At 37.6% G+C, this 108247-nt stretch carries 148 protein-coding genes and 2 pseudogenes (2 of these 150 running past the window's edge); 83 read left to right on the forward strand and 67 right to left on the reverse strand.

The annotated features are described in order from the left end of the window. Window positions 1-149: the end of a YdcF family protein gene (locus PRO_RS07235; RefSeq protein WP_225866384.1), read on the forward strand. Its footprint begins 457 nt before the window's first position; the window shows 149 of its 606 coding nt (coding positions 458-606); the start codon falls outside the window, past its left edge; its stop codon occupies window positions 147-149. A 109-nt stretch (window positions 150-258) separates the two neighbouring features. Here the strand turns inward: PRO_RS07235 and PRO_RS07240 are convergent, their stop codons facing one another. Continuing rightward, window positions 259-444, reverse strand: a complete 186-nt coding sequence (locus PRO_RS07240; RefSeq protein ID WP_011125623.1) for a hypothetical protein — start codon at window positions 442-444, stop codon at window positions 259-261. 430 nt (window positions 445-874) lie between these two features. Here PRO_RS07240 and PRO_RS07245 point away from each other — a divergent pair, with 430 nt between their 5' ends. The 4 genes from PRO_RS07245 to PRO_RS07250 all read left to right on the forward strand — a co-directional run bounded on the left by PRO_RS07245 (window position 875) and on the right by PRO_RS07250 (window position 2295). Continuing rightward, window positions 875-1180, forward strand: coding sequence for a hypothetical protein (locus PRO_RS07245; protein WP_011125624.1), 306 nt, complete (start codon window positions 875-877; stop codon window positions 1178-1180). Window positions 1181-1261: 81 nt separating this feature from the next. Then, entirely contained in the window at window positions 1262-1432 is a 171-nt protein-coding gene (locus tag PRO_RS09435) for a hypothetical protein (protein WP_011125625.1), read from the forward strand. Between the two features lie 56 nt (window positions 1433-1488). Then, the gene (locus PRO_RS09440) at window positions 1489-1659 is read left to right on the forward strand and encodes a hypothetical protein (protein ID WP_011125626.1); all 171 of its coding nucleotides are present in this window, start codon (window positions 1489-1491) and stop codon (window positions 1657-1659) included. Window positions 1660-1755: 96 nt separating this feature from the next. Further along, window positions 1756-2295 carry a hypothetical protein gene (locus PRO_RS07250; RefSeq protein ID WP_011125627.1) on the forward strand — a complete coding sequence of 180 codons (540 nt, stop codon included), beginning with the start codon at window positions 1756-1758 and terminating at the stop codon, window positions 2293-2295. Window positions 2296-2306: 11 nt separating this feature from the next. Here the strand turns inward: PRO_RS07250 and PRO_RS07255 are convergent, their stop codons facing one another. From PRO_RS07255 to PRO_RS07270, 4 genes are all read right to left on the reverse strand, one after another. Next, window positions 2307-3173 (reverse strand): solute carrier family 35 transporter, encoded by an 867-nt coding sequence (locus tag PRO_RS07255; RefSeq protein ID WP_021013186.1) that lies wholly within the window; start codon window positions 3171-3173, stop codon window positions 2307-2309. A gap of 82 nt (window positions 3174-3255) precedes the next feature. Next, window positions 3256-3597: a DUF1330 domain-containing protein gene (locus PRO_RS07260; RefSeq protein WP_011125629.1), complete on the reverse strand. Its 342-nt coding sequence runs from the start codon at window positions 3595-3597 to the stop codon at window positions 3256-3258. A gap of 154 nt (window positions 3598-3751) precedes the next feature. After that, window positions 3752-3952: a hypothetical protein gene (locus tag PRO_RS07265; protein ID WP_011125630.1), complete on the reverse strand. Its 201-nt coding sequence runs from the start codon at window positions 3950-3952 to the stop codon at window positions 3752-3754. Window positions 3953-4114: 162 nt separating this feature from the next. After that, entirely contained in the window at window positions 4115-4636 is a 522-nt protein-coding gene (locus PRO_RS07270; RefSeq protein WP_011125631.1) for an AbrB family transcriptional regulator, read from the reverse strand. A 218-nt stretch (window positions 4637-4854) separates the two neighbouring features. Between PRO_RS07270 and PRO_RS07275 the strand changes: the two genes are divergently transcribed. Continuing rightward, window positions 4855-5082, forward strand: a complete 228-nt coding sequence (locus PRO_RS07275) for a hypothetical protein (RefSeq protein WP_011125632.1) — start codon at window positions 4855-4857, stop codon at window positions 5080-5082. A 345-nt stretch (window positions 5083-5427) separates the two neighbouring features. On the opposite strand, the gene PRO_RS09445 is transcribed toward PRO_RS07275, so the two are convergent. From PRO_RS09445 to PRO_RS07285, 4 genes are all read right to left on the reverse strand, one after another. Beyond that, window positions 5428-5592, reverse strand: coding sequence for a hypothetical protein (locus PRO_RS09445; protein ID WP_011125633.1), 165 nt, complete (start codon window positions 5590-5592; stop codon window positions 5428-5430). A gap of 228 nt (window positions 5593-5820) precedes the next feature. After that, window positions 5821-6015: a hypothetical protein gene (locus PRO_RS07280; protein ID WP_011125634.1), complete on the reverse strand. Its 195-nt coding sequence runs from the start codon at window positions 6013-6015 to the stop codon at window positions 5821-5823. A 69-nt stretch (window positions 6016-6084) separates the two neighbouring features. After that, on the reverse strand, window positions 6085-6231 hold the full coding sequence (locus PRO_RS09450; protein WP_036892030.1) for a hypothetical protein: 147 nt from the start codon (window positions 6229-6231) through the stop codon (window positions 6085-6087). Between the two features lie 810 nt (window positions 6232-7041). Next, window positions 7042-7470 (reverse strand): secondary thiamine-phosphate synthase enzyme YjbQ, encoded by a 429-nt coding sequence (locus PRO_RS07285; protein ID WP_011125638.1) that lies wholly within the window; start codon window positions 7468-7470, stop codon window positions 7042-7044. Between the two features lie 381 nt (window positions 7471-7851). Here PRO_RS07285 and PRO_RS07290 point away from each other — a divergent pair, with 381 nt between their 5' ends. Both PRO_RS07290 and PRO_RS07295 read left to right on the forward strand, forming a co-directional pair. Further along, entirely contained in the window at window positions 7852-8349 is a 498-nt protein-coding gene (locus PRO_RS07290; RefSeq protein WP_011125639.1) for a DUF1543 domain-containing protein, read from the forward strand. Window positions 8350-8367: 18 nt separating this feature from the next. Beyond that, on the forward strand, window positions 8368-8811 hold the full coding sequence (locus PRO_RS07295) for a pyrimidine dimer DNA glycosylase/endonuclease V (protein ID WP_011125640.1): 444 nt from the start codon (window positions 8368-8370) through the stop codon (window positions 8809-8811). A gap of 550 nt (window positions 8812-9361) precedes the next feature. Here the strand turns inward: PRO_RS07295 and PRO_RS07300 are convergent. The 3 genes from PRO_RS07300 to PRO_RS07310 form a co-directional block, all read right to left on the reverse strand. Further along, window positions 9362-9643, reverse strand: coding sequence for a hypothetical protein (locus tag PRO_RS07300; protein ID WP_011125642.1), 282 nt, complete (start codon window positions 9641-9643; stop codon window positions 9362-9364). A 99-nt stretch (window positions 9644-9742) separates the two neighbouring features. Next, window positions 9743-9919, reverse strand: coding sequence for a hypothetical protein (locus PRO_RS07305; protein WP_011125643.1), 177 nt, complete (start codon window positions 9917-9919; stop codon window positions 9743-9745). A 333-nt stretch (window positions 9920-10252) separates the two neighbouring features. Next, window positions 10253-10417, reverse strand: a complete 165-nt coding sequence (locus PRO_RS07310; protein WP_164923243.1) for a hypothetical protein — start codon at window positions 10415-10417, stop codon at window positions 10253-10255. Between the two features lie 162 nt (window positions 10418-10579). Between PRO_RS07310 and PRO_RS07315 the strand changes: the two genes are divergently transcribed. Further along, a complete protein-coding gene (locus tag PRO_RS07315; protein WP_011125644.1) occupies window positions 10580-11188 on the forward strand; it encodes a hypothetical protein in 609 nt (202 codons plus the stop codon). Window positions 11189-11294: 106 nt separating this feature from the next. Here PRO_RS07315 and psbF read toward each other — a convergent pair whose 3' ends face one another. Continuing rightward, the gene (gene psbF, locus PRO_RS07320) at window positions 11295-11585 is read right to left on the reverse strand and encodes a cytochrome b559 subunit beta, long form (protein WP_011125645.1); all 291 of its coding nucleotides are present in this window, start codon (window positions 11583-11585) and stop codon (window positions 11295-11297) included. A 693-nt stretch (window positions 11586-12278) separates the two neighbouring features. On the opposite strand from psbF, the gene PRO_RS07325 reads away from it, so the two are divergent. The 3 genes and pseudogenes from PRO_RS07325 (at window position 12279) to PRO_RS07335 (ending at window position 13256) form a co-directional block, all read left to right on the forward strand. Next, complete coding sequence (locus tag PRO_RS07325) at window positions 12279-12518, forward strand: DUF3721 domain-containing protein (protein ID WP_011125646.1); 240 nt, start codon at window positions 12279-12281, stop codon at window positions 12516-12518. Window positions 12519-12522: 4 nt separating this feature from the next. Next, window positions 12523-12969, forward strand: a pseudogene (locus PRO_RS07330) (hypothetical protein). A 32-nt stretch (window positions 12970-13001) separates the two neighbouring features. Next, entirely contained in the window at window positions 13002-13256 is a 255-nt protein-coding gene (locus PRO_RS07335) for a hypothetical protein (protein WP_011125649.1), read from the forward strand. 135 nt (window positions 13257-13391) lie between these two features. Here the strand turns inward: PRO_RS07335 and PRO_RS07340 are convergent, their stop codons facing one another. From PRO_RS07340 to PRO_RS07350, 3 genes are all read right to left on the reverse strand, one after another. Beyond that, window positions 13392-13655 carry a hypothetical protein gene (locus PRO_RS07340; protein WP_011125650.1) on the reverse strand — a complete coding sequence of 88 codons (264 nt, stop codon included), beginning with the start codon at window positions 13653-13655 and terminating at the stop codon, window positions 13392-13394. 467 nt (window positions 13656-14122) lie between these two features. Next, window positions 14123-14269: a hypothetical protein gene (locus tag PRO_RS07345; RefSeq protein ID WP_036892051.1), complete on the reverse strand. Its 147-nt coding sequence runs from the start codon at window positions 14267-14269 to the stop codon at window positions 14123-14125. A gap of 835 nt (window positions 14270-15104) precedes the next feature. Beyond that, window positions 15105-15896: a metal ABC transporter permease gene (locus tag PRO_RS07350; protein ID WP_011125652.1), complete on the reverse strand. Its 792-nt coding sequence runs from the start codon at window positions 15894-15896 to the stop codon at window positions 15105-15107. A 38-nt stretch (window positions 15897-15934) separates the two neighbouring features. On the opposite strand from PRO_RS07350, the gene PRO_RS07355 reads away from it, so the two are divergent. Next, window positions 15935-16351: a Fur family transcriptional regulator gene (locus tag PRO_RS07355; protein WP_225866385.1), complete on the forward strand. Its 417-nt coding sequence runs from the start codon at window positions 15935-15937 to the stop codon at window positions 16349-16351. Between the two features lie 16 nt (window positions 16352-16367). Here the strand turns inward: PRO_RS07355 and PRO_RS07360 are convergent, their stop codons facing one another. Next, window positions 16368-17069 carry an ABC transporter ATP-binding protein gene (locus PRO_RS07360; protein WP_011125654.1) on the reverse strand — a complete coding sequence of 234 codons (702 nt, stop codon included), beginning with the start codon at window positions 17067-17069 and terminating at the stop codon, window positions 16368-16370. A gap of 83 nt (window positions 17070-17152) precedes the next feature. Here PRO_RS07360 and PRO_RS07365 point away from each other — a divergent pair, with 83 nt between their 5' ends. The 6 genes from PRO_RS07365 to PRO_RS09460 all read left to right on the forward strand — a co-directional run bounded on the left by PRO_RS07365 (window position 17153) and on the right by PRO_RS09460 (window position 23240). Further along, a complete protein-coding gene (locus PRO_RS07365; protein WP_011125655.1) occupies window positions 17153-18655 on the forward strand; it encodes a metal ABC transporter substrate-binding protein in 1503 nt (500 codons plus the stop codon). Window positions 18656-18698: 43 nt separating this feature from the next. Continuing rightward, window positions 18699-19037: a hypothetical protein gene (locus PRO_RS07370; protein ID WP_011125656.1), complete on the forward strand. Its 339-nt coding sequence runs from the start codon at window positions 18699-18701 to the stop codon at window positions 19035-19037. After that, window positions 19034-20416, forward strand: coding sequence for a CobW family GTP-binding protein (locus tag PRO_RS07375; protein WP_011125657.1), 1383 nt, complete (start codon window positions 19034-19036; stop codon window positions 20414-20416). The genes PRO_RS07370 and PRO_RS07375 overlap by 4 nt, the downstream gene beginning before the upstream one ends. Then, window positions 20404-21477, forward strand: a complete 1074-nt coding sequence (locus tag PRO_RS07380) for a WD40 repeat domain-containing protein (protein ID WP_011125658.1) — start codon at window positions 20404-20406, stop codon at window positions 21475-21477. The genes PRO_RS07375 and PRO_RS07380 overlap by 13 nt, the downstream gene beginning before the upstream one ends. 33 nt (window positions 21478-21510) lie before the next feature. Continuing rightward, complete coding sequence (locus PRO_RS07385; protein WP_167514388.1) at window positions 21511-22620, forward strand: CobW family GTP-binding protein; 1110 nt, start codon at window positions 21511-21513, stop codon at window positions 22618-22620. A gap of 455 nt (window positions 22621-23075) precedes the next feature. Next, complete coding sequence (locus tag PRO_RS09460; RefSeq protein ID WP_011125660.1) at window positions 23076-23240, forward strand: hypothetical protein; 165 nt, start codon at window positions 23076-23078, stop codon at window positions 23238-23240. A gap of 580 nt (window positions 23241-23820) precedes the next feature. Here the strand turns inward: PRO_RS09460 and PRO_RS07390 are convergent. Next, window positions 23821-24303, reverse strand: a complete 483-nt coding sequence (locus PRO_RS07390) for a hypothetical protein (protein WP_011125662.1) — start codon at window positions 24301-24303, stop codon at window positions 23821-23823. A gap of 339 nt (window positions 24304-24642) precedes the next feature. Here PRO_RS07390 and PRO_RS07395 point away from each other — a divergent pair, with 339 nt between their 5' ends. The 8 genes and pseudogenes from PRO_RS07395 (at window position 24643) to PRO_RS07415 (ending at window position 26806) form a co-directional block, all read left to right on the forward strand. Continuing rightward, window positions 24643-24762 carry a high light inducible protein gene (locus PRO_RS07395; RefSeq protein ID WP_011125663.1) on the forward strand — a complete coding sequence of 40 codons (120 nt, stop codon included), beginning with the start codon at window positions 24643-24645 and terminating at the stop codon, window positions 24760-24762. Then, window positions 24762-24905 (forward strand): high light inducible protein, encoded by a 144-nt coding sequence (locus PRO_RS07400; protein WP_011125664.1) that lies wholly within the window; start codon window positions 24762-24764, stop codon window positions 24903-24905. The genes PRO_RS07395 and PRO_RS07400 overlap by 1 nt, the downstream gene beginning before the upstream one ends. Window positions 24906-24938: 33 nt before the next feature. Beyond that, window positions 24939-25046 carry a high light inducible protein gene (locus tag PRO_RS07405; protein WP_011125327.1) on the forward strand — a complete coding sequence of 36 codons (108 nt, stop codon included), beginning with the start codon at window positions 24939-24941 and terminating at the stop codon, window positions 25044-25046. 92 nt (window positions 25047-25138) lie between these two features. Continuing rightward, window positions 25139-25312: a hypothetical protein gene (locus tag PRO_RS09465; protein WP_011125665.1), complete on the forward strand. Its 174-nt coding sequence runs from the start codon at window positions 25139-25141 to the stop codon at window positions 25310-25312. A gap of 96 nt (window positions 25313-25408) precedes the next feature. Continuing rightward, window positions 25409-25522 (forward strand): annotated as a pseudogene (locus PRO_RS07410) (high light inducible protein); the annotation flags it as partial. 461 nt (window positions 25523-25983) lie between these two features. Further along, window positions 25984-26160: a hypothetical protein gene (locus PRO_RS09470; protein WP_011125667.1), complete on the forward strand. Its 177-nt coding sequence runs from the start codon at window positions 25984-25986 to the stop codon at window positions 26158-26160. Between the two features lie 117 nt (window positions 26161-26277). Next, entirely contained in the window at window positions 26278-26406 is a 129-nt protein-coding gene (locus PRO_RS09625; protein ID WP_011125668.1) for a hypothetical protein, read from the forward strand. A 244-nt stretch (window positions 26407-26650) separates the two neighbouring features. After that, complete coding sequence (locus PRO_RS07415; protein WP_164923244.1) at window positions 26651-26806, forward strand: hypothetical protein; 156 nt, start codon at window positions 26651-26653, stop codon at window positions 26804-26806. A gap of 75 nt (window positions 26807-26881) precedes the next feature. On the opposite strand, the gene PRO_RS07420 is transcribed toward PRO_RS07415, so the two are convergent. After that, complete coding sequence (locus PRO_RS07420; protein ID WP_036896479.1) at window positions 26882-27139, reverse strand: hypothetical protein; 258 nt, start codon at window positions 27137-27139, stop codon at window positions 26882-26884. 85 nt (window positions 27140-27224) lie between these two features. Here PRO_RS07420 and PRO_RS07425 point away from each other — a divergent pair, with 85 nt between their 5' ends. From PRO_RS07425 to PRO_RS09475, 7 genes are all read left to right on the forward strand, one after another. Next, the gene (locus tag PRO_RS07425; protein ID WP_164923245.1) at window positions 27225-27398 is read left to right on the forward strand and encodes a hypothetical protein; all 174 of its coding nucleotides are present in this window, start codon (window positions 27225-27227) and stop codon (window positions 27396-27398) included. 198 nt (window positions 27399-27596) lie between these two features. Next, the gene (locus PRO_RS07430; protein ID WP_011125671.1) at window positions 27597-29297 is read left to right on the forward strand and encodes a protein adenylyltransferase SelO; all 1701 of its coding nucleotides are present in this window, start codon (window positions 27597-27599) and stop codon (window positions 29295-29297) included. A gap of 49 nt (window positions 29298-29346) precedes the next feature. Continuing rightward, window positions 29347-31128 (forward strand): gamma-glutamyltransferase family protein, encoded by a 1782-nt coding sequence (locus PRO_RS07435; RefSeq protein ID WP_011125672.1) that lies wholly within the window; start codon window positions 29347-29349, stop codon window positions 31126-31128. Window positions 31129-31452: 324 nt separating this feature from the next. Then, window positions 31453-31719 (forward strand): hypothetical protein, encoded by a 267-nt coding sequence (locus PRO_RS07440; RefSeq protein WP_036892474.1) that lies wholly within the window; start codon window positions 31453-31455, stop codon window positions 31717-31719. 180 nt (window positions 31720-31899) lie between these two features. Next, the gene (locus tag PRO_RS07445) at window positions 31900-32457 is read left to right on the forward strand and encodes a hypothetical protein (protein WP_036892590.1); all 558 of its coding nucleotides are present in this window, start codon (window positions 31900-31902) and stop codon (window positions 32455-32457) included. Window positions 32458-32690: 233 nt separating this feature from the next. Beyond that, window positions 32691-33365 (forward strand): hypothetical protein, encoded by a 675-nt coding sequence (locus PRO_RS07450; RefSeq protein ID WP_011125675.1) that lies wholly within the window; start codon window positions 32691-32693, stop codon window positions 33363-33365. Between the two features lie 83 nt (window positions 33366-33448). Beyond that, the gene (locus PRO_RS09475) at window positions 33449-33625 is read left to right on the forward strand and encodes a hypothetical protein (RefSeq protein WP_011125676.1); all 177 of its coding nucleotides are present in this window, start codon (window positions 33449-33451) and stop codon (window positions 33623-33625) included. Between the two features lie 60 nt (window positions 33626-33685). On the opposite strand, the gene PRO_RS07455 is transcribed toward PRO_RS09475, so the two are convergent. Beyond that, window positions 33686-34453 (reverse strand): ion transporter, encoded by a 768-nt coding sequence (locus PRO_RS07455; RefSeq protein ID WP_011125677.1) that lies wholly within the window; start codon window positions 34451-34453, stop codon window positions 33686-33688. Between the two features lie 270 nt (window positions 34454-34723). On the opposite strand from PRO_RS07455, the gene PRO_RS07460 reads away from it, so the two are divergent. After that, on the forward strand, window positions 34724-34831 hold the full coding sequence (locus tag PRO_RS07460) for a high light inducible protein (protein WP_011125678.1): 108 nt from the start codon (window positions 34724-34726) through the stop codon (window positions 34829-34831). Window positions 34832-35118: 287 nt separating this feature from the next. Here PRO_RS07460 and PRO_RS07465 read toward each other — a convergent pair whose 3' ends face one another. Both PRO_RS07465 and PRO_RS07470 read right to left on the reverse strand, forming a co-directional pair. Then, complete coding sequence (locus PRO_RS07465; RefSeq protein WP_011125679.1) at window positions 35119-36009, reverse strand: DUF481 domain-containing protein; 891 nt, start codon at window positions 36007-36009, stop codon at window positions 35119-35121. Next, complete coding sequence (locus PRO_RS07470; RefSeq protein WP_164923188.1) at window positions 36006-36185, reverse strand: hypothetical protein; 180 nt, start codon at window positions 36183-36185, stop codon at window positions 36006-36008. The genes PRO_RS07465 and PRO_RS07470 overlap by 4 nt, the downstream gene beginning before the upstream one ends. A 37-nt stretch (window positions 36186-36222) precedes the next feature. Between PRO_RS07470 and PRO_RS07475 the strand changes: the two genes are divergently transcribed. After that, on the forward strand, window positions 36223-36546 hold the full coding sequence (locus PRO_RS07475) for a membrane protein (protein ID WP_011125681.1): 324 nt from the start codon (window positions 36223-36225) through the stop codon (window positions 36544-36546). Window positions 36547-36614: 68 nt separating this feature from the next. On the opposite strand, the gene PRO_RS07480 is transcribed toward PRO_RS07475, so the two are convergent. After that, the gene (locus tag PRO_RS07480) at window positions 36615-36815 is read right to left on the reverse strand and encodes a hypothetical protein (protein ID WP_036892476.1); all 201 of its coding nucleotides are present in this window, start codon (window positions 36813-36815) and stop codon (window positions 36615-36617) included. A 303-nt stretch (window positions 36816-37118) separates the two neighbouring features. Between PRO_RS07480 and PRO_RS07485 the strand changes: the two genes are divergently transcribed. Then, window positions 37119-37430: a hypothetical protein gene (locus tag PRO_RS07485; RefSeq protein WP_011125682.1), complete on the forward strand. Its 312-nt coding sequence runs from the start codon at window positions 37119-37121 to the stop codon at window positions 37428-37430. Between the two features lie 107 nt (window positions 37431-37537). Next, complete coding sequence (pstS, locus tag PRO_RS07490) at window positions 37538-38530, forward strand: phosphate ABC transporter substrate-binding protein PstS (RefSeq protein WP_011125683.1); 993 nt, start codon at window positions 37538-37540, stop codon at window positions 38528-38530. A gap of 1 nt (window position 38531) precedes the next feature. Here the strand turns inward: pstS (PRO_RS07490) and PRO_RS07495 are convergent, their stop codons facing one another. The 4 genes from PRO_RS07495 to PRO_RS07505 all read right to left on the reverse strand — a co-directional run bounded on the left by PRO_RS07495 (window position 38532) and on the right by PRO_RS07505 (window position 42843). Next, window positions 38532-38747 carry a hypothetical protein gene (locus tag PRO_RS07495; RefSeq protein WP_011125684.1) on the reverse strand — a complete coding sequence of 72 codons (216 nt, stop codon included), beginning with the start codon at window positions 38745-38747 and terminating at the stop codon, window positions 38532-38534. Window positions 38748-38940: 193 nt separating this feature from the next. Continuing rightward, complete coding sequence (locus PRO_RS09630) at window positions 38941-39072, reverse strand: hypothetical protein (RefSeq protein WP_011125685.1); 132 nt, start codon at window positions 39070-39072, stop codon at window positions 38941-38943. A gap of 444 nt (window positions 39073-39516) precedes the next feature. Then, window positions 39517-41631: an acyltransferase family protein gene (locus tag PRO_RS07500; RefSeq protein ID WP_011125686.1), complete on the reverse strand. Its 2115-nt coding sequence runs from the start codon at window positions 41629-41631 to the stop codon at window positions 39517-39519. A 264-nt stretch (window positions 41632-41895) separates the two neighbouring features. Next, window positions 41896-42843, reverse strand: a complete 948-nt coding sequence (locus PRO_RS07505) for an oxidoreductase (protein WP_011125687.1) — start codon at window positions 42841-42843, stop codon at window positions 41896-41898. Between the two features lie 538 nt (window positions 42844-43381). Between PRO_RS07505 and PRO_RS07510 the strand changes: the two genes are divergently transcribed. Then, on the forward strand, window positions 43382-44716 hold the full coding sequence (locus PRO_RS07510) for an alanine/glycine:cation symporter family protein (RefSeq protein WP_036892595.1): 1335 nt from the start codon (window positions 43382-43384) through the stop codon (window positions 44714-44716). A 190-nt stretch (window positions 44717-44906) separates the two neighbouring features. Here the strand turns inward: PRO_RS07510 and murA are convergent, their stop codons facing one another. The 3 genes from murA to PRO_RS07525 are packed head-to-tail and all read right to left on the reverse strand — an operon-like array spanning window position 44907 to window position 46869. Then, on the reverse strand, window positions 44907-46226 hold the full coding sequence (gene murA, locus PRO_RS07515; RefSeq protein WP_036892479.1) for a UDP-N-acetylglucosamine 1-carboxyvinyltransferase: 1320 nt from the start codon (window positions 46224-46226) through the stop codon (window positions 44907-44909). Between the two features lie 38 nt (window positions 46227-46264). Beyond that, window positions 46265-46531 (reverse strand): hypothetical protein, encoded by a 267-nt coding sequence (locus PRO_RS07520; protein ID WP_011125690.1) that lies wholly within the window; start codon window positions 46529-46531, stop codon window positions 46265-46267. A 2-nt stretch (window positions 46532-46533) separates the two neighbouring features. Continuing rightward, complete coding sequence (locus tag PRO_RS07525) at window positions 46534-46869, reverse strand: hypothetical protein (protein ID WP_036892597.1); 336 nt, start codon at window positions 46867-46869, stop codon at window positions 46534-46536. Window positions 46870-47068: 199 nt separating this feature from the next. On the opposite strand from PRO_RS07525, the gene PRO_RS07530 reads away from it, so the two are divergent. Genes PRO_RS07530 through PRO_RS07545 form a run of 4 tightly spaced genes read left to right on the forward strand, consistent with a single transcriptional unit; the run spans window position 47069 to window position 50618 of the window. Further along, window positions 47069-47656 (forward strand): response regulator transcription factor, encoded by a 588-nt coding sequence (locus PRO_RS07530; protein ID WP_011125692.1) that lies wholly within the window; start codon window positions 47069-47071, stop codon window positions 47654-47656. Beyond that, window positions 47653-49158 (forward strand): sensor histidine kinase, encoded by a 1506-nt coding sequence (locus PRO_RS07535; protein ID WP_011125693.1) that lies wholly within the window; start codon window positions 47653-47655, stop codon window positions 49156-49158. The genes PRO_RS07530 and PRO_RS07535 overlap by 4 nt, the downstream gene beginning before the upstream one ends. Window positions 49159-49203: 45 nt before the next feature. Beyond that, window positions 49204-49473 (forward strand): hypothetical protein, encoded by a 270-nt coding sequence (locus PRO_RS07540; RefSeq protein ID WP_011125694.1) that lies wholly within the window; start codon window positions 49204-49206, stop codon window positions 49471-49473. Beyond that, window positions 49473-50618, forward strand: a complete 1146-nt coding sequence (locus tag PRO_RS07545; protein ID WP_011125695.1) for a Zn-dependent protease — start codon at window positions 49473-49475, stop codon at window positions 50616-50618. Before PRO_RS07540 ends, PRO_RS07545 begins: the two co-directional genes overlap by 1 nt. A 168-nt stretch (window positions 50619-50786) precedes the next feature. Here PRO_RS07545 and PRO_RS07550 read toward each other — a convergent pair whose 3' ends face one another. The 3 genes from PRO_RS07550 to PRO_RS07560 form a co-directional block, all read right to left on the reverse strand. Continuing rightward, complete coding sequence (locus PRO_RS07550; RefSeq protein ID WP_011125696.1) at window positions 50787-51059, reverse strand: small RNA NsiR4-regulated ssr1528 family protein; 273 nt, start codon at window positions 51057-51059, stop codon at window positions 50787-50789. Between the two features lie 784 nt (window positions 51060-51843). Then, window positions 51844-52047 carry a DUF2905 domain-containing protein gene (locus PRO_RS07555; RefSeq protein WP_036892602.1) on the reverse strand — a complete coding sequence of 68 codons (204 nt, stop codon included), beginning with the start codon at window positions 52045-52047 and terminating at the stop codon, window positions 51844-51846. 33 nt (window positions 52048-52080) lie between these two features. Then, the gene (locus PRO_RS07560) at window positions 52081-52701 is read right to left on the reverse strand and encodes a hypothetical protein (RefSeq protein ID WP_011125698.1); all 621 of its coding nucleotides are present in this window, start codon (window positions 52699-52701) and stop codon (window positions 52081-52083) included. 170 nt (window positions 52702-52871) lie between these two features. Here PRO_RS07560 and PRO_RS07565 point away from each other — a divergent pair, with 170 nt between their 5' ends. From PRO_RS07565 to PRO_RS09480, 4 genes are all read left to right on the forward strand, one after another. Next, window positions 52872-53021 carry a hypothetical protein gene (locus tag PRO_RS07565; RefSeq protein WP_164923247.1) on the forward strand — a complete coding sequence of 50 codons (150 nt, stop codon included), beginning with the start codon at window positions 52872-52874 and terminating at the stop codon, window positions 53019-53021. Window positions 53022-53313: 292 nt separating this feature from the next. Next, a complete protein-coding gene (locus tag PRO_RS09535) occupies window positions 53314-53541 on the forward strand; it encodes a hypothetical protein (protein WP_011125699.1) in 228 nt (75 codons plus the stop codon). Between the two features lie 111 nt (window positions 53542-53652). Then, complete coding sequence (locus PRO_RS07575; RefSeq protein ID WP_011125700.1) at window positions 53653-53859, forward strand: hypothetical protein; 207 nt, start codon at window positions 53653-53655, stop codon at window positions 53857-53859. Between the two features lie 115 nt (window positions 53860-53974). Then, window positions 53975-54139, forward strand: a complete 165-nt coding sequence (locus tag PRO_RS09480) for a hypothetical protein (protein WP_011125701.1) — start codon at window positions 53975-53977, stop codon at window positions 54137-54139. Between the two features lie 33 nt (window positions 54140-54172). On the opposite strand, the gene PRO_RS09655 is transcribed toward PRO_RS09480, so the two are convergent. Further along, complete coding sequence (locus tag PRO_RS09655; RefSeq protein WP_011125702.1) at window positions 54173-55084, reverse strand: OsmC family protein; 912 nt, start codon at window positions 55082-55084, stop codon at window positions 54173-54175. Window positions 55085-55486: 402 nt separating this feature from the next. Between PRO_RS09655 and PRO_RS07585 the strand changes: the two genes are divergently transcribed. Then, window positions 55487-55780, forward strand: coding sequence for a hypothetical protein (locus PRO_RS07585; RefSeq protein WP_011125704.1), 294 nt, complete (start codon window positions 55487-55489; stop codon window positions 55778-55780). Window positions 55781-56476: 696 nt separating this feature from the next. Here the strand turns inward: PRO_RS07585 and clpS are convergent. Both clpS and PRO_RS07595 read right to left on the reverse strand, forming a co-directional pair. Further along, window positions 56477-56773 (reverse strand): ATP-dependent Clp protease adapter ClpS, encoded by a 297-nt coding sequence (gene clpS / locus PRO_RS07590; protein ID WP_011125705.1) that lies wholly within the window; start codon window positions 56771-56773, stop codon window positions 56477-56479. A gap of 54 nt (window positions 56774-56827) precedes the next feature. Continuing rightward, on the reverse strand, window positions 56828-57022 hold the full coding sequence (locus PRO_RS07595) for a hypothetical protein (RefSeq protein WP_011125706.1): 195 nt from the start codon (window positions 57020-57022) through the stop codon (window positions 56828-56830). Between the two features lie 5 nt (window positions 57023-57027). Between PRO_RS07595 and PRO_RS07600 the strand changes: the two genes are divergently transcribed. The 7 genes from PRO_RS07600 to PRO_RS07625 all read left to right on the forward strand — a co-directional run bounded on the left by PRO_RS07600 (window position 57028) and on the right by PRO_RS07625 (window position 60054). Then, a complete protein-coding gene (locus tag PRO_RS07600) occupies window positions 57028-57213 on the forward strand; it encodes a hypothetical protein (RefSeq protein ID WP_072013148.1) in 186 nt (61 codons plus the stop codon). Next, window positions 57214-57378 carry a hypothetical protein gene (locus tag PRO_RS09485; RefSeq protein ID WP_011125707.1) on the forward strand — a complete coding sequence of 55 codons (165 nt, stop codon included), beginning with the start codon at window positions 57214-57216 and terminating at the stop codon, window positions 57376-57378. 61 nt (window positions 57379-57439) lie between these two features. Then, window positions 57440-57715 (forward strand): cupin domain-containing protein, encoded by a 276-nt coding sequence (locus PRO_RS07605; protein WP_011125708.1) that lies wholly within the window; start codon window positions 57440-57442, stop codon window positions 57713-57715. Between the two features lie 243 nt (window positions 57716-57958). Next, on the forward strand, window positions 57959-58099 hold the full coding sequence (locus PRO_RS07610; protein ID WP_164923248.1) for a hypothetical protein: 141 nt from the start codon (window positions 57959-57961) through the stop codon (window positions 58097-58099). A 65-nt stretch (window positions 58100-58164) separates the two neighbouring features. Continuing rightward, window positions 58165-58356 carry a hypothetical protein gene (locus PRO_RS07615; protein ID WP_011125709.1) on the forward strand — a complete coding sequence of 64 codons (192 nt, stop codon included), beginning with the start codon at window positions 58165-58167 and terminating at the stop codon, window positions 58354-58356. A gap of 189 nt (window positions 58357-58545) precedes the next feature. Continuing rightward, complete coding sequence (locus PRO_RS07620; RefSeq protein ID WP_011125710.1) at window positions 58546-58938, forward strand: hypothetical protein; 393 nt, start codon at window positions 58546-58548, stop codon at window positions 58936-58938. A 507-nt stretch (window positions 58939-59445) separates the two neighbouring features. Beyond that, window positions 59446-60054 carry a hypothetical protein gene (locus tag PRO_RS07625; RefSeq protein ID WP_036892484.1) on the forward strand — a complete coding sequence of 203 codons (609 nt, stop codon included), beginning with the start codon at window positions 59446-59448 and terminating at the stop codon, window positions 60052-60054. A gap of 303 nt (window positions 60055-60357) precedes the next feature. Here PRO_RS07625 and PRO_RS07630 read toward each other — a convergent pair whose 3' ends face one another. Both PRO_RS07630 and PRO_RS07635 read right to left on the reverse strand, forming a co-directional pair. Then, on the reverse strand, window positions 60358-60579 hold the full coding sequence (locus tag PRO_RS07630) for a hypothetical protein (RefSeq protein ID WP_036892486.1): 222 nt from the start codon (window positions 60577-60579) through the stop codon (window positions 60358-60360). A gap of 394 nt (window positions 60580-60973) precedes the next feature. After that, the gene (locus PRO_RS07635) at window positions 60974-61612 is read right to left on the reverse strand and encodes a hypothetical protein (RefSeq protein ID WP_011125712.1); all 639 of its coding nucleotides are present in this window, start codon (window positions 61610-61612) and stop codon (window positions 60974-60976) included. A gap of 614 nt (window positions 61613-62226) precedes the next feature. Here PRO_RS07635 and PRO_RS07640 point away from each other — a divergent pair. Next, complete coding sequence (locus tag PRO_RS07640; protein WP_011125713.1) at window positions 62227-62895, forward strand: outer membrane beta-barrel protein; 669 nt, start codon at window positions 62227-62229, stop codon at window positions 62893-62895. Between the two features lie 393 nt (window positions 62896-63288). Here the strand turns inward: PRO_RS07640 and PRO_RS09635 are convergent, their stop codons facing one another. Beyond that, entirely contained in the window at window positions 63289-63420 is a 132-nt protein-coding gene (locus PRO_RS09635; protein WP_011125714.1) for a hypothetical protein, read from the reverse strand. 318 nt (window positions 63421-63738) lie between these two features. Beyond that, on the reverse strand, window positions 63739-63831 hold the full coding sequence (locus PRO_RS09680; protein ID WP_011125716.1) for a chlorophyll a/b-binding protein: 93 nt from the start codon (window positions 63829-63831) through the stop codon (window positions 63739-63741). 423 nt (window positions 63832-64254) lie between these two features. On the opposite strand from PRO_RS09680, the gene PRO_RS07650 reads away from it, so the two are divergent. From PRO_RS07650 to PRO_RS07675, 6 genes are all read left to right on the forward strand, one after another. Continuing rightward, the gene (locus PRO_RS07650; protein WP_164923249.1) at window positions 64255-64425 is read left to right on the forward strand and encodes a hypothetical protein; all 171 of its coding nucleotides are present in this window, start codon (window positions 64255-64257) and stop codon (window positions 64423-64425) included. 86 nt (window positions 64426-64511) lie between these two features. Next, window positions 64512-65297: an ATPase gene (locus PRO_RS07655; protein WP_011125717.1), complete on the forward strand. Its 786-nt coding sequence runs from the start codon at window positions 64512-64514 to the stop codon at window positions 65295-65297. Window positions 65298-65302: 5 nt separating this feature from the next. Continuing rightward, window positions 65303-66118: a metallophosphoesterase family protein gene (locus PRO_RS07660; RefSeq protein ID WP_011125718.1), complete on the forward strand. Its 816-nt coding sequence runs from the start codon at window positions 65303-65305 to the stop codon at window positions 66116-66118. After that, window positions 66115-66828 carry a phosphoesterase gene (locus PRO_RS07665; RefSeq protein WP_011125719.1) on the forward strand — a complete coding sequence of 238 codons (714 nt, stop codon included), beginning with the start codon at window positions 66115-66117 and terminating at the stop codon, window positions 66826-66828. Before PRO_RS07660 ends, PRO_RS07665 begins: the two co-directional genes overlap by 4 nt. Before the next feature lie 243 nt (window positions 66829-67071). Next, the gene (locus PRO_RS07670; RefSeq protein ID WP_011125720.1) at window positions 67072-68259 is read left to right on the forward strand and encodes a serine hydrolase domain-containing protein; all 1188 of its coding nucleotides are present in this window, start codon (window positions 67072-67074) and stop codon (window positions 68257-68259) included. A gap of 225 nt (window positions 68260-68484) precedes the next feature. Further along, window positions 68485-68862 carry a hypothetical protein gene (locus tag PRO_RS07675; protein WP_011125721.1) on the forward strand — a complete coding sequence of 126 codons (378 nt, stop codon included), beginning with the start codon at window positions 68485-68487 and terminating at the stop codon, window positions 68860-68862. Window positions 68863-68988: 126 nt separating this feature from the next. Here PRO_RS07675 and PRO_RS07680 read toward each other — a convergent pair whose 3' ends face one another. Both PRO_RS07680 and PRO_RS07685 read right to left on the reverse strand, forming a co-directional pair. Continuing rightward, window positions 68989-69165 carry a hypothetical protein gene (locus tag PRO_RS07680; RefSeq protein WP_164923250.1) on the reverse strand — a complete coding sequence of 59 codons (177 nt, stop codon included), beginning with the start codon at window positions 69163-69165 and terminating at the stop codon, window positions 68989-68991. A gap of 36 nt (window positions 69166-69201) precedes the next feature. Next, window positions 69202-69396, reverse strand: coding sequence for a hypothetical protein (locus PRO_RS07685; protein WP_011125722.1), 195 nt, complete (start codon window positions 69394-69396; stop codon window positions 69202-69204). A gap of 232 nt (window positions 69397-69628) precedes the next feature. On the opposite strand from PRO_RS07685, the gene PRO_RS07690 reads away from it, so the two are divergent. Further along, entirely contained in the window at window positions 69629-69817 is a 189-nt protein-coding gene (locus PRO_RS07690; RefSeq protein ID WP_036892488.1) for a hypothetical protein, read from the forward strand. A gap of 148 nt (window positions 69818-69965) precedes the next feature. On the opposite strand, the gene PRO_RS07695 is transcribed toward PRO_RS07690, so the two are convergent. Next, window positions 69966-70589 (reverse strand): Crp/Fnr family transcriptional regulator, encoded by a 624-nt coding sequence (locus PRO_RS07695; protein ID WP_011125724.1) that lies wholly within the window; start codon window positions 70587-70589, stop codon window positions 69966-69968. Between the two features lie 354 nt (window positions 70590-70943). Between PRO_RS07695 and pstS (PRO_RS07700) the strand changes: the two genes are divergently transcribed. After that, window positions 70944-71933, forward strand: a complete 990-nt coding sequence (gene pstS, locus PRO_RS07700) for a phosphate ABC transporter substrate-binding protein PstS (protein WP_011125725.1) — start codon at window positions 70944-70946, stop codon at window positions 71931-71933. A gap of 73 nt (window positions 71934-72006) precedes the next feature. Here pstS (PRO_RS07700) and arsJ read toward each other — a convergent pair whose 3' ends face one another. After that, on the reverse strand, window positions 72007-73275 hold the full coding sequence (gene arsJ, locus PRO_RS07705; protein ID WP_011125726.1) for an organoarsenical effux MFS transporter ArsJ: 1269 nt from the start codon (window positions 73273-73275) through the stop codon (window positions 72007-72009). 10 nt (window positions 73276-73285) lie between these two features. Continuing rightward, complete coding sequence (locus PRO_RS07710) at window positions 73286-74311, reverse strand: ArsJ-associated glyceraldehyde-3-phosphate dehydrogenase (RefSeq protein ID WP_011125727.1); 1026 nt, start codon at window positions 74309-74311, stop codon at window positions 73286-73288. Between the two features lie 119 nt (window positions 74312-74430). Between PRO_RS07710 and PRO_RS07715 the strand changes: the two genes are divergently transcribed. Continuing rightward, window positions 74431-74742 carry an ArsR/SmtB family transcription factor gene (locus tag PRO_RS07715; RefSeq protein WP_011125728.1) on the forward strand — a complete coding sequence of 104 codons (312 nt, stop codon included), beginning with the start codon at window positions 74431-74433 and terminating at the stop codon, window positions 74740-74742. Between the two features lie 249 nt (window positions 74743-74991). On the opposite strand, the gene folE is transcribed toward PRO_RS07715, so the two are convergent. After that, the gene (gene folE / locus PRO_RS07720) at window positions 74992-75738 is read right to left on the reverse strand and encodes a GTP cyclohydrolase I (RefSeq protein WP_011125729.1); all 747 of its coding nucleotides are present in this window, start codon (window positions 75736-75738) and stop codon (window positions 74992-74994) included. A gap of 156 nt (window positions 75739-75894) precedes the next feature. Continuing rightward, window positions 75895-76116 (reverse strand): hypothetical protein, encoded by a 222-nt coding sequence (locus PRO_RS07725; protein ID WP_011125730.1) that lies wholly within the window; start codon window positions 76114-76116, stop codon window positions 75895-75897. 192 nt (window positions 76117-76308) lie between these two features. Here PRO_RS07725 and PRO_RS07730 point away from each other — a divergent pair, with 192 nt between their 5' ends. Next, the gene (locus PRO_RS07730) at window positions 76309-76782 is read left to right on the forward strand and encodes an EVE domain-containing protein (protein ID WP_011125731.1); all 474 of its coding nucleotides are present in this window, start codon (window positions 76309-76311) and stop codon (window positions 76780-76782) included. Between the two features lie 3 nt (window positions 76783-76785). On the opposite strand, the gene PRO_RS07735 is transcribed toward PRO_RS07730, so the two are convergent. The 3 genes from PRO_RS07735 to PRO_RS07745 all read right to left on the reverse strand — a co-directional run bounded on the left by PRO_RS07735 (window position 76786) and on the right by PRO_RS07745 (window position 77957). Further along, window positions 76786-77058, reverse strand: a complete 273-nt coding sequence (locus PRO_RS07735) for a DUF2811 domain-containing protein (RefSeq protein WP_011125732.1) — start codon at window positions 77056-77058, stop codon at window positions 76786-76788. Between the two features lie 300 nt (window positions 77059-77358). Then, window positions 77359-77733 (reverse strand): DUF1818 family protein, encoded by a 375-nt coding sequence (locus PRO_RS07740; protein ID WP_011125733.1) that lies wholly within the window; start codon window positions 77731-77733, stop codon window positions 77359-77361. Continuing rightward, window positions 77730-77957, reverse strand: coding sequence for a DNA-directed RNA polymerase subunit omega (locus tag PRO_RS07745; RefSeq protein WP_011125734.1), 228 nt, complete (start codon window positions 77955-77957; stop codon window positions 77730-77732). The genes PRO_RS07740 and PRO_RS07745 overlap by 4 nt, the downstream gene beginning before the upstream one ends. A gap of 96 nt (window positions 77958-78053) precedes the next feature. On the opposite strand from PRO_RS07745, the gene PRO_RS07750 reads away from it, so the two are divergent. Continuing rightward, window positions 78054-79637: an Hsp70 family protein gene (locus PRO_RS07750; protein WP_011125735.1), complete on the forward strand. Its 1584-nt coding sequence runs from the start codon at window positions 78054-78056 to the stop codon at window positions 79635-79637. 31 nt (window positions 79638-79668) lie between these two features. On the opposite strand, the gene pyrR is transcribed toward PRO_RS07750, so the two are convergent. Then, window positions 79669-80214 carry a bifunctional pyr operon transcriptional regulator/uracil phosphoribosyltransferase PyrR gene (gene pyrR / locus PRO_RS07755; protein ID WP_011125736.1) on the reverse strand — a complete coding sequence of 182 codons (546 nt, stop codon included), beginning with the start codon at window positions 80212-80214 and terminating at the stop codon, window positions 79669-79671. A gap of 151 nt (window positions 80215-80365) precedes the next feature. Here pyrR and gpmI point away from each other — a divergent pair, with 151 nt between their 5' ends. The 3 genes from gpmI to PRO_RS07770 all read left to right on the forward strand — a co-directional run bounded on the left by gpmI (window position 80366) and on the right by PRO_RS07770 (window position 82571). Further along, window positions 80366-81988, forward strand: coding sequence for a 2,3-bisphosphoglycerate-independent phosphoglycerate mutase (gene gpmI, locus PRO_RS07760; protein WP_011125737.1), 1623 nt, complete (start codon window positions 80366-80368; stop codon window positions 81986-81988). Between the two features lie 11 nt (window positions 81989-81999). After that, the gene (gene secG, locus PRO_RS07765) at window positions 82000-82230 is read left to right on the forward strand and encodes a preprotein translocase subunit SecG (RefSeq protein ID WP_011125738.1); all 231 of its coding nucleotides are present in this window, start codon (window positions 82000-82002) and stop codon (window positions 82228-82230) included. 74 nt (window positions 82231-82304) lie between these two features. Then, window positions 82305-82571 (forward strand): hypothetical protein, encoded by a 267-nt coding sequence (locus PRO_RS07770; RefSeq protein ID WP_036892494.1) that lies wholly within the window; start codon window positions 82305-82307, stop codon window positions 82569-82571. 222 nt (window positions 82572-82793) lie between these two features. Here the strand turns inward: PRO_RS07770 and groL are convergent, their stop codons facing one another. Both groL and groES read right to left on the reverse strand, forming a co-directional pair. Continuing rightward, the gene (gene groL / locus PRO_RS07775; RefSeq protein WP_011125739.1) at window positions 82794-84431 is read right to left on the reverse strand and encodes a chaperonin GroEL; all 1638 of its coding nucleotides are present in this window, start codon (window positions 84429-84431) and stop codon (window positions 82794-82796) included. A 64-nt stretch (window positions 84432-84495) separates the two neighbouring features. Continuing rightward, complete coding sequence (groES, locus tag PRO_RS07780) at window positions 84496-84807, reverse strand: co-chaperone GroES (protein WP_011125740.1); 312 nt, start codon at window positions 84805-84807, stop codon at window positions 84496-84498. A 223-nt stretch (window positions 84808-85030) separates the two neighbouring features. On the opposite strand from groES, the gene atpD reads away from it, so the two are divergent. Together atpD and atpC are read left to right on the forward strand one after the other, a co-directional pair. Next, window positions 85031-86497, forward strand: coding sequence for a F0F1 ATP synthase subunit beta (gene atpD / locus PRO_RS07785; RefSeq protein WP_011125741.1), 1467 nt, complete (start codon window positions 85031-85033; stop codon window positions 86495-86497). Window positions 86498-86569: 72 nt separating this feature from the next. Beyond that, window positions 86570-86980: an ATP synthase F1 subunit epsilon gene (gene atpC, locus PRO_RS07790; protein WP_011125742.1), complete on the forward strand. Its 411-nt coding sequence runs from the start codon at window positions 86570-86572 to the stop codon at window positions 86978-86980. 69 nt (window positions 86981-87049) lie between these two features. Here the strand turns inward: atpC and PRO_RS07795 are convergent, their stop codons facing one another. Continuing rightward, window positions 87050-87529, reverse strand: a complete 480-nt coding sequence (locus PRO_RS07795) for a 30S ribosomal protein PSRP-3 (protein ID WP_036892502.1) — start codon at window positions 87527-87529, stop codon at window positions 87050-87052. Window positions 87530-87590: 61 nt separating this feature from the next. On the opposite strand from PRO_RS07795, the gene PRO_RS07800 reads away from it, so the two are divergent. Next, a complete protein-coding gene (locus PRO_RS07800; protein WP_011125744.1) occupies window positions 87591-88376 on the forward strand; it encodes a TIGR01548 family HAD-type hydrolase in 786 nt (261 codons plus the stop codon). A gap of 13 nt (window positions 88377-88389) precedes the next feature. Here the strand turns inward: PRO_RS07800 and PRO_RS07805 are convergent, their stop codons facing one another. Further along, window positions 88390-89709 (reverse strand): aminopeptidase P N-terminal domain-containing protein, encoded by a 1320-nt coding sequence (locus PRO_RS07805; RefSeq protein WP_011125745.1) that lies wholly within the window; start codon window positions 89707-89709, stop codon window positions 88390-88392. A gap of 102 nt (window positions 89710-89811) precedes the next feature. Here PRO_RS07805 and PRO_RS07810 point away from each other — a divergent pair, with 102 nt between their 5' ends. The 5 genes from PRO_RS07810 to ald are packed head-to-tail and all read left to right on the forward strand — an operon-like array spanning window position 89812 to window position 95593. Next, window positions 89812-90798 (forward strand): CNNM domain-containing protein, encoded by a 987-nt coding sequence (locus PRO_RS07810; RefSeq protein ID WP_011125746.1) that lies wholly within the window; start codon window positions 89812-89814, stop codon window positions 90796-90798. Next, window positions 90795-92117, forward strand: a complete 1323-nt coding sequence (locus tag PRO_RS07815) for a GTP-binding protein (protein WP_011125747.1) — start codon at window positions 90795-90797, stop codon at window positions 92115-92117. The genes PRO_RS07810 and PRO_RS07815 overlap by 4 nt, the downstream gene beginning before the upstream one ends. After that, complete coding sequence (locus PRO_RS07820) at window positions 92114-92701, forward strand: nicotinate-nucleotide adenylyltransferase (RefSeq protein ID WP_011125748.1); 588 nt, start codon at window positions 92114-92116, stop codon at window positions 92699-92701. The genes PRO_RS07815 and PRO_RS07820 overlap by 4 nt, the downstream gene beginning before the upstream one ends. Further along, on the forward strand, window positions 92701-94395 hold the full coding sequence (locus tag PRO_RS07825; protein ID WP_011125749.1) for an NAD+ synthase: 1695 nt from the start codon (window positions 92701-92703) through the stop codon (window positions 94393-94395). Before PRO_RS07820 ends, PRO_RS07825 begins: the two co-directional genes overlap by 1 nt. Window positions 94396-94453: 58 nt before the next feature. After that, window positions 94454-95593: an alanine dehydrogenase gene (ald, locus tag PRO_RS07830; protein WP_011125750.1), complete on the forward strand. Its 1140-nt coding sequence runs from the start codon at window positions 94454-94456 to the stop codon at window positions 95591-95593. An 11-nt stretch (window positions 95594-95604) separates the two neighbouring features. On the opposite strand, the gene PRO_RS07835 is transcribed toward ald, so the two are convergent. The 10 genes from PRO_RS07835 to PRO_RS07880 all read right to left on the reverse strand — a co-directional run bounded on the left by PRO_RS07835 (window position 95605) and on the right by PRO_RS07880 (window position 102808). After that, a complete protein-coding gene (locus PRO_RS07835; RefSeq protein ID WP_011125751.1) occupies window positions 95605-96705 on the reverse strand; it encodes a DUF3326 domain-containing protein in 1101 nt (366 codons plus the stop codon). Window positions 96706-96709: 4 nt separating this feature from the next. After that, window positions 96710-96904, reverse strand: coding sequence for a hypothetical protein (locus tag PRO_RS07840; protein WP_011125752.1), 195 nt, complete (start codon window positions 96902-96904; stop codon window positions 96710-96712). Window positions 96905-96935: 31 nt separating this feature from the next. Beyond that, complete coding sequence (locus PRO_RS07845; RefSeq protein ID WP_011125753.1) at window positions 96936-97886, reverse strand: F0F1 ATP synthase subunit gamma; 951 nt, start codon at window positions 97884-97886, stop codon at window positions 96936-96938. A gap of 30 nt (window positions 97887-97916) precedes the next feature. Continuing rightward, complete coding sequence (gene atpA / locus PRO_RS07850) at window positions 97917-99434, reverse strand: F0F1 ATP synthase subunit alpha (protein ID WP_011125754.1); 1518 nt, start codon at window positions 99432-99434, stop codon at window positions 97917-97919. 67 nt (window positions 99435-99501) lie between these two features. Further along, window positions 99502-100050 carry an ATP synthase F1 subunit delta gene (atpH, locus tag PRO_RS07855; protein ID WP_036892505.1) on the reverse strand — a complete coding sequence of 183 codons (549 nt, stop codon included), beginning with the start codon at window positions 100048-100050 and terminating at the stop codon, window positions 99502-99504. Continuing rightward, the gene (locus tag PRO_RS07860) at window positions 100050-100565 is read right to left on the reverse strand and encodes a F0F1 ATP synthase subunit B (RefSeq protein WP_011125756.1); all 516 of its coding nucleotides are present in this window, start codon (window positions 100563-100565) and stop codon (window positions 100050-100052) included. The genes atpH and PRO_RS07860 overlap by 1 nt, the downstream gene beginning before the upstream one ends. Next, window positions 100562-101023, reverse strand: coding sequence for a F0F1 ATP synthase subunit B' (locus tag PRO_RS07865; RefSeq protein WP_011125757.1), 462 nt, complete (start codon window positions 101021-101023; stop codon window positions 100562-100564). The genes PRO_RS07860 and PRO_RS07865 overlap by 4 nt, the downstream gene beginning before the upstream one ends. 132 nt (window positions 101024-101155) lie before the next feature. Continuing rightward, window positions 101156-101404 carry an ATP synthase F0 subunit C gene (gene atpE, locus PRO_RS07870; protein WP_011125758.1) on the reverse strand — a complete coding sequence of 83 codons (249 nt, stop codon included), beginning with the start codon at window positions 101402-101404 and terminating at the stop codon, window positions 101156-101158. A 172-nt stretch (window positions 101405-101576) separates the two neighbouring features. Beyond that, the gene (atpB, locus tag PRO_RS07875; RefSeq protein WP_011125759.1) at window positions 101577-102302 is read right to left on the reverse strand and encodes a F0F1 ATP synthase subunit A; all 726 of its coding nucleotides are present in this window, start codon (window positions 102300-102302) and stop codon (window positions 101577-101579) included. Window positions 102303-102385: 83 nt separating this feature from the next. Further along, on the reverse strand, window positions 102386-102808 hold the full coding sequence (locus PRO_RS07880; protein ID WP_052039742.1) for an ATP synthase subunit I: 423 nt from the start codon (window positions 102806-102808) through the stop codon (window positions 102386-102388). 470 nt (window positions 102809-103278) lie between these two features. Between PRO_RS07880 and PRO_RS07885 the strand changes: the two genes are divergently transcribed. The 3 genes from PRO_RS07885 to PRO_RS07895 all read left to right on the forward strand — a co-directional run bounded on the left by PRO_RS07885 (window position 103279) and on the right by PRO_RS07895 (window position 106563). After that, window positions 103279-104517, forward strand: coding sequence for an FtsW/RodA/SpoVE family cell cycle protein (locus tag PRO_RS07885; RefSeq protein ID WP_011125761.1), 1239 nt, complete (start codon window positions 103279-103281; stop codon window positions 104515-104517). A 98-nt stretch (window positions 104518-104615) separates the two neighbouring features. After that, the gene (locus PRO_RS07890) at window positions 104616-105269 is read left to right on the forward strand and encodes a cytochrome c biogenesis CcdA family protein (protein ID WP_011125762.1); all 654 of its coding nucleotides are present in this window, start codon (window positions 104616-104618) and stop codon (window positions 105267-105269) included. 4 nt (window positions 105270-105273) lie between these two features. Further along, complete coding sequence (locus PRO_RS07895; protein ID WP_011125763.1) at window positions 105274-106563, forward strand: cytochrome c biogenesis protein ResB; 1290 nt, start codon at window positions 105274-105276, stop codon at window positions 106561-106563. Here the strand turns inward: PRO_RS07895 and queF are convergent. Then, window positions 106560-106967 (reverse strand): preQ(1) synthase, encoded by a 408-nt coding sequence (gene queF, locus PRO_RS07900; RefSeq protein WP_011125764.1) that lies wholly within the window; start codon window positions 106965-106967, stop codon window positions 106560-106562. The two genes, PRO_RS07895 and queF, sit on opposite strands and share 4 nt — an antisense overlap. A 193-nt stretch (window positions 106968-107160) precedes the next feature. On the opposite strand from queF, the gene PRO_RS07905 reads away from it, so the two are divergent. Then, a complete protein-coding gene (locus PRO_RS07905; protein WP_011125765.1) occupies window positions 107161-107388 on the forward strand; it encodes a hypothetical protein in 228 nt (75 codons plus the stop codon). A gap of 42 nt (window positions 107389-107430) precedes the next feature. Then, a complete protein-coding gene (locus PRO_RS07910) occupies window positions 107431-107769 on the forward strand; it encodes a P-II family nitrogen regulator (RefSeq protein ID WP_011125766.1) in 339 nt (112 codons plus the stop codon). Here PRO_RS07910 and PRO_RS07915 read toward each other — a convergent pair. After that, window positions 107758-108247, reverse strand: partial view of a TlyA family rRNA (cytidine-2'-O)-methyltransferase gene (locus PRO_RS07915; RefSeq protein WP_011125767.1) — the 3' portion only. 323 nt of this gene lie beyond the right edge of the window; the window shows 490 of its 813 coding nt (coding positions 324-813); the start codon falls outside the window, past its right edge; its stop codon occupies window positions 107758-107760. The two genes, PRO_RS07910 and PRO_RS07915, sit on opposite strands and share 12 nt — an antisense overlap.

Here is a 108247-nt window from a genome sequence, read left to right on the forward strand (position 1 = left end):
CTTTCCCAGTTGATTTCAAGACAGAGAGGAAATTCAGAAAAACATATTGGAAAAATCCATATAACTGGATACCAAATTCTGAAAGTCTTTTTATGAGTTCAAAAGCTTTAAGAGAACTTCTAGGACGAGCTGTTTACAGATCGTGGTAAAAAGTTTAGAGCACTTGAGGCAAGGCTTCTAAGATCAATGCTCGTTTCTAGAGTATAAGTAGTTATTAATATGATTTATTTTGAGAGTTATCAATTAGACCTTACTCATTTATTTTATGACATTAATTCTACAGCCTAGTTTAATTAGGCCTCTATCTAAAAGTCTGCCAAGTTTTAAAGCTGTTGCCTCTTCAATACGAGAAAAGTCACGCTGATGTGAAGCAATCCAATTCATTTCATCACTAGTGATTACACCAGATGAAACTGTTTGAAGAAAAAGCAATCCAAGATTCATAGCATTGGCTCCAATGAATTAGATAAAAGCAATCAGATTAAAGGCTGATTCTTAAATCTGGTTCAAAAAGGCCGACTGATCCCCATCACCCAGCCAATTTATGAAACACTAACAACTCCAAACCACTAATTCAACTTTCGTAACACCATATATAGAATTGGCTTAACCAAACTTCAAGTTAAGCCACTACTAGTAGTAGGTGAGACCTTTTCCCTGATAGCCTTTATCTAAGACAAGTATATGACGCAAGCTTTGCAAATTAAGGAGAGTCTATGTTTCTCATTTCTCTGAATACAACTAATTAAATTCCGTTTAAGAGGTGTATCAAATCCCAGCCCTAAAGGCAATACGTCCTGTTAAGCCAAAAAACTATCAGTCAAAATAGTAAATAAAATTAGGGAAGAGTAGTTTAAAGACATTTTCATTAAACTTGAATTATCAACTCTTACTTGAATATTATTCCTTAGGGACGGAATTAACTGACGAGGACCTAGAACTTCTTGATCTAGAACTATATACTCAAATCGAAAGTATAAAAACCTCCTATTATCATGGATGCCTTGAAGTTGCACCAGAGAAAATTTGCTTAGCTTCTGAAATTTGCAAAGGTAATCTTTGGATCACTTGCTTAGCTACTGTATTAGATAAGTTAAAACCTTCTTCTTTAGCGAGTCAAGACAGAGTTAGAAAAGTGTTTGATGAGTTGCTTAGAAATAATTACTTAGTCATTCATTAAGCCTGCTGAACTTTTAACGGTGCTATTTAAAACATTTTATCTTTTTGAGTCTTAAACTATTCTTATATATTCAATCAAATAATGGAAAAAAGAAATCTAAAAAGGATTATTCATGACCTTGAAAGACTTCTCAATGAATTGAAGAGCGAGGTCTATTCTGATAAAGAAGCATATGTGCATCCTTGGTACGAGCAAGCAGGAAATGCTCCTAAAAGAATTCACTCTGAAGATGATGATGGATATGCTGACTAATCAGTCCTCCAAAATTATTGCTTTAAGGGCTTTGAGGATTTTAAGCAAGTATACAAATGAGTAATTTTCACTTCACCGATCAGCAATTTATAGAAATTCGTGAAATCTGGAGAGACATCAACTCTCAATGCAAAATATTTCAAGAAAACACTGGTTGTCCAAATAGCGAAATAGTAAAGATGATTGACTCAGCCAAGAGTTACTGGGAAGAAAAAGGTAAAGGTTAAAAGGCAAAATTTAGCTTTATTTTATTTGCTCCTATTAATTTTTATTGAGTTATATCTTATAAATTATTCTATGAGAAATAAAGAAAAAGAAGTCTCATGTATCTAAAAAGCCTTGATGGCTGTCTCTTGGCAATTGGCTCATATCCAGCTTTTCAATATGACGCTAGAGGTGGAGGGGGATCAGCCGTAGTGATTAAAAGTGAAAAAAATAATATTAAGTACATAAAATTTGCTCCTGAAACATTTTCAATACCTGCACTTACTTCAAAAACAACAAAGTTTTTAGGACTTCCATTGCTAATAGGCTTAAAGATCCAAATGTATCTGGAAATCCTTGAAGGAACTATTAACCTAGATTCTGGAGAAGTTTTATTGAATTTTGAATCGAGATTTATTTTCAGCATTTTCACTAAATTTCATTTTCCAAGTTTATTTGTCAAAACATGTCTTAAAACAGGAACCGTAAAAAGTGATTTATATCAAGAAACTGGTAATGTGGTTCAACAAAATGGAGTTGCAAAGCTCGTAGGAGTTGCTTGCATTCCTAAGACTGGTAACAAAGCCTTGGATCTCTTCCTTGGTCTACCTAATGAGGCCTTGGCTATTCTTCAGTGTGAAATAAATATTGAGTCGTGAACAAACATTAATCAAATGAACACTATTGAGACTCCTAATATAGTTGTTCCAGTTAATACTATGCTTTTCCAATTCACTTTCTCACCTTCAGCCCTTGCAAAAAGTAATGAGATTGCAGGCGAAGTACTTAGTAATGTCCATCCCAATCCAATTGGCAAGGATTGGAAAACATTTTGCTGCAATAATATACCTAAATTAGTACCTAAGAATGTTGCATAGAACAGTCTTATTTTATTTGCAGGAGGAAGCTCTTTTATTGATCTAATTAAATTGAGGTTAACCGATAATAATAAAGCAAGAACACTACCAAGTAATCTAATTTCTGTCGTTTGAAATGGATTAAGGCTAGAATTTAAAAGGACAATTCTTGATAAAGCTGCTGCAACTACAGCACAAAAGACTGAAAGGAATGCAAAGAAAAAACCTTTTTGATTTATGCTATTAAATTTAAAATTATTATTCTCATCTACATTTTGTGACGCTATCCCTATCAAAGAAATAGTTACAATTAAAACACCAATCCATACTTTTAATTGAAGCACCTCATTTAACATGAATGAGCCTAAAAGGCTCGCTATAATTGGCGATGTAGCTTCTACAGTAAGGGTCTTCCTAGTCCCTATTTTTTTCAAGGCAGTTATATATAATGAGTCCCCTATAGCAATTCCAATAATTCCACTTAGCAAAAGAATGCAAACATATTTAAAATTAGATATAAAGTCAAAAGTAAATATTATTGGTAAAAATATAATGAATGCAATTATATTTTTTATTACATTTACGTGTATAGAAGAGAAGTATCGAGTCTGTTGCCTCCATAAAAAACAAGCATATGTCCAAGAGAAAGAAGCCCCCAAGGCTGAAATGATTCCAATCAAATCTGAGAGAGGGAAGTTATCCCTAATTGAGAATATTTATTCAAGTCAATCAATGGCGACAAAATTTCCAACCTACGAAAAATCATTTACCCATTGCTCTTCTGAGTTTTTCTGCTTCATCCATACCTTCCATAATCGTAAAGGTTGCATTTTTGGTTGCAGCGATACGAAGCTTCGATAACTCTTGATATTCCTCCGACTCATAAGCTTCAACAGCAGCACGCATAGAGGAGAACTCACAAATAACTGCCAAATTTGCCCCTTCTGTTCTTTCTTTCCCTTGTGGCTCTGTATCTTTTGCAAAAACTTCTCCACCAACACCTTTTAGCCAAGGACCTACTTTCCCGACATACTCAGCAAATAAAGCTTGATTGATAACTGTTGAGGTTGAAATCCAATAGCCTTTCGCACCTTTCTTGTCCATAAAAATAATTTAAAAGCCTAGAGAACTTTTTTAGTCCTCATTCAACATTACCAATCTGGGTAACTAAAGTCATCTCCAATAGGCTCTTCATAAAACCCTCCTTCTTTGATACCTCTCTTATAAATTTCAAGGAATCTAAGAAATAATTCAGGCATCATTTTTTGTTTTCAAGGCATACATAAGTATGGCGACCAGAAACTTCACTCCATTGTTCACCTAACTGCTCGCAATCAACTTTGTTAGCCATTTCTATCCTTTCTAAACCTGAACCTCTCTTGGAAAGGATTAAATAATATTCTTCGGCACTAGCAACTGGAATGGCAAGTGCACAGGAGATGAATAACAAAAAGCGCATTGACTACAATTACATGTCATTCTAATTATCTACAAAATTAACAGACATCGCAAAGGCCAAACTCATAAATCTAAGACTTCCTCAAATATCACTAATGCATATACCTTTGATTAGCTTGCTACATGAGCAGTCAAATCTCTAAGGCGTTTCAAAGGGTAACCATTATTTTGTTACATCAACACTTCCCATAGGAGCCAAGAAATTCACTATTGCCGGTATCAAGAAAAGAACTGTTATTAATCTGACCGCATGCAAAGCAGCAACAGCTGCACCAACACCAAACTCTGCTCCGACAAGACTCATTCCTATAGTTCCACCAGGTGCTGCCCCTAATAAGGCGACGATCTTTTCTACTCCAAAAAATCTACTAACCAGAAGACCAAGCAAAATGCCAGTTATCAAAAGAGTAAAAGTGATAATCAATGCAGGCTTCCAAAGCAATTGCAATTCACCCAATGTTTCTCTATTTATCCCTGTTCCAATAACTGTTCCTATACCTATGCCAAGTACTGTTTTTGTACCTAAAGGCCAATCTGCAACTTCAAGTTGGCCACTAACGCTTAATAATCCAGCGCCCAAGATAGCTCCTAAAAGTGGTCCTGCAGGGATTCCGGTTAGAAGCATTAGGGAACCCAAGGTGGCACCAGCAAGAATGTATATCAACAAGATTAATAAAGAATGCATTTCAATCAATTTGGCTATATCTCCAAGTTACTAGTGTTTAGGATTCATTTATCAACTAAACAAGAGAAAATTCTGACTATCGTTATGATAAATACAAGTAACCTCCCACAGTCGTCATAGATGTATAAACTACTTGTTAAAAGTCAACTTAAGAAAGTTGCAAAAGCAAGTTGATGAAATATTGTGTTTTCTAACTAAATTAATACCGTTAAATATTCATGACTGAAGCAAAAGACAAAAGAAAGTTTGATTGGACAAAAATTTTCATAGGAATATCTCTACTTTTATGTGCATGCAGCCTTGCATTTATTTCAGTGAGTTTACGGCCAGTGGCTAAATGGGCTAATTATCAAAGTGTCTGTGTTGAACAAGAAAGCATCAAAGCTCCTATTTCATGGGCTGTTAGGAAGTGCAATGGACGTTCAAAGGTGTATCAAGTGAAATAAAACAAGGTCTTTTAAAAAAGATAGCTTCTATCACTAAATTGTTATGCTTGCTAACGAAAGAACTAAGATCTAAAAGTCAGTCTTCATAAAGGCTAAGGGATCCTGATCCTTCCATAATCATCTTTACTTCGATAGATTCTCTAAACAAGAAGCACGATAAAATTTCTATAAAATATTTGAAAGGCTATTGCAAAAAACAGCGGCAAGTAAGTCATCACTAACAATGAATAACAAGACAATTATTCCTCTTTTTCAACTTGCGTAATGCGGAGCTGCAGACCAATATATATAAAAAACCATCCAATTAGAGGGGTCCAAAGAGACCAATTATTTACATGGGGCGTTTCAAGAAATCCCATTAGTGTGTTCTATCAAATTAATTGCTGTTATATCAGGCTTACATTCTTCTGGATAAGAGATGACATTATGAGCCGTTAAGCCCGTAGAGATTGCTAACACTCCAATGGCAAGCAACCATTTCGTTCTCTCACTGACCAAGATTTTCTCCATAAAGACATTTATAGGGCTTTTAGCAAGTTAATCAATCTTTTGAAACCTTCTGGAATATCCAGACTAGACGAGAACTAGATCCTAAAAAAATTTGGGTGAAAATGACTACAGAAGTGTTTGCTGCATCAACTATTTGAATACAAATCTTATTTTCAAGTTACTTTGATAAGTCTAATAAAAACTAGGATTGTTTAATAGTTCCATAAACGTAGGAATCATTAATCGCATTTAGTTATTTGCTTGCTTCCAAATAAACCCAATAAGTAAAGACATTAAAATTAAAGGGAAAATGAATTTTAGTATCCCTACAACAATCAATACTCCAATTCCTATAAGTGAGTAGATAGCCCATTTAGGAATAAATCGAACAGCATTAAACCCGGCTGAACTAGAAGAAGGAATAACTTCAGGATCTATAGCCATTGAGGCGAATAATCAAATTATCTACAACCAAAAATAACTTACTTATTGTGAAAGGGGTATGGGTCTTTACTAAAGAGAAGAGAATATTTTCATAATAATCCACATTACTAAAGCTCCTTCAAAAAAAGCCATCCAATACAATGTGTAATTAGATAAACCCATTTCCTTCTGTGCTCTCTCAAGCATTGACTTGTGCCAAGTGATTAATTTCTTCATCGAATATTCTCCATAGCATTTCAGCCTTCCCAACCAATAAAAACATATCCATAACTTAACTCATAATTTTTGACAATTTGAACAAGTTGAATTTCGCCGACAAATTTAAACCGCCCCATGAAGCCTCATGGACTTGACACTCTATAGTAACTATGTACTATAGAGCTAAGCCTATGAGCCTTAAGAAAATGATTTCTACAGTTTCTCCAATGCCTTTTAAAGTATCTCAAACAGGAAGCAGATCATACGTGAACATGTCCTGGGATTCTTCTTATGAAGCATGGGTTGCTTATTCGCGGCCTGGGCCTGTATTCGAACCCCAGCTGCCCCGCATTAGCAAACGTTGGAGATATTAGATGATGAGTTTTTTCTATATATGGCTTGGATTTATCGTTCTAATGGCTGCCATAAGAAATAAAACTTGCTGAATTGATCAGATTTTTTCTGCTTTGTTAGATTTTGAACTTAGTTGAATTATAGAAATAACAATCACCAATATGGATAGCACGTCAAGAGCGATAAAATGGAACATAGCTTGAGTCTCGTTGCTTAGTTCTAACAGCAAATTAAACGCAGTCAAACCAAGTGAAACAAATAAATCTCAAATGCATCGAATATATTTACATAACTATGTTAGTCAAATACTTAATATCCCTAAGAATCAAAAGTCAAAAAATATTAATCCAGTAAAGTGGCATCTTTGACCTAAAGGTTATTAAGCTCTATTCAAATCGCAATAATTACTTTTGTAACTAGAGCGATATATAGCAAATATATTGAAGTCAATAAAAATAAAAAAGTGTTTTTGAATTACTGAATACTAACAACGATACTTCTTTCCCTAGGGCCATCTAGTTCAACCATAATTATGTCTTGATATTTGCCTAGTTGAAGTTTCCCATCTTTAAAAGGAACACTTACATGATTACCTAAAAGCAATGCCCTTAGATGGGAATGAGCGTTCTTTGGCTCATCTTTCGGGATATTATCTCTAAGGTGTAAATCATCATGCTTATAGCCTTGTGCTATAGGTGCCATCTCTTCTAACCATTTGCCTAGATCTAATATCAGCCTTTCTTCCATCTCGTTAATAATCATCCCAACCGTTGAATGCTGACTAAATGCACACACAACCCCTTCTAACTGTTGAGATGTATCTAAAAAGCTTTCTATTTGCTCAGTAATTGAGTGACAGCTATAAGAAGAAGTTGATTTAACGCTAATGATATGAGTAAGCATTTTTAAAATTACAGCAAAAATTCACTATTGATTCTCCATATATATTGGCGCTTTTTGAGAAATATTTACATAATATCGAAAATGACTTAACCGCTGTAGACAAAATCCGATCTAGTGATGCCCAATTATTTTAGTTTTAGCCACCTTCAAATACTATGCATTAACTAAGCAATGGGATTCGCACTCTCCTTAATGCTGCATTGAGTCTTTTCTCCTGGCTAATTTGATTAAAGGTGACTGAGCAAACTAATTAATTTCTGTTGAGATAATCCCTACATTACAAATTTATTCCCAGTAATAATAAAAGCATCCAAAAAAGACATTGAATAGATTTTTCAATCATCATCACTAATGAGCTGACTCAATGAAGTACTGTCTTAAATGAATTTATACCTTGTAGTTTTGGGAGGAAAAATAAAAGGGGGACATATTGAGATGCACGATATTCGTTGGGTAATTGGCAAAAATATTGAATCAACTATCCCGAAATTAAAGTCCGAATGGATTGGCAATTCTTTAGGGCTACACATAGATAGCTATAAATTAATTCAATTTGTAGATGGTTATCGAATTAAACTTATCAATAGAGATAAGAGCAAAGAGAGCTACGCCAACAAGCTTTGGTTCATTAACCTTGGAGGATATAAAACTGATGAGATGCTGGAACAGCATCACATAGAAATTGTAGTCGCAACATCAGCCCAAGAGGCTAAGAAGAAGGCTCGTAGCAGATGGTCCCAACCTATAAAACAAATCCACAAAGATGACCATGCTTCTATAATCCATTTTCAAGAATATACAGTCTTCTTAGAAACTGATCCTCAAAGCCGGGATGATGGAATGACTCCCGACTGGAGCGGATACTGGCTTATCAATTAATCTTCAAAGAGTTTTTCAATGACAAGAATCAACTTAATAAATCCAAGTGAGCTATCTGATCAACATTTAATTGCAGAATATAGAGAAATTTTCATGATTGGCTCTGCTCTCCAGCGTTCAATAAAGTCGAAAACCTGGGAAAAAACCAAGAAAAACTTACCCAAAGAATTCACCTTAAATATTGGGCATGTCAAATTCTTCTATAACAAGGGAAAATACCTCCACAAAAGATATATAAAGCTGATCGATGAAATGAAATGCAGAGGCATGAATCCAAATCCAGAACGGCAATTCAAAAAAGAGCAGTGGCCTAATGACTTTTACAAAGACTGGGGACCTAGCGCTCAAGATATTAAACTTATAAGAAAGAGGATCAAAGAAAAAATCAATCAAAAGCCAAATTGGTATCGCTGGACAAAAAAAAAGGCAACGAAGCAAGCCCAGAACATTAAATTTTTATAGTTGCTAGTTAATAACTAATTTCTTTTTACTAAAAACCGTGAAACCCAAAAAGGCAATCTCAACGTTTAAATAGAGCGAGCATTATAGAAATAGTCCAAGGTAATTTATCCCAATAATTGAGAAGTATTTTCTTATTCAACTTTATTTTTAATTACTAACAATTTATTATTTACTTTCATCCTTTGGATAAAAGCTCCAAAGGATTATTCCAATTGAAATGGTAATTAAGGTTAGACCGAACCATCCCCACAATTTGTTTTCGGTAAACAAATTAGTTAACATTGATTTTTCTTGATACCGCGCCTCCATTTGGTTTTGATAAATATCTACTACCAATAGGAAGCTTTTCATATACCATTTCTAGAGGTTTTTTGGAAACCTACTATATATGGAGGAAAAGTTAAATATAACTAATGAGTTGAAACAATGCTAAAAGGTCCTTATTTCATCTTGCATATAAGCCTCTAATGCCTAATCACCTTAAATTATTTTTTCTCATAGAGTTAAACTAATTTTCAGTTAATTTGATAATAAATCTACAAAATGTCTACTATTTCATAGGTGCAACAAATTTCAAGAACTGTTCATCTATCTCAATTGGCTTAACCTTGCAAGGGCTAACGTTGTCTCCCCAAGGATCTTGTACTCTGAAATCGGCTGCGATCTCATTGAGTTTTCTTTTAGTAGAAAGAGCCTTCCATTCAAGCCACATGTCACTAAGCATTAGCGTCTGACTATTACTTTGTGGGCCCTCGTCAAGCAATTTAGTTTGATAAGGTTGGAGATTAGGATTTAAGGCCTTGTACTCTTCTTTCCAATTTTCGTCGTTCATAATAAAAAAACGGCCTGTGGATATAGGCCGTAAATTATGTTTCCTAAATACATTTAAACTCTTTTACCAATTACGTGCCCTCGTAACTAATACTCAAAATCAAGCAGCTTCGCTAACTTGGTTATTTTGTCTAAAGCTTGATAGATCTATAGGCTGACGAAAGTAACTCTTGTCTTCTGTTTTATATCTAATCAATTCTTGGTATAACTCAGGAGTTAGTTCTGCCATATTCTCGCTGTAACAACTCCCAATAGTCTGTGGATTCAAAAATGGCATTCAGGACTTTGCAGCTTATGTGTGTTATATCAACTGATCTAATAAAAACCATAGGTAAGAACTACACTTGACTTATACAAAGCCGAATTAAACAAAGAAATTTGCTAAAGATTTGCTAAAGATTTGCTAAAGAAGAACTCTTTTAAATTAAAGCCTATGAATCAATCAAACTATTCTGCATAAAAGAGTTAAACGCTGTTGAGAAGACAATATTTATCCTCGTCAATAAGCTATACAAATTACTAATTCATTCGAATTAGAGCAAATCATTGAAGGTTTTCAACGCTTAAGCCTATGAAAAATTTGTTTAAAGACACTAAAATAACAGCAAGTTTACAAAGTAACTTTTCGCGAAGTTAAAGATCCTTTCTGGGAGCGAAAAACAAAGACGAGAGGAAGGCCTACAACAAGTAAAGCTGAAATCGACAAAATTATATTTATTGTGGAGCTACTTACTCCTAGCTCAGAAGAAGCTAAACCAAATAAAGTTTGTAGCATTTGATTGATCCTATATATAGAACTTCTACAAGATATAAATCATATGCTGACTCAATAATGTTAATTTACAACTTAAGCTTGGAATGATTTATACATTTAAATGCACCATTTATCATTTGACTCCCAAACAGTAGCCATAAAATTATATTTTATGGTTAAAGCATGGAAAATCTAGACAACAATATTCCTAATTCTCAAGAAACAGCAGGAGAAGGGGATCCTATTTCAAGTCAAGCTAAATCATCATCAATTAAAGCAGCATATGAAGCAACCTCAATCGAATCAAATCATCCAGAAACTCAAAACGATTCTTTAACAGAAACTGAAAATTCAAGCAAAGCTGAAGCAAGTAAAGTTTTAGAGAAAAAACCTATAGTGTTAAAAGAAATTAACAACCAAGATATATTTACTTCTATAGAAAAGGGGTTCCCAAAGCAAGAGTCTAAAATTGAATATGCATTCCCTCATCCAAGATATTGGATTGGTCCACGCTTTATGGCCATTTGGGTCCTACCAATAATTGTTATAAAGAAAATCAACGATTTAGCAAATAGACTAAATCCAGTAAGGCCATATGAAAAATTAGATTTCTCGGTTACCAAAGCAGACACAATATACACATCAACCAAGCAATCACTAGAAGGCAATGGATCTATGAGATTCTTTGGGGCACGCTTCCTAGCAATATGGGTATTACCTTTAGCTATTACTGGGATATTTATGGAATATCTTTTTGTAGCTCCTTTAACAGGTTCAAATCCATTTGGTTAACTCATTAAATAAGTCAACAAATTCCCAGTCAAAACAATAGATAGCCATGAAAAGGCTGTAATCGAAACAATAAAGAATAGGACTTGATCGATGGCTTTCATAACAATTAAGCAATGAAAATACCTCTACGAACAAATTGCATTGCGAAAATAGCGCCTAAGAAAAATACTGTTGGTATTCCCAAAGCATTTACAGCAAGTGTTCTAACAGTAAATACTGGATAACCTCCCTTTGGTCTGTTTTCCGGAATAACCCCACTATCTTCCCAATCTTGATAATTTTCGAAACCTAGTTGATTGTCTTCCCACTTGAAGACACCCCAATATGAAAGCCAGAAAATTGTTGAGAATGCTGCAATTAAAATTGGAGCTATGACAATTAAAGTTTTTAAAACCATTAAGTTTAAAGCATTTAACTTATTGATTTAATCTTTAGCATTTATCTAATTGATTAGTTTTTAATTTTATGTATTTTGCTTGTGCTTTCTTTTACTAAACATAGTTATTCTCAATGTCTTTGTATAAAGAGAACAAATTAAAATATTTTTTTTAACAACTAAAAGTATTAAGAGTTAAATTTATTTATTCATGTAATGAACAAGTTCATGAGAAAGCTATTGATTCTCTAGAGAGTTACAAGTATTTCAGCCATAATACTTTTGTGAATTGCTATCCCAAAGGAGTGCTTCATCAAATAAAAGGAGCAGGTGATCTCTGACACTCTAGGAACCATAGAATAAACTCTTTTACATAGTTAATTGGCAATAATAAGCTCAAAAAGGTAGGTGTTCTAGTTTTTGCATATAGGAAGTAACGTCAACACAACTTAGAAGAATGAGTTGTCAAAGTTCTATTCTATTCGTGTGCAAGCTAATTCTTGCCGAAAAAATAAAGTCAAAAAAAGCACTGTCGTTATTACAGGCAAGCAAGAAGGAGATATTAATTAAATGCTAAAGGCAAATCAGTCGAGTTTTCCTCTGGAAAAAGTTGCATTCCAATCATGCAACCCAATCTTGTATATCAGGGTATATTAATACTACATAGCCATTCAATGCATTCAATCTCATTTAACTATATATAATAATAAATGTTTGGAAACCTCATTAAGATTGGTAATGGCAAGATTTCTGTTCATTCCCCTTTTATTTACTAGTACTCTTTTAATTAGTTGCTCCACTCATACCAACAAGAGCAAAACCCGTGCTCTTTTTGATACCAAGACAGAAGCAGCAGAAGCAGCCAAAGATTTCAATTGCACTGGTGCTCATAAAATGGGAGACAAGTGGATGCCTTGTGAAAAGCATCCCAATCATGGTCATCACAATCACTAAATAAATGGCAGTTATTAATAGTCCTAATCAAGATCAATCAAAAGGTCCTTCTCACTGTGGGAGCAAGCCCAAAAAGATTGCTATAGGCATAGCACCACTTGGGTTCATATCAATTGGCATAGTCCCAATGGGAATTGTTTCTATAGGCATAGTTCCAATGTGAGTAGTATCTCTTGGGCTGGTGGCAATGGGAGTAGTAAACGCCTCCATTGTTGGTATGGGAATATTCTCTGCAGGGATAACAACTATGGGGATAAAAGTATGGAGTCCAATCGAGGTGGGGTTCCCCCAATCAACTATTGAGAATACACACCATTCATCTCCGAAAAACATTTACGCCTATCCCTCTAAATCGAAAGCAGAGGAAGAAGCTAAAAAGTTAGGATGTTTAGGGGTTCACAAAATGGGTCAATTATGGATGCCTTGTGCAACCCATAGACCTAATCAATAATTATCTAAATCTCCATTAATTCACAAATAAATTTGCCTTCTGATTCTCAAATAACAAACTCATACCAAGGGAATCAACTTGGCGATAGCATGCCCAAATTAATTTCAATTGGGATAGCACCTCGTGGAATTATTGCCATTGGATTAGTTCCCATGGGAATTGTCTCTATAGGCGCTGTCTCAATGGGACTTTTTACGATCGGAGTTGTTGGCATGGGGTTAATAAATGCTTGTATAGTAGGTTGTGGGATGATTGTTTACGGGGTTAAAATAATGAGTCTTAACTGAAAAAAGCTGTTTCAGAGTCAATGATACAAAGTAAATAAGCAGATATTTTTTCAGTAACTATTCGAATTTGTCTTCGTCAACTACAAACTCTTCGTCAACTAAACCTCTTCGTCAACTACACAACCTCTTCGTCAACTAAACCTCTTCGTCAGACGTAATATCCACAGGTTGAATTGGCACCATTTGATTGTCTGATGAGAAATCATCGTTATCTCCAACAAAAGGGAAATCTCCTACCTCGTAATTGTTGTCAAAACCTTTGATCAATAACTTCAACACATATAGAAGAACAAATAGCAGCGCAATTGGAAATATGAAATTAAATAGGAATTGATAGAGGACAATTCCTCCTATAGCAATTACAACAATAGCTATAAGGGTATTTTTGTTGATGTTCATCTTTTACCTTTAAAGGCACATTAATTTAAGATGTTTCTTAATTTCTAAGCAAAGGCTTCTCATTTCTTATCAACAGATTGCTTTCGATCTAACAAAGTCAAAAAATTTTAAACCATTTCACCAGCTATCAAATGCACCTAGGCGTGAACTATCAGCCAATACAAGCTTGTTCAATTAAAACCCACAGGATAGTATCTTCCTCCTAATTCATTCATATGACAAAGATCTAATATCATCAACTAGCAAATAAATAGATAGGAAAAGGGACCAGCCTTGTCCATTTCAACGAGTTTCATGCTGAAAGTTTTTCTTATTGAAACTCAGGAAAAGAATCAAAAAAGAAAATCCCAACCAAACGGCTGTAAATACAATCAATAAAAATGCGATAAAATTATAATCAGCCTCAAAAAAAAGAGCTGATTCATTTATTTGTCTTAAGTATTGATCGTTTAGGTAATGCATGCTTTTTAGTCATGCGTGTGAGCAATGCCCAATTCATGCATTCGTGCATGCTCATCAATGCTGTCTATTAGCAACTTAGAACCTGCTCCAAAGGTACTGTACATTCCATATGCTACTGAACCAAGCAAGAAAAATAAAATCGCTCCCGTCATTAGATAAGGAGCTAGATGAAGAGAAGAGTTTCCCAAATCATGAATTTATATACATGCAACTATCTTTCTTGAATAATAAGGAATTATCAAGAAAATTTTTTACATTAATTTGAAGATATAATTCCTTTTTAATGTTATTTAGATCCATTCATTTGTTTCATTTTATTCAAAAGATATTTGTACTAAAATAATGTCAAAATATACATAATTTAGTGTTCTTTCTAATCACTTCTATGTTAAATAAGTTTTTGCAGGTTTTTAATCTTTTTAAAGCGGGCGATTAAGGGTCAGTGGAATTTAATTTAAAATCTCTTTCCGCGACTCCTTATTCTAAAGGTATAAGAGAAAGAGTATAAGTTATCTCTTTTGTGCAACTCGCCAGAAAAGGAAGTAACCAATCAATGCAATAACTCCCCATACTGGAGCAGATAAATTCAGAGGAGAAGACCATTCAGTATGAATAAAGTAGTTTCCCATAGTAGTAAAAGTGCCAATTCAACATATACCTAGTTCAATTGGCCTATTAAAGCTATTCAGATGTAAAGCATTTCATATACATTAGATCAATTCAAGGTCTCGTTGGTAACAAATTTTACTCAAAGCCACTCAGGATAAGCAATAAAATATGAAAAGGCACCTTCCTCATCTAGGCCCCCAGTAAAATATCCATCTGGAAATTCAAATCTTTAATTAAAGTTCAAGATGATGATGGAATATTAAAAATAATACTTACTGAAAGAATAACCACTCGAGAAATTAAAAGTAGAAAAAGCTGGTTTTTCTTACACATCATTCAATCACCTTGTTTCTCTATATCCTTTGAGGAATGAATTCATCAACTCTTATTTTTTCTAGGCAAAATTGCCAATCCAGCAACACATAGAACACTGATAAGAGGGCCTGGAGATAAGTTAAATTGAAATGCCAGAAAAAAGCCTAATATTGAAATGCATAACCCAAAGATTGCAGATCGGATCATCGCAACCCACAAGCTTGGCGCTTGAATTAATCCCCATAAAGTTGGTGTAGAAAGTAAAGCAACAACAAGAATTACTCCAACTGCAGACATTGAGCTGACAATGACAAGAGCAGTTGTAAAGCCAAGAGCTAAGTTTAAAGAATCCACTTTTATTCCACTAGCTCTAGCACCTTCTGGGTCTAATCCAACATAAACAAGTTTGTCGTAACCAAAAATCATCAGACAAGCAAACACAAAAAATGCCAAAAAAGTTCTGATAAGATCTCCAAAATTTGCTGTCAATAAATCACCAAATAGAACAGCTTCTAAATCAATTCTGATGCCAAGAAGAGGTATAAGGAGAACGCCAAGGCCAAGTGATCCAGCAAGAATAATATTCATAACAGCTTCATAATTTTGACTTCGTTTATTAGTCCAATGTTCTGCAAGAAGTGATCCCAACAAACCGCTGAAAACTCCTCCAATTGAAGGATGAACACCTAGCGCTAGGGCTAATGCCAAGCCTGGCAAAACACAATGGGAAATTAAATTGACTTGTAATAATCGCTTATGTGTAATTAGAATAGTTCCCATGGCTGGACAAAGGAGTCCTGAAAATAGTGTTATAACAAGGGGGATTATCCACCAATTTGTATTTACAAAAGACATCAAGCAAATGATTCAGTATTGTTAGAAAGAGGGGTCAAATGAAGATCTTGCCAATGGATAGAAGTACACCTGAAATTAGTGAACGGCAAAAGCAATTGCTTCAAGAACTCAAAAAATGTAATGATGAATTGAGTGGTCAAGAGTTGCATAGACAATTGCACCAAAGTGAGAATGCCATGGGGTTGGCAACTGTATATAGAAATTTGCAAGTACTTGTAAAACAAGGGTTGGTTCGTTCTAGGCATCTGCCAACAGGTGAAGTTCTCTATACACCAGTTGAGAGAGATATTCATCATTTAACTTGTGTTAATTGTGGAGAAACTACACGCTTGGAAGGATGCCCTGTAAACACAATGAATGTACCCAAGAAAACCTCTGAAAAATTCGAACTCTTGTTCCATACTCTGGAGTTCTTTGGTCTTTGCCAAAATTGCCTTCAGAAAAAAGAGTCTTGATGAAATTTGAAGACTATTAAGCACAGCAATTATTACTCATACAATTAATAGAATCTAGTTTTTCTTGTACTTCTTGAGGCCTACCCGAAGCTAAAACAGTCTTGTCCAGAGCGACAACCTTGTCATAAGCATCTAAAGACTTACCCCAATCATGACTACTAACAAAAAGTGTTAAACCAGCATCGGCTAATTGACGAATGATAATTAAAAACTGTTCTCTAGTAGGCGGATCTAATGAAGAGCATGGCTCATCAAGTAGAAATATTGAGGCAGGTCTCATCAAAGTTTTTGCAAGTAATGCTTTTTGTTGTTGACCACCTGATAAAGAATCAAGTCTCCTTTTTGATAGCTCAGATATTCCAACTCTTTGGAGTGCTGCTTCTAATTCACAACATGCTGATCTGCAATGATTTACTCGCCCTAAAGAAACCAATCCTTCAACAGTAATAGGAAAATTCCAATTTAAAAGTCCTCTTTGTGGCATTAAAGCAATTTGATCTAACTCTCCCATTAAGGGTTTACCATCAACATTGACCTGGCCTTTTCTTGGCTTAGCTTGTCCCTGCAGCAGACGTAATAACGTTGATTTGCCAGCACCATTTGGACCAACAAGTGCTGTCAAAGTTCCTGGAGCGAGCTGTATTGAGACATCATTCAAAACAGGTTTACTTTCAGCTGAATAGGAATATGTCAAATTTTCAGCAAGCAAACTAGCCATGAATTAAAGCATTCCCTAACAAAACGGTAAGATTGATAACGATTATCATTATAGTATATAAAATACAAGTAATTTGGAGCATAATGTTAAATCGCTTCACCAGTTCAGAGCAAAGCAAATCATCCATTAGCAAAACAATCATTAACACCTCTATTTTAGCTGGTGCTGTTTTTTTGTCTGGAATTTCAGAGGGAGTACAAGCTAATTCCAAGCCATTAGTTGCCGTAGAACCAATTGTCTGTGACTTGCTTACTGCAATCGCTCTGCCTTCAAATACAGTTACTTGCTTAATAGATAGAAAACAAGATGTTCATGACTTCCAAATTAATCCTAAGCAAGCTCAAATTCTTAGCAATGCAGGGCAAGTCTTTACTCTTGGGCAAGAGATGACTCCCGCAATGAAAAAATGGCTGGATAATCCCATAACGGTTGTTGTCGGTGTAAGTGCAATAGAAATTGACGATCACGATGACCATGCTGATCATTCATCTGCTAAACATGATGACCACGACGATCATGACGACCACGATGATCATTCATCTGCTAAACATGATGACCATGGAGACGAAGCCTTTGAATGGGCTGGTGTCTTTGAACTTCTACGAGGAACATACCAATGGTCTTTTGCAAAAGTCGATGGAGGCTATGCGGATCCTGCAATGAAAATGGTCATTCTGGAATCTGGGGATATTGAAGCATCAGAAGAGCTTGCTGAAGAATTATTAGAGTCCAAAAATTCAGAAGTTAAACGCAATAATGACAAACTTGTTGCACAAGAAAAAGCCTATGTTCTTAGATTTAATGAGAGAAAAGACAGCACAACATTCAATGTAGAAATCAAAAAAGCTGGTAAATATGCATTCTTTACTGAGCATATGCCTTTTGAGTTTGAAGCCGATGAACATTTCTTTAAAGATGTTTCAGGCGATGATATTGAACCGATAGCTCAAGTTCCAGATGAAGGCGGTGATCATCATCACCATGATCATGGGAAACTAGATCCACATGTTTGGCATGACCCTCATAACATCATCAAGATAGGGAATGTCATCTCTAAAAATCTCAACAAGAAAATTTCATTCTTTGATAAAGAAACTAAAAAAGTTTTAAAAGAAAGAACACAATCTGTTAATTCTATTTTAGAAGGTTTAGATCAATGGACTCAAAGACAAGTAGCCACAATCCCTTCTAATCAAAGGACGCTAGTTTCTAAGCATAAAGCTATGGAATACTACGGGGATGCATTTGGTTTGAAAACTATTAGCTTATTAGATTTTCTTGGTCATTCATCGAGTCTTAGGCCTCAAAACATTACAAAAGTAATCACAGAACTTAGAGGAGAGAATGTAAAAGTATTGTTCTCTGAGCAAAAACCACCTTCTAAGTTGATGAGAAACTTAAGCAGACAAACCTCTACCCCTATAGCAAAACAACAGATTTTTGTTGATGGTTTAATGCCAACAGGAAACACGATTTCTGTAGCTGTTCATAACACTTGTACTATCGTCAACTCTTTGGGTGGTTCCTGCAATAAGAAAGCAGGTAATCAACTCGTAAATAGATGGGATACCTTAACTAAACGTTAATTTTAAAGCCCCCTCTTCTTTAAAAGTTACAAATTCAACTCAAATGACATCATCTGAATTTAAAGGTATCAAAACTTATAAAAAATACTGGGAAGATCAAGCAAGTTTTATGGATCAATTGCCCTGGAACCAGAAAAAAATCTTAAAGTTAACTCTCTCAAATGATTTTGAGGAAAATATTGAAGAACTTAAATTTTCTAATCACTCTCTTGCAAGAGAAAATGGACAATTAACTTTACGCTTAAAAGTTCCATACAACTACTCTCAGATCGATGATTTTGAGTTAAAGGCTCTAGGACTCTTGGGTATAGATAGAAGTTGCTTAATCGATATGAGCTTGACCAATTCTAATTGTACTAAAGACTTAACAAAAACAAAATGACTATCGGACAAAAAGTACCTGTCACCATCCTTACGGGCTTCCTCGGCTCTGGGAAAACGACTCTCCTTAATCGAATTCTGAGTGAAGAACACGGTAAACGAATCGCTGTAATCGAAAACGAATATGGTGAAGTAGGTATTGATCAGGGTCTGGTCATTAATGCTGACGAAGAAGTCTTTGAAATGTCCAACGGTTGCATTTGTTGCACCGTTCGTGGAGACCTGATTCGCGTATTGGGCAATCTCATGAAGCGACGAGATAAATTCGACTATGTGTTGGTTGAGACAACAGGACTTGCTGATCCTGGCCCTGTTGCTCAGACATTTTTTATGGATGACGAAATCCGTAATGAATTTTCTCTTGATGGCATTGTTACTCTCGTTGATGCGGCTCATATTGATCAGCAACTCGGTCGCAGTGATGAAAGTTCTGAGCAGGTTGCCTTCGCAGATGTTCTTGTCCTAAATAAAACGGACTTAGTTTCTGATGAATCTCTTGATATTCTTGAATCACGGCTACGAGATATGAATCGTATGGCTCGTGTTGTGCGTAGTAAGCAAGCGGAGGTGTCTATTGATACTGTGCTAAACCTTAGTGCTTTTGATCTAGATCAGGTGTTAAAGCGTCGCCCCACTTTTCTTGAGCCAGAATATCCATTCGAGTGGACAGGTGTCTTTTCTCTTGAGAAAGGTCGTTATGAACTTAGCCTTGAAGAAGGTCCTGATCCCACTATGTCACTCGTAGTTCTGGGAGATCAGGGGATTGACGAAGCGGCTCTTAATGCTGGTGCGGAGTCTTGCGTAAGACTTTACGCTGACTCTGCGAAACTTCTTCATCCGGGAAGCACAGTCCCAATTGAAAAACATGTCAGTCTTCAGCTTCAGTCTAATGGGCGTAAGTCTTTCTTTTTAGAACTAGATAACCCTACTCATATTGGGCTGTTCACCCAGCACACAGCAGAGGAATTTGATATCAAAGTATCCCGAGTTGATACTTTAATTTCTACAATTGAAAGTAATGGCAAAATCGAGGCTTTGGTCCAACCTGAAACTGAGCGGACTTGGGTAGCAGAGCATGAACATGATGATGAAGTGGGCTCAATTGCTATCGAGCGACTAGGTGATGTCGATCCAGAAAAACTCAATAAGTGGTTGAGTCGACTCCTATCAGAAAAAGGTGTAGATATATTTAGGACAAAAGGATTTATAAGTTATGCGGGCGAATCCAGGCGAATGGTTTTTCAAGGGGTTCACATGCTCTTCACTGCTCAGCCAGATAAAGAGTGGGGAAGTGAACCTCGCCGCAATCAATTGGTGTTTATCGGCAGAAATCTTGATGAAGAAGAAATGTCTCGAGAGTTTGATAAATGCCTGGTGTAGAAGGATTTAGTCCCCAGGGGATGCTTCACGAGGGCTGGAGTGCTGAAGTTGAAGACTATGGAATAGTTTGTGGGTGGATCTTAGGAGGCAAAGCACTCTTAGTAGGTGATGTTGCAAGTGGACTTTATTTATTTGAGGGTAAATCTGGAACCCCCCTTTGGCAGAAAAAAGAGGTCCATAAAGGAGGCCTACTCGCATTGTCTATACACCCAGATGGAGATATTTTTGCAACTTCAGGACAGGATGGACGTGCTCTTATTTGGAATGGCGAAGAAGGTGAGTCAACTAACGTAATAGAGCTTGGAGACGGTTGGGTCGAACACCTTAGATGGTCACCAGATGGACGTTTCTTGGCTGTAGCCTTTTCTCGCAGAGTGCATGTATATGGGATTGATGGCCACGAGTATTGGAAATCAGGAGAACACCCAAGCACTATTAGCTCGATCGCTTGGTCAAAGTCAAATGAACTAGCAACTGCATGCTATGGCCGAGTAACTTTTTTTGACGTAGTTAGTGACAAGGTCAATCAAAAACTGGAATGGAAAGGTTCACTAGTGTCTATGGTACTTAGTCCTAATGGTGATGTTGTGGTTTGCGGTAGTCAGGATAATTCTGTACATTTCTGGCGACGCTCAACTGATCAAGACTCTGAAATGACTGGGTATCCGGGTAAGCCAAGCCAGTTAGCATTTGATCAGAGTGGCACAGTCCTCGCTACTGGGGGAAGTGATGTTATAACAGTTTGGAGCTTTGAAGGTAATGGCCCTGAAGGCACTGTCCCTGGACAATTATCTCTTCATGCTGAATCGATTTCTTGTCTTGCTTTTTCCAATCAAGGAATGCTTCTTGCCTCAGGAGCTAGAGATGGTTCAGTTCTTGTTTGGTTTCTCAAGAGTAATGGTGATGGTGACCCACTTGGTGGAGCATACGCAGGAGAGCTTGTCTCCGCAATTGCATGGCGGCCTGATGACTGTGCTTTGGCCGCAGTTAATTCAAAAGGAGGGGTTACTGTTTGGACTTTTAAAATTCGCACCAAAACATCTCCTAAAGGCTTCTCATGATCTATTTTCTACAGAAATTTGCCAAAGAATTCAATGTCACAATCAGATAATTCTATGAATGAAACGTCGAATATTCCAGTGACAATTATTACCGGATTTCTTGGATCAGGTAAAACAACACTTTTGAATCATATTTTAACTAATCAAGGTGAATTAAAAACCGCAATTCTAGTTAATGAATTTGGAGAAATAGGTATTGATAATGACTTAATTGTAAAAACAGATCAAGGTATTGTTGAACTAAACAATGGTTGTATATGTTGTACAATCAATGGAGAATTAATGAGCACTATAAATAAGATATTAGAAAGCAATAAAACTATAGAGTACTTGATAATTGAAACCACTGGACTAGCAGACCCTTTACCAGTAGCAATGACTATTAATAGTGCCACAGAAAGATTGAGATTAGATTCAATAATTACATTAATTGATGCTGAAAACTTTTGTGATGAAAATTTATCTAGCCAAATTGCAAGATCTCAAATAATATATGGTGATATATTGATAATCAATAAATGTGATCTTGTAAGCGAAGAGAAGATATCATTTATTAAGCGTAAAGTTTCAGAAATAAAAAACCAGCCAAGAATATTAAGAAGCATCAAAGGCAATGTACCTTTGGGCCTATTTTTAAGTGTTGGCCTATTCCAATCAGATTTGTTAGCAAAAGATAGTAGCGCCCATAACCATAACCATAACCATAACCATAACCATAACCATAACCATAACCATAACCATAACCATAACCATAACCATAACCATAACCATAACCATAACCATAACCATGAGCATGAGCATGAGCATGAGCATGAGCATGAGCATGATGAATCATCGATTGAGGGATTTACTTCATTGTCATTTCAATCTGAATTGCCTTTCTCATTGAGAAAATTCCAAAATTTCTTAGACAATCAATTACCATCTACTGTATATAGAGCGAAAGGTTTACTTTGCTTTGAAGAAAGTGAATTAACTCATATATTTCATTTATCAGGCAAAAGATTTACACTGGATGATACTAAAAGACATCGTAAAAGAGAAAATAAAATTGTGCTTATAGGGAAAAATCTTCAACACAATGAGCTATACAATCAACTGCAAGCATGTATTTCATATACGCATAAGAATAAAGTTCATTAAATTAGAATCTAGTCTTAATCAGAAGAACTGAGGAGAGATCCAATACCTAGCTAGCATGGATTAATACACGAAGAACTCGAGCTATTGCAAAAACTCGACTGCACTGATGAATGTATTTATTATTTTCGTGAAGTCATTAAGGGTTATCCGCTTACAGCTGCTTTGCTCGAATCAGACACCTTAAAGGCAAGAACATCTAAATCTCTAAGAAAAGAGAAGCCCGCCAAGATGGAACACCACCTGAAATAGTTAGAGTATGAGTCATACTTAGCTATTCTACGAGTTGATTTTGCTTCTTTGTAGGCATTTCTCTTTAATTAGAAGACATGAAAGATAGCCGACATGGATTACAATTACAATATGCCAACAAGTATTATCAAGATCATTGTCTTAGCCATGGTCTCTTTACTACTCGCTTCTACCTTTGGAGGCCTTTTATTCTCTTTCCTTAAAACATGAGTACTAACTGGAAAGATACCTCATGGCAAAAACACTTCTTAGAGATGAAGGCTCATAAGCCTACAGATATAAAGCTACTAATAGAAGGTCCTAAAGGGTTTTTAGATGTATTGAGACTTGGCGCGCTTCACGAGGAATACAATAGGATTAAAAATAATTGAGGCTTTCTTTCCGGATCTACTGGTTCTGAGCTTTAACTACACTCTTAGAAATGAGAGAATCTACACGGTGATTTTTAACCATTAGGCATAGAAAGGTTCATACTCTTGAGGAACTGGTAGAAGCAAGGACTTTTTTAGAAGAAGTTGGATATCTTCTCCTTATGAATCTTAAGCTCTTTATCAAGATGACTTGTATAAGATTCTATTAATTCATCACCGGTAGGTATTGATACCGTATCCACAAAATCTTGTACATAGTCAGAGGTAAAAAGTCTCCAGAATTTAGTCATATTCAGTTAAAGTTTATTCATGCTCAGGGTCACATTATATTTTTAAATAAACAATATTAAACTCTTCTAATTGTCTTACCTAGTAATAATTCAAGTGTTTATATAAAAGGTGATCATAAAAGCAATATAACTACAAGGTCCAAGATTGACCCAAACCTAAAAAAACCGCTCTTGTTCATAGACCCCCATGGCAAATAGACATTCAACTAATGGGTATCAACTGTTAAAAATTAAAGCCAGGTAGGAATTAGCCAAATTCTAAGCCCCAATTAAAGAATATTTACAGATTTTCAAAGGAACGAAGGATCTAGGCGTGATGGTCGATAAGAAATTATAAATGGTCTTTGCTCGCTCTTAACTGCAGTAACCACATCTTCCCCAGTATGCCAAATCCATTGCTGTTGAGGAGATCTGCCATCAATGTCAACGCTCGCCCCAACTGGAGGCCCAAAACGATGCCTTAACCCTGCCAAAACTTCAGTCATATTTTCATAATCCATTTCATAAGCTAGCTGTTTTAACCCATACTTCTCTGGAACACGAACAAGAAGACTATTGACAGGCAAGCCACTCATCTGAAAATCTTTAACTTCGAAAAGATCATTACTGACTCCCTCCCTTACTGGTGATAAAGACACACCAAGATGGCTTTCTACATTTGCAAGATCCATTCCCCATGACAAACCTTCCACGCATGCCATTGCAGACATAGGAGTAAATTGAATAATGGAAAGGAGAACAGCTAAGGCAACAAATCTCAAAGACTTTCCCATCTCAATGCTGTTAGATCTATGTGAAGACTAGATAGCTCCATAGAAAAATATATCTTTTATGAGCTATCAAACTTAAAGCATTTAAAGACTCTTGATAATAAGAGTATTCGCCATCTGATCTTTTAGGAAACTCATACCCCTCGTCTTTAAAGGTATCCCACCCACCCCGTCAAAGCTGAATAGTTTTATTAGATAAACAATTTCAAACGAACCATAGGAACAAAAGCAACCCAAAGAGCTCAAAGAAGTCTCATTCATTGCTCAATAGGCTGCTAAAAGATTAGCTTCACACTACTTAACATTATCTGTTATATTTTGTTACATCTATTCAATCTTTCCATGGATCAAGCTAACACCTCAGTCCTAGACATTGCTTTTGGGAGACCCGCAATGATTGGTTTCATCCTTCTTTTAGGCACATACCTTGTCACTGGTCAAATCATTCCTGGCACTTTTTAATGAAAACCTCTACAAGTTCAACCAAAGTCGAAACCAGCAAAGTTTTGGCAGAAAAAATTAATGGGAGAGCTGCTCTAATTGGCGTCATTGCTCTTTTAGGCGCTTATTCAGCAACAGGTCAAATCATTCCTGGTTATCTCTAAACAACTAAACCTCACTTACTAAAACTTTTTATCATGACTCCTGAAGCAGAAAAGTTCAATGGCTGGGCAGCCATGCTTGGATTTGTTGCAGCCTTTGGTGCTTATGCAACCACAGGTCAAATAATTCCTGGGATTTTTTAAATCATGGAATTTAATCCTTTCAAGCCTTTACAGCAATTTGTTTTGGCTATCTACAAAAAAGTCACTTTTAACTAATTCTGGGGAGCTTCCAAATGGGAATAGGCAAGTTATTTCTAACATCTATTTCATCTGGAATTATCACCCAAGATGAATTGCAATGGGTTGCACAAAAACAATTAACGTTTTCTAGATGTGAGCAAGTCACAGCCTTAAAACTAGGTCAACTCATCGATTCTGGTCAGATTCATCTTGGATGCAGGGTTTGACTGTTTTGAGAAAATACTAATTCTAATTAATTAGTCCAATCGCCTCCTTAAACTCTTGTTCCTAAACAATCAATTAATCCCAAACTTCTAATGAACAACAACTACTGGACAATCGCAGAAAGAACTAATGGTCGTCTAGCGATGATTGGCTTATTTGCACTAATAATAAATTACGGTTTTTTCGGCTGGATCATTCCTGGAATTTACTAATTAACTGACTGCTAATTTCAATAAAATATAATTGAAGTAGCCATATCAATTTTATAGCTACTTCTAACAATTTTTTATTCAGCAGAAGTGAAGTATTTTTTGTCTTGTCAATAAGGATAATGCGAGATTTTAATCAATTCCAACGCTCAAATCTCCCAGCTCTATAGGTTTCACATCTTTTTCAACAAACGTTCAATGGCTCAAAAACTTTCTATTGCTCTGAATTCACCATTTCGTGATTTGATTGAATTTTCTTTCTTCTGTCTCATTGGTTTTACTGCTGGATATATAGGAGGATTATGAATTTCTCTTCATTACTTCTTTTGAGCTCATGGGCTGGTTTGTTTTACATCGGCGCTGTTCTTTGGAGAGACCTTTCAAGAAACGGATCTACGAACTAATTCCAACTACGTTCAACATAAAGAAGAATTTACCATTAACCATTTTTTTGATTTACCACTATGTCTTTAGACGGGCTACAAACATCTATAGAAAACATCTCAGCATTGCAAGCCATTCTTTGGTGTTTATACCCAATGGCAGTACTGGTTGCACTTGAGTTTCTTGCTCGTTCAATTGATGACGATGATGATCAAGGTGGAGGCACGCTCATTCCAATCTTAGAAGGTGCTCAATAAAGTAATGCATTAATAAACAAGTAGATTTAAGGATTCTGCATGGTGCTACAAAATGATTGCGATCAGTCCTTTATATATCTTGTATGAACGCATCGATAATTAAAAAGCTTAAAAAGAATGGAACTTTTTGATCCTCTTAATGCAACCGTAATAAATGGGCAAAGCTTCGAAAACTCCAAACTGATTGATTTACTAATTGAAGCTTTGCATGTGGGTGCACTGAATGCTGCCATTCAAAGAAGTTAAAAAAGAAAGGATGGTTTGGCCTGAAAGAAATAAGTCGTACAAAACAAACAAATAAAAGAACTTGAAAGCCTAGTAAAAAAAGCAAAAGACAATCAGGTTTAAAGATTGAAAAAAATTAGTGAAGTCTTCCCTTCAATACATTTGAGCTGAAACAGTTCATTCTGAACGCCATATTCTAACTATTAGCTCATCATTAATAAAACAAAGAACTATGGCTTCTAAATCATCAAAGAATATTCTGTCAATGGCGCAATACAAAGCCGTTCTTGATGATTCTTCGAGTATTAATGAGCCTTATTTAGAACCAGGTCATTTGCATCCAGGGAAGGAATTACCCTCAAGCAAAAAATGGTTTAAAGGAGCCAGAGATAGAGGGTTCAGAGGAGATCTGGCAGCTTAAAACAATGAACGAAGTGCAAATTATTGAGCTCTCAGTATTAGTAGCACTACTGGGAGTTATCTGAGGCTTCTTTTCTTAAGATTCACTAATTGAGCTAAAACATTTTTCTTCAACCGATTTCAATCTTTGTTCAACTGACAAAATCCTTGATTCTATTCCCTTAGGGGAATCATTTTCTAGTTTATTAGAAATAGTCTCAGAAACAAATGCTGAGATTGTTTGACCAGAACTAATAGCAACTCTTTTCAACTGCTCCATTAATTCAGGTTCAATATTGATATTAAGCTGTGTTCTTGTTGTAGCCATTGCTTTAGATTGAAAAGTAATTTTCATTTTTGCTAATATAACCACTAAAAATATTGATAGTCAGATAGATCAGCATTATTGGACTAGACTATCTAGATAAGGCTAGTTGCATGTGATTGAAAACAATAAGCAAGTACCACAAGAGGAGGAAATGTCCTTTGAATTAACTGATGAAATCATTTTCAAACTAAGAACTTTTGCCAAGGAAGAGAATAAGAGTATCAATGAATTCATTAATGAGCTCCTTGAAGAAGCAATTAAAGAAGAAAATGAATCAGAAGATTAAGTAAAAAGCTCCAAGGCCACTTAAAACAGTTGCTCCTGCGATCAGGCTGCCATTGATGGTTTTCTTAAAAATCTTTGTCTTGAAAAAAATGAGTCCAATTTCACTAATTGTCAACGAAAAGCAATAGCACAGTAGTAATGTCAAGAGCCCTCAATGAATTACTAAAGTTCTATTCCAGCAAAATCCAGCAAGTTTTAAATGCATATGAAAGACCTGTACGAACCATCAACAACAAGAACATTTACTGAGTTTTCACAACATGCTGACTATTCACTGATGGAATCACTCCAAGCGGATCCTCAAGCGACAAGCGATGGTAATGATCATAAACCTCGTCAAGTGTTCTCCGGTCATTACGTACCGGTGAGCCCTACTGCTATTCCAGCACCGGAATATATTGCGCACAGCAAAATCTTATTTAACGAACTTGGGCTAAGTAATGAGCTTGTCCTAGACGAACAATTCCGCAGATTATTTTCAGGCGACATCTCAGTTGCGCAAGATCCAATGCGTCCTGTTGGTTGGGCGACCGGTTATGCACTGTCGATCTACGGCACTGAATACATACATCAGTGTCCGTTTGGAACCGGCAACGGGTATGGCGATGGCCGGGCAATTTCCGTATTCGAAGGCCTCTTCAACGGCAGGCGCTGGGAGATGCAACTAAAAGGTGCAGGACCGACACCGTATTGTCGAGGCGCCGATGGACGTGCCGTACTCCGTTCCAGCGTACGCGAGTTTCTAGCGCAGGAGTACATGCATGCTCTGGGAGTTCCAACCTCACGATCTCTAACACTGTATGTATCCAGATCCGAAACAGTTGACAGACCCTGGTATACCAACGATTCTAGGGCCACAGATCCCGACATCTTGGTAAATAGTCCTGCGGCGATCACAACACGCGCCGCCCCATCCTTTATACGTGTCGGGCAGCTTGAGCTGTTTGCCCGTCGCGTACGCAACAATGCGCAGAATAGTTCGCTAAATGAACTGCAAATGATCGTGAAGCACTTGATCAAGCGGAACTACAAGAGGGTGATTGACCCGAATCTTCCCTTCGCTAATCAAGTAGTCGAACTGGCACATTTGTTTCGCGGACGACTCATATCACTAGTGACAAACTGGATGCGGATTGGCTACTGCCAGGGTAATTTCAACAGTGACAATTGTGCCGCGGGCGGTTTCACTCTCGACTATGGTCCCTTTGGGTTCTGCGAACTGTTCGATCCCAGTTTTCAGCCCTGGACAGGAGGCGGTGAGCATTTCTCATTCTTCAATCAACCGGTTGCTGCAAAAGCCAATTTTCAAATGTTTTGTGCATCCATACGACCTTTGATCACAGGTAACAAGGAAGTAATTGCGAGGCTGGATAAAATTCAAGACGAATTCAGTGAAGCTATGGATCAAGAGATCGAAGCTATGTGGGCAAAGAAATTGGGAATTAATCACTATGACGCGACTCTAGTGAATGAACTTCTTCAGCTAATGATTCTCTCCAAAGTGGACTACACGATCTTTTTCCGAAAACTGTCTGATATTCCAGATCAACTCACAACATTGAAACCAAGCTTCTATCAGTCAACCTCACAACATGTTGATGCGCGATGGAACAGCTGGCTGCAACGGTGGCAAAATCGCATCAAGAGCTGCGGCGACCTCGCAATGACATCGGCAGCGATGAAACGCATCAATCCCAAATACACTTGGCGCGAGTGGCTGATAGCACCAGCTTACAAACAAGCTGAACAAGGTGATTACAGCCTCATCAAGGAGCTACAGGATGTGTTCAGGAATCCCTACGATGAGCAATCATCGGAAGTATCGATTAAGTACGACCGCCTAAAGCCCAAGGAATTCTTTAACGCCGGTGGTGTATCCCACTACAGCTGTTCGTCTTGACAAGACAAAATTCTAGTCAAACTCTGTTCAAACTTTTTTCAAACTTGCATTGAAAACGTACAAACCATTCGGGCTAATTCTTCTTTTCACACTTCCTTTACCACTAATTGCACAAGTTAACTGGAAGTCACCAGAGAGTATTGATACAAAAAAACTAAGTGTCTCAACTGCTAGCGGGCAGGCTGTAGTTGTAACTGCCAATCCTTTAGCAAGTGATGCAGCTCTTAGAGCCTTGGAGGAAGGTGGTACCGCAATGGATGCGGTTATCTCAGCACAGACAGTGCTTACTGTTGTTGAACCACAAAGTTCAGGATTAGGAGGCGGGTCTTTTCTTTTGTATTGGGACCAGGCAAAAAAAACTTTGTACGCACTTGATGGCAGAGAGACTGCTTCAGCTCAAGCCGAAGAGGATATGTGGATGACATCTGATGGGGGAGTGGTCCCATGGCTACAAGCAACTAGAAGTCCCTCTGCAATAGGTGTACCAGGTACAACAGCATTACTTTGGGAAGGACATCGAGAATTTGGACGTTTACCTTGGAAGACTAATTTCAGGAGGAGTATTCAACTTGCCAAGGAGGGATTCATCCCGAGTCCTCGCTTTCTTCGATCAATCTCTTTAGCAAAGACATTAGGAATTAACCATAGTCGAACTTTTAAATCTCTCTATCTCCCAAATGGTTCTCTCCCAAAACAAAACATTCCATTTCACAATAAGAAATTAGCAGCAACCTTAATCCGCCTTGCCAAGGGAGGCATCAATGAATTTTACCGTGGAAAAGTAGCCAATGAACTTATAACTGAGCTGCAACTCCAGCAGAAAAATAATAAAGAAATTAGAACAATCACTCACGAGGATTTAGAGAATTATAAAGTCCAAAAACGCAACCCTATCTGTCGCAAATACAAATCATGGAAAATATGTTCTTTCCCTCCTCCAAGTGGTGGTGGAGTTGCTGTATTACAAGCTCTTGGAACATATGAGTTTCTATCAAAGGCAAATTGGTCAGATAACACAATCACCCGTTGGCATCTTCTAGCAGAATCTCTAAGGTTTGCAGATGCTGATCGTTCTCACTGGATAGGAGATCCTATTGATTGGCCAGTTCCTCTCAAGGGTTTATTAGAAGAGGACTATATTAGGGAAAGGGCAAACGCTATCAAAATCAGTACTACAACATTTCGCCCTTTACCAGGGAAGCCAAAAGGTAGCGAATTATTGGATTTGGCAAGTCAACCGCGTACAGCCGGTGGAGGAACGACTCACCTAGTAGTAGTTGATTTAGATGGTAACGTCGCCTCATACACAAGTTCTGTTGAAACGGTCTTCGGGAGTAGGCATTTATCTGGAGGCATGGTTTTAAACAACCAACTAACTGACTTTTCATTTTTATCAAACGTCTCAGGGAAGCCAATTGCCAATCGAATTAAACCCAATAAGCGTCCTATGAGCTCTATGTCTCCAGTCATAGTATTTCGTGATGAACGTCCAATTTTGGCAGTAGGTTCACCAGGTGGATGGCTTATCCCCCATTACGTAACAAATGCATTAATTGGGGCACTAGATTTAAAGCTTTCTCCAAAAGAAGTAGTTAGCCAAAATCTTCTCTCGGTCCAGCCTGCTTATACGGTGCTTGAACAAAGTAATAACTGGTCGAAATCTCAGGCCAATATCCAAAAAGGACTAAGAAGTCTTGGACACCAAATTAAATACAGTTCTTTTAGCAGTGGAATAGCTTTAATCAAATGGCATAAGGGAAGTTGGCACGGGGCTGCTGACCCAAGAAGAGAAGGGAAAGCAGTGAGCTTACAGGTAGAAAAAAAACACTAAGATCTCATGTTATCGCGAGAACAAAGCTACTGAGGAAAAAACTTCTAATTAAAATTGACTAATGAAAAGCAATCTAAGCAATTCAACATTTTTATTCAAACTTAAGAATTAATTTAAAAATCCTCCTTTTCGTTTAATTCACGCGTAACACATTGTTTAAATTGCCATAAGGCTTTTACGCAAGTATTTAGGCTTTTCGGTTATTACTAACTAAAGTATAATTAACCGAATTAGGTGATATTTACCGAATCAATTTCTTCGGTTTACAACATTAGTAATTCTAAAAGACTAACGCAAAGTAGTGGTGTTAATTCACAGAACATCATGTACACATCTTTATTTGACCAAGTCTTCACCGACTCATTCTTTTCTCCAATGCGGACTGTTTATGTAGTCTCTGATAGCCAACTAGAGGAGATCAAGCGCAAACAGCGACAAGAAGAACTCGACAATCTTGAAGCTTCTCGTAAAAGGCTAGAGGAAACCTACCAATCACGTATTCAAATTATCGATGAACGTGAACATGAACTGAAAGAAGCACTCAAGGCGCTATTGCCAGCAGATAAAAAAAACAAACTCACTACTGAATAGACTGAAAGTACTTTGTTAAGGATTAATCCTTTTGACTAATTGATTGATCGAGATCAGTAAGGGAGTTTTGTGAGGGGCCTTATTTGGCCCCTCACTTTTTATATTTTCAACCAAAAAGTTTCTTACAAGAGCAGGCATAACTTCTTTAATTACCTATCATTGAAAAAAGCGACTCCTCAAATGGCAAAAAGAAGGTCCCAACTGAATATAAATATTGATCCAGAATTATTATTATGGCTAAAGACTGAATCAACTAAGTCAGGAAAAACTTTAACAGCCTTTGTCACTGAAAAACTAATGGGGACATCACCACCCTCTACTGATCATTTAGATTTACTGGAGAATAGACTCTTAAAGATAGAAGAACTGCTTCAGCTAAAAAACATATACTCTCATCAAGAAAATCAGATGGGAACTATTTTTACTGATGAGGGAGCAAAGAAATATGGTGAAGTTGCTAAGAGACTTTTTGAATCACATCGTAAACATAAAAACTTGTCTCTTGACGCTGCCTTGAAAGGCCTTGCTGATCATCTCAAAAATTACCCAAATAGTAATCCTGAACTGGTGTTCCAGATCCTATTAGGCAATCATGTCTTAACAGGTCCAGAAATGACAAATGCCTATAGAAGGGGATCTTGTGCCATGAGAAGCGCTCTATGCGATTGGAGCAATGACTCTTTAGAAGAATTAAACGAGGTTTTTCTAAATGCAGTGATTACTAAAAAGCTGGCTTAAATATCTTGATGCAATTGATCTTCTTCAAACAACTTGCAATGAAGTAAAAAAATACCAGATCGAATTTTTACTCAAACTCACAATTGTCGCTGAGTTGTAAAACTATTACTAAACCAATCTAAAAGCTAATGAAGAGTACGCCAATGACTATCCCAAGTAATCTCTACTACTGAGCTAAACCAATTCGAAGTTTTTCCGAACTTTTCACTTCTCTTCCTAGTCAATAACAAACAATGACCGATAAATCCTCACCATGGATCACGTCCCTGCGAGAAGAAATTCGCAAATCATGTGGAGATGGCTGGATGGTTCGTGGAATAGGAAGTGGCCATGTTCAAAAGGTTCAGCTAACTGTTCGTTTCGAGAATGGCAAGCGAAGCAGTATTATTCTCGGACCCAAAGCTAAGAGTGATCCAGACTTTGTTCCATGGGGAGTGACAAGCGCAGGATGGATACTGAATGTTTGTAAAGCTATCTCATTAAAAATGGAATCTGAAAATAAGAACTTAGATAAAGCGTATGGACTAGTAAAACAAAATCAGCAGTCTGGTTTAGATGGAACACTCGACTGGGAGAAGTTGTCTACAAAATTTAAAATACATAAAACAAGTACTGGGAAAAAAGGATCTCGCATTTGGAATAGAAACTACCGCACTACAATTGACCGCACATTACTTATTCTTGCTAGTGAACCTCCCATAGCAAGCGGCTACTCAGTCTTAAAAACGCTTGTTGAGCGCCATGGAGGAGCGCCTGGATCAGCAAGCAGACGACTCAGGGTCCAATATGCAGCTGAGTTCCTACGCTTTGCCTTTAGGAATGGAGCCAAGAAAAGCTGTTTACCTCCAGAAGATCTCAACGAACTCATCGGGGAAAAGGTAGCCATTAATAAAAAAAAGGAGGATTAAATCAAACTAAACTCTTCCTCATCAAAAAGATTAGAACTTCAATCAATAAATCCATTAAGAGAATAAAATCTTATGATTAATAAATGAAGAAATTAATTGACTGGCATAAATCTCTTATTGAACGTGCTCAAGAACAATTTGGATTATCTGGATATCAAATGTACTTGTCTGGATTGCTAGAGGGTGCTCTAATTCTTTGGGTCATAATGAAAGTTGCCTCTGTATTGAAAGCAAGTTCTGAGTTCCCTTTTCAATTATGAAACACTGAATTATTCCCTTCCTAACTGCTTATGAAAGTATCTTCTTTCTGAAAGCAAATATTAATCGCCTTCTCCAAGGCTTTTACTTTGTAACCCGATTGATTCGCTAAATCCTGCAGCAAGAATCCCTGTAGGAATTGCTATAGCACCAATTCCCAAAAGCGAAGTCACCGATGCGATTATTTTCCCAATTGCTGTCACTGGAATTGAATCTCCATAACCAACAGCACTAACAGTAGTGACAGACCACCAAAGACAACGGGGTATAGATCCTAAAAGTTCAGGTTGTATCGATGATTCAGCGAGATACATCAATGTGCTGCTTATCAATAATAGCAAAACTGTGTAAACCGTTGATATCTGTAGTTCTTGACTCTTCGATCTAAGTGCATAATTAAAGTGAAATATGCTTTTCTTAAATTTTTCACTCCTTCCTATCTTTAAAATTCTGAGCAATCGGATAACTCTTAAAATCTTCAATTCTGCTCGAACACCAATAAACGAAGGAATAATTGCAATAACATCGATAATTGCCATTGGAGACAAAACATATCTAAAGATTCCTTTCAAACCTTTGCCATATTTTTCTTGAAGAGGAGCGACCCATAAACGACAAAGATACTCAATACAAAACAATCCTCCAATGACCCAGTCTAAAAAGTCTATTTGATCTCCAAATTGGTAATCAATCTGATTCTCAGTCACTAAGACTGCGAAAAAAATTGAAATAAAGATAGTCACCCCACTTATTTTGTTAAAAAGAGAAGTCTGCGTTCCAAGATTGTTATTAGTTACCTGATCAAGAAGTTTTGTTCTGAATTCATTCATCTCCAAATAGAACCTAAACATCTATTCTTCCAAGTTAGACATTTCTTCATAGCAATTCTTAAATTGAACCATCGTTCGCGTTTCATTAAATCTACGGAAGAGGTAAATGCACATATTTTCATTCAATTAAAGCCCTTTACGTCGCCAGGCATGCATAAGCCAGGCTGATCTGTCAAACAAGTCTTCATTGTGAAATATGTAGGTATTTATACGCATGAATCTGTCTGTTTTCCTCTATGGTTTTCATTCAACCTCACTCCTCAAAACACAATGACACCTCAGGCTGAAAAATTCAATGGCTGGGCTGCAATGATCGGCTTCGTTTGTGCTGTAGGCAGTTATGCAACTACTGGTCAAATTATTCCTGGCATTTTCTAAATGGAATTCAATCCATTTAAACCATTGACTCAGTTATTTGAAAAGCTCTTTAAGTAACTTAAACCACTCCTATCGATTTAGATAGGAGTGGTCACTTTAATAAAGGAGTTCAATAAGTCTTCTCTCAGGAATAATGACAATGCTTCTGAACTATGTAAGCAGGATGGAGAAAGTTTTATGAGCTTAAAAAAATCTTGCCAAGCTTGAGCTACATTCCAATTAATCCATTCAGATGAAACTTAATATAAATTATCCATCCTAATGAAATCCATACTAGGTAACTACGATTAGAACGATACTCCCATCAGAAATTTATATGCTCTATCCGTATTTGGTTCTATTTCACTATCATAATTGATCTCATATTTTATTGATGTATGAAATGAAGAGTCTTGAAACGGATAAAATTTAAAAGTTGTTGAGAAATAATTTCCAACTTTAGTCTTTGATGAAAAAGCAGTAGAGACGATATCCTCTATTTCAAAAGATATTTTCTTACTAATATTCCATTGATATTCACTAGAAAAGAAAGTTGCTGGAATAAAACTCTCACAATCTGGATCAGTAGAGCACAATTCACCTCCGCCATACCAATTAATTCCAGGGCCTAAAGAAAGAGACAATTTCTGTTTATCTGTATTTATTAATTTTTTAGAAACTCCTATGGATGTAATATTCTCATTAATTCCTATAGTATTTAATTCATTGTACTTATATCTTGAATATGCAAATAAACTAAATTTTTCATTCCTAATCTTATCATAACGAATATCAACTTTTCGTTTATTTGATGTAGCCTGATTGTTATTTTGCTGCCTCTCTAATGAAGCATTTATCTTAAACCTATTATCTCCCGAAAAATAGATGGTGTTTCCATCTAATGAATAATCAAATGAATCATTCCCACCTGTTTTTATTCCATTAAAACCAAAGTCAATAGATGTTTGCCATGGTTTTACCTTGGGTTCAATATAAATTGAAGACACCCTTATCTTTAATTTTCCAAGATAAGGGTGTTGAATTACTTTTACTTCTTCAGAACTTAATTCTTCTAAAAGCTCTCCAGTAATAATGTCTCCATTTCTTAATTTGTAACTAGTTTCACCTGCTCTGACAGTAGGAACTGGAATAGCACTGGAAAAGCCAAGCAATAGAGATAATAGGCAAAGAGCTTTCATGAATAATAGCGATCAGATATTTCTTGAAGCATCTTTCTGATGTGCCCGTCTTTAGCATTGGTTTCTTCCTTTAGTTTCTCGCACGCACCTTTAACTTGCATCCACACTGCTTCCATTACTTCTCTTTCATCTTTTGAAGGCTTCCACTTAGGTGTTTCCATGTAAGAAAAAATCATGCTCACTGATAGCTCATCAGCTTTCTATAATCATCGTATGACTTATGTGGTTTTATACATTGCTGGCATAATTTGTATATGGTGGACTTATCGTGTTGGCTGGAGGGAAGCTTTCAAGAAGATTCTCAGCATCTTAATTCCATCAGCATTAATCATTCTGTTCAATGTGAAAGCTGGTCGATTACTTTTTAGAAGTCCTATAGTTGGAATTATAAGTATTCTACCAACCGCCATTTTGATATACCGAGGATCTCTACCTTTGGTAAATGGATTCAATAACTGGATTGACAGGAAGGCTAATAACTTTACTGAATCTCAAGATGTAGTTGATGCAGAAGTTATATCTAAAGAGGATGCATGAATAAACTTGGAGAGAGATAAAAACCTAGCTCTACTAATAAGAGATTAACAATGACTTAAACGACTTTCTCAAGAGTATTCATCTAAGTCTTCAAAGTCTTCCCGGGCACAAAAATGATGAGCTCGCTGATCATCAACATCTGCCATCAAATCAACATCATCATTTTTTTTAAGATTGTCAAACAAATGCGATATTTTATTTAATTGTGAATCAGTATTCATTAATAAAGAGAGATATCTTCTACTAAGTGCATAGCTAAAGATTGACATCTTGCAATTGGAGCAAATACTCTTTATGTGTAGATGGCTATTTATGAGGAACCTTTTATAGATTTAAAAGGACATCAGGAAATAACTCTTTTCTTGATTTAAGAAATAATAGAAGCCAGAAAAAAACTCCTAGAGAAGGTTATTTTCATGCTTTTTCAACCCCTTCTAAGACCAATATCAGAGCAAGAACCCTGCTGGATGCTAATGAAGAGTGATACTGCAGTCACTCCATGGAGTCTCAGCGATTTTTGAAATCCTGTTCTTGCAAACCTATTTATTTACTTCTGGTCTTTTAGAATAATTATGTTTGACAGCCAGGTTCAGATCACAAGGCAAATGATCTCAGCAATCACACTCTTATTTGGTTTAAGTATTGGTTGGCTTTTATCTTGCCGACGTCAAGCTAAAATAGAGAGGCAAAGAGAAAAAAAGAAATTTAGTGAAGAGATCGAACTAAGAGCTACACCTGATTCATACCTTTCAGAGTTTGACCTTATAAGAAAACGTTATTACGAAGCTAAGTTTAAAAAAATAACCGAGCCTATGATTAATAGAAAGGGAATCTCAATGACTGAAGAGGAAATTAATCTAAGGAAAGGATCAAAAAATGCATAGTAAGAATTGTTGACCTGGCTCAATTTACTCACTGCGATGTCCGCAGATCTCTTTACATAATTGATGAAAGAATATAATTAAAAAAAGTTCATTCTGTTCTAATTGTCATGTCCTTCTCTAAGAAGGCGTCATTATTTGTATCCATTGCCGCTCTTGCAGCTGGCATTGTTGCTTGTGGGTCAAATAATTCCGCAACAAACATTAGGCTTAGCGGAGCAGGTGCTTCCTTCCCTTCCAAAATCTACACCCGGTGGTTTGCTGACCTTAACAATGAAGGTGGTCCTAGGGTTAACTACCAAGCTGTTGGCTCTGGCTCTGGGCGAAAAGCTTTCATTGATGAAACCGTTGATTTTGGAGCATCGGATGACCCAATGAAAGCCCAAGATATCGCAAAAGTTAAACGAGGATTAGTTCAGATCCCAATGGTGGGAGGGACAGTCGCTTTTGGATATAACAATCCTGATTGCGAACTCAAGCTTACTCAGAGACAAGCAGTTCGTATTGCAATAGGCAAAATCAATAATTGGAGCGAGCTTGGGTGCCCTGCTCAAAAGATTACTTGGATTCACCGTTCTGATGGCTCTGGCACAACCAAGGCTTTTACCAATTCAATGGAAGCTTTCTCTAAAGAGTGGACATTAGGAACTGGTAAATCCGTAGCATGGCCTGTAGGTATTGGAGGGAAAGGCAATGCAGGGGTTGCTGGAGTTATTAAAAACACCCCCGGTGCTATTGGTTATGTAAACCAGTCTTATATCAAAGGAAATGTCAGAGCCGCTGCTTTACAAAATTTGTCTGGTGAGTTTCTAAAACCAAACATAAATTCTGGTGCTAAAGCCCTTAATGGAATCACTTTAGATCCAAATCTGGCTGGTAGCAACCCAAACCCAACAGCAAAAGGTGCCTATCCAATTGCTACTTTAACTTGGGTCCTTGCTTATGAAACTGGCAATGGCTCTAAAACAGAGGCAATTATAGCTTCCTTAGGATACCTTCTTAGCGACAAGGCTCAAGCCAAGGCTCCTAGCCTAGGATTTGTTCCTCTAACAGGAGATATCCTTATGAAAGCTCGTAAAGCTGTGACCAGAATTGGGAAGTAATTTAAGCAAAAACTATTAATTGCTTCCCATCAACAACCATCCTAGATAATCCATCCACAATTGATCTTCCTGTATCGTTGAAATAATCATAGGCACTTCGATATAAGAGATAATAGAAGCAAGAAGAAGCATTACGAATGGATGTCTTTCTAGTGTTGATAGCTCCTCTATGGATTACATCGTCTACATTCTGATCATTTATAACAAAAGTTTTCATGCATGGATGAGAAGGATCTCGGATATATAGTGCGACAATATAGACCTACTAAGTCATTGCAATCCCTGGCATATCCAGCTTCAAATACTGGAATGACAAATAAATTGGTCTAATAGGATAGCTAACCTAAAAACTTTACATAAACTTCGATTTATTCAAAAAGAGAGATTTTCTATAGGATCAGAAAAATCAATTAACGCTTTAAAGGTATTGGCATCATCTTGCCACCACCCTGATCATCATCATCTTCAAACGAGAAGAAGATTACCACTATTCCAAAACTCGCAATAAAGACTGAATAAGAAATAACTGCGAATTCACTCATGTGACTTGAGGTTTTATCAAAATTATCAAACTGTGGAGAGCAAAGATGTACTTATTAATACGAAATAGCAATTATAAAGAGAAAATATCATCTAAGTTAAAAATGTCTAAAAAAAAGACAGCCTTGTGAGGAGGGCTGTCTGATAAAAACTTTGTCGATAAAGTTATAAAATCAATCATACAGATGAAAGCAAATAAAGAAAGATGTATTTGATACCAAAAACAAAACATAAAAATATTTAGATCATAGCGTATTAAGTAAAGCCTTAATAAATTATCGCTTAGAAAGAACTTTTTGTATGATTAGCATACACCTTCTATATAATTAGTGGGTGCCTTCTGAGAAGTTATGAATAGAAATCAATTTCGAGATAATATGATCAATATCTAAAATTCCATTTAATTTAAAAAGAATGAAGACATTTTTTGCAAAGCGCAGGAAGGATTATTTTATTAAATTATTCTCTTTTAAAAAGTTTAGAAGGTCATTGCTATAGTGTTTTGCAGTAGCATATGAAATATGATTAGTATCTGAATATATGTATTCATTATTCTCTTTATTAAGACAAATCTTATTAGGGCAAATTTTATCAAATAAATCATATATATACACATTACTTTGATTTAAACTAATCTCTTTTAAAGCAGAGGTTATTGGTTTGATTCTAGTAATTAAAAAGTTCTTTTCTTCCTTATATACCTTGCAATCTTCATTTATATATGGTCGAAACCACTCTTCCAGGCATGAGTATTGAGGTGGTGGATTATCAATACCTTCAAATACAGGTAAAGGGGATACAATAACAATATGAATACCTAGTTTCTTTACTCTTTCTGCTAAAGATCTGACTTTTTCAGTCCATTCTATTAATGATTCATCTGCTTCAATTTCTTTCAGACTATCTGAGTAATGCTTAACAGGAAAATCACCTTTTGTAATTATCGGTTCAATAAAATATTTATCTAGTCTTGATGATAAGACAATAATATCGTTTTCTTTAAGCAGTGGAAGTCTATTTTCGAATGCTTCATTTGTATTTCTAAATCTTTCTTTAGAAACATCAAGTGTATTACCTGCTTTGTCTGTAAAATGTGTTGTGGGGTAAGGACCTGGAGAGGATACATACACACCTACTCCTGATAAATTATGTAAAGCTCCAATCAGTGGTATTAAGTGTCCCGCATGGCTATCTCCAATCAATAGAATTGTTGGCAAATCAGCTTCTTTTGATGCTGTATAACAGCTTTTGACTAAATCAGATTGATGGCAAGAACCATATGTAGCTGATATATATTCAGAAGAGTAACCTCCATCAATATCTATATTATGTTTACCAATGAACAATTTTTTGTTTATTGGTTGCAAAGAATTCAGGATAGATAGTCTTGGAGTCCTAATGAAGCAAATTACTAAAAATATACTTGTCGTGATCACACAAAGTATAGAAAAATATATACTTTTTAGCTTGCTAATATTATATTTGCTTTTTCGTATAGGCAACTCTATATAATCATAGGAAAAAGTAGATATAAAATACATAAAATATAGCTGAAATGGAAGAGTCCACCAATGTATTCCTACCGTCCACTTGCTAATAGAAATTACGCCCCAGTGCCAAAGATATAATGAATATGAAATTAAGCCTAAATTCATGCATAACTTTGTTGTTAATATTTTATAAACTTTATCGTTCATTTTAATTCTAATGATCAAAAGACATGTAAATAAAATAATTGCAAGTGTTGAAGAGAATATATACTTACCAGGACTAAACATGATTAAAATTAAAGCTATAAATATCAAAGATGTTTTGAGATATTTAAACTTATTAATTACTGATAATAATTTTTCTTTATATATAAATAGCAGGCTTCCAGCTGCTATTTCCCAAAACCTAAAAGGCATAAGGTAATAGGCTGCATTTATATTTATTTGAAGAAAATGGTAAAACCCAATTAATGAAATAAAAGCAAAGAATATAAGTATAATTCCAAGATATTTATATCCATTCTTGCTGCCATTCCCAAATCCTGAGAACCATGTGAGGAAAGGAAATATCAAGTAAAATTGTTCTTCTACTGCTAAAGACCATGTCTGGGTGAATGGATTTAACAATGTTGTCTCTGCAAAATAATTATTTGAAATTACAAAAAGGTGTATATTCGAGAAACCAAATGTTGAGAATAAGCCTGTCAGATAAGAAGAGACTGGTTGCGGATCAAATAAACTTATTACAAAGAACATTATAAGAACATAAAACAATAACGCAGGTAAAATCCTCTTTAACCTCCTTTCGTAAAAACCCAATATGAATTCTGATATCCTTGATTCTTGACGAGTTGCCAGTGAAGATGTAATTACATAACCTGAAATTACAAAGAAAATATCTACACCTAAGAACCCACTGGGAAGTAAATCATTATTTATATGGTTAATTATAACTGCAATTACTGCTATCGCTCTTAACCCATTTATTTCTGGTCTAAAGCCTTTAGTGCTTAAATTCTCTTTCTCATAATAATCTTTGTGAAATAGATCATATTGCGATTTGCTTTTCATTCTTATTCAGCAGATTTCTCTTGACAAATGAGGAATTACGCTGACTGCTGAAGCATTAAAACATATTTTTCTAGATTATCTAGGTACGCTAGATCAGGCTGTTACTTTTGAAATGATAAAAAGCCTAAAATTAACCTATAACTACCTTTGGCTGATTTCTCTTCTTTTACAAATTCAGCTATTTATGTATAAATCCTATAAGCGCTTTACATTCCATTTCTAGCTTTTCCTGAAAGACTCTTCGTTTTGGACAAAAATAAAGAGCTATTTCTTTGTACTCAAAAGCTCTTTCCCTTTACTTATGTCAACTGCATCTCCAATGAGTTTTTCACTCAATTGCCATAGTTGTTCTCTTTCATCGCTATTTAAAGCTGATGGTGCTATACGGCAAATCTTCGGATAACCTCTGAAATTAAACCTAGGTCCATATTGCTCCCCAGTTTTTGCCGTTGGATCTGTTGCAGCGAGAAGCTGAGGGAGGGCCCCCATACGAGAACTCTGAAACATTGGATCCATTAATTTATAGGCTATAGCCTCTTGCCAAGATCCATTAAGTTTTACTGATGTAGATTGCAAGTTCGTTCGAGCCAAGCCCGGATGGGCAGAAAGCGAAGCAATATCTAAATTTGATTGCTGTAATCTTTTACTCAGCTCCAAAGCGAACATAACATTCGCAAGTTTGCTTTGAGAATAAGAAGACCACCGATCATATCCCTCCCCCCCTTGAAGATCATCCAAATTAATTTTGCCCATATATTGAGCTCCAGAAGAAACAGTTACAACACGACTCCCGGGTTGTTTAGCAATTAATGGCAACAGCTTAAGGGTCAAAGCCATATGGCTAAGATGATTAACTGCGAATTGGAGTTCAAACCCTTGTTTGCTAAATGTTTGAGGAGGAGCCATTACACCAGCATTATTAATCAAGAGATCTAATTTTTTATATTTGACAGCAATTTTATCTAGCGCTTCATTTACTTTTTCTAAATCAGCAAGATCTATCTCTAGTACATCAATTTTTCCACAATCAGTTTCATCAAGAAGTTTCTGTCGTGATCTCTCAGCTTTTTCTAATGTGCGACAGCCAAGAATTACAGTTGCACCCTTCTCAAGTAAAGCTTGTGCTGTGTCGAAGCCCAAGCCACTATTTGCACCCGTTACAAAAACTGTTCGGCCTTCTTGGCTAGGAATTGAATTGATAGACCAAGTCATTTAATTGAAGAGCTTCCATATAAGAGATAATAGAAGTCACACAGCACTGAGATCTAAAGTTTTCTCAAACTTTACTCAAATCCAGTCAGAACGAGGAGATCAAAAACTATGCCTACACCTAAACTGGCTAATGAAAAGCGAACAAAAATAGACAAGGATGCTAGATGAAGCGTTTAATCAACTTTATACCCTGCTCAGATAATTTCTTGTCATCAGGTCTCTATCTACAATCTTACTAGTTGAAATTTCTTGGACGGAGAACCTGCTCTTTAAACGTGAAATCTTTTTTCTCAAACGAGCAATGATGACCATAAAGAATTTTCAACTTGTATCTGTTATATCAACAGTACAAACACATGCAATACTCTCCTGAGAGGATGTTCTTTAACTGAACAAAGAGTGATAAATATTTTGTATTGATTGATTGCGAGCCAAGCGAGCATATGGCAGCATCAAGAACAGTTTATAAAAGTATCAAGTGTTTTATCTGACTGAAAATAATTTCTCAGTAAATATTTTTGCCCAAACTCAAGGAGCTATTGAGAAAACTGTAGAACTAATTAATAACCCTATCAACAGTTTTGCATGGGGTTGGCCAACAGTTACCCTCATTGCTCTCACTGGAATCGTCTTGATGGCGGGGCTCAATTTCATGCCTCTGCTTCGGCTCCCTTATGGGTTTAAAACATTACTTAATAGCTCAGAAAAATTAAAAGGAGAGGGACAGATAAGTCCGTTCCAAGCCTTAATGACATCACTGTCAGCAACGATTGGGACTGGCAATATTGCTGGTGTTGCTGCAGCAATAGCAGTGGGGGGGCCTGGCGCCATTTTTTGGATGTGGTTAATAGCAATTTTTGGAATTGCTACCAAATATGCCGAAGGAGTTTTAGCTGTTCACTTTCGTGAAGTTGATTCGCTAGGAAACCACGTTGGTGGTCCTATGTACTACATAAAAAATGGCCTAGGTAGCAGATGGGCTTGGTTAGGAGGATTATTTGCTCTTTTTGGAATGCTGGCAGGGTTTGGCATTGGTAATGGCGTCCAGTGCTTCGAAGTTTCAAGTGCTCTTGCATTAGCGGGAGTACCGAAGCTCCTTACAGGAATTGTTTTAGGGATCCTCGTTTTTTCTGTCATTGTTGGCGGTGTCCAACGTATTGCAAAAGCAGCCTCTGCAATAGTGCCCTCCATGGCACTTTTGTATGTGTTTGCTTGTTTGATAATTATCCTTAGTAATTTCTCGGATGTCCCATCAGCCTTTGCAACAATATTTTCAAATGCTTTTACGGGCAAAGCCGCTGCTAGTGGGACATTGACTCAAGTAATACTAATGGGCTTTAAAAGAGGCATATTTTCAAATGAAGCAGGTTTAGGAAGTGCTCCAATAGCTCATGCATCTGCAAAAACTAATGATCCTGTCCAACAAGGGACCATTGCAATGCTTGGAACATTTATTGACACCATTGTTATTTGCACAATGACTGCTTTAGTAATCATTACTACAGGTGCATATCAAACAGGAGAGTCTGGATCTGATCTTTCAATCACTGCTTTTAATAGTGGAATTGCTGGAAGTGGATGGATTGTTCTTGTTGGTCTAGTTTTATTTGCATTCACTACTGTCCTTGGATGGAGCTTATATGGAGAACGATGCACAGAGTATCTATTTGGAACTAAGGCAATCATGCCTTTCCGATTAGTCTGGGTCTCTGTTGTAGTTATTGGTTCTGTGGCTGGAGATAGAGGGATTGTTTGGGCTGTTGCAGATACTTTAAATGGATTGATGGCTATCCCTAACTTGATAGCTCTTTTACTTCTCTCAAAAACAGTTTTCAAACTTACACGCAATTATCGTTTCAATGATTCAGTTTAGGATTAATTATTTCTCTTCCTAGCCACGCTCATTTTTCCCATTTAAGACACACATGACGAGCATCAAATTTCTTGCTGGACTATGACAAAAATTAACCACTTTCTAATAAAAAGTGACCCTTCCGTTATACCAATGAGTTAAGGGAAAAGAAGAGATCCTGTACAAACCTTGTTTGAACTTTTCACCACACTCATTCTTGGCTAGATAGAGGAACAGAATGAGTTCTTGAAATATTTGCTCCAACTGCATTGAGCTTTTCTGCGAAATCTTCATAACCTCTATCGAGGTGCTCCAAACCTTGAATAACGCTTGTTCCATTTGCAGCAAGGCTTGCTAACACCATTGCAGCACAGGATCTTAAGTCCCCTCCTGTAACAGACGTTGCCTTTAAATTGTTGCCACCAATAACAACAGCAGTATTGCCTTCTAGCACAATCGTTGCTCCCATTCTCTGTAATTCACCAACATGCTGCATTCTGTTTTCAAAAACAGTTTCTTGAATTTTCGAGATCCCCTTGACCGTAGTCATCAGTGCCATAAAAGGAGCTTGTAAATCAGTCGGGAATCCTGGGAATGGCCTTGTGGTGATATCTACTGCTTGAAGATTTTTTCTTGGAATTACGCTTAGAGTGTTACCTGAGTATTCGATTAAACAGCCACATTCTTGCAGCTTTAAAATCACAGCTTCTAAGTGTTCTGGAACAACAGGAGAGATAGTTAAAGGAGAACGTGTAATAGCTGCTGCGACAAGAAATGTCCCGGCCTCAATACGATCTGGCATGACAGTATAGCTACATCCCTTTAGACGATCAACTCCTTCAATAGTGATCTGAGAAGTTCCTGCACCTTGAATCTTGGCACCCATCTCGTTCAACATCGTTGCTAGATCTTGAATCTCAGGTTCTTCTGCTGTGTTCTCAAGAATTGTCGTCCCTTGAGACAAAGTCGCTGCCATCAAGATGGTTTCAGTGGCTCCAACGCTTTTGCAATTAAATCTGATTCGTGCACCGATTAATCGTTTTTGAGGACTAATCGCTTTTGCGACAACATAATCATTCTGAATTTCAACTCTTGCTCCTAAGGCTTTCAAAGCTTGAATATGCTCATCAATAGGTCTTGCTCCTATTCTGCAACCACCAGGCAATGGAATCTTAGCTTCCCCAAACCTCGCAAGGAGAGGGCCTATACAAAAGAAGCTTGCTCTAAGCGAATGAAAAGCTTCACAAGACAAATCCTTTGAAAAAAGGCTCAGTCCACTGGTCATTATCTCTAATTGATTCTTATTTCGTCTTAGCTCTACACCCATAGAGACTAATAACTTAGACATAACCTCAACATCTGTAAGAAGAGGAACATTAGAAAGAAAAACAGACCTATCAGCAAGTAAAGCTGCAGCCATAAGGACCAAAGAAGAATTCTTTGCACCACTAACTCTTATATGACCAGATAATTTTTGACTTTCTAGAACTTGCAAGTACTTCCTAGAAAGAAAATCTTGATTGAGAGTCAATTGATTCTAAGTATTAGTCATAGGCATACAAAGAAATGCTAAAAAGAATTTTCTTGATCCATTGCAGTGCAGTATCTTTTTTGAGAAGGCAGATCACCTTGTCCCCAACATTCGGCAACTAAAGATGTTGTGTTTCCATCACAAGCCTCTTGTCCCATAGTTTTTCTATAGCCAGAAGTTTCATTTAGATAAAGACCAATCCGATATGGAACATCACAATTATTTGGTAGCTCTGTTAAAGGTTGTTCAAAAAATGACAAAGGCGCAAAAATAGTGACCATTGCAATAAATAATTTGTGATGCATCTCTAAACCTGATCAGGTGTGAATAGATCAGACAACTTTTTAGGTGGAATCACCTCGCGTAATTGACTATGAACTTTTTCACAACGAGTATCTCTTCTTAAGCAAGGTTCATCACTTCTAACTTCAACTGAACATTCTCTTTTACTTTTGTCACTCCAGGAAATTAATACGTTTACCTTGGATTGGTAATTATCCCCGACGTTCTTGCACTCTGCAAAGATTTGAGCAGGGCTACTAAAGTCATTTGAAATATGCAATCCAGCATTCTCAAGCACAGAAGTGAAACTGCTAAACAAGCAATCACCCTCAACTTCACTTAGATATTGAAAGAAAGCCATAACTAATGCTAAGAACTCGCAAAAGATAGTGACCCCCATCACCGGTCTTCGCCAACGGCATAAGCAAGTAACGCCTAGCCGCCTACCCCTCAATGAGTAGACTCTCTACCCATAGCCTATCACGTCAAGATAATACAAAGGAAGGTGTTTAATATTCTCTTAAGGCTTTTGCGAATTATTGTTTATTTAGTCTTCCGCAGTGCTGTTGGACGTACTAGTTGTCGAAGATGATTTCATCCTCTTGGATTTCTTATACCAAGAGCTATCTAATCAGATTAATTCTCTAGGAGGAATCGTCAGAAAGGCTTCTTCTCTTGATGATGCACGTAAATTAATTTCCCAGAAAAGTCCTGATTGGATTCTTGTGGACCTACTTCTTCCCGATGGATCAGGTATTGAATTGGCGGAAGAGTTCATTCTAAATAAACCCAACTCAAAAGTTTTAATACTGACTGCACAAGCCGATCAATATGTACTGCCTGCAACTCTTCTAAAAAACGTACATGCATTGATTAATAAGGCTGATGGTTTAGCACCTCTAAGGGAAGCAGTTTGGGAGATATTGAAAGAAGTTGATAGCACTTTCCCAGAATTAAATAGCCTTACTCCAAGACAAATGGAATTTCTTCACCTTATTGGGAAAGGACTAGATACTGCGCAAATCGCCAAGAAGTTAGATGTTAGTTTTTCCACCGCTCAGACACATAGGCGACAAATTACTCGTAAATTAAAAATTAAGGGTTCGGCATTAGTAACCTTTGCAAAGACTCTTCCTAAATCCTTGTGAGAAACTCTATTCTTCATAAAGAACGAAAGAAAGCAATATCTTTTGTTGTTCTGAATATTTGTGCAATAGCATCCTATTTTCTTCTCGCAATTATTTCCAAAAAAGCATTTGCTTGGGAGTCACCAGCTATAACACTTTGGCCAGCATCAGGATTAGCTAATGCATTAGCAGTTTCTTATGGATGGAATGTATTTCCTGGACTAGTAATTGGTAATTTACTTGGCACCTCTTTTGATCCACAGACAGGTTTTTCTTTTCAAGCATTTATGCTCCCAGTAGCCTTTGCCGCTGGGGCTCAAGCAGCTTTGATCCGTTGGATATTAATACGCCACAACATTTTAGATGATAGTCTGACTCGTTTTTCGAAACTGCTCACTTTCCTTTTATGGATTGGTCCGTTAGGGAATTGGCCTGCCGCTACGACCTTCCTTTTATACAATTTGACTCATGCAGATAATTCAGTCCTTTTAAGTCAAGTATTTACAAGTTCATTCTTCTGGTGGAGTGGAGACTCCCTTGGCTCACTGATCATTTTCCCTTTACTTATATTGCTTTTGCCATTAAATCGTCCAATTTGGGAGGACCGAAAAATATATCTTCTAAGCCCACTCCTTGTTTTGATAGCTGTACTTGTTTCCGCAGCATTGATAGAACGAGCACTGCTAGAAAGAATTCAAATCACTCCTGCACTATTAGCACCTCTTCAAGATTTAAGACTTTTGTCAAATTCTGCTTGGACTCTCCTGGCTCTTGGAATGCTTGGCTTAATTTTGCAAATATCAGGCAAATCTCTTGAACAGGAAGGACTTATAACTCGTTCCCGTTTAGCTGCAGATGCAGCAGGTGCTGTTATTCATGAAATTGGACAGCCATTAATTCGTTTACGATTACGGCTTGAAAGAATTGTTGCTTCCTTGGAGGAAAATACAGATGAACCACTTGGGAATTCATCTTCTTGTTCAGAGCTGAAGAGTCAAGCGGAACAAAGCCTAAATGAATTAAATTCTGTAGTTTTAAATACTAGATCCATTCAAGATTTAACCTTGGCAGGGATCCGGGATTCAAGTTCAGCAGATCTAAAAGATGCAATAGCGACATCAGCTACACAACTTCGACAAGAGTTAGATCGTTTAGATCAAGACTTGAATATCTCAATAAGCAATCAATTACCTAATGTGAGCGCTGGACAAATTCAATTGCAAGCTGCTATTAGGAATCTCCTCTCTAATGCAAGTAAAGCTGCTGGCGAGAACGGTGTCATTCGTGTATCTGTTAGTTATTCCTCTAACTATGTTTACTGTGAAATTGAAGATTCAGGCATTGGGTTTAATCCTCTTAATATGCCTGATGGCAAGAAAAGGTTTAAGTCTCATTCAAATGGAATGGGGCTTGGCTTAATGATCGTTCAAAGAGTTGTAGACGATAATGGCGGAAGGATTCACTTTACGAATTCAGAAGAACTTAGGGGCGCAAAAGTAAAGATTTGGCTAAAACCAAGTTAAGATTAGTTCTGAAAAAAAGTTTGACAACTTAAGTCCTTATCTTCGATGGATTCGTTTGGTTCTAATCATCCAGCAGTTGCAGGGAAAGGATGGGTTTGTTCAAAGAAGCCACTTTGGGAAAAAGGACTCTCAACTTTAGGGAGTGCTAGTGTTCCCTCTACTACTAGCGAAAAATGTCCTCAGGTTGAACCTGAAGTTGGGAAAAACAATTCTTGTTTAAACGGACTTACTGCAGAAGAGATCTCTAAACATCCACTAGTCAATAGTCAAAGGCCAAACAGAGCCCCAGTGGATTGGGGCTCGAAGTTTAAATAATGAAACGCCTGCTGCTACTCCTATCTTTGATGATTTGCTTGGATGCCTTAGATGCTGAAGAGCTAAACCAAGTAGCGCATAGAAAATGCAAATTAAGGAGTGGTAATGATTACGAAAACTGCTACCGTTATTTTTCTCGGATTTATCCAACAAAAAATACCGATCCTATTTCTTCTAATAATAAACATCAACCTTTGATAGTTAATCTCAAGAATTTTGGTGATCCAAGTAGTGATATTGCCGACAAAGACTTTTTGAAACTTCATTTCAAATTGATGTATGCATACTGGCTTGAGCATGCGAGAAAGCGAGGTGCGAATTTACCTCTCCCGACACTACGCTTAGACAATGGTTATCTTATGGGATGTGGTAAAAGACTAGTTTCTAAATCCCCCAACATTTATTGTCCTGATTCTAGTGAAATCACTCTTGATGTAAGGCCATTAATTAGAGGTTTTAGCGATAGACAAAGCCTTAACTTGAGTTATCTAAGTTTGGCAATTTTGTCTCATGAATTTGGGCATCATGTTAATCAACATATTGGTAGAGAAAAGTATCGTAGCAATGAAGAAAATGAAGCTGATTGGAGAGCTGGTAAGTACTTAGCATATGTAATCTCTAACAAGTTAATGCCTTTAGAAGGATTAACTAATGGTGCAAATCTCTTTTTTAGTGTTGGAGATTTTCATTTACATTCAGAGCATGGTAACCCAAAAGGTAGATTTAAGGCTTTCATGAATGGCTTCAATGATGAATCTATGGGTATAGGTAGTTTTGCTGGAGAATGGCTACAAGATACTAATGAGACCTTCTCCAAAAGAATTCATAAAAGCTACAGCATTAATACTGACATATTGTATTTTGATGTTTATAGATTTGAAATCGACAGGAGTAGGCAAATTGCTGGAAATATTTTTGCAGGTGTCATTGGCGTGCTGAACTGTTCACAAGGCAATAAGGAAGACTGTGCTCATTCACTACTTTATCAAGGGAAAGCCAAGCCTGAAGGTTGGTTCAGAAAGCAGAGAATGATCATTAACTGTCAAAGCAACACCTTTGATATTGAGGGCGACGAATTTAAGAGTCAATCAATAAATTCAGATGGAAAAGGGCAGGCTCAATACTTATCTCAAAGAGATTGCTAGAGATCTCCTTAGCTTATTTTCGCGCAATAGCTGAAAAAGATATTGACTACTGGCTAATGAGCAGTTAGAAGCTTTTGATAGCAATAGATCTTAGCGATCCCTGTAAATCTGTTTTAGCAAAATTGTAGCAAACCCTTTCTGCAGACTTAGTCAATAAAGTAGAACAAATCATCCAAAGAAGAATTCAATCTCCTTTTGTTTTAACCCTTCCCAACCAGCTTCCACAAGCCGCTTATGCAGTGTGTCTTGATCGAAGTGTTTTGCTCCTGATCGAACAATTCGATTTCGCATTGATTTTTTAACTCCACTCCTTTTTCTGGCCCCTTCTTTATCCATAACTTCTCGGTAAAGATTGAGCATCTCTAAAGGAATTTTACTGCCATCGAGATCTAGGCCAACTTCAATAGCTTTATCAATTGCATCAGGTCCAGAAAAATCCATTCTCTAAAGAAATCTATGATTAGATACTAAAGATACATCAGCAGCTGAGCCCAAGGCTGTATCCAATGGGGCCATCAGAGCATCAAATCCTTTAGTAGTATAAGTTTCTTCTTGAATATCAGCTTGGCCGAAGTCTGCACGAACAAGGTCAAAACTCGGGCTGTCAAGAAATGCATTTCAATTCTCCACACAAGTCCATACAACGTCAAAATGTCTAACTGGCTTAATAACTTCGTTGAATATTTTTCTCCATCAGCTTCGCATTTAGTTAATGAATCAAAAGGGGCGGAGCTTATATGAGTAGATCTGAGTGCTTCGCCTTTTATAGGGGTTTAACCAGTGAAAGTTCCTCAATAGAGATAATAAGTTTCAGCGCTAGCAGCTGTTGGTATCGCTATAGCTGCGATTAAGGATAGTAAGAATCGTTTCCTATTTCCTTTCGAGCAATTTTTGAAATCCTCTTCATTTCAAGGAAGAATAGAGAACCAAACTCGGGTAATTTTTAGATTTCATCGCCTCAAAAAAGCCTCATACCAGCAAAAATAGACACTTGAATCCCTTGCTATGAATGATATCTTCTACTGGCTAATAAAAGTAGACCTTTGAGTAAATCTCGGCAAATCGTCGAGTTCACTCAAACATTCCCTCACTTATTTCTCTTTACTTTTAGTCAGTCATTGCTTCTTCCTTCTGACGAAGATGAAATAAGCAACGACTCCTATTAGAAGAACAAAATCAAGTGCGATATGCCAAGGCGGATATAGCTGATGAAATAATTCGAGCATTAGGAGGATCGGAACAAATTAAGCAGGATCGAAACAATCAAACTGATAGCAATACAACTAATAACTGGAAAATAAAAGGTTGAATTCTCACCTTTCAAAGCTATGTCACCAGGCAATTGACCTATACCTACCTCCTTTAAGTAAGGATAGAGAACACCTATGGCTGCAATTCCAAGTCCGAGTGTAATAAGTAGTTTTTGCATTTCTTTTTCCTTCTCTTTATTTTTTCGAATCAATCACAAAGCATATAATTGTTCTAAAAGCTTCTCACCTTCGTCACAGATAGTTTGCTGTGATGGAAAGTACTCATTAGCACAACTGCATTTGCCCTTCGGTTGATTATTGATCCAATTGATCAATCCCGTTCTGATCGGGCAAGGGCATATTTTGCCTTTAGTTAATGAGTTCATTTCATCGCAAGTTAAGTCATCTCCACCCTTGATAAACAGAGCCTCTTTCAACCTAAGGGTAATGATGTCATTCCACTGATCGAAACATTCGATGTGACCAATTAAATCATTCCATGCATCAATACTTGAATTATATTGCTGCCTTTTGGTCTCTTCTAGAAAGACACCTTTGATAAATGCATTACAATTTTCTGCTTCGCTAATTGTAAATGGAGTGATTTTTTGACCCGAAGAGACCTGAGAACAACACTTTTCAAGAGAACTTATTTTTTGTTCAACTGCAAAAAGCCTAGCCTCTAGAGTTCGTTCAGAAATAGTGTTATTTAATTGATTAGTTATAGCATCAGAAACAAGCTCTGTTAAGGTTCTGCGTTGCTTACTCGCTTCAGATTTCAGCTTTAACAATAAGTCAGGATTAATATTAATGTTTAACTGAGTTCTAAGCATGACTTTAAAATTAATCTCTGCAAAATGAACCTATTGCATCAATATAGAAAAACTAATCGGATTTAGGAACAAAATTTAGCTTTTTTGAGATCTTGCCAACGTCTAGATAGGTCTAGACACGTCTAGAGGCTCTAGCTAGTATCTAAATGTCCTAAAAACAGCTAAGCAACATGTCTGAGGATTTAACTAATAATTCTGTAGGCCCTCAAATAACTATGGAGTTAAATAACGAGGTCATGGCTAAGCTGAACTATATAGCAAAAGAGAGGAAGATGACTATCAATGAACTGATTAATCGCCTTCTAGCAGAATCAATTTAGGAGCAAGAGCTACTTGCTAAAGAAAACATAACCATAAGTGATCCCATGACTTGTAAGCTATCTCTATAAATCTATTCTAGAAAAATTCCAGCAATCTCTTCATCTAAGATTCCATTGAACAAAAGAACAAATAACCGAAGAAATCACAGCTGAATATGCCAAAAAAGCTCAAAAAGATGCTGAATGGGCATACAACAATGCAATAGAAAAGTTCTACTACTCAATGTTGGAAGTTATTTTCTTAAGGATCAAAAGTCATCTCAGCCCCGAAGGGTTAAAAAAAGTTTTCGAGATGGACGATAAAAGGAAGAACAATGAAACCTTGGGAGTTGAATTTAGCCAGAAAACTTGGGCTGTTTTAGCGGAATCTTGGACAGCAGCAGAAGGTCTAGCTATGAGAAAAATCGCTGATCTCTACGAACTAGAGATAGCTGATTTTGATATATCTAAGATTGAGAGACTTAATAAGAAAACTGATACGCCAAGATATGAGCCAACTAATAGATCAGAAAGAATATAATGAATAGTAACTAGTAGCATCTCATTCAAGTAAAATTCGTACAAGCCTAAAAGCGTCTAAAAGGTCCCGCACTTCTCCCTCGCATTGGCTGATATAAATAGAAGCTAACGAATGAACTCATTTGTTGATTACATAAATACTTCTAAAGGTCTTAACACCGCAATTCTTGTAATCATTGTCATCGGTGCTATCAATACGATTCTGCTTAACTTCTTTGTAAGGAAAAGGTTTAGCAAAGCAGTAGCAGAGAGCAAGAAGAGAGAACTTCAACAGGAAAAGATCGATAGATTATCTCCTAAAAAGCCAGAGGGTAAGTGAAAAGATCTTCCTCCTTGGATGGAAAGACTATCTCAGAACAGTGGAACTATATGGACCTATGGAATTATCACAATTACTGTATTTATCAATCATGAAATACTGAAGTAATAGTTAGATGACTCTTAGTCCTCATAAACAGCACAAAATTTATATCGCAGCAACGATGGTATATGGGCTTGGTTCAGAAGATCCTGAAGAAGTTAGCTATTGCACGCAAATCAAAGAAGAGATGAAGAAAGATAGAAAAAACGGGAATCTAGGAATATCGAGATCTAACTAAAACTTTTCTTGATTTAAGAGATAATAGAAGCAATTAAGCCGTGATCTGTTTCTTGCCACTTGAAATACCACTAACTTTTAATCTTCTGATTTTTCCATCTTCCCAAATCCAAAAAACAGGATCGGCTGTTTTTGCTTTCTGCAAGTCAGCTTGATGTCTCAAACTAACAGGCTTAAATTCCTTAGTTGGATCGAAATCGCTATCTCTAACTGCCTGATTCAATACAATACTGCCTTCCGGCCCTGAGACAGATCGGTGATAAGTACCAATAGGTATCTGGAGAGCACCCATTTTTTGATTGAGATAAATCACATGATGAGGCTCTTCCCATTCGGGATTGAGTAAGGTAAAAGTACGCCTCCCCGCTAGGACCAAATTGTGGTCAACCTGGTGATGATGCATATAATACTGCTCAATTTCATCGTCATTTGGAGGAGAAATTGCACTCCCATGATGAATGACTACATCAGATCCATTAGAGCCCTTGACTCCTGCATCAAAGAAAGTGACTTGAGGTGTTTCCCTAAACACATTCGTGGGAACAAAGTTTAGAGAAGTCTTTTTTTTACTTTTCGATTGATTCCACTGAACGTTAATTCGTATTGAGTCATCTAGATTTCTCAAAACAGGGCAGTCCTTCGTGGCCTTTCGAAGAACCTTTAATTGATCAGACTCTAAATCACTTGGCATCTCAATTTGTAGTAATAAAGATTCAATCTTGCGTGGACCATGAGTTGTCATCTTCTTTTCAATTTCAACTGTTATCTCACCTAATCCCCAACCTTTTTCTTTTGCTGTAATTCCCATCACTGTAAGGAAACAAGTCCCTACTGCTGTTGCTAATAAATCAGTAGGAGCAAAATTTTCTCCTTTTCCTGCATGATCAACAGGTGCATCAGTTCTAAGTGTTTGCCCAGAATGCACATGCTGAGCTTCTGTATGCAAATTCCCTAAATAACGACAAAGAATTCTGTCTACACTGCGTAGAGCTTACAAGTAGATTTAGTAGGATAAAGCTTGCATTCCTTTTCCCAAAATAAATCTTGCTTTTGTTGTGGTAGTTCATAAGAGAAATCATGAATATAATCAAGATCTCTCAGTGGATTTGCAAAGACTGTAAAAGGAGTTCTCAGCTTCATAATCCTCCTATTCGGTTAATTCATTTTTAACACATTCTTGTAAATTGGATATAGTGCGTTCACGAAAGTATTTAGACTGTACGGTTCTTACTAACAAAAGTGCTATTAACCGTCTTAAGTGATATTTACCGTATATATTTCTTCGGTTTACATCATTAGTGATTTCTAAACCTAGAGGCAAAATAATACTATTCTCGCAAGGAACATCATGTACACATCCTTATTTGACACAGTTCTCTTCGACTCATTCTTTTCTCCAATGAGGACTGTTTATGTTGTCTCTGATAGTCAACTAGAGGAGATACATCGTAAGCAAAGACAAGAGGAACTCGACAATCTTGAAGCTTCACGCAGAAGACTTAAGGAGAACTATCAGTCACGCATCAAAATCATTGATGAACGTGAGCATGAGCTTCAAAAAGAACTCAAAGCGCTAACAGCAGCAGAAAAAAAAACTAAGTTTGGTGCTGAAGAAACTGAAAAGTGCGCTGTTAAGGTTTAAGCCTTTTAACTAGCCGAGTGATGGGGATCACTAAATACAACTAAATGGGCCTTGTCTGGCCCATTTAGTTGTATATGTTGCAGATGAATATCCTTAATGGCAACCAAAAAGGGAACTACGTAAAGATATTTTTAGACATGAAGAAGGGGGACGTATTTCGATGTCCCCCTTTGAGTCCAGCTCTTTATTTTCTTAACCAACGAGCTCGGACCCCTGTTTCATTTCTAGCCAACTAATAACAATATCAAAAGAGTATAAACACCTCCTTTTGATCTTTGCTGGCTAATGAAAAATGAGCTTAAAGCTATAACAAGAAAATAACATTACTTCCCGATTTTATTCAGCTTTTAAAACGCCATCAATTGTGCATGATGCAGACGCTTAGCCTTCTCTTTTCTTGCAGCACTATTAGCATTTAATACTCACTGATCATGGTATTTGCTTCCATATGAAGTCGATAGCAACTGTGCTTCGTGAAGTCGTTTAGCTCTTTTAAGTTGCGAGCGGATTAAGGGGAGAGTGTTCTTAACATTACTCCAAAGTGACAGCCCCGTTCCCTGCTGCCAATACATGCATCCCGATGGGACGAACGTAGTAAAATTGTAGCAACAGATACCAAATATTGACCTTAAGGAGAAATACTTAATCTAAAAAGAGTTGGCAGCCATCTGCGCTAAGAAATGAGGGTGAGAAATTTTATGTTTGTTCAATTGGTGCCATTGTTAATCCTTTGCTGATCAGTTGCTGATGATATAGCTCTGCCTGCTCAAGTGGTCCTCTCCATATTTCCGCTAAACCTTCCCTATCTACTTCGACGGCAAGTACCCATGATCTTTTTTCACTCATTCCTGGGATGATTGTCGCGAGACAATTTGCCACATGTTCAAACGTATTAAAATTATCATCTAGAACTATTATCCTTGCTTCTGGATATTTCTTTTTTGTTGTCTTTGGATCTAAAACTGTAGTAGTTGAATTGGCTGAAAATTTCATTGGTGTTGTTGCTACAAAATCTTTTGTATGTCTAGTCATTATTTTTATTATCCATCACGAGTAATGACGGTCAGCCATTTCTTTGAGCATTTTTCGAATGTGTTCATCTTGCGCATTAGTTTCTTCCTTTAGTTTCTCGCATGCACATTTAACTTGCATCCAAACAGCTTCCATTACTTCTCTTTCTTCTTCTGAAGGTTTCCACTTAGATGTTTCCATATAAGAGATAATAGAAGTAATCAGTGGCATTGAAAATGAATCCCTTCCTAACGCTGATCCTTCCTCTATTAATTCTTGGATTCATCTACATCCTGATCATCGACAACAAAGGGCTTCCTCCATGGATGGAAAGACTATCGGATAACAGTGGGACTATCTGGACATACGGAGTCATTACGATCACTGTTTTATCAATCTTGAAATACTGGAGCAATAGTTAGATGACTCTTAGTCCTCATCGACAACACAAAATTTATATCGCAGCAACTATGAGATATGGTCTTGGTTCAAAAGATCCAGAAGAAGTTGCCTATTACAAGCAGATCAAAGAAAAGATGAAGAAAGACAGAGAAAACGGGAATCTAGGAGTTTCGAGATCGGACTAAAACTTTTCTTGATTTAAGCGATAATAGAACCAAGAAAACCCCGAAATCAAAGGTTGGTTCAATGAGCATTTCCGTTACATCTCCATGCTCTAAAAGCACAATTGAAGATCTAGGCATAAAAAACTGGCCAATATGGACTTGTGATCCAAGCACTTTCCCTTGGACATATCGCGAGAAAGAAACCTGTTTAATACTTGAAGGAGAAATCACAGTGACTCCTAATGGTGGGGAGCCAGTCAAATTTGGAGTCGGTGATTTAATTGTTTTTCCTGAGGGGATGTCTTGTACCTGGGAAGTGCATAAAGCAGTCAAAAAACACTATCGTTTTGGCAACTAACCAATCAAGAAAACCCTGAGATTAAAGACTATGACTGAAGCAAAGTACTGGCTAATGAAATAATCGTTTTTAGTCCTCATAATGGATTTGGAGGAATCATAGAAAGCTATTCACACTTTATTCATACTTTACTTTCCATCTAAGCCCTTTTGAAAATTGCTGATCTCTACGAACTGAAGACAGCTGATTTGGATGTATCTAAAATTGAGAGACTGAATAAAAAAACTTACCTACAAAACTTCAATGCTTTCCACTTCAACTCGTATTCGTGTTCAGGGAATCATTAATCGACTTGAAAAAATGGAAGAAGCAAAGCAGGTATTTTGTGAGCTCGAACGCCCTAAAAAAAGCCCCTACAAATTAACTGATGTTCCGCCAAATTAGTCTTAATGCTTTATCTGTTACTTAAATGCGCTAAACATAGATTAAACAATCTTTTTCATCATTAAATGGCATCTTTTCGCGACAGGGTGAATGCTCATCTGCCAATCGTTCTTCAATTCCTCAGCACCGCTTCATTAGTAGTTATTGCATTGAGTGCTATTTGCGGTTCAAAGTCATTGAAACAACTAGCTGGTAGCCATGAGATGCAAGGTCCTAGTGAAATGCATAACGGACACATGATGCACAAAAACCAATAAGAAGTGAAAACCCTATTAATAGAAAAGAAAATGCACCCATTGCTCTGGTTCGAACGCCAGAAAAACTCAGATTAATAGCAAATGTTGGGGAGTTTGATGCAGGCTAAAAAGAAACTAAGAGCTAATTCAGCATAAATCGCGCAACTAAATTCATTATTTGGGCGGCTTCAACTGTTGTAATCGCTTGCGGTGCAGTTTTTTTTAGTTAATCAAAGCACTCCAAAACAAGTTCTAATTCAATCAATTATTGCCAAGCCGAAAAACTCCTGCCCCAAAGGACACGCATATCTTGGAAATGGCTTATGCGGTCATGTCTCCTGTGATACGGGTGGAATAAGAGCACTCTTCAGCGGACATGGTCCACGGCTAGGAGGAAAAGGTTGTACATGCAAAGCTCGTTGGGATACTGGTGGAGGTTCGCTGAGGTTTTCAGCAACTCCAACAATGCCTCTTAGTTTGAATAAGGAATATCCAGTCCAAGAACCAGAAGTTGGGAGGAATAACTCTTGCCAAAATGGCCTTACAGAGAAAGTCATCAAAGCTTCTGAACCGCCAATCGGAATGGGTTTAGGGAAGCTATAAGGACAAACTTCTCATTCACACATTATTCACACACTGAAACTCCCAGAGATCCTTTGGCATGGCAGGGCCTAACTACTGGCTAATGAAAAGTTCCTCTTGGGTGGTGGCAAGCGATCTCAGCCAATCAAGAATTTCTATTCAAACTTGTAAATCCACAAAACAACCCTGTTGATCTTCAACAAATAGTAGCTGTACAAATTCCAGGAAGAAGTAATTCATCAAGGCTCCCCGACTATTGGTAATGACATATCGCATCGCCAGACACGATGGAGAGGACGACGACATCACCTCTCAAAGCTTTTAGAACTACGACGATGCCTATGAATTGCTAGAGGAGATCTAAATATGTGCTGTTCAGAGGCTGCCCGGAATCACAATTGCAAAGCCTGAAAGATAGTATTTCATATTATGTCTAGACGATCTAGTTTGGCTAGGAAGCAGTGTTAAATTGCTTTTACTTCTAAATTAAAAATTCAAATGAAAAAGAAAGCATTAGTCATATCTTGTATGTCTTTCATAGCTTTAGGAAGTTTCTTAACACCCCAATCCCAAGCATATGAAATGGAAGGCACCTGTGATGGAGCTGATAAATGCAAAGTGACTATCAACGGAGATCAAATAAATACTAGTACAGGAATTAATATTAGCTCCGATAATATTATTGGCTGGTCATTCAGTAATTCTTCAAAACGAGGCGGATTTTTCCCTGGTTACAGGAACGAAGATTATCGAATACTTATCAAGTACTTCGATAAATCTGGAAAGCGCAAAATAAATCAAATTGGTTTCTATAATGCTAAAACAACTCATAATTTCCTAACTAGCCTGGAGCTAATTTCTGGGCTTGGAGTTAATCATGATCAAGCAGGAGTGACAACTAAATGTTCAGCTAGAGGCAAAGATAGTAATACAGGGAAAGACGGAAAAAGCACTTTGTTTGGTGTTAATGGCGTCACGACCAATGGTGGGGCCTTTAGTCTGAAGAAAAACTTCATTAGTGATACACGAAGCGTTCCTGCCAACTCAAACTCATTCTCTGACGATTCATTTACTGGTAGAGATGACTGTGTAGATGAACCAAAAGTTGGGCCTCTAGAAATTAAGAATGTAAATTAGTCTTTAAAGTCTAGGTAGTTACTAGTCTTCATTAAAGCAGTACCTTAACTTAAATATTTTTGGGAGGCATTAAGCCTCCCATTTTTATAGCGAAGCGAACGAACATCACGAAAGCACCGTCTGTATCTCCCAAACACACAAACCCCAACACTCAATATCTAAAGGTTCAACCCTGATGATCTAGATGTACCCTCATTGGACATTCCGTTTCATCTCTGTTGAGACTGTATGGATAGATAGTTAGTTAATTCACAGTCAAATGAACACTCCTAAACATCTACCAAAACTCAATACAAAGACACCTCAAAAGCCAGACTCAGAGTAGGCACCAACTTCAAATCTTTTACTAGCAAGGATTTTAGCACCAGCTTCTTCACACACATCCATTGATGCCATAGGAACTACGAATGAAGTGATATTGGATTCGCTGCCAGCCTTGGACTTGATTAAAAGACAAACATTCTCAGCATTAGCTGCTGTAGGCAATGCAAGAGCAGCAATTAAAGGAAGGAAGAACTTATTCATTTTCCCTTTCTAGCTGCTCTAATTAAATTAGACAGAAAAAATTACAAAAATCTCTGAGCTGATTTAACGAAATACACAGGACGCATACATCCCCCATATCCCCTCCAGAAAGTAGGTATAGGGATACAAGATAATTTCCTCGTGACTTAATTTTCAAAAGTCTTCAGGCTGATCCTGAACTTCGCAGAGAAAAGAAACCTTGAATACTCTATAGAGAAATACGTAAGATAAGTGAAGGACTGGGTTTTAAGGGAATCGGATAATTTCATTCCAACTCCATTCCAACTTTGAGTTCATTTCTTCTTTAATCATACGCCCAGTAATACCCAAGATTGTAGAGAACAGAAAAGTCCTGAATGGGCGAGGAATAGTTGGGCAGTCTCGACGAAAAACTTTAAAGAGAATCAGGGAGAGTCCTTTCATTATTGCCGCGAGGCTTTCCTAAATTCATGGGTAAAATTTCTTTCCAAGAACCAGTTCTAGCCTCCCTTTTTGTAGCATCTTTTATCTCCTTGAGAGATCTTAATTCTCCCATTGCAAGTCCTGTCACTATAGGAAGTTCTTGCATTATTTTGCCAACAGGCTTTTTATTAATGAAATTGAAACTCTGAATGGTTTTTTTTCCGTTTTGATCATAACCAACAACTGTGAAATAAAAATCTGCTGACTTACCTAATTGTGAGCCACCTACTCCTCCAGCAGCTCCTCCAGCAATAATTCCTGGGCCGCAAAGAACTATTGTCCAACAAGTTGCCAACCCGCCTATAACAGCTCCTCCTACAGCTCCTCCGCCAGCGCCTACTGCAGCTACTCCTTTGTTATGATCTGAACCGCCACCTGTATACCATTGAGCAATTTTATAGGAAGGCATAAACCCACTTGGTCCAGTAACACCTTTCCCATCAAGAATAATCTTGCATTTCAGACCATTACATATAGCATCGTAATTTCCAGCCAAAGTAATCCCACCCCCCTGAAGTAATAAAACTGATGCAACTCCAACAGGCATCAATTTTCTCAAACTATTAAACATTTAGATAACCTATTCATTCATACTGATCATAAGGGTTAGGAGGGCTTGTCAACAAAAATTATAAAATTCATTAGCTTATTTAACTAGATATACAGGACGCATACATCCCCTATATCCCAATTTAGAAAATAGACATCGAGGTTAATGATTAATTTGCACAACTTCTTTTCTGTAAGTTTTCAATCGAGTCTTCAGCTGCAGGGAAAACCTTTAATACTTTATAAAGAAACACGTACCAGCTTGGTATCACTCCAGCCATGATAGATGTGTGGATAGAAAAAATACGAAAACCTTAGATCTGTTGCCGTTACTAGCCCTTTATCAAGATCTAATTTCAACCAACTTTTTTCCAAATTTCTTGACTAAACTAAAAAAATGAATAACAAAAGATGGTGGCTAATGAAAAGTAAGCATGCAGTTAAATCCAGGATTTCGGGAATTGAACAAAATCCATTCGAACTTTTCCTGAACGACAGTCATCAATTAAATAGCATTGTCTAAATTATCAAAATCTAAATCAAATAAAATATGTGACAATTTACAATCCTACCTGCGCCATCTATTTTTTCTAGATTGTCTATATAAAATTAAAAATAGCACATATCTGTATTCAGTTGAAAAAAACTCTTATCACCAGTTTAGTACTAGCTTCACTTGCATTTCCATCAATTGCATCTGCCGATGAAGATAGATACTACTTAACTATCGGAGGTGGAAATAATTCAACCTCAGATATTGAAGGAGATACCACAATAGGTACGACAAAATACGACTTATCCTCCAATATGGATAGTTCGTTTGCATATCAATTGGGTATTGGGAAACACTTCTCTGACAAGTGGCGTCTAGAGGTTTCATTTGGGAAATTCACTCCGAAAATGCAAGACATTACAGCAAGCACAGGTGGAGTTGGCGCAACAGCAAGTCTTTCTCCAAAGCCAGAATATGACGTCAAGTCCTATATGCTTAATGTTTATAGGGATTTCCCAGGCGAAGAAGACAAGAAGTTCTACCCCTACGTAGCAGCAGGATTAGGAACAACGAATGTAAAAATGCAGAACTACACTACAACCGTTGCTGGAACAGATGTAGTTGTAGTTGATGATGGAAGAGATCTTTTTACTTGGAACTTAAAAGGTGGAATGAACTATAAAATGAATGATAAGAATGACTTGTTCGCGGAGGCTAATTATACAAAGCTAGAAAAATTTACAGAGGATTCTATTAATTATGATGCACTTAGTGCAGTTAACTTATTAGCTGGATGGAGATACAAATTCTAATTTAGATATATAAAAATCTTAAAAAAATACCCAACTGCTTGATAAAACAGTTGGGTATTTTTTTCATTGAATCAGAAGAAAAAGATAAAGTCATCTTCCTTCTCGTTCCATTATTAACATTTGCATTCAGAATTAAAAAAACAGCAGCAACTGGAATCAAAAACTTCCTGTAATTCTTGAAATCTAATTTCTGAAAACTCCTTCTCAAAGTATTATCGTTCAAAAGTTAATGATTGTCATGCAAACCAGTGCCAGATAAAAACGATGCAAAACAAAAAGAGTCACTGAACCTAACTACTGGCTAATGAAGTATGAACTAGATGGTTGAAAATCAAGAAGGCATACGCAATATAGTTATAGCAATCTATTTCAGCTTTTAATAAAATAAATTTATTACTTCCTTAGAAGTATTGGAATCATTTTCCCACCACCTTGATCATCATCATCTTCAAATGAGAAAAAAATAACCACTATTGCAAAAATCGCTATAAATAATGAATAAGTGATAACTGCAAATTCACTCATTTGTTTTTATTTGGAATTTCGAAAGAGAATATCAGAATAAGAAAAAGGAATGTATCTAATTTGACAACCACATTTTTTAGAGGGAGCTTACATTTGAGATACGCTTACTCCTATACAATTCATGTATACCCTCTAACTGATTATAAACAGCAAGCAATTGAGAGCTGATATGATCAATATTTTCAATACCATTTAAGTCAAAAAGAATCCTTTCAATTCGATTCTTTGATTCCACTAAAATGTGGCATTGCCTCGTTCCTGATTCGTATAGCATTAATTTTAACTGATAATTTTAAGAGCATTTTTACGAAGAAAAGACTATGTAAATGAAGTCAGAATCATTATAATGACTCCTATCATAGCTAGTCTGCCATTAAGTATTTCCGCTTTCTTAAGATTACAGAAAGGCATGACTTAAAAAAAGTATTTGTTTACAAATAATATACTAATAGAAAAAAGTGTATGTATCTATTTATGCTTTTCTCGAAAAACATCGATGCAAAGTCAAATTACTAGCATATTTTAGTATGCCTAAATACATAATTACGATAGAATTGTCGTATTTAATCTAAATAAATTAGCATTTAAAAATAAAGCCTATCAAAAAAACTTTTTGTCAAATTAGATACATCTATAAAGCAATAAAGCTGTAGCTTAATTTCAACCAAAGTTATTACTATGGAAACCAAAAGTTTGAGACAACAGGATCTAATAAGAAAAGCAATTATTAAAGAATTTCATAAATGTCATCCATCCGGAATTGCTTTTCGAAAGAAGGCTTATAAGCCTTCCTTAAAAGTCAATCAATCACACTACCAGACATCCTTTTAAACAATGGATGATAATCAAGACTTTCATGGGACGAGCCCTGACCTTTACGAAGAGATATTAGCTTACGAATCCCTAGACCCATACGAAGGTCTTTTGAATCGCTCCAAGATTACTAGAGCATATCTAAAAAACAGTACTAAGGAAGTTTCACGCCAAGAGCATCCTAAATACTAATCTACCTATTGTCGTGATTACAAAATGGAAACGATTATCGTTCTTATCTTTTGATAAGGTCAGCAATGTTTGGTCTTGCGTAAAAGATGGGACAAAAATGGTTAATTTCAGGCTCGCCAGGGTGCGGGAAGACTACCTGGATACTTAACAAGATCAAAAGCAATCAAGGTGCTTGCGGATATTTACGCCTAACTGAACAAGCCAACAATAATAAAGAAAAGTTACCTGAATCTCTAATTGATTACACATTCTTGAAAGATCAAGCTCCTCATCTACAAGACTTATCGGACTGTTCTGATACTTCTATGTCACAACAGAAAGACTTCTTCATTTTGATTGAGCTTTCACAATCTCAATCACCTGAAAGCGTAGAACCAGCAGAGCTAAATCCTTACATCAAGAGTCAACTTGAGTCTTTAAGGCTACAACCTGATAGGCAACTACACTTTGGTCGAGACTCAGAATTACCTAATAATGACACGTTGGTTTTCAAAAAACTTGAATCTTGGAGCCTCAACCTTGCCAAAAGAGTCTGGGATCCACAGAGTCTGAATACCTTTTGGTTTGAGCTCGTGAATGGAGCCTATGGAGATGTCTATAGAGCCAAGGCTCTCATGAACTTGCCCGATGGACAGTCTATTTTCTTCAATTGGATTGTGAGTCAAAAAGGGTCACAATTTCTTCCACTAAAAACAGTTTCCCCTCCTAATGGCAGGCCTGAAAGCCCATCAGCGCTAGTTATACAAGGTAAAGGACTTGATTGCATAGGCATTGAGTCAACGATTAATCACTGCCTACTAAACGATGCCTTACTCGAAATGCATCAAACACCTTTACGAAATCAACAGCCAGAAGCTCTTCGCACAAACTAATCATCATGAAACACGCAGTTATCTCCTGCCTACATGCCAACCTCGCTGCAGTGAAAGCGGTATTAAATGATATTGATCAACAAGGAATTGACGATATCACTTGTCTTGGAGATCTTGTAGGCTATGGGCCACAACCGAATGAAGTAGTAGATCTAGTACGAGAGCGTGCTATTGCTAGCTGTCAAGGATGCTGGGATGAAGATATTATTGAGGGTCTTAATGCATGCGAATGCAGCTACCCATCTCAACTAGCGGAAAAACGGGGACATCTAGCTCATGAGTGGACAGCAGAACAATTAACAAATATCAATAAAAATTTTCTAGCAAGCTTGCCAACATCAATACGTAGAGATCGCATCCTGTTTGTTCATGGCAGTCCCAATAGCCAACATGAGTATCTTCTACCTGACATGAATGCATTTGCAGCACTTGAAAGAGTTAACAAAGCCGGAGCTGATACTTTGTTTTGCGGACACACTCATCAACCTTATGTACGTGAACTAAAAAATGGAACAATTCGAGTGCGGCTACAAAACACATCTAATAACAATGCAGAAGAAAAGGAAATAAAGTTACCGATGCGAAAAATCGTCAATGCAGGATCAGTCGGCGAGCCTCGTCATGGCAGCACTAATGCCACCTATGTAACCCATGATGATGTTACTGGTGAAGTTGAAATCAAAGAGGTAGCTTATGATATTAGGCAAACATGCCAAGCCATTATTGATGCTGGACTGCCACCAATATTTGCATGGCGACTAAGCCATGGCTTTGAATTTGCTGAGCAAGCCGAAGATGCTAGTCATGTTTGTGAACGATGATTGAGCGCTGGGCACTAGTGAGTGGTCTAAAAGGTGACCTAGGAACCTATGAGCTGATTCAACGTAATTTAAAGAAGGCTCGCGGAGTTACGGCCTTATTTGTCCTAGGAGATATGATCGGGCCAGAACGCAACTGTGATGCATTATTAAATCGACTACAAAATCCCCGACGTGATGAGTTACAACCTCAGTGCATTTATGGCTGGTGGGAAGAGCAGCTGCTTACAGAGCAGGGATTACGTGGCGAGCAAAAGGCCGATGCTTTGCGACTAAATCAAGGCGAAGAAGCAGTAACAGCCTTATTGAATGCTGTTGATACCTATCATCTCAAGTGGCTAGCATCACTTCAATTTGGCTTCATTGAATTAGATTGCGGCTTAATCCATGGAAGCTCCGCAGATGTAGGAGATAACCTTACATCTGAAACATCTCCGCTCATTCTTATTGATCGCCTCACTCGACTTGATGTAAATAGATTATTCACAGCACACAGTACCAAACAATTTCATCTTGAGCTCACGGGGGGAAGGCTCGATTCACAGGTAAAAGACCTGAATGGCAAAAGTCAACATCAGCAGAAAGTATCTAAACAAAGCATCATTGGAATTGGAGCAGGAGCGAATTACACCATCTATGACGTTGGTAGTGATAAAACACACTTTCTGAGCGTTGGTGATCAATACAATAAAAAAGGAAAAGGTTTCGCATAACAAGCATCACTAAAATAATCATCTTAGTAATGGTGTCTCTGCTCCTCGCTTCTACGTTTGGTGGTCTTATTTTCTCAGTTCTTAAAAGTTGAGAAGGGGTCTGCAATCCAATTCCAATAACGCGTGAAGGGAACCTGCATCCAACCCCTCACTCCCTAAACATTACTCCTGATTTTGATGCTGTAAATAAGGATATTCCATTCAAACTATATACTTAAAAAGATAAAAATCACTAAGGAAAAAATGACCATTAATAAATTGGCAGTAAAAGTATTAACCGTGGCCAGCTCAGGTTTTTTCTTACTGATCATTGCTAAATCAATTACTGCCAAACCAACCTTTCTAACAAACCTGTCAAATCGCAGACTTCAAAATTCAATCGAATCACTACGACAAGAGATGGATATCCCTGGCGCCTCAATCGCAGTAATTGATAACGGGAAGATATCCTGGGCAAAGGGTTTCGGGATAGCCGACAAAATTACTCAACGTGAGGTAACAACGTCTACCTTATTTACCGCTAATTCAATCACCAAAGTACAAACATCTCTAGCCGTAGTAAAACTACTAGCTGATAAAGGAATCGCGTTAGATGAACCAGTAAACCGTTATCTTAAAAGCTGGAAAATCCCAAAGAATCAATTCACAGCAAAAGTGCCAGTTACTTTTAGGATGCTACTGAATCATACTGCAGCACTTACCTCACCTTATCCAGACGGTTGCTGTGGTCCTAAAGAAACTTTGCCGACGGTAAAGCAGTTTTTAAATGGTAAGCCGCCTGCAACGAATCCCCCAGTAACGGTAACCAACGTACCAGGAGAAAAGTTTGCATACTGCAATGGCTGTTACTCAGTGCTTCAGCCTGCTATTGAAGACGTCGGCGACAAACCTTTCAAAAGATTAATGAACGAGTTGGTGATACAACCTGCAAAAATGATGAATAGTACTTTTGACGACGAGTTCTTCCTAGAAGACTCCTCAACAATAGCCATTCCTTACGACAGCGATGGCAGTGTGCATAAAAAAGCCCCAATGCGCAGTACTATCCTCTCTCCAGGTCTACTCTGGACAACAGCGACCGATCTAGCTCTCTTCAATTTAGCCTTCACCCGAGCACTCAAAGGAGAAGGCACTCTAATTAATCAAAGACTAGCTGAAGCTTTAATTATTCCGAGTTCAACGCCGACACGCAGTCTAGGATTTTTTATTGTTAATAAAAATGCTCAGGAAGATTCAAAGGGTGACTACCTTTCTCACAGTGGATCGAATATTGGTTATCTCTCACTTTCTATCATCAGCAAAGACGGTAAGAAGGGTGCTGTAATTTTGATCAACAAAGGACCAAATCCTTTCACAACAACTGAAATACCTGAATATTCCTTCATCACAGACAGTTTGAAGTTGATCAGTAAATACAATCGTTGGGATTAGTAATCAAAACTTGATTGAAATAGAATAAAGAAATGAGGGTGAGAATGTTAAGCCATCCACACATCACAATATCGCTGAGAACCCATGGCATCACAGGAACCCAACTACTGGCTAATGAAGAGTGAGCCGACAGTTATACCAAGGGATTTGAAGGAATCGAGGTAGTCCATACTAGCAAAATACTAGCAAGATCTTCATTCGAAATTCCAACCAACTAAAGAAAAAATGAGCCAAGAAATCAATCTTGAACATGCCAAAAAAGCTCAAAAAGATGCTGAATGGGCTTACAACAATGCAATGGAAAAGTTCTACTACTCAATGTTGGAAGTTGTTTTTTTAAGGATAAAAAGTCATCTCAGTCCCCAAGGGTTAAAGAAAGTCATAGAGATGGACGAGAAAAGAAACGACAATGAAAACTTGGGAGTTGAATTTAGCCAGAAAACTTGGGCAGTTTTAGCAGAATCTTGGGCTGGAGCAGAAGGTCTAGCTATGACAAAAATCGCTGATCTGTATGGACTGGAGGTCGCTGATTTGGATATATCTAAAATTGAGAGACTTAATGAAAAGCCTGATACTCCAAGATGTGAACCAACTAATAGATAAGAGAAGCAAAAATATAATGCATATTAAATGGCATCTAATTTCATCAAAATACTAACCAGCAAATTAGCGAAAGATATAATTTCAATGCTTCTCCAACTAAGAGAGAGTCAACAAATTAAGAATTTTTCATTCAGAGTCATCTAACTCATCGAAGTCTTCTGCGTTCCCAAAATGATGCGCTCTCTGATCATCAACATCAGCCATCGAATCAACAAAAGCATCATTATCATTATTGTTTCTACTTTCAATACTGTCAGCAATAGACCTAAGTTTGCTAGCAATAATCGCTCGGAACCCTTTCATGTCAATATCAAAGATCTGTGAAGTAAAGTTTCTTTTTCATAATTCATTTTCGTTTTGAATTGCCTCTCTCGGAATCACCCAAACATCATCATTAATATTTTCTCCTAACCACTCCTTATATTCATTGAATATGCAACGCCGATCAGAAGGTTCTTTTAATGTTTCCATTCTTGAAACAGCATTATTCAAAGCTAAGCGCAAGATTTCTTTTAGCTCTGAATCAGCATTCATTTCTCAAGAAAGATATCTTCTAACAAATGCATAGCTAAAAATTGCAACATTGGAATTGTATAAAATACTCTTTATGTATAGACCCTCATTTAGTAACAGCGCTTTCGGTGTAGAACTCACCTGCTAACCTACTAACTAAAAGAGATGCTTACAGATGCTAAAGATAATTTTTCTGGCTATTTCTCTATATTTACTATTTAAGATCCTCAAGAAAAGAAAGACTAATAAATCTATGGGGAAAACTGACTTAAGCGATGCAATTTCAACCTGGCGACATGATGAGGGGAAAGACATTAAACAAGAACCTTTATATTCTTCTCGTCATGAATCAACACCAAGTAGCGAGAGGACCGCAGAAGAAATAGTCACTAAGCATGAAAAAATAAATAGAGAGGCGATGAAAAATGAAGAATTAGAATAAAGAAATAGGGGTGAGAATGTTAAGCCATCCACACACCATCCACACATCGCAATATCGCTGAAACCCCATGGCATCACAGGAAACTAACTACTGGCTAATGAACCACGAACCTTATTTGAGACAGTAGTAATAGAAAGGGTTTATGCATTTAAAAAGCGATAACCAAAAAACCTCCATCTAATTTTCTCAACCAACCAGTTTTCTTCAGTTGAGACAATATCCTTGTAATGGTTACACGCGTTAGTCCTACTGCATTAGCAATATCTTGATGAGTGATCAAGAAATCAATCATCAAGCCCTCTTCCACTGGCTTACCAAAATCAGTAGCTATCAATTCAAGGAATGCTTTAACCCTTTCTTCAGCAGTCTTTTCTAAGAGAACAGTCAAATTTAATTCTGTAGAACGATGGCGTAATGAGAGCGACTCCAAAATTGCCAAGGCCAAAGGTGGAGAATTATATACTTCTTCGACAGGCAAGTGTAGTAGTTCACAATCAACCAAAGTAAATGGACTGCAGTGGTCAATGAAAGAAAATGGTTCGCCAAGTACCTGATTTTGCCCCACAAAACCAAGAATAAATTCGTTACCATCAATTCTTGGCACTCGTAATTTAATTAATCCTTTAACAACAATCCAGATCTTGCCTTTAAGCCAAGGAATATAATTTCCTTTGGAAATATGAACAATATTCTTTCTAGCAAAACTAGTTTCCAAAAATTTTGACAATCCGTCTAAAACCTTTGGTGAAACCGTGCAATTAGCTGCAGCCACATTTGACTGATTAAATATACAAATAATATATCATCATATCAATAATACTTGATATAAAGAATGTATATGCATTACCTGGATTGGAAGAGCATGGTCGGTTGCTGCTTCAAGCAGGAAGCTTACAGAGATCCTCGATTTTGCGTCAGTGATTTCTATTGCGAGGAAAGGGTTAGTGGCCAAATCGCCTGGCAATTGGTTCAGGGCTTAAGTGACGTAAGGCTCGATCGTCTAAGAGGTGAAAGCCGCTCTGAGTGACGACCTTCCATCATCGTTTTATGGTAAATACATCAAGAAAACTTGATTAAAACAACTTTTATTGATTAGAATGCAATTGATTCAGTTCTTGTTTTTCTCATGTCCTTCTCCAAGAAGGTTTTTTCTTTTGTCTCCATGGCTGCTCTTGGAGCTGGCATTACGGCATGTGGATCAAGTGATTCCACGTCAGGTGTGAGACTTAATGGAGCGGGTGCTTCTTTCCCTGCCAAAATCTACACACGTTGGTTTGCCGATCAAGCAGAAGAAGGTGGCCCTAGAGTGAACTATCAAGCTATTGGTTCTGGTTCTGGACGAAAAGCTTTCATTGATGAAACAGTTGACTTTGGAGCGTCTGACGATCCAATGAAAGCCAAAGATATTGGCAAAGTTACACGTGGGTTAGTTCAAATCCCAATGGTTGGAGGCACCATTGCATTTGGCTATAACTACGATTGTGACCTCAGGCTTACACAAGAACAAGCAGTTCGTATCGCCATGGGCAAAATCACGGACTGGAGTCAAGTTGGTTGCCCTGCTGGAAAATTAACTTGGGCGCATCGTTCTGATGGTTCTGGAACAACAAAAGCTTTCACCAATTCCATGCAAGCTTTCTCTAAAACATGGACTTTAGGAACAGGCAAATCAGTTAATTGGCCTGCTGGTATTGGAGGAAAAGGTAATGCTGGTGTTGCAGGATTAATTCGCAACAATCCAGGAACAATTGGTTATGTTAACCAGTCCTATGTCAAAGGAGTCATTAAAGCAGCTGCTCTGCAAAATTTATCGGGTGAGTATCTAAAGCCAAGCAAGGAGAATGGTGCAATAGCTCTCAACGGAATCACTTTAGATCGAAATCTAGCGGGCACAAACCCAAATCCAAAAGCACGTGGAGCTTATCCAATTGCAACTTTAACTTGGATCCTTGCTTATGAGACTGGTAATGGCTCTAAAACAAAAGCCATCCAAGAGTCACTAAACTATCTTCTTAGTGAGAAAGCTCAAGAAAAAGCTCCTTCCCTTGGGTTTGTTCCGCTTAAAGGAGAAATTCTACAGAAAGCTCGTTCAGCCGTCAAAAGAATTGGACAGTAACTCTCTAACTTAAGAGTTTAAGAAAAGGAGGGGCTTGAATCCCTCTTTTTTTATGTCAATAATTAATTTCTGCTTATGCAGAATCCTTTTCAAAAAAGTCAGAGTTATTTATAGAAGGGAGCGAAAGACTGGTCAACCATGATAAGAATACAAACAAGCTTGAACACCATAAACAAACTTGCATTCCTACAGATGTTTCTGACCCAAGCATAAATAGGACACCAGATAAGAGCGTACCAATCAGTCTCCCTGCCGCATTTGCCATGTAATAGAAGCCCACATTTAGACTTACGTTTTCCTTATCCGTATATGCAAGAACCATATATGAATGTATCGATGAGTTCATTGCAAAAATGAATCCAAATATTATTAATCCAACTGTAATTGCTATTTCTGGATTGCTTTGTCGCCATAGTGCTATAGCTATTAGAGCTGGTATTGCAGTTAAGACAGCGCTCCAAAATTGAACAGAAGAAACCCCTGGGCTTCTTTTATTTCCCCATAAATTTCTTAAAGACGGCGCAAACGCTTGGATAAAGCCATAACCAATAACCCACAATCCTAGGAACGCTCCAATCTCAGAAAAATTCCAATTTAGATACGTTTCAAGAAAAACAGGTAATGCCACAACGAACCATACGTCTCTTGCCCCAAAGAGAAAAAAGCGTGCAAAAGAGAGGACATTGATCCCTTGAGATTTAGAAAATAAGTCTTTGAAGATTGGTTTGCTTTTCATCTTCCCAATGTCTCCAGGCAAAATTAATGTCAATAAAAACGAAACACCTAAACCGATTGCCATTAATGCAACTGCTGTATTAAAACCAAAACTGGTCAGCAAAAGTCCACCAAGAAAAAAGCCAACTCCTTTGAGTGCATTTTTTGAACCAGTTAAGATAGCAACCCATTTGAACAATTGATTATTTCCACCATCTTCTTCAGGGGAATCTGGAACGACAGTTTTGATTGCACTTTTGGCACTCATCTTATTGAGATCTTTTGCTATACCACTAATCGCTTGAGCAACCATGACATAAATGACACTCAAAAGTTTCGACCAACTACTCGAAACTGGTATCAACATCAATAAGGCCACTATTTGTAAAAGAGTCCCGACCCATAGTGTTAGACGTAATCCATATCTTGCTCCAATCCATCCACCATAGAGATTAGTGACGATGCCAAAGAACTCGTAAAAAAGGAATAAGAATGCGATTTCTAAGGTTGTATATCCAAGGCTATGAAAGTGAAAAATCACTAGCATCCTTAGAGCACCATCTGTAAGTGTGAATGCCCAATAGTTGGTCGTTACGATTCCATATTGCTGTAATGACGATAATCTCATGCTTTTATTTTTATTCTTTTTCTAGCTTTATTACATGTGACACCAGATCAGCCATCCGACAGCTATACCCCCATTCATTGTCATACCAAATATAGACTTTAAGTTGAGTTTTGTTGACCACCATGGTTGAGAGAGCATCAATAATTGAACTCCTGGAGTCATTGACATAATCAATAGAGACAAGTGGTTTTTCTTCGTAACCGAGTATTCCTTTTAGCTCTCCTTCTGAAGCTTCTTTGAACACATGATTGACTTCTTCTTGCGTTACCTCTTTCTCTAATTCAAATACAGCATCAGTTAAAGATCCATTGAGGAGAGGAACTCGAACTGCATGGCCATTTAATTTGCCTTGTAATTCTGGGAAAATCATCCCTATCGCTTTTGCTGAGCCTGTTGTTGTTGGTATTAAACTTTGTGATCCACTTCTGGCTCTTCTTAAGTCTGGCTTAAATGAATCAACTATGACTTGTGTATTTGTTAGGTCATGGAGAGTTGTAATGCTTCCATGCTTAATACCAAAGGCTTGATTAACGACCTTTACAACTGGAGCTAAACAATTAGTCGTGCAGGATGCAGCAGTTATTAAGCGATGTTTATTTGGTTTATATAAATCGTGGTTAATACCGTAGACGATATTCAGAGCATCCTCTCCCTGGATTTCACCTTTAACAGGACATGCAACGACAACTCTTTTCATCCCTAAAGTATCGAAATATGGATTTAACGTTTGAGGAGATTTGAATTTTCCTGAGCATTCGAGAATTAGCTCTATCCCTGTCTCATCCCATTGAACTTTTGTGAAATCGCTTTCTTGTGAAAAAGATATTGAGTGCCCTTCTATAGATAGTTTGTTCTGGTCGGAACTTATTGATTTATCCCATCGGCCGTGAACAGAATCAAACTCCAGTAAATGTGCAGCCCCCTTTGCATCCCCGAATGGGTCGTTGATATGTGTAATCTCGATATTTTCTCTATCCCAGAGAGCTCTAAGAACAAGTCGCCCTATACGACCAAACCCATTAATACCAATGCGCATAAAACTCCGCATGACAAAATGCATGCATAGTATATATCAAGAATTATTGATATATCAATCTCTGTTGATAGCTGTGGCAATTCTTGTAAAATTACAACATTACTCTGGCTGACTAATTAATGAGTACAGGTGTCGCCAATAAAAAAGCAATAGATTCACTCAAAGCCTTAGCAGAACCTATCAGATTGGAAATAATTGAATCCTTGTCCAGTGGGGAAAAATGTGTTTGTGACCTTATGCAAGAGACAGGTTTAGCGCAATCCAAAATTTCTTTTCACCTCAAGGTTCTTAAAGACGCTGGGGTTATCACGGATAGGCAAAGTGGCCGCTGGGTATATTACCAACTCGATATAAGAACATTAAAGTCTTTGCAGAATTGGATCAAAAAACTAAGAAAAGGGTGCCTGAATGAAGCGTCTACTTGTGAATAAATCACAAGGCATTGCGAATGACCAATGACCTAGTGCTTCACATGCCCCCGCGCTAAATCAATGCAGGATTAAGAATTAAGGTAAAGATGAATCCAACTTCTAATTCATATTACCTTCAAATTCTAATTAGATAGAGTAAAGAAAAGAGATGGAAGAATGAGGTTCCATTCCAACTCCATTCCAACAATCAAGTATCGCTAAGATTACAGACTATGACTGAAATTAACTATTGGCTAATGAAAAGCGAGCCTAATAATTCTTGTTAGCATTCGACTGTTGCCTCACAAGCTCGAAGAATTCCTGCTTCAAACTTGAATCATGGCGAAAATCGCCTCTCACAACTGAGTTAATCATGCTGGTGTCTGGCTCTTTAACGCCTCTCCATTTCATACAATAATGTTGAGCCTTAACAATGATTCCCAAACCTTTGGGTTCGCATAGACGCTCAATTTCATCTGCAAGAATCATTACAGCTTCCTCCTGAATATGTGGTCTAGAAAAGACCCAATCAGCCACCCTTGCAAACTTTGAAAGCCCAATCACTTTTTCTCCTGGCTTAATTCCAATCCAACAATCACCCAATATTGGTACTAAATGATGAGAGCAAGCTGAGCGAACAGTAATTGGTCCAACAGTATATATTTCATCTAAATTCTTATCATTTGGGAAACTTGTAACTTTTGGTTGTTCATAAAACCTGCCTTTAAAAACTTCATTTATGTACATTCTTGAGACTCTTTCTGCTGTTTCCTGAGTATTATGATCATTATCAACATCAATCAATAAAGTTTTAAGTAAATCTCTTACTCGAGTAGAAACTTCTTTCTCAAGAGTCTTTAACTCTCCTGGCAATATGTAATTAGAAATATTATCATTTGCATGAAATCTAGCACCAGCAGACTCGATGCGTTCACGAATTATTTCTGAGACTAGTTTGCAAGAAATCTTTTCTTTTATATCGTCTTTAACATCTTCATCTGGAGCTGTAGAAGTCATGAATCTTTGTATAAAGAACTAAAAGCAGGAAGTCTTAGCTAAAAGCGATAAGACCCTATCACATTAATGACAAATTTTGGTACTAAAATTATTCATAATTAAGCAGCAAAGGTATCTATCTCAAGAAGATTGAAGACATAAGCACTATTTATCTCATCAGTCATGTCGGTCAGCAATTTCTTCAAGCATCTTAAAGTGATTCTGAAGAGCAATCGGATTTTCAAGGTGAGTTACCACTGTCACGAAATCTCTACCGTTATTTAAAGAGAGATTCCTCAATCTGATCCAACTAGTTTGCTCTATGTAATCAAGTTCACTGCTACAGCCAGCATCCTTCCACAGGACATCATCAATATTTTTAAAAGCTTCTTCGAACATTGAAGGATTTTGAGCCTTTAGTCAGTGCTTCCCTAAGCTAAAGAAGAAGTAGAGATCAGAAAACCCACTTTCCGAGCATTCACATTCCTACCAAATTGATTCAAAATGGTTAAAGGGGAAAATTGCTCAAATTCCAGCAAAATTCCAGCAAGCCTCTAACCCTCCACAAGCTTTCTAACCCCTTTTATCGCAATGGCTGACAAAAATATTTCATATTGGCTAATGAAGAGTGAGCCTAGTGCTTATGGAATCAAAGACCTACAAAATGAAAAGGAAACTCTTTGGGATGGTATTCGCAATTATCAAGCAAGAAATTTTATGCGATCAATGCAAAAGGGAGATTTAACTTTCTTTTATCACTCAAACTGTAAGCCACCTGGAATAGTAGGACTTATGGAGGTAATTGATACTCATTTAATAGATCCCACCCAATTTGATAGTAATTCTAAATACTTTGATCCTAAATCAGATCAAAAAAAACCTAGATGGGATTGTGCAAAGCTTAAATATATCAAAACCTATAATAAAATCCTTACATTAAAAGAGATTAACGAAAAATTTAATTCAGAGGAGTTAATTTTAATAAGGAAAGGTAACAGGCTATCTATTATGCCTATAAATCGTTTGATAGCACAGGATTTATTTAAAATATTAGATGAGGGATAAATTCTATTTACTTATCACAGAATTAGCGCCAAACATATTATCTATATACAATCGTGTTATTGATCTTGAATTGACATTATTCTGCACTAGGAAACCAGCCAGAGCAGCTTTAATTATTCGATATTGATCCCAGTTTGGATGTTTTTCGATAAAACCATTCATTGCCTTTTGAAGAGATATAGGTAAACGAGACTGAAAACTAACAATGCGTTCATCTTTAGATGAATGCATCTTATCTACTCGACCAAATCCAGACATACAAGAATTGCTTTGCATTTCTAAAAACTTTTTATGTAACTACTACCTCACATTTTTAATCCAACGTCAAGATCATTAAAAATTAGATTCTCATGAATTCTCAAGACAAGACTCTAGTTAGGGTCAAGGCTTTTCACTTTTTCATTCATCATCTTTAGCCATTTACTTCTTCAAGTCAACAACAAGTGAAAGTTATTAATTTTTCCACAAACTAAAAGATGTGAACAAGTCTTAGGGGAGAATCTGTGGAAAAAATATGTATCAATTCTAAAGATTTAATGTAATTACTGAAAACTTTAATATTCCAAATGCTTTGAATTACTTGCAATCCCACATTGTTCTCATTGCAGAGACAATTACAGAAGCTGTATAAACAGGCCAAAACACTTCAAGGCCTCGGCCCTCAACATCTTCTCCTGAAAGAATCAATTTCAAGCTCCAATTCTCTTTAGTGCCATTGATACATGCCCACCAGGGAGATCGCTCGATCTCAAGAAATATTTTTTCTTCTGGCATTAACTGTTTCTGAAGCTCTTCATATTGATCTATCAATTCAAAAACAACTGGGCATAAACAATCCCATTCCTTTTCAGAAAGCTCAACGGCCCAATTTTCTCCTCCTATTAAAATGGAATATTTTTGTTTTGAAGGATCCTTTTGTAATCTCCATCCAGGACCTTCATTATGAATCATCCTGGGAGCAAATCAGGTTGATCCTGTTCATCACTTAATTCAATAATTGACCTTTGAACAGGCTTTACAGATGATTCTTCAAGCAATCCATCAAAATCATCAAAACGACGTTGCTTAGCTCTAAAAGCTATGCGAACAGTTGTCAAATATCTATTACTTGCCTGACGAATAAGACTTTCGCCCCTCTTGGCAAGATCTTTTGAATCAAATCCAGCTTTAATCACTAAATTTTTTATTAGTATCGCTACTCTAATAGAAAAGACCACTTACAGGGCTAAATCAACTAAATAAAAAGCAATAAAATACCATGAGATCTATCTGTGACTAAATTACGCGGGACACTGGCTATTGATCTTGGAAGTACAACAACAGTTGTTGCATTCCAAGCTGAAAATGATCACTCCATAAAGCTTCTCGATCTTGATCCAATTACTAGGGTTTCGGGCGAAGTGCCAAGTCTTTTATTGAAAACTTTTGCAGTCCCGCCCACTTACATATTTGGACAGGCAGCAAAAGAGTCAGAATTAATAAGTCATGACTCTCAAAATCTAATATGTGATTTCAAACGTTGGATTGGAGCTCCAAAAAAAGAAGTTCCAAGCAATTTTGAGTGTTCGCCAGAAGAAGCAGGTGAACTTTTAATTAAAGAAATTTGGGAAAGAATTCCATCAGAATTAGAAATAAAGAAACTCGTCTTAAGTGCACCTGTAGAAACTTACAAAAAATACAGGGAATGGCTTCATAAAGTTTGCATCAATCTAGATGTTCCAGAGATTGCTTTAGTTGACGAACCAACAGCCGCAGCAATTGGAGCAGAGCAATCAGGTGGTTCGAAAATCTTAGTGATTGACATTGGAGGAAGCACAATTGATATGTCTATGGTTTTGTTGGAAGGTGGAGAAGGGCAAGCAGAACCAATTGCACAATTAATTCGTTTTAATGGAAAGGATTTAGAAGGGATTAGCAATCAAATCATTAGAGGTGCGACAGTACTTGGTAAGGCAGGGCTTCGTTTAGGAGGTAGAGATTTTGACAGATGGATTCTCAATCACCTTTATCCAAATACAAAACAAACAAATTATCTTCTTGATGTGGCAGAAAAACTAAAATGTAGACTTAGTGATAAAAATTTGATCGAGACAAAAAAACTAACTGAAGAAATATTTTTAAGTTCTGATCAAGCCAAAAAAGAATTAAGGTTATCAAGAGTTGAGTTAGAAGAACTTCTCAAAAGAAAAGGTTTGTTCAAAAGTCTGTCTAAATTATTAGCACAAACTATTGCTCAAGGGCGATCAAAAGGGTATGAAGTTGAAGACTTAACAGGTGTAGTAATTGTTGGAGGGGGATCTCGAATACCTTTGATAAAACATTGGCTATTAAATCAAGTCGGAGCATCAAAATTAATGACACCTCCACCAATAGAAGCTGTAGTAACTGGAGCTCTTAAACTAACCCCTGGCGTTATGATTAGAGACGTTATAAATAGAGGAGTTTCATTACGTTTCTGGGATCAAAGAACAAATAACCATATTTGGCATCCTCTTTTTCTTCCTGGACAACCATGGCCAACAACTAAACCTCTTGAAATTATTCTTAGTGCGAGCAAAATGAACCAATTAGAAATAGAGCTTAAAATTGCTGATAATAAAAATAATGATATCCAAGAAGTTATATATGTTGATGGAATACCAACTATTAAAGAGACTCAAGAAACATATAAACCTCAATTCTCCCCTTGGGAAAATACAGCATTAGTTATCCCTTTGAATCCACCAGGAGAATTAGGGATAGATTGCTTAAAACTACAATTTACTATTGACAATCTTTGTCAACTAAATGTTGAAGGTATTGATCTTAGAAACGGTGCTCAAATAGTTAAAAAAAATCTAGGTGTTATTAGATAAAGATTGAAATTAATAACTATGCAAACACTAACTATTCTAAAAAGACTCCTTCCTCTCCATCAATCTCTTTAAGTCTTAGTTCAATTGATTCAGTTCTTCTAGTAGGCACTTGCCGACCACAAAAATCGGGCTGAATTGGTAATTCCCTATGTCCACTTCTATCAACCATAACTAAAAGCATTACTCGTTGTGGCCGGCCCCAAGCTTGAAGTGATTCAAGAGCAGCTCGCACAGTTCTCCCGGTAAAAATCACATCATCAACTAAAACAACTTGACGTCCTTCTAGGCTGGATGAAATTTCAGTAGCAGGCGACATTCTTGTTCCTACACGGGCTAGATCATCTCTATAAAAAGTGGGGTCAATAGTCCCTTGTTCGATTTTATGACCTGTTTTACTCTGCAACTCACTTGCCAAAACTTCCGCAAGTTGAATACCCCTTGTGGGAATACCTAATAGCAAAAGCTTATTGCTATCAGAAATATTCTCTAGGATTTGAGATGCAAGTCTTGTAAGAGTTCGATCTAACTCTTCTTTTGAAAGTATCTCCACCCTCTCAGGGGTATTCTGATCTGTCATTGAGAATTTATTAGAAACCTATTTTAGCCATATCCAGTTGATTTGATTCAATTGGGAAAAGCTAACGGAAGATGATATAAATAATCTCCTTGACCTACAAAGAAGTAATTTGAGATGAAAGCTTATGAAAGATAGGGCTTAAATACTCAAAATGCCGAACAAGAGTTCCGCCACTTCAATGAGATCAGGTCATATAGCTCCTGTTGTACTAACCATTCTTGATGGATGGGGACACCGTGAAGAAAATATCAATAATGCTATAAACAATGCAGATACCCCTGTAATGGATGCACTTTGGCAGGCTTATCCTCACACGCTAATTGAAGCAAGTGGGGCAGATGTGGGTTTGCCAGATAATCAAATGGGAAATTCCGAAGTAGGTCACTTAACAATTGGAGCGGGAAGAATAATCCAACAAGAGCTTGTAAGGATAAGCAATACAATTCGATCAAAGAAACTTGATCAAATAACCAATCTTTCTAATCTTGCGAACAAGTTAATTGAAACAGATAAAACACTTCATTTAGTAGGTCTATGCTCAGATGGAGGCGTCCATAGTCATATAAACCATTTATGTGGACTTCTCGAATGGGCTAAAAATAAAGGGATCCAAAAAGTTGCTGTACATGCATTTACAGATGGGAGAGATACACCTGCCAAGAGTTCATTGCAATATCTAAAAATAATAAAAGAGAAGTTTGAAGTTTTAGGAATTGGAGAGCTCGCTACTTTATGTGGAAGATATTGGTCGATGGATAGAGATAATCGATGGGAAAGAATTGAGAAAGCATATGAATTACTAACAAATCCAAATTATCCTTTAAGCGAATTATCTAGCGATGAAATTATTACAAACAGCTATGACTCAAGTATCACTGATGAGTTTCTTGAACCTATTCGTCTAACCCCTTCTTATCTAAAAGATGGTGATGGTTTAATAATGTTTAATTTTCGTCCGGATAGAGCACGTCAATTAATTAAATCTATAACTTTGCCAAGTTTTTCTGAATTCAAAAGAAAATATCAGCCTCAACTTAATGTAGTTACTCTTACGCAATATGAGATGGATCTCCCAGTCTCTGTTGTTTTTCCTCCTGAATCACTTGATAATTTATTAGGACAAGTCATTTCAGAGCATGGTTTACTCCAATACAGAACTGCTGAAACTGAAAAATATCCTCATGTAACTTATTTCTTCAATGGCGGCATAGAACAACCTCTCCCAGGCGAGAAACGTCATCTTGTACCTTCGCCTAGAGTCGCAACCTATGATTTGTCTCCGGAAATGTCCGCAGAAAAGCTAACTAAGAGTTGTCAGGAGGCTATTGAAAGTGGCATTTATTCTCTAATCGTTATTAATTACGCAAACCCTGACATGGTAGGTCATACGGGAATTCACGCAGCAACTAAAAAAGCCATTAGCACTGTTGATAAATGTATTGGGAAAATCCTTGATTCGACAGGTAAAATGAGTGGGACACTTCTCATAACTGCAGATCATGGCAATGCAGAATTAATGAAAGGTCCTGATGGTGAACCTTGGACTGCGCATACCACCAATCCAGTACCAGTAATTCTTATAGAAGGAGAAAAAAGAAAGATTTCTGGCCAAGGCAATCAAATTCGACTCAGAGAAGGTGGAGGCTTAGCAGATATAGCTCCAACGCTACTTGAAGTACTCTCCCTCCCTAAGCCTGATGCAATGACAGGTTCATCTTTAATCGAAACAATTCAAACTAATTCCAAAACTAACCTTGTCCAACAACATGTCTAACAAAAGCTAAAATGCTGATTTCTATTCTTTCCTGGATTTGGGTTTCCAGTGGATTACTGCTAATCCTTTTAGTACTGCTTCATAGCCCTAAAGGTGATGGGATGGGAGGACTTGCGGCAAGTGGAAGTTCAATGTTTTCTAGTGCAAGTAGCGCAGAAGCAACATTAAATAAGGCAACATGGTTCTCGCTATCAATCTTTCTAGGCCTTGCAATAATTCTTAGTGCCGGGTGGTTAAAATAAACATTTGGAATTCATTACCAAAGCAATCAATCTAATGAGCTAAAAACCTAATAAGCACAATTAATTCATATCATATGCAGAAAAAAGCAATCAATTCATTGTTAATAATATTGGTGCTATTTACATGCGGCAATGCTCCAATCCAAAGTAAAATTTGCGAAATAACATTCCAGCATAAAGGAAGTGCCCAATCATTAGAAAGAAAGATGAAACAAAAAAGCAAGCTAAAGTATTCCAAAAGTAAACCTAAATTAAATTGCTATCAAATTGGTCTTGAACATGACGAAGATAAAAAACCTATTGAAGGTAAGCCTATATATGCATGTTGCCAGTCCATATAAATGATATTAGTTTGACTAGTAAATATTTTAGAGTTTTATAAACGCGGCAAAGTATTTTAGTCCTCTCCAAAAGCAATAATAAATAATAAAGGGTTGCCAAAAGACAGCCCTGACAATGACTTAAGCAATTAAGGCATTAACTTTAAAGAAGCAATAAAAAAGGGACAAGGCGTAAACCATGTCCCTAATTGAAATTAAAGTTAGATTCGACTCTGAAACTAATCAATAATCAAAATCACCACCCATACCACCACCTGCTCCCCCAGATGCAACATCTTTCTTCTCAGGAAGATCAGCAACAATACATTCAGTCGTCAGGACCATGCCAGCTATAGAGGAGGCATTTTGTAGCCCAGATCTTGTTACCTTGGCAGGATCAACAATGCCCGCAGACAACATGTCTACATATTCACCAGAGGCTGCATTGTAACCATCATTCAATGGTTTGCTCTTTACATGTTCTGCAATCACTGCTCCATTTGCACCTGCGTTTTCAGCTATTCGCATTAATGGTGCTGTCAAAGCGGCTTCAACAATATTAGCCCCTATTAGTTCTTCACCAGAAAGGGAACTAGCTGCCCAAGAATGAACTTCAGAAGCAAGATGAGCAAGGGTTGTTCCGCCCCCAGGAACAATCCCTTCCTCTACTGCTGCTTTAGTTGCATTTATCGCATCTTCTAAACGAAGTTTTTTATCTTTCATCTCAGTCTCTGTAGCAGCACCTACCTTCACAACAGCAACACCTCCAGCAAGCTTGGCCAATCTCTCCTGAAGCTTTTCTTTATCGTAAGTAGAATCAGTTTCATCCATCTGTTTCTTGATTTGCTCACATCTAGCTTGAACAGCTGCCTCATTTCCCTCAGCAACAATAGTTGTGGTGTCTTTGTTGATAGTTACTCTTCTAGAAGTGCCAAGCATATCTAAAGTTGCATTTTCCAACTTCAAACCAGCATCTTCAGTAATTAATTGGCCATTTGTTAATACAGCCATATCTTCAAGCATTGCCTTCCTGCGATCACCAAATCCTGGCGCTTTAACAGCTGCAACGTTGAGCACACCGCGTAAGCGATTAACAACCAATGTTGCTAATGCTTCCTTCTCAATATCTTCTGCAACTATTAGCAATGGTTTTCCTGTTTTTGCTATCTGCTCTAAAACAGGGACAAGATCTTGGACCAAGCCTATCTTTTTATCAGTTAAAAGTATGTACGGCTCATCTAAAACCGCTTCCATTCTCTCAGTATCTGTTGCGAAATAAGGCGAAATATAGCCTTTGTCAAACCTCATGCCTTCAGTAACTTCTAATTCAGTTTCCATTGATTTTCCTTCTTCTAAGGAAATCACTCCTTCTTTTCCTACTTTGTCCATTGCATCAGCAATCATCTGACCAACTTCCTCATCATTGCCTGCTGCAATAGTTCCACATTGAGCAATAGCGTTACTATCACTTATTGGTTTTGCCTGTTCTTGAATTTTCTTGACAAGAAAATCAGTTGCCTTATCAATCCCTTTTTTAAGAGTGATGGCATTTGCTCCAGCTGCTACGTTCCTCAAGCCTGCTTTAACCATTGCATGAGCTAATACAGTGGCCGTTGTTGTGCCATCTCCTGCAGCATCATTTGTCTTGGATGCAGCCTGGCGTATAAGAGCAACACCAGTGTTTTCGATGTGGTCTTCTAGCTCAATTTCCTTGGCAATGGTTACACCATCATTAATGATTTGAGGCGCACCAAACTTCTTTTCTAAAACAACATTTCGTCCTTTAGGGCCAAGGGTAACAGCCACAGATTCAGCCAAAATGTCTATGCCACGCTCGAGTGCTCGGCGGGCTTGCTCGTTGTAAATAATTCTCTTAGCCATGGGAGGCGTTGTGCTTAAAAAAGAAGGGTTTAATTAAAAGTTAGCTTTGAAAAAGCAATAGGATTTAGTTGACTACTGCAAGAATGTCCTTTTCAGATAAAAGAACATATTCATCACTACCGAGCTTTATGTCGGTACCGGCATACTTGCTGTATAGAACTTTATCTCCAACTCCAACTTCAGGAGCTTGGCGGGAACCATCATCATTACGTTTCCCTGGACCAACTTGGGCCACCTCACCAACCTGAGGTTTTTCTTTGGCAGTATCTGGGAGCAAAATCCCACCCGCCGTTTTCTCTTCTGATTCAGAGACTTTAATAAAAACACGATCTCCAAGTGGCTTAACAGTGGAGACGCTGAGGGATACAGCCGCCATGAATTAATGCAGGATCAATAAAAGTGGCGTGATAACGCCTGTAGGAACGAGTATTACTCGAAACCTTATGAACAACAACATATTCACCTAACCAGCCCCACGACTACAACTGTTCTGTGCGGTTGACCGAACCGCACAACATACCTTGCCGGCAGGGTGGTAGTCTTGCGCGGCTGAGTGAGATTTACTTTGCAAGTAAATCTTTATAGATTTTTTGATTCTTATGGCTGCTGCTGCTACTGCGTCTACCGGAACAAAGGGTGTTGTCCGTCAGGTTATTGGCCCAGTTTTGGATGTTGAGTTCCCTGCTGGGAAACTACCTAAAATCCTTAATGCACTTAGGATTGAAGGGAAGAATCCTGCTGGACAAGATGTAGCTCTAACAGCAGAAGTGCAACAACTGCTTGGTGACCACCGTGTTAGAGCAGTTGCAATGAGTGGAACTGATGGTCTGGTACGAGGAATGGAAGCAATAGATACTGGATCTGCAATATCAGTGCCCGTTGGTGAAGCAACACTTGGAAGGATATTTAATGTTCTTGGAGAACCTGTAGACGAGCAAGGTCCCGTAAAGACCAAAACAACTTCTCCTATTCATAGAGAAGCCCCAAAACTTACTGATTTAGAAACAAAGCCAAAAGTATTTGAGACAGGTATAAAAGTCATTGATTTGCTAGCTCCTTATAGGCAAGGAGGGAAAGTAGGCCTTTTTGGAGGTGCAGGAGTAGGTAAAACTGTGTTGATTCAAGAACTAATCAATAATATTGCTAAGGAACATGGAGGGGTTTCCGTTTTTGGAGGAGTTGGAGAAAGAACTCGAGAAGGGAATGATCTTTATGAGGAATTCAAAGAGTCAGGAGTTATTAATGCAGACGATTTAACTCAATCAAAGGTAGCGCTTTGTTTTGGCCAAATGAATGAGCCTCCTGGAGCAAGAATGAGAGTAGGCCTGTCTGCATTAACGATGGCTGAGCATTTTCGTGACGTAAATAAACAAGATGTTTTGTTATTTGTTGACAATATTTTCCGTTTTGTTCAAGCAGGTTCTGAGGTTTCGGCTCTGCTCGGTCGAATGCCATCAGCTGTTGGATACCAACCAACATTGGGTACTGATGTTGGAGAACTTCAAGAAAGAATTACCTCAACTTTAGAAGGCTCAATCACTTCAATTCAAGCTGTGTACGTACCAGCAGATGACCTAACTGACCCTGCACCTGCAACAACTTTCGCTCACTTAGATGCAACAACAGTTCTTGCTAGGGCCTTAGCAGCTAAAGGTATTTATCCAGCAGTGGATCCTTTAGATTCAACAAGTACAATGCTTCAACCATCTGTTGTTGGTGACGAGCATTATCGAACTGCCAGAGCCGTTCAATCAACCCTACAAAGATATAAAGAGCTTCAAGACATTATTGCGATTCTAGGCCTTGATGAACTTTCTGAAGACGATAGGCGCACTGTTGACAGAGCAAGGAAAATTGAAAAGTTTTTATCTCAGCCATTCTTCGTAGCAGAAATCTTTACTGGTATGTCAGGGAAATACGTCAAGTTAGAAGATACAATTGCAGGTTTTAATATGATTCTTTCTGGTGAATTAGATGATTTACCTGAACAGGCATTTTATCTTGTTGGAAACATTACTGAAGTAAAAGAAAAAGCCCAAAAAATTAGTGCTGATGCAAAGAAATAGCCTAAAGAATATCAAACCTTTTAGGCTAAAGAACTAATTGCCCAACGTAAATCCAATCATCCGACCAACAAAATGTCCCTCACCCTAAGAGTACTTGCGCCAGACAAGAGTGTGTTTGACGACACAGTGGAAGAGGTCATACTCCCAAGCACTACAGGTCTGCTGGGGATCCTCCCAGGACATATATCTATGGTCACCGCCATTGATATAGGAGTGCTAAAACTTCGTAGCAGTAATGGAAATTGGGATTCCATTGCTCTAATGGGTGGATTTGCAGAAGTAGAATCTGATGATGTAACCGTTTTAGTTAATGCTGCAGAACTAGGAAAAAGCATTGACAAAGCCACAGCAGAAAAAGAGTTCGAACAAGCTAAAGCAGCATTAAATAAACTTGAGGATCAAGCAGGTAATTCAGCTGATAAATTAAAAGCAAAAGAGAGTCTAAACAAAGCCAGAGCAAGGTCTCAAGCAGTTGGGGAATAAAACCTTAGAAATACATTTTATATTTCATTAATCTCGTAGAAATAAAAATATTAGTACTTTATACAAAAATCATGCAGTCCCACAAAAAGTGACTTCTGGAAACTTTAATTTTGCCTCTTCAAGAGTTTTTCCTTTACCTTCCTCTTGCCAATAATTGATAACTTCTGTTGCCTTATTTAAAACTTCTACTCGCTCATTATCAGTAATCCATGCTTTATCTTCCAGTTCTGTTTTAAGAGTTTCCCAAGCATCTTCTCTAGGCCAAAAGAAATATGCAGTTAGAGGACTAGTTCCTCCACCAACAATCTGATCTACAGCCAAAGCAACATTATCTGGCAACCAAAGAATCTTTAATAAAAATCTTCCTTCATCAGCTTTTGGTGTATGACCTGAAGGAACACCATCTGCATCAAAAGTGGCTGAAGCAAGAACTTCTGCAGCTCCTAGCATCCCAGGCCGCCCAGTTTTCGCTTTTTCTTCTACAATTCCTTCTGAATTTGAATTCGCCTGGTCCTCTTGAATCGTTGAGGAACTATCAGAAACACTCATTTCCAAGCCTTATACAGCTAACAATCAACTAACTTAACAGGATTAGCTCCATAAGGTAACTTTGAATTTAAAAGGACTAGTACTATTTGACATCGATGGTGTTATTCGCGATGTAGCGAATAGTTATCGTCTAGCAGTTCAAGAGACCGTAAAAAAGTTCTGCGGATGGAAGCCTAGTCCCAAAGAAATTGATTCTCTTAAAGCAGAAGGATGCTGGAACAATGATTGGGATGCAAGTCTTGAACTAATCAAAAGACATTGTCAATTAAAAAGACTTTCACTAAAAGTTCCTTCTCGGAAGATCGTTATTAATGAATTCAGCAATTTTTACTTTGGTGGCAACCCTCATGATGAGCCTGAAAAATGGAAAGGGTTTATCAAAAACGAGCCTCTTATAGTGAACAAGGAATTCTTTGATCAGTTAACTGAACAAAGAATTCTCTGGGGCTTTATAAGTGGTGCAGAAATTCCTTCCGCAAAGTATGTCCTAGAAAGTCGTATTGGATTAATTAACCCTCCTCTATTAGCAATGGGCGAAGCCCCAGATAAACCAGACCCAACAGGTTTAATAAAACTCTCATCAAAACTTTTATCTCAACCTCTAGGGAAAAGCATTCCTCCTATTGCATACCTTGGAGACACTGTGGCTGATGTTCATACAATTAGAAACGCCAGAAAACAATTCCCAGATCAAAAATTCATAAGCATGGCAGTAGCACCACCACATCTTCAAACTAAAGAAAAACTCTTAGATAGAAAAAACTACGAAAGTCAACTAAGAGATGCAGGTGCAGATGAAATTCTTGAATCTACTAACAATATTTTTGAACATATATGTACTTGGTAAGCACTCTAAAATTTCATCGTTCCATCTCATTAACTGATTTCAATGCATTAAGAGTAATCACCTCAGGTTCATCTTTTGTCACTAAAACATCATCTTCTATTCTGATACCTATATTTTTCCAATGTTCTTCTATAGATGGCTGTCCCTCTGGGACCGACAAAAGATCACTAATATAAAGACCAGGCTCTACAGTTAGAACCATCCCAGGTTCAAGTGGTACTGGATACTCGCCAAGGCGATATGCACCTACATCATGTACATCTAAGCCAAGCCAATGGCCTGTTCTATGCATATAAAAATGCCTATATAACCCTCGCTCAATTAAAGAATCTATAGAACCTTTAAGTAAACCAAGGTCAATCAAACCTTCAACCAATACGCTCACTGCTTTTAAATGTACTTCCTCAGTATTTCTGCCTGGCAAGGCTAATTGAATTGCTGCAGTTTGAGCTGCTAAAACAATTTCGTAAAGAGCCTTTTGCTCATGGTTAAATCTGCCATTAATAGGAAAAGTTCTTGTTATATCAGCATTGTAATAATCATCTAGTGAACATCCAGCATCAATGAGCAATAATTCTCGATCTTTCAGAAACGCATTATTTGCAGTGTAATGAAGAATACATGCATTTTCCCCACCGGCAACTATTGAGCCATAGGCTGGTCCTCTAGCGCCTTGCTCCAAAAAAGACTGTTCTATAACCGCTTGAACTTCACGCTCACTTATTCCTGGTCTTGTAATTTGACGAGCTAATTCATGAGCATTAGATGAAATGCGAGCAGCTTCCTTCATTCGTTGAATTTCCCAAGGTTCCTTCTTTAGCCTCAATTGATGCAATAAAGGACATGGGGGGGTCAACCTTTGAGGAGAAAAACCATCTCTGGGTGATCTTTCTAAAAGGTCAGACCATGCTTTTAGAACCAAAGGTTCTATTTTCGAATGTTTACCAATACGAAAAGCAATATCCTCTGCTCCATACAAATAATCTACCAACCTCTTAGAAAGCTCATCTAAAGGGAAAGCAAGGTCAGCATTAAAATGCTTAAGGACTCCTTCAGTCCCCCAACGAAAACCATTCCATATCTCAGCTGAGGGTTCTTTAGGTAAAACGAATAAAACATATTGTTCTCCTTTAGGCCGATGAGGCAGAAATAATGCCACCGCTTCAGGTTCATCAAATCCTGTCAAATACCAAAAATCACTATTTTGCCTAAAAGGATATTCACAATCTGCATGATGAGACACCATATTTGCAGCAGGAATAATTGCTGCTGTTTCGCCCAATTCAACTAAGAAGCGTTCACGACGCTCTTTAAAAATCTGTTGATTTTTCACAATAAATTGATCATCAATTAAATCTTAGGGATGGCAGGAGTTCAAACATAGTGGAAAATAAAGTTCTAATGATTCTTCAAGATCACAGAATTTCCCAAAGGCATGAGTCAAGACATTCTATTCCTAGCAACTCTTGTTGCTGTTGTACTAATTGGTTCTGCATTGTGTTCTGGAATTGAAGCTGCTCTCCTAACAGTAAATCCATTGCGAGTGCATGAACTGGCCGCAAAGCGTAAACCAGTCAGAGGAGCTAAAAAATTAGCAAAGTTGCGACATCGACTTGGCAGAACACTAACTGTATTAACTATTGCAAATAATGGTTTTAATATTTTTGGGAGTTTAATGCTAGGCATCTATGCAACTTTTGTTTTTAAAGCTGGGATAGATCGAGCTTTATTTTCAATAGGGTTGACTCTCCTAGTACTTCTTTTAGGCGAAATATTGCCAAAATCAGTTGGAGCAAAACTGTCTTTACAGGTATCACTTATTAGTGCACCAATACTTCATCTGCTAAGTGTATTGATGCGTCCGTTAATACTTCCTTTAGAACACTTATTGCCTGTCATTACTACTGAGAATGAAATCACTACTGATGAAGAAGAAATTAGACAAATGGCAAGGCTTGGTTCACAAAAAGGGCAAATTGAAGCTGATGAAGCTGCAATGATAGGACAAGTTTTTCAACTCAATGATTTAACAGCTAGAGATCTAATGACTCCTAGAGTTTCCGCTCCAACGCTAGATGGATCGGTGACATTAGAGAAATTACGAACTAAACTATTGACCAATAACTCTCAACGTTGGGTAGTGCTTGGTAAAGAAGTAGATAAGGTTCTCGGAATAGCCAAGCGCGAGCGTTTGTTAACTGCGTTATTACAAGGACACACTCAATTAACACCTATAGATCTTTGTGAAGCGGTTGAATTTGTTCCAGAAATGATACGAGTAGATCGTTTGCTTACTTGTTTCAACAAAGATAAAACAGGTGTAAGAGTTGTAGTGGATGAATTTGGTGGATTTGTAGGATTAATTGGTGCAGAAGCAGTTCTTGCTGTTTTAGCTGGATGGTGGAGAAAATCTAATAAATGACAATATTGCAATCTCCTTCGGCAAAATGTAGCTCTTTGCTAAAAGAATGGAAAGAAGTTTTAAATCTAACCCATTTAGAACAAGTGCAATTTTCAGGAGAGATTCTAGCGCTTGATCGTCAAATCAATCGCTTAGCTCATAGGCATATACGATTAACTGTATTTGGTAGAGTAGGCGTAGGTAAATCAAGTCTACTCAATGCACTTTTTGGTCGGCATATTTTCGCTACTGATGTTGCCAATGGGTTTACCCGAAAAAGCAAGGGAGCGTTTTGGGAGCAATCTATTCAGAGTCTAGAAACCATAGAGTTAGTAGACACTCCAGGCATTGATGAAATAGCTGCGAGTGCTAGAGCTCGCTTAGCTAGAAGAGTTGCACTTTATTCAGATTTGGTTCTATTAGTTCTCGATAGTGATATCACTAGTGTTGAACTGGAAGCACTACAATCACTTATTGAGACTGGTAAGCCTGTCTTATTAGTCCTAAATCGATGTGATCAATGGGAAGAAGATGAGGTGCTAACTATTGTTGAAAGTATTAGGAATCGACTACCTGCCTCCGCAAAGCACTTACTTATTGAAACAGTGGCAGCAGCCCCACGAAAAGCAAAAGTATTTAGTGACGGACGAGTGCGAAGTGAAGAATGTGCTCCCAAAGTCCAATCACTTAAAAAAATATTACTCAGTCTTCTTGAAGATCAAGGCAATATTCTTTTGACCCTGAATGCTCTTCAACAAGCAGAGAGTTTTTATCAGTCCCTGAAGAAAGGTCGTTTAAAGCGCAGAAGGTTAGAAGCACAAGGCCTTATTGGTAAATTTGCAACTTTAAAAGCATCAGGAGTTGCTGTAAATCCTCTGATCATGTTTGATTTCGCAACAGGACTTGCCTTTGATACTGCTCTAATTGTTCAATTAAGTAAATTATATGGATTAGAGTTAAAAGGCCGTTCAGCAAGAAATTTGTTAAAAAAGCTTTCTCTTCACAACGGTCTACTCGGCGGAGCTCAACTTGCTATTCAATTGGCATTAGGAACAGTTCAACATTTATTATTATTAGCTACTCCATTTACAGGTGGGTTAAGTCTTGCACCTGCAGGACCAGTTGCTATAGCACAAGCTATTATCGCAATTCACACAACAAAACTAACCGGGCGATTAGCAGCAAAAGAAATTCTTCGAAACAGTCATCTCCCAGGAGCGAACCCAAGGTCAATATTGCGACAACTTTCTAAATCAAATCCTAACGTCCAAAAATGTCTCCAAGAATGGAATATCAACCCTTATGAAAAGCCTAAAAGCATACAAGCTCTTCTCCCGTGAAAAATAATTCATATAGCTCTATTGCTCTGCTAGGCACAAGCGCAGACCCTCCAACCATAGGTCATAAGATATTGCTAACAGAATTAAGCAAAATTTTTCCAAAAGTAGTCACTTGGGCAAGTGATAACCCTAGTAAAAGTCATAAAACATCTCTAAATCAGAGATATGAGCTTCTTAATACCTTAGTAGAGGCAATTGCTCTTCCAAATCTAGAGCTAAAGCAAGAATTAAGCAGTAAATGGGCCATAAAAACTCTTGAACGCGCCGCAAAGCATTGGCCAAACAAAGGTCTTATATTAATCATTGGGAGCGATCTTGTTACAGATATACCTCATTGGTTTGAAGCGAAGAATGTACTTCAACATGCACAACTAGGGATTGTCCCACGCGAGGGATGGCCTATTGGAAATTCTAATCTCGAAAAAATTAAAGAGATGGGTGGAACTCCTATTTTATTGCCATTAAAGATACCCGAGACAGCTAGCTCGACTATCCATAATCATCTGCTTTTTTCGCAAATACCAAAGGCACTATTACCCATTCTTAAAAAAAAGAATCTTTATGGCCTCTCCCAAAAGATGTAATGAGACTTTCCTTGGCACAGCTAAACCCCCTTATTGGGGATCTATCAGGTAATAGTAAAAAAATCATTGCCGCGTGCAAGGATGCTTACAAAAATAATGCAAATCTCCTTATTACGCCTGAACTTTCAATATTAGGATATCCACCAAGAGACTTATTATTCAACCCTTTATTCCTAGAGCATCAATGGGATATTCTTGATGAAATTGTCACCTATATTGCTGAAAAGACACCTCAATTAACTCTCCTAGTTGGAATAGCAGAACCAGCGCAAGATCTACAAGTGCCCAACCTCTTCAATTCAATCGCACTCCTCAAAAGTAGCGGATGGGAAGTAATTGCTAGAAAACAATTACTTCCTACTTATGACGTATTCGACGAGAAAAGATACTTTAGAGCTGCACAAAAGTCAGGGGTTATTCTCTTGACAGAAAATGAAAGGACATGGCGTTTAGGACTCACCATATGTGAAGATCTATGGGTTGAAGAAGGAATTCAAGGTCACCGCATAGAAGGGCCAGATCCAATAGCCGATCTTACGAGTAAAAAAATCGATTTACTCTTAAATCTGTCAGCATCCCCTTTTACTCATGGCAAAGGGTTATTGCGTCAAAGACTAGCCTCCAAAGCTGCGAAACGACTTAATTGTCCAGTAATCTATCTTAATCAAGTCGGTGGAAATGATGAATTGATTTTCGATGGGTCAAGCTTCATTACTGATCAAAAAGGTAAGAAAACACTTTCACTCCCACTATGTAAAGAATCGATTGTCACTTGGGATGCAACTTCTAACTCAAGTATTTCATCACCGTCTTTAAAAGAAGATCAAGAAATATTATTGCAAGCTCTAGTGCTAGGAGTGAAAGACTATGTGGGGAAATGTGGCTTCAAAAGTGTTTTGCTTGGACTCAGTGGGGGCATTGACTCTGCATTAGTAGCCATTATTGCTTGCGCTGCTTTAGGAGCAGAAAAAGTTTCAGGAATTTTAATGCCTTCTCCTTGGAGCTCTGAAGGATCTATAATTGATGCGAATAATTTAGCTAAAAGATTAGGGATTAAGACATCAACCATCCCTATTGCCTCGTTAATGGAGAACTACGATATAACTTTGAAAACTACTCTCGGGAAGCTTCCACAAGGTTTAACTGCTGAAAATCTACAAGCACGCATTAGAGGAACTCTTCTAATGGCAATAGCAAATGAACAGAAACACCTATTATTATCTACTGGCAACAAATCTGAATTAGCAGTTGGCTATTGCACACTCTATGGTGATATGAATGGTGGACTTGCAGTGATAGGAGATTTATATAAAACAAATATATTTGACTTATGTCATTGGTTAGATAGCAACAATGCATATCAATGCAGAAGTGATTTAGGCCTCCCAAAAACTGGGGATTTAGTTGGTTCTGCTATTCTCAACAAACCTCCAAGCGCTGAACTCAGTCCAAATCAACTTGATAGTGACTCATTACCTGACTATGAAGTCCTTGACAAAATTCTCAAAGCTTTAATAGAAGACCGCAGTAATTATAAAACACTTGCAAGCAAAGAATATCCTTCCGCTTTAGTTACGAAAGTCAAGAAGTTATTAAAAAATGCTGAATTTAAAAGAAGGCAAGCACCTCCTACCTTGAAAGTCAGTGAACAGGCCTTTGGTAGTGGTTGGAGAATCCCTATAGCATCAACATAATAGTAAAGAAGCTAAGGTGATATTCAGTAAAAATGAACCTTCTAAAATCCCAAACTAAATGCCATCACCAGTTCTATCCGCACCGATTTCTAGTATCGGTATACCAAAAGAAATTAAATCAGACGAACTTAGAGTTGCAATTACTCCGGATGGAGTTAAAGAACTAGTGACTCAAGGACTAGAAGTGCGTGTACAGACAGATGCTGGTAAAGGCTTAGGGATTGAAGATCAAGATTTTTCTAACGCAGGCGCAAGAATCGTTGATCGAGATGAAGCTTGGGCAGCTCATCTAGTTGTAAAGGTTAAGGAACCTCAGGAAGAAGAATTTAAGTTTCTGAGAGAAGATATGGTTCTATTTACATATCTACACCTAGCAGCATATCCAAAAGTCAGCGAAGCATTACTCACAGCAGGTACAACAACTATAGGTTATGAAACTGTTCAGATGGAAGATGGGAGCCTACCTTTACTTGCCCCAATGAGTGAAATCGCTGGTCGATTAGCTGCCCAAGTGGGAGCTAATCTACTTGAAAAGCCTAATGGGGGTAGAGGTATATTAATTGGAGGATGTACAGGAGTTAGACCTGCAAGAGTTATTGTGCTTGGCGCAGGCACAGTAGGATGGAATGCTGCAAGACTTGCAGCAGCAATGGATGCAGAGGTAATGCTCCTAGACCGATCACCGGAAAGGCTACGCAAACTAGAAGCATATCGCAAAGGACGACTTGAAAGCATAGTAAGCAGCAGAGGGCTTCTAGAAAGATTAATTCCAACAGCTGATCTCATAATCGGAGCTGTATTAACCCCTGGAGGTAGAGCTCCGACACTCGTCGATGAAAATATGGTTGCACAGATGAAAAACAACTCAGTAATAGTTGATGTAGCTATCGACCAAGGAGGATGTGTAGCGACAAGCGTTGAAACTACTCATACCAAACCTACAATTAATATTAAAGGAGTTCAGCATTATGCAGTAAGCAATATGCCCGGTGCAGTACCATTCACTTCAACGGAAGCACTGGTTAGTGTAACTTTGCCATATATTCTTGGCATTGCAGGACGTGGACTTGAAGGAGCAATTACTGAACGCCCGGAAATAGTATCTGGATTAAATACTATTGGCGGCTCAGTATGTCATCCAGGAGTTGCTAAGGCTCTTGGAATTCCACCAAGACATCCTATGGCATGCTTAAATTAAACAGAATTTCATCAAGTCTCAACAACTTTTTGTATTGGTCGCTTTAACGAAGAAATAGCTATACCTTCTCTTAAGGCAAGTACTAAACCTGCAGCTTCTAGATAATTATCTACCTCATATACTCTTAAATGACTAGTTAAAAGCGAGTCAGCTTTTAAACCAAGAGAATCTAAATCAACCTTTAGGACTCCTGGGTTAGAAACAGCAATAAGTGGAATACCCTTCTCTATACATCCTAAAACAGCTTCTCCTCCAAGTGCACCAATAGGCGCAACTACAGCACCTAAATCTTCAATACTGATGAAGTTTGGCTTTGTAAGATTACTAAGTGTTTTAAGAGTATCTCGAGGAATTAGATCAGGTGCATGGCTTAACCCCACCAAAACACAAGGCAAAAATGTATATCCAAGCTCTTCTCCAGCAGCGCGAGGGTCCAAGTCCTCTGCTATGGGTAATGGAGACAAAGCAGGAGCATGAGCACATGGAAGGCATAAATGACGTACTAACAAATGACTAATAACAGCTTCAGCTCCTGCTATTACATCTACACCATGCCCTTGTCGATAGGCTCCTAATTCTTCACTATCCAAATCATCAGGAAATCTTGTAACTACTGCTATCGCAGTTGCACCTTCTTTTTTCAATCTTTCACCTGCTCTTAGCAATGGGGTAGGAGTCGAAAGCTTCCCCCAACTGGCACCACTTGAAGAAATCTCTAAAGTTATTTTAAGTGGGGAATCTGTTGTTTCGACTGGACCAATGTCCAATCCCAACGTCGCTCGACAAGCATCAATTACATCCAAATGTCTTTTACGTAATTCTGATCCCAAGCCAGCATCAAGCAGAACACCAATTCTTTGATTCCTAACAGGGCGCAAAACAATGTCACCACATGCAAATTGATCAACGCTAAATCCTTCTACATATTGAATACTTTCATCATGCCAATAAAGAGACGCTCCATTCATCACATTTGGATGCGTAATTAAACATCCAGAAGAAGCAGCTAGTAAACGAGCAAAAGGGATAGCATCTCCGGCATATCCTCCAACTTGACATCCAATTCCTGAAGGAATGAGCAAAAGCGTAGGAAAGGAAGAAGAAGGAATCAATGACTTAATGAATGATCAATACAGCTTCAACCTTTAATAAACGAGAAGACTTAACTTTTTTTGAACTAGTAATGCTTGTAATTGCCCACCTGAGGGGCTCACCAACATCTTTCAATTTGTCTAAGACAAATTTGCGTAGATCAGTTAAAGGCAAGCTATCTGGCCATTCTAAACTCATTTCTAGAGACTCAAGTCTCATATCTACCTCTTAAATAGACTAAACAAATATTTTATACACTTGCTCCACCAACAACCTCAAGAATCTCTTGAGTAATAGCAGCTTGACGAGCTTTATTGTATGTAAGATTCAATGTCTTAGCTAACTCCTTAGCATTGTCACTAGCATTATTCATTGCAGTCATTCGACTTGCCAATTCAGAAGCTGCTGCTTCTTGTAGTGCTCTAAGAAGTTGATTCTGTAAATATAGAGGCAAGAGTGAATTTAGCAATTGATCAGGACTTTGCTCAAAGACAACATCTGATGGCAGCACAGGCTCTTCATTAGCTGGCGCAGGGTCTTTCTCGATAACAAAACGACTACCTTTAGTAGTGATTCTAAAAATTTCATCATCTTCTTTAGCGATCCCTTGAGGATCTAACGGGAGAAGAGTTTGAACTACTGGATCACAACTTACTAGACTAATAAACTTTGTGTAGATAATTTCAACTCTATCAGTACTTTCTGAAAGAAATTCCGATAGTACTTCACTAGTGGCTTCCTCTGCGTCCTTAGATGTAGGAACTTGCTCTAAATCCTGAAAAGATGCACGTATCTTATATTGACTACTTCTGTTCTGAAAATAAGTGATAGCTTTACGCCCTATCAATACTAAATCAATTTCAAACCCTTGACTGCTAAGTTCTCCATATCGTTGCTCAGTACGCTTGATAACATTTGTATTATAGCCACCACACAATCCCCTATCGCCAGTCACTGCAAGCAAAGTAACTTTTTGCACTGCACGGGCTTTAAGCAAAGGAGAGTCCGCTGCCTCAAATTTCATACGTGACTGTATGTTTTCAAGAACTCTTGCTAAACGATCTGCGAATGGGCGACTTCTAAGGACCTGCTCTTGAGCACGTCTAACTTTAGCCGCTGCTACAAGACGCATTGCCTCAGTAATCTTTCGCGTGTTTTTTACAGAAACAATCCTGTCTCTAATTTCTTTTAGATTTGCCATGAATTAAAATCTCCTAGATAAACCTAGGGGTTAAGCAGCTGCCAACATCGAGGATTTAACCTCGTTGATTGACTCTTTAAGTACAGCCTCAATATCATCACTGAGTTTCTTCTCAGTTAAGACTTGATTTATGTAATCTGGCTTACTGGTTTTCAAGTATTCACGAAGTTCAGCGGCAAATTGCGTGACCTGTTCTACTGGAACCTCATCAATCAAACCTTTGACTCCTGCATAAACAACTGCTACCTGCTCAGCAAGATTCAAAGGGGCAAATTGGGCTTGCTTAAGCAACTCTCTCAAACGTTTACCTCTCTCAAGTTGTTGCTGGGTAGCTTCATCTAGATCAGATGCAAACTGAGAGAAAGCCGCGAGTTCATCAAACTGAGCCAATTCCAGTTTCAAAGTACCTGCTATTTTCTTAATCGCTTTAGTTTGAGCTGCACCTCCAACACGACTAACTGAAATACCGACATTAATTGCAGGCCTCAACCCGGAATTAAAAAGATCTGCACTTAAGAAAATCTGACCATCAGTAATAGAAATTACATTAGTAGGGATATATGCAGACACATCTCCAGCTTGAGTCTCAATTATTGGTAAAGCTGTCATGGATCCACTACCCATCGCATCAGAAAGTTTTGCTGCTCTTTCAAGCAAGCGACTGTGGCAATAGAAAACATCGCCAGGATAAGCCTCACGTCCTGGTGGACGGCGTAGCAATAGTGACATCTGACGATATGCCTGAGCTTGCTTGGTTAAATCATCATAAATAACCAAAGTCGCCTTACCTTGATACATAAAATGCTCAGCTATTGCTGCACCTGTATAAGGTGCTAAATATTGCAATGCAGCTGCTTCTGAAGCACTTGCATTTACAACAATTGTGTACTCTAAGGCTCCCTTCTCACGTAAAACTTCAACAACTTGTGCCACAGACGCAGATTTCTGGCCTACCGCTACATATACACAAACTACATCTTGACCCTTCTGGTTGATGATTGTATCTATAGCAATAGCTGTCTTGCCTGTTTGACGATCTCCAATGATTAACTCACGCTGACCTCTACCTATTGGAATCATTGCATCAATAGAAGTAATTCCGGTTTGCATTGGCTCATGAACGGACTTCCTTTTAATAATTCCAGGGGCTAATGACTCAATAAGTCGAGAATCACTTGTTGCAATTTCACCATTACCATCTACAGGCTGTCCAAGAGGATTAACAACCCTACCCAACATTGCATCTCCAACAGGTACCGAAGCAATTTTTCCTGTTGCTTTGACAGTGCTTCCTTCTTGTATCCCTAAGCCTTCTCCCATTAAAACTGCTCCAACATTGTCATCTTCTAGGTTTAAAGCAATTCCTTCAGTACCATCCTCAAATTCCACTAATTCTCCAGCCATGGCCTTTTCAAGGCCATAAACTCTTGCAATTCCATCACCAATCTGAAGAACGGTACCTACATTGCTTACTGAAACAGACTTATCGTAATCAGCAATCTGTTTTTTCAGAATTGAACTGATTTCATCGGGACGTATAGAAACCATGGGAGGAGAATGTAGTTAAGGGAAGGAAGGGGGAAGGAAGAGTTTGAAAGAAATGATTGGTTGTTAGCTAGCTTACCTTTGCTAGCGCAAGACCCAATCTTCTCACTTGGCTAGAAAGGCTTGCATCGATAACCTTTGAGCCTACATTGACAACAAAGCCACCAATCAAATTGGGGTCAACTTTTAAATTTAGCTCTAGATTGTCAGTGCCAGCTACGGATTGAACAGTTTTCAGGATTTCCGCTTGTTGATCTTCATTCAAAGAAGTTGCGGAAGTTACAGTAGCAAGCGCAATGTTGCGTTGTTCGCGATAAAGCTCTAGCAACCTCTCCAAGACAGCATCCAAATAGCCTATCCGCTTTCTATCAGCCAACAACTTCAATAAGTTGAGAAAAGACGGTGTTATTTCCTTAGAAAAAATCTTCTCAAGAACTGCTTTTTTAGTTTCAACTTCAAGAACAGGAGAAGCCATTGCTTCGCTAAATTCTGAAGATTGGCCCCAAAGTTCCAGTAAAGATTTCGACTGGGCAACTACTTCATCAACTTCATTGCGGTTTTCTGCTACCTGAAGGAATGCTTCTGCATATGGAGTAGTGATGGTATTAAGAAGCGGCATCAAATATCTCCTATATTTTTGATGGATTGTTTTAAAAACTTGTCTTGAGCTTTATCGTCAAGTTTTCCAGATAGGGTTGAAAGGGCTTTTTCAATAGCCAATTTCGCAGCTTCTCTACGTAATTGACCACTGACTCGAGCTGCCTCGACATTTAGATCAGATGCAGCACCTTGTTTAATTCGAGCCATTTCCTCAACAGTACGTTTTTCACTTTCTAAACGAATTGCCTCGGCTCGAGCTTGGCAATCGGTTCTTATCTTGCCTGCTTTCTGCTCAGCAGATGAAAGATCTAATTTTGCTTGTTTCAGAGACTCTGAAGCCTTTGCTAATCGATCTTCAGCATCTTTTAGATCCTGCAAAATTGCAGAACGACGTCTCTCAAGCATCCCTCCCAAAAAGTTAGGAAGAAATTTGTAAAGTCCAAAAGCAACAACAGCTAAGTTGATAACATTTGTCTCAAATAAATTGAGATTTAGAGCAAAACCTTCGGTTGCAAAAATCAGAGAATCATTCATTTGGCTGCCAATAATCTTTCAACGATCAAATCACCAAGCTTGTCTGAATCAGACTTTAGCTTTTTGAGAGCAGAATCTCTTTGAGAGTCAATCTCGCGTCTTGCCTGCTCTCGAGAAGCATTAGCTTCAGAATTAGCTAAGTTCAAAGCCTCTTTATAAAGCTTTTCAGAATCTTCTTCTGCCTCACTAATAACCTGTTGTGCCGCCTTGCGTGCTTCCTTAAGTTGATTTTTTAAATCATTCTCAAGTTTTTCCACCTCAGCCAGCTTCTTCTTAGCCTCGGCACGACTTGTCAAAACATAGTCTTCTCTATCTTCTACAACCCGACCAACGGGCTTGAAGAAAAGAGCATTAAGGATGAATGTGAGGAGAACAACCTGAGCAGCCATAAGTGGCAAAGTTGCATCAAAGTCAAATAGACCTCCTTCACTAGCACCAAACAGAAGCAAGCTGGTCATATGGCAAGGGTGCGTGAGATTTAAAGCGAGTCTTAAAAGCTAATGAAATGAAGATTCAAATCAAATTGTGCAAGATCTAAAAACAAAGAAAATCACCCTGATTTTAAATCCAAATCTTGATTTGAATTTCTTTTAGCCTGCAAATGGGTTAGCAAAAAGTAGAACCAAAGCAACCACAAGGCCATAGATGGTTAGTGATTCCATGAAAGCGAAAGAAAGAAGCAAAGTACCTCTGATCTTGCCTTCGGCTTCAGGTTGGCGTGCGATGCCTTCTACTGCACCTTGTGCGGCGCTACCCTGACCGATACCAGGGCCGATAGCGCCAAGGCCTACAGCTAAACCAGCGGCAACAACAGAAGCGGCGGTGGTAATGGAATCCATAATTGAGCTAAGGAAATGAAGCGCCTTCTAAGCGCGTATTTGAGAGAAACCGGAAGTTTAAACCTGCGAGGGGTACATCTCATAGTTAATTAAGATGCGTTCGAAGAAAATCGAAGCTATTCGCAAGAGTTTTGCCAGAAAAATAATTTATCTCTGACAACAAAAGTTTTGATTAATGATGTTCTTCCACTGCTTCACCTATGTAGTAAGCAGCAAGAGTTGCAAAAATCAAGGCCTGAATAGCACTAGTAAACAAACCTAGGAACATTACTGGGACTGGAAGTACAAGTGGTACTAGAAAAACAAGTACGGCAACAACAAGTTCATCCGCCAGAATATTTCCAAATAAACGGAAGGAAAGTGAAAGAGGCTTGGTGAAGTCTTCAACAATCTTAAATGGGAGCATGATTGGCGTTGGATGTACGTAGTACTCGAAGTAACGCAATCCTTTGTTGCTCAAACCCGCATAAAAATATGAAAGTGACACCAAAAGCGCAAGTGCGACGGTTGTGTTTATATCAGCCGTAGGCGCACCTAACTCTCCACTAGGGAGTTCAATTAACTTCCATGGGATTAAAGCTCCTCCCCAATTGCTCACAAAAATGAACAAGAAAAGAGTGCCTATAAATGGCATCCAGTCTCTATAGACTTTTTCTCCAATTTGTGTGCGAGCCAAATCACGGATGTAATCCCAAAGGAATTCAAGAAGGTTCTGCACACCTTTAGGGTCACGTTCCATTTTTTTGGTGCCAACCACAACAAGGGTTAGCAGTGCACCTATAAGAATCCATGAAGTCATAAAAACCTGACCATGAATCCTTAACTTCCCTATCTGCCAATAAAGGTGTTGACCAACCTCTAATGCAGCAAAAGGTAAAACAAATGGAGAGGTACCCATTTTTAAAAAATTAATAGTCGCTAAAGCGACATTGTGTCTTGGTCAAGCCCAAATACCACCAAGATTAATTTTCAGCGGATTGTTTAAGCAGAAGGCTCAATCAAAAACTGAATTATCAAAGATGGTTTGTAAAGCAAGAAACCAACTAAAGCAGGTAATAGCTGAAGTTCAGGCAGTTTGATAACTGCCAAAATCAGTAAGACAGGAACTAGCAATTGAAATTTGCTGACCGAAGATGATTCCTTTCCAAGTGATCCAATGCTTTTAGCGAGTAATCGCAAATAAAGGATTCCTGAAAAAGCTCCTACAAGAAGACTCATAGCAGCATGGAAATCAAAAAATATGATTGTAAAAAGCACTGAAAAGGCTGTTACAACCAATGTCATCTTGAAAATGCGCAGCTGAAGCGACACATATTCAGTGGATGAACCTCCCACAGTTTCCTGAGAAGACTCAACATCAATTGAAGGCTTTAGTTCTTTACTGGCCACTTGATTTGCAGACAATAAGCTCTCTCCCTCAGGAAAGTGCTCTGAATGTTTAACAAGCCTGGATGCCAGCAAAGGCTCCGATGCTCCAAAGGCCCGCGGAATCTACCATGCAGCAGGTAAAAAAACTGGTATAGAGTTTCAAAGCCCCTTAAAACATTGATTTCTTTTACGATGTTCTCGAATGAACGCACGAATCTCGACGAAGAAAATCATGATTCCTAAAGAATAGATTATTTAGGCAAACCTCAGTTATTAATTTATAAAAATCTAAAAGCAACCTTTTCTTATAAAGGTCAAAACGCTTACTAAAAAATAATGTTGATTTTCAAATCTATATTTGAAAAGGGACATAATTTAAAGCTATTGCTCAAATCACATAAAAAATATTTCCTAATCCGTTTCAAAAAACTATTCTGTCTTTGAAAAGTACTTGGCAAATTCCATTTTCAACGTCTCAATAGAAGGAGTCCATTTAACACAACACTTTGAGAAGTCCAACAATTAAAAGGATTGATCGAGGCGCTTTGTCTAGAAAGATATCTCAAGACTACCTTGCAAGAAAAGTAGATATAATTCCATTCTGGCAAAGGTTTATACCTCTTCAATGGGAACTGTGGCCGTCTGAGGCAAGATTATTATTAGCCCTTATGATTTTTTGGAGTGTTTCAGGTCTATTTATTCTTGGCTCGGCAAGTTGGTGGGTAGCAAGTAAAGAAATGGGAGATGGTGCATATTTCATCAAACGTCAAATGATTTGGCTCTTAACAAGTTGGGGATTTGCTTGGTTGACCATCTCAATAAGCCTTCGCAAATGGCTAAAGATGTCGAAAAGTTGCCTTTTAATTTGTTTATTATTAGTTGGAGCAACACTTGTTTTTGGAAGTAATATTAATGGTTCTTCTCGGTGGCTAATTATTGGGTCCATAACGATTCAACCGTCTGAATTGGTGAAACCCTTCTTAATTCTTCAAGCCGCTAATCTTTTTGGACAATGGGAACGTCTAAATAACGGCAAGAAGTTCTTAGAGCTAAGTCTTTTCGGAACATTAATTCTTCTTATTCTTAAGCAACCTAACCTAAGCACCGCTGCTCTGATAGGAATACTAATCTGGATGATGGCTCTATCGGCAGGAGTCAGTCTAAAAAATCTTTTTTCAGCAGCATTCTTAGGAATATCAATTGGAACTTTCAGTATTGCAACAAATCAATACCAACTTTTACGCGTCACATCATTTCTAAACCCTTGGGACGATCCTCAAGGAAATGGATATCAATTAATACAAAGCCTTTTAGCTATAGGCTCTGGAGGTTTATTTGGAGAAGGATATGGTCTTTCAACTCAAAAGCTTCTATACCTTCCTTTCCTTAATACAGACTTTGTTTTTGCAGTTTTTGCAGAAGAGTTTGGTTTCGCCGGTTCATTTATGCTCATAATGTTTTTCATCCTCATTGCCTTTCTAGGCCTAAGAATTTCATTACGGAGTCGCAATAATTACTCCAAATTAATTGCAATTGGTTGTTCCACAATGCTAATTGGACAATCCATTTTTCATTTAGCAGTCACTTCTGGTTCAATGCCAACAACTGGACTTCCTCTACCGTTCATTAGCTATGGAGGGAACTCATTGCTTTCTAGTTTTATTATTGGCAGTTTATTAGTCAGATGTTCTTTAGAGTCAACTGGTTTTATTGGAGGAATAAAAGTTCAAAAGAAACTCAACTAGTTAAAATTTAAATACTCAGTCCACTCTTCTCTATTTCTTTTCTAGATTTTGCTATATCAGATTTAGCTCTCAGTAGTGAGCAATTAATTAGCCATGGTTTGCAATCTCCTGGCCCATTAACCTTAATAATAATTTTTACTGGCGGTCTCCTAACAAGTCTAGGGCCGTGCTCATTATCACTTTTACCAGTTACTGTTGCATATTTAGCTGGATTCAACGAAAAACAAAATCCCTTCATCAGAAGCCTAATCTTTTGTAGTGGAATTGTTCTTTCTCTAGTTATACTAGGAAGTCTGAGTGGTTTGTTCGGGAAGCTTTACGGACAATTGCCCTCAGAAATAGGAATAATAGTTCCCTTAATTACAATTTTGATGGGTCTCAACTTATTGGGACTTTTAAAGCTCCAGCTCCCTAATGCTCCTGAATTTGACACTTGGTTGGGGAAAGTACCAAAACCATTGGCTCCAATTGCAGCAGGCCTCACATTTGGTTTAGCAGCCTCACCATGTACGACTCCTGTTTTAGCTGTTCTCCTTACTTGGATAGCTGATAAAGGCAATCCCGCAACAGGAGTCGTACTACTTACATGCTTTGGCACAGGACAAGTAATTCCTTTGCTATTAGCAGGAACCACTGCTGCTGCAGTTCCAAAATTTTTGTCTATACGGGCAATTACTAGATGGATCCCATCTTTAAGCGGAGTAATCTTTCTAACCACTGGATTATTGAGTCTCTTTGCACGATGGTCTTGAAAAAATGAAATATTTACGCAAAATCATTAATTGGTTATCAAGTCTGAAAGTTGCCATTGTTTTATTAATTCTAATTGCACTAGGTAGTGCACTTGGGACTGCACTACCGCAAGGAGAAAAAGCAGAAAGTTATCTAAAAAATTATGAAGTTACAAGATTTCTTGGAGTAATTAATGGAGATTTATTACTCCAATTACAATTAGATCATGTTTATTCAAGTTTTTGGTTCTTATTTCTTCTTACTTGGTTATCTTTTTCATTAATTATTTGTAGCTGGAAAAGACAATGGCCATCTCTGAAAAAAGCAATTGATTGGATTGATTATAAAGAGCCTAAACAAATCCAAAAGTTAGCGATATCGCAAAGTTTCAGAATCCAGAAGAATGATAATGGAATAAACCCCTTAGCGAATTATCTAGAAAATAATGGATGGCAAGTAAAAATTAAATCTTCTCGTTTAGCAGCTCGCAAAGGCCTAATAGGAAGAGTAGGCCCACCTTTAGTTCATTTCGGACTAATTTTACTAATTATTGGAGCAACTTATGGAGTATTAAAAGGGCAAAGGTTAGAAAAATTTCTTGCGCCAGAACGATCATTAAATCTACTTAGTCCTAATGGAATAAGTAAAGTAAGTGTTAAATTGACTGATTTTAAAATTGATAGAGATCCTACTGGTAAGCCCGAGCAGTTTAGATCAAAGCTAGAATTACATAACAATAATATTAATAAAAGCATATATGAAGAGATAAGTGTGAATCATCCTTTACGCTTTCAAGGCATAACTCTTTATCAAGCCGACTGGTCACTAGCAGCAATAACTATTCAAATAAATAACAGTCCAAAAATACAATTCCCTCTTAATAAAATAGATGAATTAGGAGATCAAGTTTGGGGAATTGTTTTACCTCAGATGCCAGATAGTGATCTTAAACCTTTGCTTCTAACACTCTCAAGTGAGCAAGGGCCAGTAAGATTTTTCAGTGAAGAAGGGAACCCAGCAGGAATAGGGCGGCCTAATGGCAATCCAATTTTGATTGGTACATCTAAAATAAGCATTATTGATGTTATTCCAAGTAGTGGAATACTTCTAAAGTATGATCCTGGTGTGCCAATTGTTTATTTAGGATTTGCTATAAGTTTAATTGGTAGTGTATTTAGTATTATCTCAACAAAGCAACTTTGGATAATTCAAGAAGAGGAAAGTAGATTAATGCATATTGGGGGCTTATCTAATAGAAATTTATCCGGTTTTGCAAATCAATTCAATTCAATAATAAAAGCAGCTTATGATTAACAATTGTTCTTTAAGCCATGACTTACTCTTACAACAGTATGAACATTGCCTCGAGGGTTGAAATCAGCTTCTAATTGCATCCAAGAAGGATTAGCTGCTGCAACAAAATCATCGAGCATTTTATTCGCAACTTCTTCATGTGAAATTTTTCTATTCCTAAAACTATTAACATAAAGTTTCATAGACTTAAGTTCGAGAACTTTTTCACCTGGTTGATAAAGTAATCGAATAATCGCAAAATCTGGATAACCAGAAAAGGGACATTGACAAGTAAATTCTGGAAGTTCTATTGAGATTTCATAGGTCCGATTGGGACTTGGATTAGGGAAGCAAACTATCTCTGCATCAGAAATAAATCGCTCTCCATAAAGCTCAGATTCATTTGATTTCTCTGAAATAGTCACAAAAAACCTACTGCTTACACATAAAAAATAATTCTTTATTGATTAATTACAAGATTTACAACTGAGATTTGCCTTAATTTTCTTAATAGGAGCAAATTTTAGGAAATTTAAAACTAAAACCACAAATATGTATCATCAATTACAAACATTATTCTCGCTAGAGGCGCTAATAGGTGCAACAGATAATTTTTCCATGGACATCTTGCTGATTCACTCCGATGATAACGCGCACATAAGAGCTGCCAGTATCCATGGAATGCTTTGGCTCCAAACTCATTTTGAAGCCAGTCAATGGGAAGCAATTGCTTCTGAAGAAGTAATGCTCACTAAAGACAATGCAGAAATGCTTGCTAATGATGCGATGGAAGCTGGATTAATACTCAATTCAGTACCATCCGTTTCATTTTTAAGCAAAAACTAGTGAAAACTCATTAAAATTATTTATGCAATCTGAGTTTTGTACATGAAAAAGATAGAAGCAATTATCAGGCCTTTTAAGCTTGAAGATGTAAAAATAGCCCTTGTCAATCTTGGCATAGTTGGCATGACGGTCAGTGAGGTTAGGGGTTTTGGGCGACAAAAAGGACAAGTAGAGCGTTACAGAGGATCTGAATTTACGGTTGAATTTCTTCAGAAACTAAAGATAGAAGTTGTTGTTGCTGATGAAAGTGTTGATGGAGTTATTAAAGCAATTGCAGAAGCTGCAAAAACAGGAGAAATTGGTGACGGGAAAATTTTCGTTTCTTCTATTGAAACTGTTCTAAGAATTCGGACAGGCGAATCTGACGATTCAGCTCTTTAAGTTCAAAGTATCTACAACTAATTTTTTTGTATTTAGTTTTTGCTCAACTCCTTCATTGCTAAGCCAAAGCAAATATTCATGGTTACCTGCTGGACCTTTGATAGGTGAAGCAATCGCGCCTTTGGTCTTCCAATCCTTCGACCTTGAAAAATCAATGATTGCATTTAATGCGTCCATATGAGACTGAGCATCTCTTACAACGCCTCCTTTTCCAACTCTTTCAGGGCCAACTTCAAATTGGGGTTTAACCAAAAGCAACGCCTCTTGTTTACTCTTTTGCAAAAGAGATTTAATTGCTGGGAGAACAATTCTTAAGGAAATAAATGAAAGGTCAGCTACTGCAAGACTTGGTAAAGGATCTGAAGGGCCATACAAATCAGAGTGTTTTAAATAGCGTATATTTGTTCTTTCTCTCAAAACAACCCTGGAGTCATTCCTAAGGGTCCATGCAATTTGTCCATATCCAACATCAATTCCA

It is taken from the genome of Prochlorococcus marinus subsp. marinus str. CCMP1375 (assembly GCF_000007925.1).
GTDB classification, from domain to species: Bacteria; Cyanobacteriota; Cyanobacteriia; order PCC-6307; family Cyanobiaceae; genus Prochlorococcus_E; species Prochlorococcus_E marinus.

Bases quoted from the DNA above. Each gene is read 5' to 3' on its own strand.
- PRO_RS07460 (WP_011125678.1), top strand. From the start codon at position 34,724: ATGACACCTCAGGCTGAAAAATTCAATGGCTGGGCTGCAATGATCGGC.
- PRO_RS07660 (WP_011125718.1), top strand. From the start codon at position 65,303: ATGAAACACGCAGTTATCTCCTGCCTACATGCCAACCTCGCTGCAGTG.
- PRO_RS07450 (WP_011125675.1), top strand. From the start codon at position 32,691: ATGACCGATAAATCCTCACCATGGATCACGTCCCTGCGAGAAGAAATT.
- PRO_RS07465 (WP_011125679.1), bottom strand. From the start codon at position 36,009: ATGAAAGCTCTTTGCCTATTATCTCTATTGCTTGGCTTTTCCAGTGCT.
- PRO_RS09480 (WP_011125701.1), top strand. From the start codon at position 53,975: ATGACTCTTAGTCCTCATAAACAGCACAAAATTTATATCGCAGCAACG.
- PRO_RS07865 (WP_011125757.1), bottom strand. From the start codon at position 101,023: ATGACCAGCTTGCTTCTGTTTGGTGCTAGTGAAGGAGGTCTATTTGAC.
- PRO_RS07625 (WP_036892484.1), top strand. From the start codon at position 59,446: ATGTCTTTCATAGCTTTAGGAAGTTTCTTAACACCCCAATCCCAAGCA.
- PRO_RS07545 (WP_011125695.1), top strand. From the start codon at position 49,473: ATGAAACGCCTGCTGCTACTCCTATCTTTGATGATTTGCTTGGATGCC.
- pstS (WP_011125683.1), top strand. From the start codon at position 37,538: ATGTCCTTCTCTAAGAAGGCGTCATTATTTGTATCCATTGCCGCTCTT.
- PRO_RS07600 (WP_072013148.1), top strand. From the start codon at position 57,028: ATGAATCCCTTCCTAACGCTGATCCTTCCTCTATTAATTCTTGGATTC.
- PRO_RS09635 (WP_011125714.1), bottom strand. From the start codon at position 63,420: ATGAGTGAATTTGCAGTTATCACTTATTCATTATTTATAGCGATTTTT.
- PRO_RS07470 (WP_164923188.1), bottom strand. From the start codon at position 36,185: ATGATTTTTTCTTACATGGAAACACCTAAGTGGAAGCCTTCAAAAGAT.
- PRO_RS07445 (WP_036892590.1), top strand. From the start codon at position 31,900: ATGGCAAAAAGAAGGTCCCAACTGAATATAAATATTGATCCAGAATTA.
- PRO_RS07520 (WP_011125690.1), bottom strand. From the start codon at position 46,531: ATGCATCACAAATTATTTATTGCAATGGTCACTATTTTTGCGCCTTTG.
- PRO_RS07895 (WP_011125763.1), top strand. From the start codon at position 105,274: ATGAAATATTTACGCAAAATCATTAATTGGTTATCAAGTCTGAAAGTT.
- PRO_RS07770 (WP_036892494.1), top strand. From the start codon at position 82,305: ATGCAGAAAAAAGCAATCAATTCATTGTTAATAATATTGGTGCTATTT.
- PRO_RS07725 (WP_011125730.1), bottom strand. From the start codon at position 76,116: ATGTTCGAAGAAGCTTTTAAAAATATTGATGATGTCCTGTGGAAGGAT.
- pstS (WP_011125725.1), top strand. From the start codon at position 70,944: ATGTCCTTCTCCAAGAAGGTTTTTTCTTTTGTCTCCATGGCTGCTCTT.
- PRO_RS07275 (WP_011125632.1), top strand. From the start codon at position 4,855: ATGACTGAAGCAAAAGACAAAAGAAAGTTTGATTGGACAAAAATTTTC.
- PRO_RS07440 (WP_036892474.1), top strand. From the start codon at position 31,453: ATGTACACATCTTTATTTGACCAAGTCTTCACCGACTCATTCTTTTCT.
- groL (WP_011125739.1), bottom strand. From the start codon at position 84,431: ATGGCTAAGAGAATTATTTACAACGAGCAAGCCCGCCGAGCACTCGAG.
- PRO_RS07260 (WP_011125629.1), bottom strand. From the start codon at position 3,597: ATGGACAAGAAAGGTGCGAAAGGCTATTGGATTTCAACCTCAACAGTT.
- PRO_RS07665 (WP_011125719.1), top strand. From the start codon at position 66,115: ATGATTGAGCGCTGGGCACTAGTGAGTGGTCTAAAAGGTGACCTAGGA.
- psbF (WP_011125645.1), bottom strand. From the start codon at position 11,585: ATGGTTTTAAAAACTTTAATTGTCATAGCTCCAATTTTAATTGCAGCA.
- PRO_RS07390 (WP_011125662.1), bottom strand. From the start codon at position 24,303: ATGGGAAAGTCTTTGAGATTTGTTGCCTTAGCTGTTCTCCTTTCCATT.
- PRO_RS07840 (WP_011125752.1), bottom strand. From the start codon at position 96,904: ATGAGACTTGAGTCTCTAGAAATGAGTTTAGAATGGCCAGATAGCTTG.
- folE (WP_011125729.1), bottom strand. From the start codon at position 75,738: ATGACTTCTACAGCTCCAGATGAAGATGTTAAAGACGATATAAAAGAA.
- PRO_RS07500 (WP_011125686.1), bottom strand. From the start codon at position 41,631: ATGAAAAGCAAATCGCAATATGATCTATTTCACAAAGATTATTATGAG.
- PRO_RS07540 (WP_011125694.1), top strand. From the start codon at position 49,204: ATGGATTCGTTTGGTTCTAATCATCCAGCAGTTGCAGGGAAAGGATGG.
- PRO_RS09460 (WP_011125660.1), top strand. From the start codon at position 23,076: ATGAGTACTAACTGGAAAGATACCTCATGGCAAAAACACTTCTTAGAG.
- PRO_RS07265 (WP_011125630.1), bottom strand. From the start codon at position 3,952: ATGCGCTTTTTGTTATTCATCTCCTGTGCACTTGCCATTCCAGTTGCT.
- PRO_RS07685 (WP_011125722.1), bottom strand. From the start codon at position 69,396: ATGAATGCTGATTCAGAGCTAAAAGAAATCTTGCGCTTAGCTTTGAAT.
- PRO_RS07550 (WP_011125696.1), bottom strand. From the start codon at position 51,059: ATGGATTTTTCTGGACCTGATGCAATTGATAAAGCTATTGAAGTTGGC.
- PRO_RS07575 (WP_011125700.1), top strand. From the start codon at position 53,653: ATGAACTCATTTGTTGATTACATAAATACTTCTAAAGGTCTTAACACC.
- PRO_RS07385 (WP_167514388.1), top strand. From the start codon at position 21,511: ATGTCACAATCAGATAATTCTATGAATGAAACGTCGAATATTCCAGTG.
- PRO_RS07485 (WP_011125682.1), top strand. From the start codon at position 37,119: ATGTTTGACAGCCAGGTTCAGATCACAAGGCAAATGATCTCAGCAATC.
- PRO_RS07795 (WP_036892502.1), bottom strand. From the start codon at position 87,529: ATGAGTGTTTCTGATAGTTCCTCAACGATTCAAGAGGACCAGGCGAAT.
- PRO_RS07655 (WP_011125717.1), top strand. From the start codon at position 64,512: ATGGGACAAAAATGGTTAATTTCAGGCTCGCCAGGGTGCGGGAAGACT.
- PRO_RS07310 (WP_164923243.1), bottom strand. From the start codon at position 10,417: ATGCTACAAACTTTATTTGGTTTAGCTTCTTCTGAGCTAGGAGTAAGT.
- pyrR (WP_011125736.1), bottom strand. From the start codon at position 80,214: ATGACAGATCAGAATACCCCTGAGAGGGTGGAGATACTTTCAAAAGAA.
- PRO_RS07300 (WP_011125642.1), bottom strand. From the start codon at position 9,643: ATGAACGACGAAAATTGGAAAGAAGAGTACAAGGCCTTAAATCCTAAT.
- PRO_RS07555 (WP_036892602.1), bottom strand. From the start codon at position 52,047: ATGCAAAAACTACTTATTACACTCGGACTTGGAATTGCAGCCATAGGT.
- secG (WP_011125738.1), top strand. From the start codon at position 82,000: ATGCTGATTTCTATTCTTTCCTGGATTTGGGTTTCCAGTGGATTACTG.
- groES (WP_011125740.1), bottom strand. From the start codon at position 84,807: ATGGCGGCTGTATCCCTCAGCGTCTCCACTGTTAAGCCACTTGGAGAT.
- PRO_RS07240 (WP_011125623.1), bottom strand. From the start codon at position 444: ATGAATCTTGGATTGCTTTTTCTTCAAACAGTTTCATCTGGTGTAATC.
- PRO_RS07395 (WP_011125663.1), top strand. From the start codon at position 24,643: ATGGATCAAGCTAACACCTCAGTCCTAGACATTGCTTTTGGGAGACCC.
- PRO_RS07415 (WP_164923244.1), top strand. From the start codon at position 26,651: ATGGCGCAATACAAAGCCGTTCTTGATGATTCTTCGAGTATTAATGAG.
- PRO_RS07560 (WP_011125698.1), bottom strand. From the start codon at position 52,701: ATGCTTAGAACTCAGTTAAACATTAATATTAATCCTGACTTATTGTTA.
- atpC (WP_011125742.1), top strand. From the start codon at position 86,570: ATGTCCCTCACCCTAAGAGTACTTGCGCCAGACAAGAGTGTGTTTGAC.
- PRO_RS07250 (WP_011125627.1), top strand. From the start codon at position 1,756: ATGTATCTAAAAAGCCTTGATGGCTGTCTCTTGGCAATTGGCTCATAT.
- atpE (WP_011125758.1), bottom strand. From the start codon at position 101,404: ATGGATTCCATTACCACCGCCGCTTCTGTTGTTGCCGCTGGTTTAGCT.
- PRO_RS07810 (WP_011125746.1), top strand. From the start codon at position 89,812: ATGAGTCAAGACATTCTATTCCTAGCAACTCTTGTTGCTGTTGTACTA.
- PRO_RS07405 (WP_011125327.1), top strand. From the start codon at position 24,939: ATGACTCCTGAAGCAGAAAAGTTCAATGGCTGGGCAGCCATGCTTGGA.
- PRO_RS07630 (WP_036892486.1), bottom strand. From the start codon at position 60,579: ATGAATAAGTTCTTCCTTCCTTTAATTGCTGCTCTTGCATTGCCTACA.
- PRO_RS07495 (WP_011125684.1), bottom strand. From the start codon at position 38,747: ATGAAAACTTTTGTTATAAATGATCAGAATGTAGACGATGTAATCCAT.
- PRO_RS07815 (WP_011125747.1), top strand. From the start codon at position 90,795: ATGACAATATTGCAATCTCCTTCGGCAAAATGTAGCTCTTTGCTAAAA.
- PRO_RS07420 (WP_036896479.1), bottom strand. From the start codon at position 27,139: ATGAAAATTACTTTTCAATCTAAAGCAATGGCTACAACAAGAACACAG.
- PRO_RS07280 (WP_011125634.1), bottom strand. From the start codon at position 6,015: ATGGCTATAGATCCTGAAGTTATTCCTTCTTCTAGTTCAGCCGGGTTT.
- PRO_RS07615 (WP_011125709.1), top strand. From the start codon at position 58,165: ATGGCATCTTTTCGCGACAGGGTGAATGCTCATCTGCCAATCGTTCTT.
- PRO_RS09625 (WP_011125668.1), top strand. From the start codon at position 26,278: ATGGAACTTTTTGATCCTCTTAATGCAACCGTAATAAATGGGCAAAGC.
- PRO_RS07305 (WP_011125643.1), bottom strand. From the start codon at position 9,919: ATGCCATTTTTGAATCCACAGACTATTGGGAGTTGTTACAGCGAGAAT.
- PRO_RS07825 (WP_011125749.1), top strand. From the start codon at position 92,701: ATGAGACTTTCCTTGGCACAGCTAAACCCCCTTATTGGGGATCTATCA.
- gpmI (WP_011125737.1), top strand. From the start codon at position 80,366: ATGCCGAACAAGAGTTCCGCCACTTCAATGAGATCAGGTCATATAGCT.
- PRO_RS07670 (WP_011125720.1), top strand. From the start codon at position 67,072: ATGACCATTAATAAATTGGCAGTAAAAGTATTAACCGTGGCCAGCTCA.
- PRO_RS09680 (WP_011125716.1), bottom strand. From the start codon at position 63,831: ATGCCTTTCTGTAATCTTAAGAAAGCGGAAATACTTAATGGCAGACTA.
- PRO_RS07905 (WP_011125765.1), top strand. From the start codon at position 107,161: ATGGACATCTTGCTGATTCACTCCGATGATAACGCGCACATAAGAGCT.
- PRO_RS09440 (WP_011125626.1), top strand. From the start codon at position 1,489: ATGAGTAATTTTCACTTCACCGATCAGCAATTTATAGAAATTCGTGAA.
- PRO_RS09465 (WP_011125665.1), top strand. From the start codon at position 25,139: ATGGGAATAGGCAAGTTATTTCTAACATCTATTTCATCTGGAATTATC.
- PRO_RS09630 (WP_011125685.1), bottom strand. From the start codon at position 39,072: ATGAGTGAATTCGCAGTTATTTCTTATTCAGTCTTTATTGCGAGTTTT.
- PRO_RS07730 (WP_011125731.1), top strand. From the start codon at position 76,309: ATGGCTGACAAAAATATTTCATATTGGCTAATGAAGAGTGAGCCTAGT.
- PRO_RS07475 (WP_011125681.1), top strand. From the start codon at position 36,223: ATGACTTATGTGGTTTTATACATTGCTGGCATAATTTGTATATGGTGG.
- PRO_RS07525 (WP_036892597.1), bottom strand. From the start codon at position 46,869: ATGGCTTTCTTTCAATATCTAAGTGAAGTTGAGGGTGATTGCTTGTTT.
- PRO_RS07270 (WP_011125631.1), bottom strand. From the start codon at position 4,636: ATGCATTCTTTATTAATCTTGTTGATATACATTCTTGCTGGTGCCACC.
- PRO_RS07455 (WP_011125677.1), bottom strand. From the start codon at position 34,453: ATGAATGAATTCAGAACAAAACTTCTTGATCAGGTAACTAATAACAAT.
- PRO_RS07505 (WP_011125687.1), bottom strand. From the start codon at position 42,843: ATGACTTGGTCTATCAATTCAATTCCTAGCCAAGAAGGCCGAACAGTT.
- PRO_RS07380 (WP_011125658.1), top strand. From the start codon at position 20,404: ATGCCTGGTGTAGAAGGATTTAGTCCCCAGGGGATGCTTCACGAGGGC.
- PRO_RS07295 (WP_011125640.1), top strand. From the start codon at position 8,368: ATGACAAGAATCAACTTAATAAATCCAAGTGAGCTATCTGATCAACAT.
- PRO_RS07365 (WP_011125655.1), top strand. From the start codon at position 17,153: ATGTTAAATCGCTTCACCAGTTCAGAGCAAAGCAAATCATCCATTAGC.
- PRO_RS07860 (WP_011125756.1), bottom strand. From the start codon at position 100,565: ATGAATGATTCTCTGATTTTTGCAACCGAAGGTTTTGCTCTAAATCTC.
- PRO_RS09475 (WP_011125676.1), top strand. From the start codon at position 33,449: ATGAAGAAATTAATTGACTGGCATAAATCTCTTATTGAACGTGCTCAA.
- PRO_RS07845 (WP_011125753.1), bottom strand. From the start codon at position 97,886: ATGGCAAATCTAAAAGAAATTAGAGACAGGATTGTTTCTGTAAAAAAC.
- PRO_RS07715 (WP_011125728.1), top strand. From the start codon at position 74,431: ATGAGTACAGGTGTCGCCAATAAAAAAGCAATAGATTCACTCAAAGCC.
- PRO_RS07690 (WP_036892488.1), top strand. From the start codon at position 69,629: ATGGGGAAAACTGACTTAAGCGATGCAATTTCAACCTGGCGACATGAT.
- PRO_RS07710 (WP_011125727.1), bottom strand. From the start codon at position 74,311: ATGCGCATTGGTATTAATGGGTTTGGTCGTATAGGGCGACTTGTTCTT.
- PRO_RS07740 (WP_011125733.1), bottom strand. From the start codon at position 77,733: ATGATTCATAATGAAGGTCCTGGATGGAGATTACAAAAGGATCCTTCA.
- PRO_RS07910 (WP_011125766.1), top strand. From the start codon at position 107,431: ATGAAAAAGATAGAAGCAATTATCAGGCCTTTTAAGCTTGAAGATGTA.
- PRO_RS07610 (WP_164923248.1), top strand. From the start codon at position 57,959: ATGCTTTCCACTTCAACTCGTATTCGTGTTCAGGGAATCATTAATCGA.
- PRO_RS09485 (WP_011125707.1), top strand. From the start codon at position 57,214: ATGACTCTTAGTCCTCATCGACAACACAAAATTTATATCGCAGCAACT.
- PRO_RS09435 (WP_011125625.1), top strand. From the start codon at position 1,262: ATGGAAAAAAGAAATCTAAAAAGGATTATTCATGACCTTGAAAGACTT.
- PRO_RS07680 (WP_164923250.1), bottom strand. From the start codon at position 69,165: ATGAAAGGGTTCCGAGCGATTATTGCTAGCAAACTTAGGTCTATTGCT.
- PRO_RS07285 (WP_011125638.1), bottom strand. From the start codon at position 7,470: ATGCTTACTCATATCATTAGCGTTAAATCAACTTCTTCTTATAGCTGT.
- PRO_RS07360 (WP_011125654.1), bottom strand. From the start codon at position 17,069: ATGGCTAGTTTGCTTGCTGAAAATTTGACATATTCCTATTCAGCTGAA.
- PRO_RS09470 (WP_011125667.1), top strand. From the start codon at position 25,984: ATGTCTTTAGACGGGCTACAAACATCTATAGAAAACATCTCAGCATTG.
- PRO_RS07675 (WP_011125721.1), top strand. From the start codon at position 68,485: ATGAGCCAAGAAATCAATCTTGAACATGCCAAAAAAGCTCAAAAAGAT.
- PRO_RS07430 (WP_011125671.1), top strand. From the start codon at position 27,597: ATGCATATGAAAGACCTGTACGAACCATCAACAACAAGAACATTTACT.
- PRO_RS07480 (WP_036892476.1), bottom strand. From the start codon at position 36,815: ATGTCAATCTTTAGCTATGCACTTAGTAGAAGATATCTCTCTTTATTA.
- atpD (WP_011125741.1), top strand. From the start codon at position 85,031: ATGGCTGCTGCTGCTACTGCGTCTACCGGAACAAAGGGTGTTGTCCGT.
- PRO_RS07370 (WP_011125656.1), top strand. From the start codon at position 18,699: ATGACATCATCTGAATTTAAAGGTATCAAAACTTATAAAAAATACTGG.
- PRO_RS09450 (WP_036892030.1), bottom strand. From the start codon at position 6,231: ATGAAGAAATTAATCACTTGGCACAAGTCAATGCTTGAGAGAGCACAG.
- atpH (WP_036892505.1), bottom strand. From the start codon at position 100,050: ATGCCGCTTCTTAATACCATCACTACTCCATATGCAGAAGCATTCCTT.
- clpS (WP_011125705.1), bottom strand. From the start codon at position 56,773: ATGAAATTTTCAGCCAATTCAACTACTACAGTTTTAGATCCAAAGACA.
- ald (WP_011125750.1), top strand. From the start codon at position 94,454: ATGCCATCACCAGTTCTATCCGCACCGATTTCTAGTATCGGTATACCA.
- PRO_RS09535 (WP_011125699.1), top strand. From the start codon at position 53,314: ATGGACGATAAAAGGAAGAACAATGAAACCTTGGGAGTTGAATTTAGC.
- PRO_RS07315 (WP_011125644.1), top strand. From the start codon at position 10,580: ATGGAAAATCTAGACAACAATATTCCTAATTCTCAAGAAACAGCAGGA.
- PRO_RS07350 (WP_011125652.1), bottom strand. From the start codon at position 15,896: ATGTCTTTTGTAAATACAAATTGGTGGATAATCCCCCTTGTTATAACA.
- atpA (WP_011125754.1), bottom strand. From the start codon at position 99,434: ATGGTTTCTATACGTCCCGATGAAATCAGTTCAATTCTGAAAAAACAG.
- PRO_RS07605 (WP_011125708.1), top strand. From the start codon at position 57,440: ATGAGCATTTCCGTTACATCTCCATGCTCTAAAAGCACAATTGAAGAT.
- PRO_RS07565 (WP_164923247.1), top strand. From the start codon at position 52,872: ATGTCTGAGGATTTAACTAATAATTCTGTAGGCCCTCAAATAACTATG.
- PRO_RS07595 (WP_011125706.1), bottom strand. From the start codon at position 57,022: ATGCCACTGATTACTTCTATTATCTCTTATATGGAAACATCTAAGTGG.
- PRO_RS07400 (WP_011125664.1), top strand. From the start codon at position 24,762: ATGAAAACCTCTACAAGTTCAACCAAAGTCGAAACCAGCAAAGTTTTG.
- PRO_RS07585 (WP_011125704.1), top strand. From the start codon at position 55,487: ATGTACACATCCTTATTTGACACAGTTCTCTTCGACTCATTCTTTTCT.
- PRO_RS07290 (WP_011125639.1), top strand. From the start codon at position 7,852: ATGAATTTATACCTTGTAGTTTTGGGAGGAAAAATAAAAGGGGGACAT.
- PRO_RS07375 (WP_011125657.1), top strand. From the start codon at position 19,034: ATGACTATCGGACAAAAAGTACCTGTCACCATCCTTACGGGCTTCCTC.
- PRO_RS07345 (WP_036892051.1), bottom strand. From the start codon at position 14,269: ATGACGGGAGCGATTTTATTTTTCTTGCTTGGTTCAGTAGCATATGGA.
- PRO_RS07650 (WP_164923249.1), top strand. From the start codon at position 64,255: ATGGATGATAATCAAGACTTTCATGGGACGAGCCCTGACCTTTACGAA.
- atpB (WP_011125759.1), bottom strand. From the start codon at position 102,302: ATGGGTACCTCTCCATTTGTTTTACCTTTTGCTGCATTAGAGGTTGGT.
- PRO_RS09445 (WP_011125633.1), bottom strand. From the start codon at position 5,592: ATGGAGAAAATCTTGGTCAGTGAGAGAACGAAATGGTTGCTTGCCATT.
- PRO_RS07635 (WP_011125712.1), bottom strand. From the start codon at position 61,612: ATGTTTAATAGTTTGAGAAAATTGATGCCTGTTGGAGTTGCATCAGTT.
- PRO_RS07735 (WP_011125732.1), bottom strand. From the start codon at position 77,058: ATGCAAAGCAATTCTTGTATGTCTGGATTTGGTCGAGTAGATAAGATG.
- PRO_RS07340 (WP_011125650.1), bottom strand. From the start codon at position 13,655: ATGAACATCAACAAAAATACCCTTATAGCTATTGTTGTAATTGCTATA.
- PRO_RS07355 (WP_225866385.1), top strand. From the start codon at position 15,935: ATGAAGATCTTGCCAATGGATAGAAGTACACCTGAAATTAGTGAACGG.
- arsJ (WP_011125726.1), bottom strand. From the start codon at position 73,275: ATGAGATTATCGTCATTACAGCAATATGGAATCGTAACGACCAACTAT.